The 115,343-nt window shown below is 46.2% G+C and carries 92 protein-coding genes, 10 tRNA genes and 3 rRNA genes (2 of these 105 running past the window's edge); 75 read left to right on the forward strand and 30 right to left on the reverse strand.

What is annotated here, in order from left to right; translation table 11 throughout:
- Positions 1-249, forward strand: partial view of an N-acetylmuramoyl-L-alanine amidase gene (locus tag ACFBZI_RS05180; RefSeq protein WP_375715346.1) — the final stretch only. The gene continues 597 nt to the left of window position 1, outside the view; the window shows 249 of its 846 coding nt (coding positions 598-846); its start codon lies beyond the left edge, outside the window; the stop codon is at positions 247-249.
- A 138-nt stretch (positions 250-387) separates the two neighbouring features.
- Here the strand turns inward: ACFBZI_RS05180 and ACFBZI_RS05185 are convergent, their stop codons facing one another.
- A complete protein-coding gene (locus ACFBZI_RS05185) occupies positions 388-4,167 on the reverse strand; it encodes an Rne/Rng family ribonuclease (protein ID WP_375715347.1) in 3,780 nt (1,259 codons plus the stop codon).
- Positions 4,168-4,957: 790 nt separating this feature from the next.
- Between ACFBZI_RS05185 and ACFBZI_RS05190 the strand changes: the two genes are divergently transcribed.
- The 6 genes from ACFBZI_RS05190 to ACFBZI_RS05215 all read left to right on the forward strand — a co-directional run bounded on the left by ACFBZI_RS05190 (position 4,958) and on the right by ACFBZI_RS05215 (position 12,600).
- Complete coding sequence (locus ACFBZI_RS05190; RefSeq protein ID WP_375715348.1) at positions 4,958-6,145, forward strand: RluA family pseudouridine synthase; 1,188 nt, start codon at positions 4,958-4,960, stop codon at positions 6,143-6,145.
- Between the two features lie 464 nt (positions 6,146-6,609).
- Complete coding sequence (gene ppx, locus ACFBZI_RS05195; protein WP_375715349.1) at positions 6,610-8,172, forward strand: exopolyphosphatase; 1,563 nt, start codon at positions 6,610-6,612, stop codon at positions 8,170-8,172.
- 286 nt (positions 8,173-8,458) lie between these two features.
- Positions 8,459-9,256, forward strand: coding sequence for an acetyl-CoA carboxylase carboxyltransferase subunit alpha (locus ACFBZI_RS05200; RefSeq protein ID WP_375715350.1), 798 nt, complete (start codon positions 8,459-8,461; stop codon positions 9,254-9,256).
- Between the two features lie 309 nt (positions 9,257-9,565).
- Complete coding sequence (gene tilS, locus ACFBZI_RS05205) at positions 9,566-10,996, forward strand: tRNA lysidine(34) synthetase TilS (RefSeq protein WP_375715351.1); 1,431 nt, start codon at positions 9,566-9,568, stop codon at positions 10,994-10,996.
- Between the two features lie 167 nt (positions 10,997-11,163).
- A complete protein-coding gene (proC, locus tag ACFBZI_RS05210; RefSeq protein ID WP_375715352.1) occupies positions 11,164-12,003 on the forward strand; it encodes a pyrroline-5-carboxylate reductase in 840 nt (279 codons plus the stop codon).
- 30 nt (positions 12,004-12,033) lie between these two features.
- Entirely contained in the window at positions 12,034-12,600 is a 567-nt protein-coding gene (locus ACFBZI_RS05215) for a YggT family protein (protein WP_375715353.1), read from the forward strand.
- Between the two features lie 140 nt (positions 12,601-12,740).
- Here ACFBZI_RS05215 and ACFBZI_RS05220 read toward each other — a convergent pair whose 3' ends face one another.
- Positions 12,741-13,547, reverse strand: coding sequence for a hydroxymethylpyrimidine/phosphomethylpyrimidine kinase (locus ACFBZI_RS05220; protein ID WP_375716318.1), 807 nt, complete (start codon positions 13,545-13,547; stop codon positions 12,741-12,743).
- Positions 13,548-13,909: 362 nt separating this feature from the next.
- On the opposite strand from ACFBZI_RS05220, the gene ACFBZI_RS05225 reads away from it, so the two are divergent.
- Positions 13,910-14,001 (forward strand) — tRNA-Ser (locus tag ACFBZI_RS05225).
- 125 nt (positions 14,002-14,126) lie between these two features.
- Positions 14,127-14,203, forward strand: a tRNA-Arg gene (locus ACFBZI_RS05230).
- Positions 14,204-14,208: 5 nt separating this feature from the next.
- Here ACFBZI_RS05230 and ACFBZI_RS05235 read toward each other — a convergent pair.
- Positions 14,209-14,409 (reverse strand): hypothetical protein, encoded by a 201-nt coding sequence (locus ACFBZI_RS05235; RefSeq protein WP_375715354.1) that lies wholly within the window; start codon positions 14,407-14,409, stop codon positions 14,209-14,211.
- 174 nt (positions 14,410-14,583) lie between these two features.
- On the opposite strand from ACFBZI_RS05235, the gene ACFBZI_RS05240 reads away from it, so the two are divergent.
- The 8 genes from ACFBZI_RS05240 to ACFBZI_RS05275 all read left to right on the forward strand — a co-directional run bounded on the left by ACFBZI_RS05240 (position 14,584) and on the right by ACFBZI_RS05275 (position 24,539).
- Entirely contained in the window at positions 14,584-15,132 is a 549-nt protein-coding gene (locus tag ACFBZI_RS05240) for an RDD family protein (RefSeq protein ID WP_375716319.1), read from the forward strand.
- Positions 15,133-16,029: 897 nt separating this feature from the next.
- A 16S ribosomal RNA gene (locus ACFBZI_RS05245) occupies positions 16,030-17,558 on the forward strand.
- 61 nt (positions 17,559-17,619) lie between these two features.
- A tRNA-Ile gene (locus ACFBZI_RS05250) sits at positions 17,620-17,696 on the forward strand.
- Positions 17,697-17,701: 5 nt separating this feature from the next.
- Positions 17,702-17,777, forward strand: a tRNA-Ala gene (locus tag ACFBZI_RS05255).
- 260 nt (positions 17,778-18,037) lie between these two features.
- Positions 18,038-20,892, forward strand: a 23S ribosomal RNA gene (locus ACFBZI_RS05260).
- Positions 20,893-21,035: 143 nt separating this feature from the next.
- Positions 21,036-21,149, forward strand: a 5S ribosomal RNA gene (rrf, locus tag ACFBZI_RS05265).
- The 16S, 23S and 5S rRNA genes sit together here with 2 tRNA genes alongside, the layout of an rRNA operon.
- 146 nt (positions 21,150-21,295) lie before the next feature.
- Positions 21,296-23,308 carry a lytic transglycosylase domain-containing protein gene (locus ACFBZI_RS05270; protein ID WP_375715355.1) on the forward strand — a complete coding sequence of 671 codons (2,013 nt, stop codon included), beginning with the start codon at positions 21,296-21,298 and terminating at the stop codon, positions 23,306-23,308.
- 244 nt (positions 23,309-23,552) lie between these two features.
- A complete protein-coding gene (locus tag ACFBZI_RS05275; RefSeq protein ID WP_375715356.1) occupies positions 23,553-24,539 on the forward strand; it encodes a malate dehydrogenase in 987 nt (328 codons plus the stop codon).
- A gap of 183 nt (positions 24,540-24,722) precedes the next feature.
- Here the strand turns inward: ACFBZI_RS05275 and ACFBZI_RS05280 are convergent, their stop codons facing one another.
- Positions 24,723-25,535 carry a Cof-type HAD-IIB family hydrolase gene (locus ACFBZI_RS05280; RefSeq protein ID WP_375715357.1) on the reverse strand — a complete coding sequence of 271 codons (813 nt, stop codon included), beginning with the start codon at positions 25,533-25,535 and terminating at the stop codon, positions 24,723-24,725.
- 407 nt (positions 25,536-25,942) lie between these two features.
- Entirely contained in the window at positions 25,943-28,114 is a 2,172-nt protein-coding gene (gene katG, locus ACFBZI_RS05285; RefSeq protein ID WP_375715358.1) for a catalase/peroxidase HPI, read from the reverse strand.
- A gap of 356 nt (positions 28,115-28,470) precedes the next feature.
- Here katG and ACFBZI_RS05290 point away from each other — a divergent pair, with 356 nt between their 5' ends.
- The 6 genes from ACFBZI_RS05290 to ACFBZI_RS05315 all read left to right on the forward strand — a co-directional run bounded on the left by ACFBZI_RS05290 (position 28,471) and on the right by ACFBZI_RS05315 (position 35,693).
- Positions 28,471-29,154, forward strand: a complete 684-nt coding sequence (locus ACFBZI_RS05290) for a response regulator (protein WP_375715359.1) — start codon at positions 28,471-28,473, stop codon at positions 29,152-29,154.
- 223 nt (positions 29,155-29,377) lie between these two features.
- A complete protein-coding gene (locus ACFBZI_RS05295) occupies positions 29,378-30,814 on the forward strand; it encodes an ATP-binding protein (protein WP_375715360.1) in 1,437 nt (478 codons plus the stop codon).
- Positions 30,815-31,122: 308 nt separating this feature from the next.
- Complete coding sequence (locus ACFBZI_RS05300; protein ID WP_375715361.1) at positions 31,123-31,839, forward strand: cell division protein FtsQ/DivIB; 717 nt, start codon at positions 31,123-31,125, stop codon at positions 31,837-31,839.
- Positions 31,840-32,038: 199 nt separating this feature from the next.
- On the forward strand, positions 32,039-33,337 hold the full coding sequence (ftsA, locus tag ACFBZI_RS05305) for a cell division protein FtsA (RefSeq protein WP_375715362.1): 1,299 nt from the start codon (positions 32,039-32,041) through the stop codon (positions 33,335-33,337).
- 196 nt (positions 33,338-33,533) lie between these two features.
- Positions 33,534-34,691 carry a cell division protein FtsZ gene (ftsZ, locus tag ACFBZI_RS05310; RefSeq protein WP_375716320.1) on the forward strand — a complete coding sequence of 386 codons (1,158 nt, stop codon included), beginning with the start codon at positions 33,534-33,536 and terminating at the stop codon, positions 34,689-34,691.
- Positions 34,692-34,772: 81 nt separating this feature from the next.
- Entirely contained in the window at positions 34,773-35,693 is a 921-nt protein-coding gene (locus ACFBZI_RS05315) for a PHP domain-containing protein (protein WP_375715363.1), read from the forward strand.
- A 119-nt stretch (positions 35,694-35,812) separates the two neighbouring features.
- Here the strand turns inward: ACFBZI_RS05315 and ACFBZI_RS05320 are convergent, their stop codons facing one another.
- Both ACFBZI_RS05320 and recA read right to left on the reverse strand, forming a co-directional pair.
- Positions 35,813-36,883 carry a regulatory protein RecX gene (locus ACFBZI_RS05320; protein ID WP_375715364.1) on the reverse strand — a complete coding sequence of 357 codons (1,071 nt, stop codon included), beginning with the start codon at positions 36,881-36,883 and terminating at the stop codon, positions 35,813-35,815.
- Positions 36,884-36,892: 9 nt separating this feature from the next.
- Positions 36,893-37,957: a recombinase RecA gene (gene recA / locus ACFBZI_RS05325; protein ID WP_375715365.1), complete on the reverse strand. Its 1,065-nt coding sequence runs from the start codon at positions 37,955-37,957 to the stop codon at positions 36,893-36,895.
- Positions 37,958-38,425: 468 nt separating this feature from the next.
- Between recA and ACFBZI_RS05330 the strand changes: the two genes are divergently transcribed.
- The 4 genes from ACFBZI_RS05330 to ACFBZI_RS05345 all read left to right on the forward strand — a co-directional run bounded on the left by ACFBZI_RS05330 (position 38,426) and on the right by ACFBZI_RS05345 (position 42,198).
- On the forward strand, positions 38,426-39,811 hold the full coding sequence (locus ACFBZI_RS05330; RefSeq protein WP_375715366.1) for an FAD-binding oxidoreductase: 1,386 nt from the start codon (positions 38,426-38,428) through the stop codon (positions 39,809-39,811).
- 26 nt (positions 39,812-39,837) lie between these two features.
- A complete protein-coding gene (locus tag ACFBZI_RS05335) occupies positions 39,838-40,401 on the forward strand; it encodes a GspH/FimT family pseudopilin (protein ID WP_375715367.1) in 564 nt (187 codons plus the stop codon).
- A 113-nt stretch (positions 40,402-40,514) separates the two neighbouring features.
- Complete coding sequence (locus ACFBZI_RS05340; protein WP_375715368.1) at positions 40,515-41,369, forward strand: TatD family hydrolase; 855 nt, start codon at positions 40,515-40,517, stop codon at positions 41,367-41,369.
- Positions 41,362-42,198 (forward strand): tRNA threonylcarbamoyladenosine dehydratase, encoded by an 837-nt coding sequence (locus tag ACFBZI_RS05345; protein ID WP_375715369.1) that lies wholly within the window; start codon positions 41,362-41,364, stop codon positions 42,196-42,198. Before ACFBZI_RS05340 ends, ACFBZI_RS05345 begins: the two co-directional genes overlap by 8 nt.
- A 153-nt stretch (positions 42,199-42,351) precedes the next feature.
- On the opposite strand, the gene dapD is transcribed toward ACFBZI_RS05345, so the two are convergent.
- The 6 genes from dapD to ACFBZI_RS05375 form a co-directional block, all read right to left on the reverse strand.
- Entirely contained in the window at positions 42,352-43,173 is an 822-nt protein-coding gene (gene dapD, locus ACFBZI_RS05350) for a 2,3,4,5-tetrahydropyridine-2,6-dicarboxylate N-succinyltransferase (RefSeq protein ID WP_375715370.1), read from the reverse strand.
- 53 nt (positions 43,174-43,226) lie between these two features.
- The gene (locus ACFBZI_RS05355) at positions 43,227-44,192 is read right to left on the reverse strand and encodes an alpha/beta fold hydrolase (protein WP_375715371.1); all 966 of its coding nucleotides are present in this window, start codon (positions 44,190-44,192) and stop codon (positions 43,227-43,229) included.
- 93 nt (positions 44,193-44,285) lie between these two features.
- On the reverse strand, positions 44,286-45,524 hold the full coding sequence (locus ACFBZI_RS05360) for a radical SAM protein (protein ID WP_375715372.1): 1,239 nt from the start codon (positions 45,522-45,524) through the stop codon (positions 44,286-44,288).
- Positions 45,525-45,527: 3 nt separating this feature from the next.
- The gene (locus ACFBZI_RS05365; protein WP_375715373.1) at positions 45,528-45,710 is read right to left on the reverse strand and encodes a hypothetical protein; all 183 of its coding nucleotides are present in this window, start codon (positions 45,708-45,710) and stop codon (positions 45,528-45,530) included.
- Positions 45,711-45,876: 166 nt separating this feature from the next.
- Entirely contained in the window at positions 45,877-46,941 is a 1,065-nt protein-coding gene (lipA, locus tag ACFBZI_RS05370; RefSeq protein WP_375715374.1) for a lipoyl synthase, read from the reverse strand.
- Between the two features lie 263 nt (positions 46,942-47,204).
- On the reverse strand, positions 47,205-48,794 hold the full coding sequence (locus ACFBZI_RS05375) for an alpha/beta hydrolase family protein (RefSeq protein WP_375715375.1): 1,590 nt from the start codon (positions 48,792-48,794) through the stop codon (positions 47,205-47,207).
- A 284-nt stretch (positions 48,795-49,078) separates the two neighbouring features.
- Here ACFBZI_RS05375 and ACFBZI_RS05380 point away from each other — a divergent pair, with 284 nt between their 5' ends.
- Together ACFBZI_RS05380 and hemH are read left to right on the forward strand one after the other, a co-directional pair.
- Positions 49,079-49,270 (forward strand): hypothetical protein, encoded by a 192-nt coding sequence (locus ACFBZI_RS05380; protein WP_375715376.1) that lies wholly within the window; start codon positions 49,079-49,081, stop codon positions 49,268-49,270.
- A gap of 69 nt (positions 49,271-49,339) precedes the next feature.
- Entirely contained in the window at positions 49,340-50,311 is a 972-nt protein-coding gene (gene hemH / locus ACFBZI_RS05385; protein ID WP_375715377.1) for a ferrochelatase, read from the forward strand.
- 351 nt (positions 50,312-50,662) lie between these two features.
- Here hemH and ACFBZI_RS05390 read toward each other — a convergent pair whose 3' ends face one another.
- Positions 50,663-51,121, reverse strand: a complete 459-nt coding sequence (locus ACFBZI_RS05390; protein ID WP_375715378.1) for a pilin — start codon at positions 51,119-51,121, stop codon at positions 50,663-50,665.
- Between the two features lie 345 nt (positions 51,122-51,466).
- Here ACFBZI_RS05390 and ACFBZI_RS05395 point away from each other — a divergent pair, with 345 nt between their 5' ends.
- The gene (locus ACFBZI_RS05395) at positions 51,467-54,091 is read left to right on the forward strand and encodes a bifunctional aconitate hydratase 2/2-methylisocitrate dehydratase (protein ID WP_375715379.1); all 2,625 of its coding nucleotides are present in this window, start codon (positions 51,467-51,469) and stop codon (positions 54,089-54,091) included.
- Between the two features lie 215 nt (positions 54,092-54,306).
- On the opposite strand, the gene ACFBZI_RS05400 is transcribed toward ACFBZI_RS05395, so the two are convergent.
- Positions 54,307-55,197, reverse strand: coding sequence for a DMT family transporter (locus ACFBZI_RS05400; protein ID WP_375715380.1), 891 nt, complete (start codon positions 55,195-55,197; stop codon positions 54,307-54,309).
- Positions 55,198-55,547: 350 nt separating this feature from the next.
- Here ACFBZI_RS05400 and ACFBZI_RS05405 point away from each other — a divergent pair, with 350 nt between their 5' ends.
- Both ACFBZI_RS05405 and ACFBZI_RS05410 read left to right on the forward strand, forming a co-directional pair.
- The gene (locus ACFBZI_RS05405; protein WP_375715381.1) at positions 55,548-56,297 is read left to right on the forward strand and encodes an electron transfer flavoprotein subunit beta/FixA family protein; all 750 of its coding nucleotides are present in this window, start codon (positions 55,548-55,550) and stop codon (positions 56,295-56,297) included.
- A 63-nt stretch (positions 56,298-56,360) separates the two neighbouring features.
- Positions 56,361-57,290 (forward strand): electron transfer flavoprotein subunit alpha/FixB family protein, encoded by a 930-nt coding sequence (locus ACFBZI_RS05410; RefSeq protein WP_375715382.1) that lies wholly within the window; start codon positions 56,361-56,363, stop codon positions 57,288-57,290.
- A gap of 270 nt (positions 57,291-57,560) precedes the next feature.
- Here ACFBZI_RS05410 and ACFBZI_RS05415 read toward each other — a convergent pair whose 3' ends face one another.
- Entirely contained in the window at positions 57,561-58,337 is a 777-nt protein-coding gene (locus tag ACFBZI_RS05415; RefSeq protein WP_375715383.1) for a TrmH family RNA methyltransferase, read from the reverse strand.
- 233 nt (positions 58,338-58,570) lie between these two features.
- Positions 58,571-59,569 carry a class 1 fructose-bisphosphatase gene (locus ACFBZI_RS05420; RefSeq protein ID WP_375715384.1) on the reverse strand — a complete coding sequence of 333 codons (999 nt, stop codon included), beginning with the start codon at positions 59,567-59,569 and terminating at the stop codon, positions 58,571-58,573.
- Between the two features lie 296 nt (positions 59,570-59,865).
- Between ACFBZI_RS05420 and ACFBZI_RS05425 the strand changes: the two genes are divergently transcribed.
- The 4 genes from ACFBZI_RS05425 (at position 59,866) to rpsU (ending at position 63,999) form a co-directional block, all read left to right on the forward strand.
- The gene (locus tag ACFBZI_RS05425) at positions 59,866-60,867 is read left to right on the forward strand and encodes an aspartate carbamoyltransferase catalytic subunit (RefSeq protein ID WP_375715385.1); all 1,002 of its coding nucleotides are present in this window, start codon (positions 59,866-59,868) and stop codon (positions 60,865-60,867) included.
- 156 nt (positions 60,868-61,023) lie between these two features.
- Positions 61,024-62,178 (forward strand): dihydroorotase, encoded by a 1,155-nt coding sequence (locus tag ACFBZI_RS05430; protein ID WP_375715386.1) that lies wholly within the window; start codon positions 61,024-61,026, stop codon positions 62,176-62,178.
- A 288-nt stretch (positions 62,179-62,466) separates the two neighbouring features.
- Positions 62,467-63,456 (forward strand): YadA C-terminal domain-containing protein, encoded by a 990-nt coding sequence (locus ACFBZI_RS05435; RefSeq protein WP_375715387.1) that lies wholly within the window; start codon positions 62,467-62,469, stop codon positions 63,454-63,456.
- A gap of 327 nt (positions 63,457-63,783) precedes the next feature.
- Positions 63,784-63,999 carry a 30S ribosomal protein S21 gene (gene rpsU / locus ACFBZI_RS05440; protein ID WP_375715388.1) on the forward strand — a complete coding sequence of 72 codons (216 nt, stop codon included), beginning with the start codon at positions 63,784-63,786 and terminating at the stop codon, positions 63,997-63,999.
- Between the two features lie 246 nt (positions 64,000-64,245).
- Here the strand turns inward: rpsU and ACFBZI_RS05445 are convergent, their stop codons facing one another.
- Entirely contained in the window at positions 64,246-64,497 is a 252-nt protein-coding gene (locus ACFBZI_RS05445) for a hypothetical protein (protein ID WP_375715389.1), read from the reverse strand.
- A 389-nt stretch (positions 64,498-64,886) separates the two neighbouring features.
- Between ACFBZI_RS05445 and ACFBZI_RS05450 the strand changes: the two genes are divergently transcribed.
- From ACFBZI_RS05450 to gloA, 11 genes are all read left to right on the forward strand, one after another.
- Entirely contained in the window at positions 64,887-65,426 is a 540-nt protein-coding gene (locus ACFBZI_RS05450) for a c-type cytochrome (RefSeq protein WP_375715390.1), read from the forward strand.
- 390 nt (positions 65,427-65,816) lie between these two features.
- A complete protein-coding gene (miaB, locus tag ACFBZI_RS05455) occupies positions 65,817-67,277 on the forward strand; it encodes a tRNA (N6-isopentenyl adenosine(37)-C2)-methylthiotransferase MiaB (RefSeq protein ID WP_375715391.1) in 1,461 nt (486 codons plus the stop codon).
- A gap of 35 nt (positions 67,278-67,312) precedes the next feature.
- Complete coding sequence (gene pilM, locus ACFBZI_RS05460) at positions 67,313-69,475, forward strand: pilus assembly protein PilM (RefSeq protein WP_375715392.1); 2,163 nt, start codon at positions 67,313-67,315, stop codon at positions 69,473-69,475.
- Positions 69,459-70,136, forward strand: coding sequence for a type IV pilus inner membrane component PilO (locus ACFBZI_RS05465; protein WP_375715393.1), 678 nt, complete (start codon positions 69,459-69,461; stop codon positions 70,134-70,136). The genes pilM and ACFBZI_RS05465 overlap by 17 nt, the downstream gene beginning before the upstream one ends.
- Positions 70,099-70,875 carry a pilus assembly protein PilP gene (locus ACFBZI_RS05470; RefSeq protein WP_375715394.1) on the forward strand — a complete coding sequence of 259 codons (777 nt, stop codon included), beginning with the start codon at positions 70,099-70,101 and terminating at the stop codon, positions 70,873-70,875. Before ACFBZI_RS05465 ends, ACFBZI_RS05470 begins: the two co-directional genes overlap by 38 nt.
- Positions 70,876-70,928: 53 nt before the next feature.
- Positions 70,929-72,359, forward strand: a complete 1,431-nt coding sequence (locus tag ACFBZI_RS05475; RefSeq protein ID WP_375715395.1) for a type IV pilus secretin PilQ — start codon at positions 70,929-70,931, stop codon at positions 72,357-72,359.
- A gap of 303 nt (positions 72,360-72,662) precedes the next feature.
- Positions 72,663-73,166 carry a shikimate kinase gene (locus ACFBZI_RS05480; protein ID WP_375716321.1) on the forward strand — a complete coding sequence of 168 codons (504 nt, stop codon included), beginning with the start codon at positions 72,663-72,665 and terminating at the stop codon, positions 73,164-73,166.
- A 39-nt stretch (positions 73,167-73,205) separates the two neighbouring features.
- On the forward strand, positions 73,206-74,297 hold the full coding sequence (gene aroB / locus ACFBZI_RS05485) for a 3-dehydroquinate synthase (RefSeq protein WP_375715396.1): 1,092 nt from the start codon (positions 73,206-73,208) through the stop codon (positions 74,295-74,297).
- 40 nt (positions 74,298-74,337) lie between these two features.
- A complete protein-coding gene (locus ACFBZI_RS05490) occupies positions 74,338-75,366 on the forward strand; it encodes a hypothetical protein (RefSeq protein WP_375715397.1) in 1,029 nt (342 codons plus the stop codon).
- Between the two features lie 15 nt (positions 75,367-75,381).
- A complete protein-coding gene (locus ACFBZI_RS05495; RefSeq protein WP_375715398.1) occupies positions 75,382-76,008 on the forward strand; it encodes a carbonic anhydrase in 627 nt (208 codons plus the stop codon).
- 65 nt (positions 76,009-76,073) lie between these two features.
- On the forward strand, positions 76,074-76,607 hold the full coding sequence (gene gloA, locus ACFBZI_RS05500; protein ID WP_375715399.1) for a lactoylglutathione lyase: 534 nt from the start codon (positions 76,074-76,076) through the stop codon (positions 76,605-76,607).
- A gap of 40 nt (positions 76,608-76,647) precedes the next feature.
- Here gloA and ACFBZI_RS05505 read toward each other — a convergent pair.
- A tRNA-Arg gene (locus ACFBZI_RS05505) sits at positions 76,648-76,724 on the reverse strand.
- Between the two features lie 240 nt (positions 76,725-76,964).
- Here ACFBZI_RS05505 and ACFBZI_RS05510 point away from each other — a divergent pair.
- From ACFBZI_RS05510 to queF, 4 genes are all read left to right on the forward strand, one after another.
- Positions 76,965-77,555 (forward strand): c-type cytochrome, encoded by a 591-nt coding sequence (locus ACFBZI_RS05510; protein WP_375715400.1) that lies wholly within the window; start codon positions 76,965-76,967, stop codon positions 77,553-77,555.
- A gap of 169 nt (positions 77,556-77,724) precedes the next feature.
- The gene (locus ACFBZI_RS05515) at positions 77,725-78,765 is read left to right on the forward strand and encodes an ABC transporter ATP-binding protein (RefSeq protein ID WP_375715401.1); all 1,041 of its coding nucleotides are present in this window, start codon (positions 77,725-77,727) and stop codon (positions 78,763-78,765) included.
- Positions 78,766-78,824: 59 nt separating this feature from the next.
- Positions 78,825-79,598 (forward strand): ABC transporter permease, encoded by a 774-nt coding sequence (locus tag ACFBZI_RS05520; protein WP_375715402.1) that lies wholly within the window; start codon positions 78,825-78,827, stop codon positions 79,596-79,598.
- Between the two features lie 42 nt (positions 79,599-79,640).
- The gene (queF, locus tag ACFBZI_RS05525; protein ID WP_375715403.1) at positions 79,641-80,483 is read left to right on the forward strand and encodes an NADPH-dependent 7-cyano-7-deazaguanine reductase QueF; all 843 of its coding nucleotides are present in this window, start codon (positions 79,641-79,643) and stop codon (positions 80,481-80,483) included.
- Between the two features lie 213 nt (positions 80,484-80,696).
- Here the strand turns inward: queF and ACFBZI_RS05530 are convergent, their stop codons facing one another.
- A complete protein-coding gene (locus tag ACFBZI_RS05530; protein ID WP_375715404.1) occupies positions 80,697-82,415 on the reverse strand; it encodes a proline--tRNA ligase in 1,719 nt (572 codons plus the stop codon).
- 191 nt (positions 82,416-82,606) lie between these two features.
- On the opposite strand from ACFBZI_RS05530, the gene ACFBZI_RS05535 reads away from it, so the two are divergent.
- Positions 82,607-83,278, forward strand: coding sequence for a DUF4230 domain-containing protein (locus tag ACFBZI_RS05535; RefSeq protein ID WP_375715405.1), 672 nt, complete (start codon positions 82,607-82,609; stop codon positions 83,276-83,278).
- A 120-nt stretch (positions 83,279-83,398) separates the two neighbouring features.
- A complete protein-coding gene (locus ACFBZI_RS05540) occupies positions 83,399-84,052 on the forward strand; it encodes a phosphoribosylanthranilate isomerase (protein WP_375715406.1) in 654 nt (217 codons plus the stop codon).
- 178 nt (positions 84,053-84,230) lie between these two features.
- Here ACFBZI_RS05540 and ACFBZI_RS05545 read toward each other — a convergent pair whose 3' ends face one another.
- Positions 84,231-84,353, reverse strand: a complete 123-nt coding sequence (locus tag ACFBZI_RS05545) for a hypothetical protein (protein ID WP_375715407.1) — start codon at positions 84,351-84,353, stop codon at positions 84,231-84,233.
- A gap of 370 nt (positions 84,354-84,723) precedes the next feature.
- Here ACFBZI_RS05545 and ACFBZI_RS05550 point away from each other — a divergent pair, with 370 nt between their 5' ends.
- The 10 genes from ACFBZI_RS05550 to ACFBZI_RS05595 all read left to right on the forward strand — a co-directional run bounded on the left by ACFBZI_RS05550 (position 84,724) and on the right by ACFBZI_RS05595 (position 95,176).
- Positions 84,724-85,494 (forward strand): TSUP family transporter, encoded by a 771-nt coding sequence (locus tag ACFBZI_RS05550; protein WP_375715408.1) that lies wholly within the window; start codon positions 84,724-84,726, stop codon positions 85,492-85,494.
- A 71-nt stretch (positions 85,495-85,565) separates the two neighbouring features.
- Positions 85,566-86,327, forward strand: coding sequence for an SDR family NAD(P)-dependent oxidoreductase (locus ACFBZI_RS05555; protein WP_375715409.1), 762 nt, complete (start codon positions 85,566-85,568; stop codon positions 86,325-86,327).
- A gap of 100 nt (positions 86,328-86,427) precedes the next feature.
- Complete coding sequence (gene trpB, locus ACFBZI_RS05560; protein ID WP_375715410.1) at positions 86,428-87,657, forward strand: tryptophan synthase subunit beta; 1,230 nt, start codon at positions 86,428-86,430, stop codon at positions 87,655-87,657.
- A gap of 138 nt (positions 87,658-87,795) precedes the next feature.
- Positions 87,796-88,629, forward strand: a complete 834-nt coding sequence (gene trpA / locus ACFBZI_RS05565) for a tryptophan synthase subunit alpha (RefSeq protein WP_375715411.1) — start codon at positions 87,796-87,798, stop codon at positions 88,627-88,629.
- A gap of 275 nt (positions 88,630-88,904) precedes the next feature.
- Positions 88,905-89,789 carry an acetyl-CoA carboxylase, carboxyltransferase subunit beta gene (gene accD, locus ACFBZI_RS05570; RefSeq protein WP_375715412.1) on the forward strand — a complete coding sequence of 295 codons (885 nt, stop codon included), beginning with the start codon at positions 88,905-88,907 and terminating at the stop codon, positions 89,787-89,789.
- Positions 89,790-89,975: 186 nt separating this feature from the next.
- Positions 89,976-90,536: a DUF2059 domain-containing protein gene (locus ACFBZI_RS05575; protein WP_375715413.1), complete on the forward strand. Its 561-nt coding sequence runs from the start codon at positions 89,976-89,978 to the stop codon at positions 90,534-90,536.
- 156 nt (positions 90,537-90,692) lie between these two features.
- Positions 90,693-92,000, forward strand: coding sequence for a bifunctional folylpolyglutamate synthase/dihydrofolate synthase (locus ACFBZI_RS05580; protein ID WP_375715414.1), 1,308 nt, complete (start codon positions 90,693-90,695; stop codon positions 91,998-92,000).
- 221 nt (positions 92,001-92,221) lie between these two features.
- Positions 92,222-93,418: an SPOR and LysM peptidoglycan-binding domain-containing protein gene (locus tag ACFBZI_RS05585; protein ID WP_375715415.1), complete on the forward strand. Its 1,197-nt coding sequence runs from the start codon at positions 92,222-92,224 to the stop codon at positions 93,416-93,418.
- 49 nt (positions 93,419-93,467) lie between these two features.
- Positions 93,468-93,968: a DUF2726 domain-containing protein gene (locus ACFBZI_RS05590; protein ID WP_375715416.1), complete on the forward strand. Its 501-nt coding sequence runs from the start codon at positions 93,468-93,470 to the stop codon at positions 93,966-93,968.
- A gap of 413 nt (positions 93,969-94,381) precedes the next feature.
- On the forward strand, positions 94,382-95,176 hold the full coding sequence (locus ACFBZI_RS05595; RefSeq protein ID WP_375715417.1) for a crotonase/enoyl-CoA hydratase family protein: 795 nt from the start codon (positions 94,382-94,384) through the stop codon (positions 95,174-95,176).
- Between the two features lie 118 nt (positions 95,177-95,294).
- Here the strand turns inward: ACFBZI_RS05595 and ACFBZI_RS05600 are convergent, their stop codons facing one another.
- The 3 genes from ACFBZI_RS05600 to ribA all read right to left on the reverse strand — a co-directional run bounded on the left by ACFBZI_RS05600 (position 95,295) and on the right by ribA (position 97,649).
- Positions 95,295-95,765, reverse strand: coding sequence for a c-type cytochrome (locus tag ACFBZI_RS05600; RefSeq protein WP_375715418.1), 471 nt, complete (start codon positions 95,763-95,765; stop codon positions 95,295-95,297).
- A gap of 207 nt (positions 95,766-95,972) precedes the next feature.
- Positions 95,973-96,923, reverse strand: a complete 951-nt coding sequence (gene hemF, locus ACFBZI_RS05605) for an oxygen-dependent coproporphyrinogen oxidase (protein WP_375715419.1) — start codon at positions 96,921-96,923, stop codon at positions 95,973-95,975.
- A gap of 123 nt (positions 96,924-97,046) precedes the next feature.
- Positions 97,047-97,649 carry a GTP cyclohydrolase II gene (gene ribA, locus ACFBZI_RS05610; protein WP_375715420.1) on the reverse strand — a complete coding sequence of 201 codons (603 nt, stop codon included), beginning with the start codon at positions 97,647-97,649 and terminating at the stop codon, positions 97,047-97,049.
- Positions 97,650-98,025: 376 nt separating this feature from the next.
- On the opposite strand from ribA, the gene dxs reads away from it, so the two are divergent.
- The 3 genes from dxs to ACFBZI_RS05625 all read left to right on the forward strand — a co-directional run bounded on the left by dxs (position 98,026) and on the right by ACFBZI_RS05625 (position 101,633).
- The gene (gene dxs / locus ACFBZI_RS05615; RefSeq protein WP_375715421.1) at positions 98,026-100,110 is read left to right on the forward strand and encodes a 1-deoxy-D-xylulose-5-phosphate synthase; all 2,085 of its coding nucleotides are present in this window, start codon (positions 98,026-98,028) and stop codon (positions 100,108-100,110) included.
- Between the two features lie 180 nt (positions 100,111-100,290).
- Complete coding sequence (locus ACFBZI_RS05620) at positions 100,291-101,124, forward strand: inositol monophosphatase family protein (RefSeq protein ID WP_375715422.1); 834 nt, start codon at positions 100,291-100,293, stop codon at positions 101,122-101,124.
- A 368-nt stretch (positions 101,125-101,492) separates the two neighbouring features.
- On the forward strand, positions 101,493-101,633 hold the full coding sequence (locus tag ACFBZI_RS05625; protein ID WP_375715423.1) for a hypothetical protein: 141 nt from the start codon (positions 101,493-101,495) through the stop codon (positions 101,631-101,633).
- A gap of 250 nt (positions 101,634-101,883) precedes the next feature.
- Here ACFBZI_RS05625 and ACFBZI_RS05630 read toward each other — a convergent pair.
- Together ACFBZI_RS05630 and ACFBZI_RS05635 are read right to left on the reverse strand one after the other, a co-directional pair.
- Positions 101,884-101,960, reverse strand: a tRNA-Ile gene (locus ACFBZI_RS05630).
- 56 nt (positions 101,961-102,016) lie between these two features.
- Positions 102,017-102,101: transfer RNA gene (locus ACFBZI_RS05635), tRNA-Leu, on the reverse strand.
- Positions 102,102-102,531: 430 nt separating this feature from the next.
- Here ACFBZI_RS05635 and ACFBZI_RS05640 point away from each other — a divergent pair.
- From ACFBZI_RS05640 to ACFBZI_RS05665, 6 genes are all read left to right on the forward strand, one after another.
- Positions 102,532-102,846: a rhodanese-like domain-containing protein gene (locus ACFBZI_RS05640; protein WP_375715424.1), complete on the forward strand. Its 315-nt coding sequence runs from the start codon at positions 102,532-102,534 to the stop codon at positions 102,844-102,846.
- A 166-nt stretch (positions 102,847-103,012) separates the two neighbouring features.
- Positions 103,013-103,089: transfer RNA gene (locus ACFBZI_RS05645), tRNA-Pro, on the forward strand.
- A gap of 54 nt (positions 103,090-103,143) precedes the next feature.
- Positions 103,144-103,220 (forward strand) — tRNA-Arg (locus tag ACFBZI_RS05650).
- A gap of 18 nt (positions 103,221-103,238) precedes the next feature.
- Positions 103,239-103,314 (forward strand) — tRNA-His (locus tag ACFBZI_RS05655).
- Between the two features lie 417 nt (positions 103,315-103,731).
- Positions 103,732-104,529, forward strand: a complete 798-nt coding sequence (locus ACFBZI_RS05660; protein ID WP_375715425.1) for a thiazole synthase — start codon at positions 103,732-103,734, stop codon at positions 104,527-104,529.
- An 81-nt stretch (positions 104,530-104,610) separates the two neighbouring features.
- Complete coding sequence (locus tag ACFBZI_RS05665) at positions 104,611-105,999, forward strand: wax ester/triacylglycerol synthase family O-acyltransferase (protein ID WP_375715426.1); 1,389 nt, start codon at positions 104,611-104,613, stop codon at positions 105,997-105,999.
- A gap of 115 nt (positions 106,000-106,114) precedes the next feature.
- On the opposite strand, the gene dinB is transcribed toward ACFBZI_RS05665, so the two are convergent.
- Positions 106,115-107,173, reverse strand: a complete 1,059-nt coding sequence (dinB, locus tag ACFBZI_RS05670; RefSeq protein WP_375715427.1) for a DNA polymerase IV — start codon at positions 107,171-107,173, stop codon at positions 106,115-106,117.
- Positions 107,174-107,346: 173 nt separating this feature from the next.
- Positions 107,347-109,410 (reverse strand): methionine--tRNA ligase, encoded by a 2,064-nt coding sequence (metG, locus tag ACFBZI_RS05675; RefSeq protein WP_375715428.1) that lies wholly within the window; start codon positions 109,408-109,410, stop codon positions 107,347-107,349.
- 639 nt (positions 109,411-110,049) lie between these two features.
- Between metG and cysS the strand changes: the two genes are divergently transcribed.
- Positions 110,050-111,501, forward strand: coding sequence for a cysteine--tRNA ligase (cysS, locus tag ACFBZI_RS05680; RefSeq protein ID WP_375715429.1), 1,452 nt, complete (start codon positions 110,050-110,052; stop codon positions 111,499-111,501).
- Between the two features lie 29 nt (positions 111,502-111,530).
- Positions 111,531-112,526, forward strand: coding sequence for a WG repeat-containing protein (locus ACFBZI_RS05685; RefSeq protein ID WP_375715430.1), 996 nt, complete (start codon positions 111,531-111,533; stop codon positions 112,524-112,526).
- Between the two features lie 150 nt (positions 112,527-112,676).
- Here the strand turns inward: ACFBZI_RS05685 and ACFBZI_RS05690 are convergent, their stop codons facing one another.
- Together ACFBZI_RS05690 and ACFBZI_RS05695 are read right to left on the reverse strand one after the other, a co-directional pair.
- Entirely contained in the window at positions 112,677-113,978 is a 1,302-nt protein-coding gene (locus ACFBZI_RS05690) for a homoserine dehydrogenase (protein ID WP_375715431.1), read from the reverse strand.
- A gap of 250 nt (positions 113,979-114,228) precedes the next feature.
- Positions 114,229-115,047 (reverse strand): DsbC family protein, encoded by an 819-nt coding sequence (locus ACFBZI_RS05695; RefSeq protein WP_375715432.1) that lies wholly within the window; start codon positions 115,045-115,047, stop codon positions 114,229-114,231.
- Positions 115,048-115,282: 235 nt separating this feature from the next.
- Here ACFBZI_RS05695 and guaB point away from each other — a divergent pair, with 235 nt between their 5' ends.
- A protein-coding gene (guaB, locus tag ACFBZI_RS05700) for an IMP dehydrogenase (RefSeq protein WP_375715433.1) crosses the window boundary here: on the forward strand, positions 115,283-115,343 show its 5' end (the start). 1,412 nt of this gene lie beyond the right edge of the window; the window shows 61 of its 1,473 coding nt (coding positions 1-61); its start codon is at positions 115,283-115,285; its stop codon lies beyond the right edge, outside the window.

Raw genomic sequence — 115,343 nt, forward strand, 5'->3', positions numbered from 1 at the left:
AAAGCTGACTTTTTGGATAAGCTGACAGATGCCGACTTGGATACTGCAAATATCCCAAGCATCAAGGCACAATTACGCCATTACGGCTATCAGATTAACGATAATGGCGAATGGGATAAAGCCAGCCAAGATGTGGTGTATGCATTTCAACTGCATTTTCGCCCAGACAACCCAACAGGCGTGATGGACGCTGAAACTTTGGCAATTTTACAAGCGTTAAATAAAAAATACCGCCCATCTGCCAACTGATTCCGCCCAATCGGTAAATATCCAGTCAATACTTGGTTAAATCTTAAGTAAATCTTGGTTAAACCTTGATCAAAATACAACAAAACGCCACAAACCAAAAGCTTGTGGCGTTTTGTTTATTGGTTTTTGTGCCGATGTTTAGTTTTTGCCATCGGTGTCATTGGTTGCTGTGGTGTCGCTGGTGGCGACTTCGGCAGTTTTGCTGATTTTACGCACTTCGACCTTGGTTGGCTTTTTGCTCGGCTTTCGTGGTGCGCGAGTTTTCGGCGTTTTGGGGGTTTTTGGGGTCTTGGTGGTCATCAGGTTTAAGATACCAATTTGTGGCTGCAGCTGTCCTGCGACATTTTCGATCATGTCCTTATAGCTGTTGGCTTTGGACTTTTTCTCTGTCTTTTGTTCGGCGGTGATTTCTTTGATTTGTCCGCCTTTTTTGCTTTTGGACTCGCTGTTTTTGGGTTCAGCCGTTGCTGCTTGATTGGCATCTGCTGGTGTGTCATCGCTGACAGTTGGGGCAGTGTCTTTGTTGTCAGTATCGCCAGCGTTGCTGCCAGTGTCATCAGTGGTCAAAAACTCGGCAGCGGCTGATACAATGGTGGCGACATTGTCAATGGTTTCGCTGACGGTGTCGCTGATGCTGTCCGAGATTTGCTCGGCGGTCAGTACCGCAACATCGATGGCATCATGAGCCAAGTTCTCCACGGCTGTGCCTAGGTTTTTGGTTTGTTCGTCCAAATTGGCAATGCCGTTATCCACCAAATCGTCCACCAAATTGACCACTTCGGCGGTCAGGCTAGTGGCGTCTGCTGTGTCTTGGGCAGGCTTGGCAGTTTCGCTAACTGCATCTACATTGACAGTGTCGGCAACTTCAGCCACTGGCGTGTCAGCCACCGTATTGATCAATGGCAAATCTGTCGCCATCGGTGCGGTTGCGGCTGCCGTGTGATTGACTGTATCCACATAGTCAGGGTGCTGACCACGGGGGTCGTTGCTGGCACGGCGTGCCACAGGGCGTGGCTCGACATTGGTTTTGCCTTGCGGTGCAGAAGTCTGGGCGACTGCTTGGATTTGCTTATCAAACTCTGATTTTGCCGCTGCGTCCAGTGGTGAATAACCAAAATTGGCAAAATCAAAAGCAGCAGCTGGCGATTGTGATTGGTTTAGGGCGTTGATAAAATCCGCCACAAAATTACCAGTGGCAGCATTGCCCAGTACTTGTGCAATCAAAGCACCCGCACTGCCTGTCAGTGGCTGGGTCGGTGCTTGCATTGCCATTTGTACCACACGGGGGTCATTGACCGCCTTATTCATCGACTTGGCAAGCTGTTCAATTTTTGCCGCCAAATCGGGGCTGATAGCAGGAGTCACTGCGGTGGTGGTTGGCTCGGCATTTGCCACGGTTTTTACTGTCAAGCTGTCGGTCGGCTGTGCTGGCAACTCATCGGCTTTGACGGTAGCGACAGGAGTATCGGTAGCAGCATCGGTGTTTTTAGTCAAATCAGCATGAGCCAAATCAGCTTGATCAGCTTTGGTCAAATCCGCATCGGCTGTTGGCAGCTGCTTGGCGATGGCATCAGCGGCATCGCTACGGTCATCTGCTTTGCTATCATCGGCCGTGCTGTGTTTGCTGGCCTTCGGTTCTTCTGCCTTGGCTTTTTTGGGTTTACTGTCATCAAGCGACAGATGCACGATTTGTGTGCCGACTTCTGGCTCTTTGGTGCTACTGATGTGCAGCACAATCTCATCAGGATTGGTGGCTTTCTGGCGAGCTGGTTTGTCGGCTTTGTCTTTGGCTTTTTCTTGACGGACAGCTTCTTGACGGACGGCTTTATCAGCTCTGTCAGTTTTTTCGCTCTTATCGGCTTTATCGCTGACTTTGCTCAGTGTTTCGCCACGGACAATCTCGCCGCGAGATTCACGGCGTACGCCAGCTTCACGCTTTGGATAAGATTCTTTTGGCGTGTCTTTTTTGGTTTTTTTCTCGTGTTTTTCTTCTTGGGCTGGCATGTTGTTCTCTTCACCAACTTCTTTTTTGGTGTGGCGAGATTTTTTATGACGCTTGTCTTCGCTTTGTGGGCGTGATGTGGTTTCGCTGCTCACAGTTTCGGCAGTGTTAATATTGCCTGACGCACCTAGACTGACACCGCCGCCATTGGCCAGTGCTTCGATTGCTGAAGCGGCATCGGCAGTGCCTAGGCTACCAGCCAGTTTGGCTTGGGGTTTTGGGGCAAATAGATTTGATAGCCATGCCACCGCTTGCGGCTCTGCTTTGGCAGGCGTGCTTTGTGGCTCACTGGCTGCCTTGTTTGGCTTGGCGGTTGATTTACCATCTGCCTTATGCCAGCGGCTGTGGCTGTTGTCCTGTTTTTCGTTGTCCGTTTGCCAATTGACTTCATAGCCACGGTCGATGTTTTCTTTTTCTTCGGTGTCGGCGATGCGTTCATAGCTCGATGGGGCAAAGCCGTCCGGATTAAAATGCAAGCTAAAATTCGGACTTTCTAGATGAGCGTGCGGCAAAATGGTAATGCGTGCGCCGCTGTCTTGTTCCAGATATACCAGACTTTCACGCTTTTCGTTCAATAAGAAAGCAGCGATGTCGGTCGGTACTTCGGCTTGGATTTCGCCCATGCGTTCTTTGAGAGCGATTTGCTCAATTTGACGCATGATGGATAAGGACAATGAACGCAAATCACGAATCATGCCGTTGCCATGACAGCGTGGGCAAATATAGCCTGTGGCTTCTTCTAGGCTTGGGCGTAGGCGTTGGCGACTCATCTCCATTAGACCAAATTTGCTAATCTCGGCAAATTGCACTCTGGCACGGTCGTGGCGTGTGGCTTCGACCAGACGCTTTTCGACATCTTTTTGATGGCGTGCATCGCTCATATCAATAAAGTCAATGACAATCAAGCCGCCCATGTCTCGTAGGCGTAACTGGCGAGCGATTTCGTCAGCGGCTTCCAAATTGGTATGATAAGCGGTCTCGGCGACATCTGAGCCTTTGGTGGATTTTGATGAGTTAATATCAATCGATACCAAAGCTTCGGTCTGGTCGATGACGATTGAGCCGCCAGACGGTAGGCGAACTTCACGCTGATAGGCGGTTTCGATTTGGCGTTCGATACCAAAGCGAGCAAACATCGGCTCATAATCGGTATATTTACGCAGTTTGCTCATCTGAGCTGGCATGACGGCACTGATAAAATTCGCCGCTTCGTTGTAGGCGTTTTCGCTATCGATCCACACTTCGCCGATATCATCACGCAGATAATCACGCACCGCACGAGTTACCACGCCAGCTTCTTGATGCACCAAGCAAGGGCTTGGGTGGTTTTTGTTTTGCTCTTGGATAGATTTCCAAATGTCTAGCAAATGATCCAAATCATTTTGCAAATCTTCAGCACCTTTGCCCAGTCCTGCTGTGCGGACGATGACGCTCATGCCTTTTGGCAGGTTTAGGCCTGCGATGATTTGCTTCATTTCTTCTCGGACTTTGCCTGAGATTTGGCGACTGATGCCGCCAGCTTTGGCATTATTTGGCATCAGCACCAGATAGCGACCTGCCAGTGAAATGTAAGTGGACAGTGCCGCCCCTTTGTTGCCACGCTCTTCTTTTTCGACTTGGACGATGACTTCATCGCCTTCTTTGAGTAGCTGCTTGATGCTGTCTTCTCGAGCGTTGCCGTGTAGATATTCGCTGGCAATTTCTCGCAAGGGCAAAAAGCCTTGACGTTGTGAGCCATATTCGACAAATGCCGCTTCTAGCGATGGCTCAATACGAGTGATATGCCCTTTGTAAATGTTTGCCTTTTTTTGTTCACGAGTGCGATTTTCTAGGTCAAAATCGTATAAATGATTGTCTTTGCACAAGGCGACACGAATTTCTTCGTTGTGAGTGGCGTTAATTAAAATGCGTTTCATGATGTTCCTTAATGGGCAGCTGCCCCAGTTAAGCAACATCGGTATTTATTTTGCGAAGATTTATGTATCAGCGTCCACAATCTTGCCGTCTGGTGAGTTGTGGCTTGGGCTGTTTTTGGTTATGGCAAGGCATCTGTGCATACTGATGACAGATAACCGCTAAAAATTAACCACTAAAAATCGCTTGCACCGATTTTTTAAAAAACTCAATACTTATTTTTGGGCTTTACTGGGGATTGCTTTGCAAAAGCAGAGTCTGTCTTGTGCTTTTGAACCAGTAGTTCCCAAAATCGTGCCAGTAACGCAAATTTTAAGGCATTTTATTAAAATGACCCATAAGTAAAACGACTCAGTCAGTTAAGCGTCTGGCAAAAATCTTGTGCGGCATCAATACCGAAGTTGCGTATAAAATTTTGCTAAAAATTTTTATAAAGCTAAAAAGTTTATAAAAAACTTAAAAATCATATTTTGGCGGTTGCAATACCAATGGCGACCAATCGACAAAATCATCAATGACCAAAAAAGGGCGGCTTGATTGGATAATTTGATTAGATAAAATAACAAATCATAGGACAAAACATATGGCAAAATCCTGATAAATTTCGCCCAAATTTTGGGTTTTTATCATCAGTTATTATCAATCACGCCAAAAAAGACCTTATTTTTGCATGTTGAGCCGTTTGGGTTTTGTCAAAAATCAGCCCAAGCGTCATAAAAATCGGTTTGGGATTGGCTATTTTGGGCAAATTTTTGTCATTAACACAAAAATTACCCTGTATCTGTTTGCAACATGCTAAACTATACCAAAACTTTTGCCAAACGCCTACAAAAAAATGCCAAAACTATGAAAAATTTACAAAAAAAACCCAAAAATCCGATTTCGAACCGTTTTTTTGGCCAAAAATCCGTCCAAACTGCCCAAAATGCAGCTGCCAAATCAGACCGCCGACCGCCAAAGTCGTCAAAAACGCAGCCAGTCGCCGCCAAGCAATCTGCCGATGTCGCCATCAGCGAATTTGCCAAGGTCAATTATTTGACGGTAACGAGCAATCAAGACGGACAGCGGATTGATAACTTTTTGTTAGCTAGGCTAAAAGGTCTGCCACGCTCGCATTTGTACAAATTGATTCGCAGCGATGAGATTCGCATTAACGGCAAACGCTGTAAAGCCCATGACAAACTGGCAGCTGGCGATGTCGTGCGGATTGCACCGATTCGCCTGAGTGTGCGTGATGAGCCAGTGGTTAGCCAGACTTTTGCCAAGGGTTTGATGGCACGCATTGTCTTTGAAAATGAAGGCTTGTTGGTGCTAAACAAGCCGCACGGCATGGCGGTGCATGGCGGCAGCGGCGAAAGTTTTGGGGTGATTGAAGCGATGCGAGTGGCCAGCGGCAAAAAATATCTTGAGCTGATTCACCGCATTGATAAGGACACTTCAGGCTTATTATTGATTGCCAAAAAACGCAGCACGCTCAAGCAGTTGCAGGCACATTTTCGTGATAAAACCATCAATAAAGATTATCTGTGCTTGGTGCATGGCTTTGTCAAGTCGGATCGTGAGCTGATTGACAAGCCGCTGCTTAAGTACACGCTTGCCAATGGCGAACGCCGTGTCAAGGTTGATCAGGCAGGCAAACCTAGCCAAACGCAAATACGAGTGCTGGCACGCTTTGAGATAGATGGCATGGCGGCAAGCCTAGTTCGTGCCAGTCCGCTGACAGGTCGCACGCATCAGATTCGGGTGCATATGGCGAGTATCGGCCACCCACTTGTGGCCGATGACAAATACCAAAGCAGCGTGCAGGCGAGCGAAGCAGAACAAAAAGGCATCAAACGGCTGTGTTTGCACGCTTGGCAAATTTTTGTGCCAAGTCATGACGATGTTGTGGCTCAAAAATTTGTGGCAAAATTGCCTGATGATATGGCGGATTTATTGCCTGCCGATGTGCTTAAATTGATTGGTCAAGCCGATGATTAAATGATGATTGGTAAATTTAATGACAATTTACTGACAATTCGCTAGTTTGACAATGTTGATAAATTTGAGTTTTATAAATTTGACAATATTTGAGAGCATTTGAAAAATATTTATAACTTTGGCAATATTGATGAATTGGACAATGTTTGCAAAATGGTTGTCAATTAAATGACATTTGACCAAACGACAACTTGGCAAATTGTAACCAAAATTCAATAGACAAATTGCGTGGATTTTCGTAAAGTAAACAAGTTTTAGATCGGCGGTATTTTGGGTTATTGGATTGTTGTTTTTATTGATTTAAGATATTGGATTGATTAAAGGGTTTAATTGATTAAATTGATTAAATTGATTAAAGATAACAAAACTTTGGATAACAATGCCAAATCAAAACGCCAAACCAAAATACCAAGATTGTTTTGATTTTATTATCAATTTGATAAGAACAAATTTAAGGATTTGCGATGCAGCCAACCTTTCCAGACACCACCAAACGCCACCAACAGATTGCCAATGCCGTCAATGACGCCGCCGCCATTGGGCGAGATGAGTTGTTGGGGGCGATTGATTTGGGTTCAAACAGCTTTCATTTGGCGATTGCTCGCTTGGATCATGGCGAAGTGCGTAAAGTGGCGTCCATCTCCGAAAAGGTGCAGCTGGCAGCAGGACTTGATGAGCATAATATGCTGTCTGAAGAAGCGATGGTGCGGGGGATTGAGTGCCTAAATCGCTTTGCCCAGCACATCACCGAGATACACCCAACTCGCTTGCGTATCGTGGCGACCAATGCCCTTAGAAAAGCGGTCAATGCCCAAGAATTTATCCGCCGTGCCAATGCCATCTTGCCCAAGCCGATTGAGATTATCGCTGGCCGTGAAGAAGCACGCTTGATTTATTTGGGTGTGTCGCACTCCAACGCCAGTACCGACACTCGCTTGGTGATTGACATCGGTGGTGGCTCAACGGAGTTTATCATCGGTCAAGGTTTTGAGCCGATTGAGATGGAATCTTTGCAAATGGGCTGCGTATCTTATACCAAAAAATTCTTTGCTGATGGCAAAATCACCGAGCAAGCCTTTGCCGCCGCCGCCAAATACACACAGGCGGAGCTGCTTGCCATCGCCAAGCGTTATAAAAAAGTCGGCTGGGATAACGCCATCGGCTCAAGTGGCACGATTAAAGCGGCTCGCTTGGTGTTGTCTGAGTTGGGCTTTGACGGTGAGAGCATCACCTTGGCAGGCATGCAAAAACTCAAAAAGCATCTGATTAAGCTTGGCTCTGTGGATAAGATTGATTTTGAAGGGGTTAAAGCTCATCGCCAAGCGGTCTTTCCTGCTGGCGTGGCAGAATTGCTTGCCATCATGCAGACGCTGGAGATTGACGAGCTGGGCTATTCAGACGGTGCGTTAAGAGAAGGCGTGATGTATGATATGCTTGGCCGTCTAAATTCAGAAGATGTGCGTGATCGCAGCGTGGCGGCACTGGCGGAGCGGTATTCGGTCGATGTCAAGCAGGCAGGGCGTGTGATGGTGCGTGCGGCACGCTTGTTTGATCATGCCAAAGATGCGTTGGGTTTTCGTAGCGAAGACGCCGATTTATTAAGACGAGCGGCGAATTTATACGAAATCGGTCTGGCGGTCGGTCATAGTAATTACCAACGCCACAGTGCTTATTTGCTTGAGCATTCGGACATTGCTGGTTTTTCGCAGATGGGACAGGCGATGATGGCACAGATTGTGCTGCACCATCGCCGCAAGCTAAAAGCCGATTCGCTAGAGCAAGTTGAAGCTCTGGGCGGTCGCAAATTGGCATATCTGTGCCTGATTTTACGCCTAGCGGCACAGTCAAGCCAAAGCCGCACAACCAAGGCGGCGGCGATTGATTTGCACATTATCAAGCCAAATCACTGGCAGGTGTCGGTGGGTTTTGGCTTGCACGAAGAGCTGATTGCCAGCCAGCTTGAGCTGGACGCACCACAATTTGCCAAATGGGGCGTTGTGTTAGAAGTGCTAAGCCATCAGGCTTAAATGAACAAAATTGATTTGCTGATTTGCCTATTAATTCAGCGTGTCAATTTGGCTTGTTAATTTAAAACGCTTGGTTTGGTCAAATTGTCTTGACAAATCATCGGTTTACAATGTCGCAATCATGCCGTAATCATGCCCAAATTATGGCAAAGCCACACCAAAAACAGCCAAAGGGCAAAAGTGCGACAATTTTTGTGTAAAAGATTGTGCAAAAGATGATGACGAGATTTAAAAAAAATGCTAAACTAAATATCAGTTTACATTTGTACAATTCTAAGAGAGTGATATGAGTCAAGTTTGGGAAAGTGTACAGCTGGCACGCCACGCAAAGCGTCCGCTATTTTTGGACTATGTCGAAGGCATGTTTACAGAGTTTGATGAATTGCACGGCGACCGTGCCTTTGCTGATGATCGTGCGATTATTGGCGGCTTGGCACGGTTTAATGGTGAGCCTGTGTTGGTGGTTGGGCAGCATCGTGGCCGCAGCACTCGTGAGCGTATCGCCCATAATTTTGGCATGGCAAACCCCGAAGGCTACCGCAAGATTATCCGTCTGGTGCAGATGGCAGAGCGGTTTGGCTTGCCAGTTTTGACATTTATCGACACCCAAGGGGCATACCCAGGCGTCGGTGCCGAAGAGCGTGGACAAGCCGAAGCCATCGCCAAGAGCATTGCGGTGTTTTCTAGCCTAAAAACGCCAGTGATTGCCACGGTGATTGGCGAAGGCGGCTCAGGTGGTGCGCTTGCCATTGGCGTGGCAGATAGAGTCAATATGCTAGAAAATAGCATTTATTCGGTCATCTCGCCAGAAGGCTGTGCATCGATTTTGTGGAAAACTGCCGAAAAAGCCCTAGAAGCGTCCGAAGCTCTAAAATTGAATGCAGCCAATTTGCACCAGCTGGGTTTGATTGATGAAGTCATCGCCGAAGGTGCAGGCGCTCACGAAGATCCCAAGCCTGTGATGGCAGCACTGCAAGCACTGCTTGGTGAGCAGCTTGCCAAACTTGCCACTTTATCCACCGATGAGCTACTACAACAACGCTATGAGCGATTGATGCAATTTAACTCAACATTATCATTATAAATCTTAATAATTTTGATATTTTGATGTTGCAATGACATCAAGCATAACAATGGGGCGATTTGACCATCGTCCCTGTTTTTATTGGTGGTTTGTTGATACTATTTTATTGATGCTTTTGCTGATAGTATGCTGATAGTATTTTGGTCAAGTGTTCATGGCTGGGTTTATTAATGAATTTCATGCACTTTGGCAAATTGGCAAATCATGCTAAACTGATTGCTCAAACTTTTGGCATTTGGCTGTCATTGATGATTTGGCGGTCAATAAACCAACCAAAAGCAACGGCAAAAAGCGATACATCGAACAACAATGCAAAGTTTATCAAAAGATTTATTAACAACCACCTTGATGGTGGCATTTGGAGCGGTAGATCTGCCCAGTGATGCCAGATTATACCTTGCTTGTAGCGGCGGCCGTGATTCGCTGTCTTTGGCGTATGCTTGTTATTTATTGCACAGACAGGGGCAAATCGCCCAGCTGCCCATCTTATTGCATGTGCATCACGGCTGGCAACAGGCCAATGATGATTGGGCTGCATTGGTGGCGTCTTGGGCAGATGATTATGGGTTTGAGTGCCAGATTTTGAAGGTGAATTTGCCAAAAAATAGCGAATCACACGCACGAGATGCTCGCTATCATGCCATGCTGTCGGTGATGAATGCTGGCGATGTGCTGATGCTGGCTCATCACGCTGCTGACCAAGCCGAGACGGTGCTGATGCGGCTGATTAATGGGGCAGGCGTGCAGGGCCTGTCTGGCATCAAGCCATGGCAAACCAAGACCATGATGATTCATCAAGCACCCAAATCCGTCCATCTGTGGCGACCGTGGCTGGCGGTGGGGCGAGATGCCATCAGTGCCTTTGCAGCACGCCATGCCTTGCCTTATGTTGATGATGCGACCAATACCGACCTTGCCCACGCTAGGGGCTTGATACGCACGCAGATTTTACCGCATTTATTGAGCCTAAATCCTAAGGCTATCGAAAATATCGCTCGTTCGGCAAACTTATTGGGGCAGTCGGCAGCTTTACTTGACAGTCAAATTAATCTAAACTTAACCAATATCGACCACCCAGCCAATCAGTTGCCTTATCAGGCAGTGTTGCCAATTGCTGATTTTTTTGGACTAGATAAGGTAGCACAGATGAGCGTTTTACACCGCTGGTTACAGGCTGACGAACCCATGCCGCCCAGCCAGCAGTTTACCCACAGTGTTCATCAGTTGATGTGTCGCACGGACAATGACCACGCCAGCCAGTTGATTTGGCAGGCCTGTCAGGCAAATTATGTGATTTGTCGCTATGATAATTGTCTGTATCGCTACCGCCAAGATGTTTGGCAGATGCTGACTGTCAATTCGTCCCATTTACCCATCAAGACAGATAAATTGTCGGACAATGTCGATAATGGCGATGATGTCGGCAATAGCAATCACGGCAGCGTTTGGACGCTGATGGCAGGCGATGCGTGTCAGCTGCAGCTGATTTGTCCACGCACCATTTGCCTACATCAAGTACAAAAATCCGATGCCATCAATATCGGTAAGCACAGCTACCGAGCCAAAAAACTGGCACAAAAGCTACGCCTGCCACCATGGCTTAGGCAACACCTTTGGCAAATCACCACCGCCGATGGCACTTATCTTGTCGCACCGATGATGGTCTGGCGGCTGCCAGATGGCAAGTTGCTGACAGATTTTGCACAGATGGGGCGAATGGTGTACAATGGGGATTTTTAACGCAAATTGGCTAGGCAAATTAAGCCAATTTAACCGAGCAAATTTGACCAAGCCTTTAACAAATTTTTAACATAGTTTTAACGAAGTATGCAACCAAGCAACTTCAACCCAATCACTGCAACCAAGCAATTTTAACCAAAAATTGGATTGATAACCTAGGAATGACTATGACGGATTTTAGTGTATTAAATGGTAAAACCGTTGCCTTTATTGGCGGCGGCAATATGGCAGGTGCGATTATCGATGGCTTATTAAAAGCCAAACATGAGCATCAGCTGGATTTGAATTTGAGCGTATCAGACAGCGATGCCGATAAGCAGGCTGCATTTGCCAATAAAGGCGTTACTGCCGTCAGCCCTGATGCTGCCGATGGTATCATCAAGGCTGCCGATGTCGTGGTTTTGGCAGTCAAGCCGCAGATTATGCGTGAAGTGGCAGCCAGTATCGCACCGCATTTGGATCGCCAGCTGGTGCTGTCGATTGCTGCTGGCTTGTCGGTGGCGACTTTATCGCAGATGCTCGGCGGTTATCGCCACATTGTGCGTTGTATGCCAAATTTGCCAGCCAGTAAGGGCTTTGGGGCATCTGGCTTGTTCGCCGATGGTGTCGATCAATCCGCTTGCCAGCTTGCCGAAGTGGTGATGCAGGCGTCTGGCATCGTCTCATGGGTCAAAGATGAAGCGTTGCTACACGCTGTAACGGCGGTGGCAGGCTCAGCACCAGCGTATTTTTTCTATGTGCTTGAAAATATGATCGCCAAAGCCGTGCAAATGGGACTTGAGCCTGCCGATGCACACGCCTTGGCAGTGCAGAGTTTGCGTGGAGCAGGGGCGTTGGCGGTGGATAATGATCCTGCCACTTTGCGTGAGCAAGTTACTTCAAAAGGCGGCACGACCGCTGCAGCATTAGACAGTTTATATGCCGATGAAGTGGGGCAAGCATTTGCCAAAGCCATGCAAGCGTGCAGCGATCGCAGCGTCGAGCTGGGTCAGGTACTTAGCCAATAATCCCCAACTCAGCTGATTTTAAGAATTTTTATGATGCATTCTACTGCTTTTGTTTTGACCAATATGCTCATCAATGTCGCCTTGATGCTGCTGTTTATCCGCTTTATGATTCAGCTGGCAGGCATTGATACTGGCGTGCCGATGTCAAAGGCGACCTACCGATTGACAGGCGTCGTTGATGTGTTTGCCCGCATTTTCCCAAATTTGGCGGCTGGACGAGTCAGCAGTGCCGCTGTGGTGTTGATGCTACTTTTATATTTGATAAATATCGCTGCCAACAATGCGATTGTTGGGCGTTCAATGACCGCCATTGAGCTGTTTTTTGTCGGTTCATTGAGTGGCGTTATTAAGTTTTTGCAGCTTTTGCGTTATACGATGATTGCATCGGCGGTGAGCAGTCTTTTGGTGATGTTTTTGAATGTCAATAACAGCGTGCTGATGGTGTTAATGCAGTTATCCGAGCCGATTGTTGCGCCGTTTCGCCGTTTTGTGCCTAATTTGGGTATGCTGGATTTGTCATTTTTGGTGGCATTGATGACGCTGCTATTGCTCGAAGATGTGATTGGTATCATCGCTACCAATATTTGGCTGAGCTAATTGGCTTGGTGGGCAAGATGGATAAATTGATAAAATTTACCAAAACTTGCTAAAAAAACTTACCAAAAGACTTGCCAAAACCGAATAAAAATCAGCATCAATTTGGTGCTGATTTTTTAATGGCTTGATTTTGTCAAATTTTAGGGGTGGGTTGATAAAAGATGAAAAAAGCGATTGGGAATCAGCTGCGTGCCAGCATCAGTATGGGGTTTGTCAGCACAAATCAGCGTCTGATGAATCCAACGGTCAGCGGCTACAATGGCTTGGATAATGTCATCGCCCATCGCCAGACGAGCGGCGATGTGGCTGGCAAGTGAGCAGCCAGAGCCGTGAAATTCGCCCAATAAGCGTGGCACGATGCTGGTGTGGGCGATTTGACCATCGATGTACAAAAACTGCTCAATATCGCCAGTATCGTAGTCGTGCGAAGTCTTTAGCAGCACCGCCTTGACGCCTTGATGGTTTAGAGCTTTGGCGGCGTCGTGCAGGTCATTTTGTCCGCTCAAGGCACGGATTTCGTGCGTGTTTGGTGTGATGAGCGTGGCATAAGGCAGCAGGCGAGCAAAGGCTTTGGCCAGTGTTTTGGCGTCGCCCAGACTGCCGCCTGAGTTTGCCACCAAGACAGGGTCAAGCACATAAGGCGTGCCTGCTTTGATGGCGTTTTGTTCGAACAATTCGGCGATGGTGGCGATATTTTCCACTGTGCCAAGCATGCCTGACTTGATGGCTTTGATGGGCAAATCGCCCAGTACCGTGGTCGCCTGCTGGCGAAGTAGCGAGCTTGCCACAGGCTCAAAGCCATAGACCGCCTGCGAGCTTTGCACGGTGATGGCGGTACAGGCGACCGCAGCGTGGCCGCCTGCTGCACCGATGGCTTCGATGTCGGCTTGTAGCCCTGCACCGCCTGATGGGTCAAGTCCTGAAAAGCATAATACGGTTGGTCGCATGGTCATGGGTCTATCCTTAGTTGGTGGTTTGGTTGTGGGTTTGTTATTGGCAGATTTGGTTTGGTATGGTCGACAATTTGCCAAATTGTCATCACTCAATGATACTATATTACCAAACCCATCACCAAAATGGCACAAAAAATAGAACAAATTTTCATCAATTTTGTTAAATTTTGAGCAATTTTGACCAAAACTGCATAAAATCGCATAAAAATGATGATAATTTCAAAATTTTTACAAAAAACGCTTGCAATCGGTGTAATTTTTGTTATAATTATCGCCCACAACGACAGGCGAAATCATCAGATGATGAGCATCAAATGATAAGTAGGTAAATCTAGCAGTTTATCTAGCCGAAGTTCGGTGAAGTGGGTGAGTGGCTGAAACCAGTTCCCTGCTAAGGAACCATACCTAATTACGGGTATCGAGGGTTCGAATCCCTCCTTCACCGCCATTTATTTTCTAAGTTTTATAAATGATAAAAATTTTAGAAAATAAATAAAAAAAATGCTTGACTTACAAAATAAATGCTGTATAATACGCCACAACAAACGATGTTAGATCAGAGTAAGTTAATCCGCACCCGTAGCTCAGTTGGATAGAGCACTTGGCTACGAACTAAGGGGTCGGGAGTTCGAATCTCTCCGGGTGCGCCATATTGTCAATCACCGCAGGTCATAACTTGCGGTGATTTCTTTTTGCTTTTTATTTTATGTGTTGAACTGCAAAAACCAAAAATTAGAAAAATTTTATCAATCCGCTTGGCTTGCTCGGCATCTGTCGGCAATTCGTGGTACAATACTCCTTTGATTATTTTAAAAAAGGCAAATATTTGCCAAAGCTGTTTGTCTGCATTTGCCAAATTTACTCAAAGTTTGTCAAATGCACTCAAAGCAGTTTTTGCATTTTGATGATTAAAAATCCCAACCCAAATTTGTAACCATTGACCATAACACGCCGATTTATTATGTCCAAATCAAGTCCAAATACCGCCAAACCTGCCAGTCCCAACGATGTGCCGACCGTTGCCAGTCCTTTGGTGCGGCTGACCGCCATTATTTATGACGGCATGCTGATTTTGGCGATGCTGTTTTTGGTCGGAGCGGTGCTATCGGTGGTTGGCACGCTGCTGTTTTTAGATGTTGGCACAACTTCCCAGCAAGCCCAGCGATTGCCCTTGTGGTATCAAAATGCGGTGATGACGCCGTCTTTTGTGCTAACTTTGGTGGGGTTTTATGGGATTTTTTGGCGAAAATCTGGGCAAACGCTGGGCATGCAAACTTGGCGACTAAAGACAGTCAATGAATCTGGCGAGCTATTAAGCTGGCTACAAAGTTTTGTGCGGATTATCAGCGCCTGCCTTGTGCCTGCTTTGTGTGCGGTGGCAGGTGCGTTGCTTCATGGCTCAAAATTGGCGGTTTTGGTGGCGGCATTTTTGGGATTTTTGTTCAATTTTTTATTTTGCTTGTTTAACCGCCGTGGGCTGGCGGTGCATGATATGCTGTCTAACACCATCACCCTAAAAGTGCCAAAAATTGCTCACGAAACGCTGTGGCAAAGCCTAAGACGCCGCAAAAATCACTAGTCAATCATTGGTAGTATTTAACGATTGGTAATTGATGCAATTTTTAATTTAAAATTTATTAAAAATAACAAGCGAATATCCAAAATGTCGGTGTTCGCTTTTTATTTTAAAAATATGAACATCTTTTTTGGGTAAGGCGTTCTCTTACAGATGGCAAAGCCCATACAAAGTCAACCAAAATCTTACAAATTTCCTTAAATTATCCTTATCTACCACCCATTTTAGCAGATTTCGCCTGATAAATACAAAGCAAGCAAATATCACCACCAAAACTCTCCAACAAAAACCCCCTAAAAACCAACAACTTACAAACTTTCTCCCCACCACCCAAAAAAACCCCTTTACAAGACAAACAATGATACCTATAATACGCACCACTCAAGCAAAGCAGATAAACAAAATCTTCTGCTAAATCAATAACTTAGCTAACACTTTATCATATTACTTTATCATACAAAGTATCATAAAGCTGCCTAAGATAAATTGATTGATCACCGATTTAAAATTTGACAATTTGACTTGACAATTTGCATCAAATCAATCAAATTGAAAAATTTTAAAAAAAAGTGAAAAAGACGCTTGACAACAAATTTTAAGCGTGTATAATACGCAACTCATTGAACAACTGGACGACAGTGTTCAACACTATTTAAAATCCAAACTAAAGAACAACTTGTGTGGATTTTTGTCAATACAAGATACTTAAAAATATTATCATTTATTGATACTTTTACTTATCTTAGTATTACACTTATTTAAGTAAGGCAAAAATACTCAAAGTTAATTCATTTACACGATGAGCAAATATTTGCTAGTAAGTACGATAAATGAGCCAACATTAAAGCCCTATCGATTTAACTTAGTTTACTAAGTCAAACTCATAGGCAAAACAAGATTAAACTGAAGAGTTTGATCATGGCTCAGATTGAACGCTGGCGGCAGGCTTAACACATGCAAGTCGAACGAGGTTAGAAAGCTTGCTTTTGATACCTAGTGGCGGACGGGTGAGTAATGCTTAGGAATCTGCCTAGTAGTGGGGGATAACTTGGGGAAACTCAAGCTAATACCGCATACGACCTACGGGTGAAAGGGGGCGCAAGCTCTCGCTATTAGATGAGCCTAAGTCGGATTAGCTAGTTGGTGGGGTAAAGGCCTACCAAGGCGACGATCTGTAGCTGGTCTGAGAGGATGATCAGCCACACTGGGACTGAGACACGGCCCAGACTCCTACGGGAGGCAGCAGTGGGGAATATTGGACAATGGGCGAAAGCCTGATCCAGCCATGCCGCGTGTGTGAAGAAGGCCTTTTGGTTGTAAAGCACTTTAAGTGGGGAGGAAAAGCTAATGGTTAATACCCATTAGCCCTGACGTTACCCACAGAATAAGCACCGGCTAACTCTGTGCCAGCAGCCGCGGTAATACAGAGGGTGCAAGCGTTAATCGGAATTACTGGGCGTAAAGCGCGCGTAGGTGGTTACTTAAGTCAGATGTGAAAGCCCTGGGCTTAACCTAGGAATTGCATCTGATACTGGGTAACTAGAGTAGGTGAGAGGGGAGTAGAATTCCAGGTGTAGCGGTGAAATGCGTAGAGATCTGGAGGAATACCGATGGCGAAGGCAGCTCCCTGGCATCATACTGACACTGAGGTGCGAAAGCGTGGGTAGCAAACAGGATTAGATACCCTGGTAGTCCACGCCGTAAACGATGTCTACCAGTCGTTGGGTCTCTTGAAGACTTAGTGACGCAGTTAACGCAATAAGTAGACCGCCTGGGGAGTACGGCCGCAAGGTTAAAACTCAAATGAATTGACGGGGGCCCGCACAAGCGGTGGAGCATGTGGTTTAATTCGATGCAACGCGAAGAACCTTACCTGGTCTTGACATACACAGAATTCGCTAGAGATAGCTTAGTGCCTTCGGGAACTGTGATACAGGTGCTGCATGGCTGTCGTCAGCTCGTGTCGTGAGATGTTGGGTTAAGTCCCGCAACGAGCGCAACCCTTTTCCTTAGTTACCAGCACTTCGGGTGGGAACTCTAAGGATACTGCCAGTGACAAACTGGAGGAAGGCGGGGACGACGTCAAGTCATCATGGCCCTTACGACCAGGGCTACACACGTGCTACAATGGTAGGTACAAAGGGTTGCTACACAGCGATGTGATGCCAATCTCAAAAAGCCTATCGTAGTCCGGATTGGAGTCTGCAACTCGACTCCATGAAGTCGGAATCGCTAGTAATCGCAGATCAGAATGCTGCGGTGAATACGTTCCCGGGCCTTGTACACACCGCCCGTCACACCATGGGAGTTGATCTCACCAGAAGTGGTTAGCCTAACGCAAGAGGGCGATCACCACGGTGGGGTCGATGACTGGGGTGAAGTCGTAACAAGGTAGCCGTAGGGGAACCTGCGGCTGGATCACCTCCTTAACGAAGATATCTGATTGGCAAGAATTCACAACAAGTTGTTCTTTAGTAAGATGTTTAAAACGGGTCTATAGCTCAGTTGGTTAGAGCACCGTGTTGATAACGCGGGGGTCATAAGTTCAAGTCTTATTAGACCCACCATTTATGGGGCCATAGCTCAGTTGGTAGAGCGCCTGCCTTGCACGCAGGAGGTCAGGAGTTCGACTCTCCTTGGCTCCACCAATCATTAAACATCAAGCATACATAAGCGATTTAAGAAAGATTTCTTATCTATGCTTTAACTTTATAAACTGACGAAGTTTATATTATTATTTAACAACATGATTATGAGTCTGGGTTAATAAATTATCCAACGTAATTTATTAACCATGCTAAGTACACCCCAAAATGTACTTAGCTAAAGTAAAGAGAACTGAATCAAGCGTAAACATAGGTGAATCGTTACACATTACCCATACATTAAAGACCCTTTGGGGTTGTATGGTCAAGTAATGAAGTGCACATGGTGGATGCCTTGGCAGTCAGAGGCGATGAAAGACGTGATAGCCTGCGATAAGCGTCGGTGAGGTGGCAATATCCTGTGACCCGGCGATTTCTGAATGGGGAAACCCACCTAAGATAACTTAGGTATCATAATTTATTTTATGAGGCAAACCGGGAGAAGTGAAACATCTCAGTACCCCGAGGAAAAGACATCAATTGAGATTCCCCAAGTAGCGGCGAGCGAACGGGGAGGAGCCGATCAATTAAACAGTAGCAAAATGGCGTGGGAAAGCCAACCATAGTAGGTGATAGTCCTGTATGCGAAACTGTTTAAGCGACATATTAAGTAGGGCGGAACACGAGAAATTCTGTCTGAAGATGGGGGGACCATCCTCCAAGGCTAAATACTCCTGACTGACCGATAGTGAACCAGTACCGTGAGGGAAAGGCGAAAAGAACCCCTGTTAGGGGAGTGAAATAGAACCTGAAACCGTGTGCATACAAGCAGTCGGAGCGGACTTGTTCCGTGACGGCGTACCTTTTGTATAATGGGTCAGCGACTTATATTCTGTAGCAAGGTTAACCGTATAGGGGAGCCGTAGGGAAACCGAGTCTTAATAGGGCGTTTAGTTGCAGGGTATAGACCCGAAACCGAGTGATCTATCCATGAGCAGGTTGAAAGTGCCGTAACAGGCACCGGAGGACCGAACCCACTCCCGTTGAAAAGGTAGGGGATGACTTGTGGATAGGGGTGAAAGGCTAATCAAACTCGGTGATAGCTGGTTCTCCCCGAAAGCTATTTAGGTAGCGCCTCGGACGAATACCATTGGGGGTAGAGCACTGTTTCGGCTAGGGGGTCATCCCGACTTACCAAACCGATGCAAACTCCGAATACCGATGAGTAATATCCGGGAGACAGACGGCGGGTGCTAACGTCCGTCGTCAAGAGGGAAACAACCCAGACCGCCAGCTAAGGCCCCAAATTCCTAGTTAAGTGGGAAACGATGTGGGAAGGCACAGACAGCTAGGAGGTTGGCTTAGAAGCAGCCACCCTTTAAAGAAAGCGTAATAGCTCACTAGTCGAGTCGGCCTGCGCGGAAGATGTAACGGGGCTCAAACTAGGAGCCGAAGCTGCGGATTTAATTGTTTCAATTAAGTGGTAGGGGAGCGTTGTGTAAGCCTGTGAAGGTGTATCGTAAGGTATGCTGGAGGTATCACAAGAGCGAATGCTGACGTGAGTAACGACAAAACGGGTGAAAAGCCCGTTCGCCGGAAGACCAAGGGTTCCAGTCCAACGTTAATCGGGGCTGGGTGAGTCGACCCCTAAGGCGAGGCCGAAAGGCGTAGTCGATGGGAAATCGGTTAATATTCCGATACTTGTTTATGATGCGATGGAGGGACGGAGAAGGTTATGCCAGCCTGGCGATGGTTGTCCAGGTGGAAGGATGTAGGTAGGTTTAGTAGGCAAATCCGCTAGACTATTACTGAGATCTGATAGCAAGCCAGTTTACTGGCGAAGTGGCAAATACCATGCTTCCAGGAAAAGCTTCTAAGCGATAGTTATAAACAAATCGTACCCGAAACCGACACAGGTGGTCAGGTAGAGAATACCAAGGCGCTTGAGAGAACTCTGCTGAAGGAACTAGGCAAAATGGTACCGTAACTTCGGGAGAAGGTACGCTGCCGACGGTGAAACCCTTGCGGTGTAAGCTGTTGGCAGTCGCAGATACCAGGCTGCTGCAACTGTTTATTAAAAACACAGCACTCTGCAAACACGAAAGTGGACGTATAGGGTGTGATGCCTGCCCGGTGCTGGAAGGTTAATTGATGGGGTTAGCGTATGCGAAGCTCTTGATCGAAGCCCCAGTAAACGGCGGCCGTAACTATAACGGTCCTAAGGTAGCGAAATTCCTTGTCGGGTAAGTTCCGACCTGCACGAATGGCATAATGATGGCAGCGCTGTCTCCAGCAGAGACTCAGTGAAATCGAAATCGCAGTGAAGATGCTGTGTACCCGCGGCTAGACGGAAAGACCCCGTGAACCTTTACTACAGCTTTACATTGAACTTTGACCTAACTTGTGTAGGATAGGTGGGAGGCTTTGAAGTGGCGACGCCAGTTGCCATGGAGCCAACCTTGAAATACCACCCTGGTTATGTTGGGGTTCTAACTCAGATATCACAATATCGAGGACAATGTATGGTGGGTAGTTTGACTGGGGCGGTCTCCTCCTAAAGAGTAACGGAGGAGTACGAAGGTGCGCTCAGAACGGTCGGAAATCGTTCAAAGAGTATAAAGGCAAAAGCGCGCTTAACTGCGAGACCCACAAGTCGAGCAGGTACGAAAGTAGGTCTTAGTGATCCGGTGGTTCTGTATGGAAGGGCCATCGCTCAACGGATAAAAGGTACTCTGGGGATAACAGGCTGATACCGCCCAAGAGTTCATATCGACGGCGGTGTTTGGCACCTCGATGTCGGCTCATCTCATCCTGGGGCTGAAGCAGGTCCCAAGGGTATGGCTGTTCGCCATTTAAAGAGGTACGCGAGCTGGGTTTAGAACGTCGTGAGACAGTTCGGTCCCTATCTACCGTGGGCGTTGGAAATTTGAGAGGATCTGCTCCTAGTACGAGAGGACCAGAGTGGACGAACCTCTGGTGTTCCGGTTGTCACGCCAGTGGCATTGCCGGGTAGCTACGTTCGGATGGGATAACCGCTGAAAGCATCTAAGCGGGAAGCCCACCTCAAGATAAGATTTCCCTAAAGAGCCGTTGTAGACTACGACGTTGATAGGTTGGGTGTGGAAGCGTAGTGATACGTGTAGCTAACCAATACTAATTGCTCGTTTGGCTTGACCATACAACACCCAAGTGGTTTAGTATGATAAAGTGTAAAGATTTTACCTAGCAAGCTTGAATCAATCTTGAATAGCTTTAAAAAGATAACAATTTAAAGTAAAAATTAAATAACAGACTCATAAGCAGCGTTGTTAATCCTTTTACGCTGACGACAATAGCAAGATGGAACCACCTGATCCCTTCCCGAACTCAGAAGTGAAACGTCTTAGCGCCGATGGTAGTGTGGTTCGCCCATGTGAGAGTAGGTCATCGTCAGCACCTTATTTCAGACCCCCGTACGAGAGTGCGGGGGTTTTTGGGTTTTTGTAAGAAATATTTTGCTTTGTTGGAATATGGTTATAAACTTGGACATTTTGCATGATGGTTGATAAAATAAAAACCAAATTTTTAATATTGTGACGATTATGCAAAAATTTACTAAATTTCATTTTGTCGCTGTGCTAAGCGGTATTGGTACGATTGCTCAAGTAGCCTGCGCACAAGGCAATGCCAACGATGGCAGCATTTATCAATTCATTGATGCCGAACGGCAAAAATCCAGCCCAAATGCCATGCGACAATACGAACAAAATATGCAAGGCACATTATTTGCGATGTATCCGACTTATTGGCGGCTGAATTATAATTTATCCAGTCAATCGCCTGATGAAGTTAATAACTTTGTGCGGCAATACCCCAGTAATGTGATGAGCGAAAAATTGGCGGCGGATTATGCCGAAGTCAAAGCACGCCAAGGCGATTATGCGTCAGTGCGTGCGGTTGCCAACAGTATTGAAAACCCTGATGATTCAGAAGCTTGTGCCATTGCATTGGGATTTAATCAAAGTGATGACTCGGTGCGTGCCTTGTATCAAAAGCCCAATGTTTGGTTAAATACCCAAATCAAACAGTCTTTGTGCGACAAGCTAGCCAGCGAAATGAGCTACAACCCACGCATTACCAATACCGACAAGCACGAGCGATTGGTGCGTATGCTGCGTATCGACAAGCGGCAATTGTCCAGCCGACAAGCACCATTGGATAAAGTGAGCGATATTGTATCATTGATGAACCAGCTGGGGCTGTCGGTCAATTATCAGACTTTGCAGGATATTCGCAATAATCCCAACGAGTTTTTTACTCGCTTTTCCCAAGAAAGCTATAGTGATGCCAATCAATATTTGTATATTTACGCCATCAGCCTGCTGGCACATCGCTCTTATTGGGAAGCGTCCACGCAGCTAAATTATGACATCGCCGAAGACAACCGCCGCAGTCAGCGTCTGCTGTCTGATATGGCTCGCCGTTATGCGTGGCGGAGTATTGGTGTCAAACGCATGAACATGAACACTGACGATGGTTATAGCATCAATGCAGTGGAATGGTTCAGAAACAGCTTGGGCGAGCCGTTCAATTACGAAGAAGCTGAAGATTATGCACAAGCGGCCATTCACTTTGGGCAATGGCAAGATGTCATCAATGCCATCGGTGCGATGACGGCCGTGGAGCAACAAGAGCGAGTTTGGCAATACTGGCTGGCACGAGCCTATGAGCAAACTGGCAAACAAAACGAAGCTCGCCGCATTTATACCAATCTTGCCACAGGTATCGATTATTATGGTTTGCTTGCTAAAGACCGCATCGGCCAGCGTCTGACGCTGTCGGATATTGGCGGCAACGCCTTGCCTGTTGTTGATGCCAAAAGTGAGCAGCGAGTGATGAATAATCCTGATTTTGCCCGAGCGTTATTATTGATGCAAAATAATGCCAGCTTGGAGCATATCAATCGTGAATGGAATTGGGCGGTGCGTAAGGCTCGAGAGTCTGGCGATACCGAGCTTTTGCTTGCCGCTGCTAAAAAAGCCCACGATTTGGGTTATTATCACCGCAGTATCCAAGCCATCGAGACCACCGATAGCGTCCGTAACGGTGCATTATCACACCCAACGCCATACATGGACAGCACCTTACGCCACAGTCGTAATGTCGGCATCGACCCTGCGTGGGCGTATGGCATCATGCGTCAAGAAAGCCGCTTTCAGTCGTCCGCCCAATCGGGTGCTGGGGCGGGCGGTTTGATGCAAATTATCCCAGGTACTGCCAACCAGATTGCAAGGGGTATGGGCGAATCAGCTGGCAGCATGAGCAATCCAGACACCAATATCCGCTATGGCACTTGGTTTTTGAATGACTTGGCAAATCGTGTTGGTGGTCAAATCGCTGTGGCAACTGCAGGCTATAACGCAGGGCCGGGGGCGGCACGCAAATGGCTACCAACGCATGGCAATATCAATGCTGATCAATATGTCGAAGCGATTCCTTATTCTGAAACACGGGCTTATGTCAAGCATGTGATGGAAAATGCGACCGTTTATAGCGTGATATTGGGTCAGCCTGTGCCAATCAGCCAACGCATGGGCATTGTCCAGTCACGCTAAGCCAATTGAATTGACAACTTGCCATCAATCAAAAGCCCAATGCTCAAATGCTGGGTTTTTTGATGGTAATTTTGCGGTGCTTTTGCCATGCTTTGGTCATCAATTGATGCGATAAAAAGGTTTGTCTTTGCCCTTATAAAATGATACACTAGCGATGATTTGGTATTTTTGGTGATACACCCATTGCTAAAAATGTATAATCAACCGATTTTTGGTTTCCCTTAATAACTAGAAGGAATAACTCATGAAACAACCTGTTCGTGTTGCTGTTACTGGTGCTGCTGGTCAAATTGGCTACAGCTTGCTATTTCGTATCGCATCAGGAGAGATGCTTGGCAAGGATCAGCCAGTGATTCTACAATTATTAGAAATCCCTGTCGAAAAAGCACAACAAGCCTTACAAGGCGTGATCATGGAGCTTGACGACTGTGCTTTCCCATTGCTGGTTGATATTATCGGTACTGACGATCCAAATGTGGCGTTCAAAGATGCCGATTATGCGTTGTTGGTCGGTGCTCGTCCTCGTGGTCCAGGCATGGAGCGTGCTGATTTGCTACAAGAAAACGCCAAAATCTTTACCGTTCAAGGTAAAGCACTGAACGATGTGGCAAGCCGTGATGTTAAAGTTTTGGTGGTGGGCAACCCAGCAAATACCAACGCTTATATCGCCATGAAATCAGCACCAGATTTGCCAGCCAAAAACTTCACCGCCATGCTGCGTCTTGACCACAACCGTGCCTTGACCCAAGTCGCCAAAAAAACTGGCAAAGCGGTCAAAGACATCAAAAACCTAACCGTATGGGGCAACCACAGCCCAACCATGTACGCCGATTATCGCTTTGCAACCATCAATGGTGAAAGCGTGAAAGATATGATTAACGACCAAGAATGGAACGCCAATGTATTCTTGCCAACCGTTGGTAAGCGTGGTGCGGCAATCATCGAAGCTCGTGGCCTATCATCAGCGGCATCAGCAGCGAACGCAGCGATTGACCACATGCGTGATTGGGCGCTTGGCACCAATGGCGAATGGGTAACGATGGGTATCCCATCTGATGGCTCATACGGCATTCCAGAAGGTGTTATGTTCGGTTTCCCAGTAACCACCGAAAACGGCGAATACAAAATCGTTGAAGGTCTAGAAATCGATGAATTTAGCCAAAAATACATCAACATCACGCTAAACGAGCTGGAAGAAGAGCGTGCAGCGATTGATCATTTGTTTGCATAAATTTAGTTTGCTTTAAATAAATACTAAATTTAAAGCAAATACAAGCAATGCATCGTTGGCATTATCAACAAAAACACCTTTTGCTCATCACAAAAGGTGTTTTTTATTAAGATTTTTAAACAAATTAAATTGCAAATTAAGCTAAAACAAACCAAGTCTAAAATTGGCTTTATATTGACTTTGTTAAGTAATTTTCTCCCATTGAAGCTGCTTGATTGCTTGCAAAATACCGTCTTCGTCATGGCGTGGGCAAACCATATCGGCGGCTTGTTTGGCATCTGGGTGGGCATTACCCATGGCGATGGCAGTGCCGACCAGCTTAAACATCTCAATATCATTTAGCCCATCGCCAAAGGCGGCGGCGTCAGTTGGCGAGATGTCAAGCCGCTTAAGCAAGGCGGTAATCGCACGAGCCTTGGAGCTGTTGGCGTCTAGCACATCGACGGCACACTCATGCCAGCGAGTAGTCTTGATGCCAGTGGGTAAATCCAACAAAGGGGCTTGATTTTCTTGATAAAATGCCAAAATCTGATAAATGGGCTGATAAAAATCAAAACTGTCTTTGTCCGCTTTGATGGATTGGATATTTAACGAACCCAATGCCGCTTGCCGATTGTCGCTGTCCAAAAAATGATACACTTCGGTTTTGGTCATGCAGGCGGTGGCGATGCGATGCTTGTCAAAAAGCTGCAAAACCGCCAACACTTGCTCAGGTTTTAGTGGATAATCGAACAATTTTTGACCCTGATATTGATTGTACTGCCCATTCATGGTCAAAAGATAATCAATGCCGACCGTGTCAATCAGTTGGCTAATCGGCGGCGGAATGATGCCCAGACTGCGACCTGTGGCGATGGCGATGATGATGCCTTGGTTTTTTAGGGCATGCAGGGCGGTGCTGACGCTGTCAGGTACGCTTTGGGTGTCTTTGATGTACAAAGTGTCATCAATGTCAAAAAAGACGATTTTTGGTGGTGGGTGGTTTGGTGTAGGCATTTTGTTTGATTGATTAATAGTTACTGTTTTGGTGGTATGATTGGGTTTTTAAAATATCAAATGATTTTGCCAAAAAAGCAATCTTGACAAAAACCAATGCACCGATTGTATCACAGTTGGTCAATTTTGCTGATAAAAATCTGCTGATTGATGCTGATAAACCATAAAAAATGCCAAATCAATCCGCAACTCATCATTTACCAAAACAACCAAACATTTGCTATGATTTGCAATGGTTATTTAAAAAACTGGTTTAAAATTGGTTTAAAAAGTCTATTTAAAGAATTTGGTTTAAAGCGAATTTAAAAAAATAGCACAGCGGTTATGCCGTGCTATTTTTGGTTTTGGGTGTTGATATTTTTAATGTAAAATTAAAGGTATTGATTATTTAAAATCAAACTTTTAAATCAAATTTTCAAATCAAAACGATCGGCGTTCATCACCTTAACCCATGCCGCCACAAAGTCTTTGACAAACTTTTCTTTGGCATCGTCTTGGGCATAGACTTCAGCATAGGCACGCAAGATGGAATTTGAACCAAAAACCAAATCCACACGAGTGGCCGTCCATTTGACTTGACCTGTGCTGCGGTCGCAGATGTTGTAGCTGTTGCGGCCTGTGGGCTGCCAAGTGTTATTCATATCCACCAGATTTCTAAAAAAATCTGTACTAAGAACGCCGATGCGATCGGTAAATACACCGTGCTGGCTGCCGCCGTGGTTCGCCCCAAGTACACGCATACCGCCAATCAGCACCGTCATCTCTGGTGCGGTCAATCCCATCAGTTGGGCACGGTCAAGCAGCAGCTCTTCTGGCTGTGGTGCGTAATGGGCTTCTTGGAAATTGCGAAAGCCATCATGAATTGGTTTTAGATACTCAAACGATGCAGCATCGGTCTGCTCATCGCTGGCATCGCCACGCCCAGCGGCAAATGGCACAGTGATTGGCACACCAGCATCAAAGGCGGCTTTTTCGACAGCAGCAGTACCGCCTAGGACGATTAAATCGGCAATGCTGACTTTTTTGTCAAGGGTGGCTTGCAGCTGCTCATATACCGCCAGTACTTTTGCCAGACGCTCAGGCTCGTTACCAACCCAGTCTTTTTGGGGTGCTAGGCGAATGCGAGCACCGTTGGCACCACCACGGTAATCCGACTGGCGAAAAGTGCGTGCCGAATCCCAAGCGGTTGCCACCAATTCTGATACCGATAAGCCAGTGGCTAGGATTTTCGCTTTTAGCTTGGCAATTTCGTCATCGCTTAGCGTATAGTCCACCGCTGGAATAGGATCTTGCCAAATCAAATCTTCGCTTGGCACATCTGCACCCAGATAGCGGCTTTTTGGACCCATATCACGATGGGTAAGCTTAAACCATGCACGAGCAAAAGCATCGTCCAAGGCGGCTTGATCGTTCAAAAAACGCTCGGAGATTTTGCGATATTCAGGGTCACGAATCAGTGCCATGTCGGCATCGGTCATGACGATTTTGCGGCGGATACTTGGGTCAAATGAATCCACTGGCATGTCTTCGGCGTCCATCTCGACAGGTTCCCATTGATTAGCACCTGCAGGCGATTTGGTCAATGCCCATTTGTCTTCGTACTTGAACAACAGCTTAAAAAACTCATTATCCCAGCGGTCAGGGTGCGTCGTCCAAGCCCCTTCGATGCCGCTGGTAACTTTGCCTGGGCCTTCAGGATTGAGCCAGCCAAAACCTTGATCTTCGATATTGGCCGCTTCTGGTTCAGCACCAAGTTTGCTGGCATCGCCATTGCCATGTGCTTTGCCGATGGTATGACCGCCAGCAGTTAGGGCGACGGTTTCTTCGTCATTCATGCCCATACGCTCAAAGGTGATACGCATATCACGAGCGGTTTTTAGCGGATCGGGTTTGCCATCAACACCTTCTGGATTGACATAAATCAGCCCCATCATCACCGACGCCAAAGGATTTTCAAGCTGGCGATCGTCGCTCCAGCGTGAGCCTTCGCTGCCAGTTTTGGCAAGCCATTGCTTTTCACTGCCCCAATAGACATCTTTTTCAGGGTGCCAAATGTCTTCACGACCACCAGCAAAGCCAAAGGTTTTTAGCCCAGCCGATTCATAACCGATTGTCCCTGCCAGCACAATCAAGTCCGCCCAAGACAAGCGGTTGCCGTATTTTTGTTTAATCGGATACAACAGTCGGCGTGCCTTGTCCAAGTTGCCGTTATCAGGCCAGCTGTTTAGCGGTGCAAAGCGGATATTGCCTGTGTTAGCACCGCCACGACCGTCTGCCATGCGGTATGAGCCAGCGGCGTGCCACGACAAGCGACCCATCAGACCGCCATAATAGCCATAATCGGCAGGCCACCATGTTTGGCTGTTTCGCAGCACTTGGCGGACATCTTCTTTGAGTTCTTCTAAATCAATTTTTAAAAACTCTTTGGCGTAATCAAAATCTTCGCCCAGTGGGTTGGTCTTTTTGTCGTGTTGGTGCAAAATGTCTAAATTGAGCGTTTTTGGCCACCAAGCCAGTGGTGTTTGTTCGTCAGTGGTGTTTGCCCCATGAAATGGGCAGCCTGTTTTTGTATTGCTCATCGGTTTTCTCCTTTGGTTTGTCTTGGCATCGAAGTGGGGTGCTTATCGATGCTTTGGTGTGATTATAATCGCATTATGATATACAATAAAATCAATTAAACAAAAGATTTTGATTGATATTTTATATAAAATTGCCATTTTGGCTAAATTTGTCAAATTTTGCCAAATTCAGCCATTTTTAAGATGGGTGGCATGGTTGATGTGCTGGTATGTAGTAGGCTATACAAATTTAAGACAAGCTTAAGGCAGATGATGTATAATGTGGTTTATTATTAAAATGGTCATAAGATGACAAAATCACAAAGTTGTAAAAAAATTGACGCACTAAAAGCAAAAAAATAACAACGGAGCTTGCCATGAGTCGAATTTTACTCATCGAAGATGATGTGGATATTGCCAAAAGCCTAATCGCAGGGCTTGGCATGCAAGGCATGAGCGTGGAGTGGTTCGGTGATGCCAAAACAGGCGAGTCGGCGTTATCCATGTCGGCTTTTGATGCGGTGCTGCTGGATTTGACCTTGCCAAAGGGCGACGGCATGCAGGTGCTGGCCAATTGGCGAGCCAAAGGCATCGATACGCCAGTGCTGATTATCACCGCACGAGATGCCATTGCCAATCGAGTGGCAGGGCTAAACGCTGGAGCAGATGATTATTTGGTCAAGCCGTTTGATTTGGACGAGATGATTGCTAGATTGCAGGCATTGATTCGCCGCAGTCGTGGGCGTAGCCAGTCGCTGATTCAATACGGCAAAATCAGCTTTGATACCCAATCACGGCAGGTGTTTTATCAGGATAAACTGGTGGAGCTGACTGGCAAAGAGCTGGCATTGCTCGAAGAATTTTTGGCATCACCCAAGCAAATCCACAGCCGTGCCGCCCTTGAGGATAAGCTGTACGGCTGGAGTGCTGAGGTGGACAGCAACACCATCGAGGTACATATTCATCATTTGCGTAAAAAATTTGGCAGTGATTTTATCTCAACCAAGCGTGGCATTGGCTATTATCTCAATCCTAACTGGTCGATGTTATCGGCATCTTAGCCATTGATGGTTAATCATGGCAAACCAAGGGTAAATTTACCCACTGTTTGATTTTGTTGGTTTTTAATATTTGATATTTGGCATGGCGGATTTTGCAATGATTTTATCAAGTCAATTTATACTTTGTGCCGCCATTTGCCAAATCAATTGACAAAACCAATTTATCAAGCCAATCACTTTGCCGATAAATAGCTCTTAACAAAACCCAAAAGTAGGTCAATTCATGAAAAAATCTTCCGCCAATTACAGTATCCAAGGCAGGCTGCTAAAAGTATTATTGGTAGGATTGCCTATTATGTGGCTTGGCATTATGGCAATCATCGGCGTCAAGCTGTGGCAAAATATGAGCCAGCTGGGTGATACGCAAATGACCCAGTTGTCTGGCTATCTGTTGGCAACTTCTCGCCATATGGCTGATGATGGTCGGACGCTGATTGTTGATAAAAGCGTGGATTTTGAGTCGTTAAGCGAAGAGCTGTTTGATGACATCGAAGATGATCACATGGGTTTTGCCATTTGGGACAGTCAGGGACGGCTGCTGATTGCCGATGATAGTGGCGAAAATTTTCATTTTTACCCACAATTTCAAGGCTTTACCGAAATTAGCAGTGGTATCAATCCGCTGAATGAACGCTGGCGGCTGCTGTATATCAGCGATAAGCGTCAAGGCAGAGTGATTGCCGTTGGGCAAAATTTGGAGTCTCGCCAAGAGCTGATTTTGACGGCGTTGGTGGTGCAATTGGTGCCAGCGTTGGTGGGGTTGGTGCTGTTTTTGCTGCTGGTGTGGTGGTCGGTTCGCCGTGGTTTTGCACCGCTGGCATCATTGGGTGAGCGACTACAAAAGCGAGATCCTGCCGACAGTAGCCCCTTGGATATCGATGTGCCAAAAGAAGTCCGCCCTTTGGTTGTGTCATTAAATCATTGGTTTGTCAAGGTATCGGACGCCATCGCACGAGAAGAGCGTTTTACCGCCGATGCATCGCACGAGCTAAAAAGCCCATTGACGGCACTCAAACTGCAAGCCGACATGCTGGGGCAGGCGATTTTGTCGGCAAATCTTGACGATGAGCATGAACGCACCTTGTATGAGCATCACCTTGCCATCACCGCTGGCATCAAAAGAAGCAATCACTTGGTCAGTCAGCTATTGACTTTGGCAAAGCTGTCGGCGGCAGACGGTCAGCAGTTTGTGTTTGACACGCCGATTGATTGGCAAAAAATCAGCGACACGGTGCTATCACAGAGCAATCTGGCTGCTCGCCAAAAGCATAGTAAGCTTAGCCGCACGATGGCAAGCGATCCGCTGGCGTTGTGCGGTGATGAAGTTTTGATTGAGATTTTATTAACCAATTTGATTGATAATGCCATTCGTTATTGCCCAGAAGGCAGCAATATTTGCCTTGAGATTGGCAAGCATCATGTGGCGGTGCGTGATGACGGCTTGGGCGTTGATGAGCAGCATTTGGCACGGTTGAGCGAGCGGTTTTTTCGCCCTGCAGGTCAAGTGCAATCTGGCAGCGGTTTGGGCTTGTCGATCGTGATGCGAATTTGCCAAATGCATGGGTTGAAGGTGCAATTTGATAATCTGTATCAAGATGCTCGCCGTGTCGGTTTTTGTGTTACACTGTCAAAATCAGCCAAAACGCCGCACAAAATTTGACCCATGACTCATGCAAAATTTTAAATGCTTGCCCAAAACCCAAAAAAGTGTAAGTTTATGTTACAACGGCAAATTTTTTTAAAAATTTTATCATTTATCGCTTTTACTTATGGATAAAATAAGCTAACATATGCTAATTTTTCTCAATGTTGTGATTGCTGCCGCCATTAGATGATTTTTTATAAATTTTCTAATCAAAAAATTAAGCACTGGCTTAAGTTTTATGCTCAGCTTTGCGGTAGTCATCACCGATAATTCTGTTTATCAGATTGATGAAAAAAGATTAACAATCAAATGGCAAAAATTTCATGACTCAAACATCAACCAAGCAAATCATTTTTAAGCCATGGCAGATGGCATTGATTGTCCTGTTATTGATTGCGGTGTTTGGATTTTTGGTGGCATATTTGCTAAAAAGCGAAACGGCAAGACCAATCGTCATCGAGCCACAACGATTGTCGTCGGTGCAGTTGTCAGCATTACAAAAAGTTATCGAGCCGATGGGTGGCGTGCGGTTTTTTAGTGCAGATTTATTACAAATTCAACAAAAAATCAGCCAGCTGTCATGGGTTGAGAGCGTCAGCGTCCGCCGTGACTGGAATCAAGGCGTGGTGGTGGCGGTAACTGCACGCAAGCCTGTGGCAAATTTTGGTAGTGATAGGCTTTTGGACGCCAATGGTGTGGTGTATGAGCCTGCCGACAGCGGTCAGTTGATGGACAGCCGATTGGTGAATTTGCACGGCCGTGATGGCGAATCCCAGCAAATCATGCAGCAGCTTAAGCAAGTCAATGCTTGGTTTGCACCGCTGGGCATTCATGTGCAGGATTTGATTTTGACCCCCCGTCAGACTTGGGTGATTCGCTTTAATAACGGCATGCGTATCGTGGTTGATTACGAAAACACAGAACAAAAATTGTACAATTTGGCAATTCAGCTAAAAACCGCTTTGGCAAATGATTTTGCCAAGATTGACTCTGTGGATTTGCGTTACAAAAACGGTTTTGCCATCGCTTGGCGGCATTAATCGGTTTGGTGGTAACAATTTGGCAGTTTTTGCAAGTTTTTATGGTTTGAGTCGCTCGACTTTGACTCAACTTTGATGTGTTGAGATTTAATAGTTTGCAAGAATAGTTTTAATAAAATTTGGCGAATTTGCACCGCATTTTGGCAATGTTTGGATATGATTGCTCGGCGGTGGCGTTGAGGTACTTTAAGGAAACCGTGTGACACTTCAAGTGGTAATACATATCAGCTCCACGGCGGTTTGTACAGCTGTTGGTCAGTTTGAGACCAAAGGCTCGGACAAGCTGCTAAAAATCACTGCCGTGGGCTTGGCACATACTGATGCGTTTTTTGGTGGGCGAGTGATCAATCGTGAGTACTTGCTGTCTGCCATTCATAAATCAGTGCGAGAAGCCAGCAACATGGCAGGGCTGCAAATCATCTCAGCAGCACTGTGTATCTCATCGCCCAGCATGCAATCACGCAATATGTTCAAGCAGGTTGCCATCAATTCGCCAGATTGCACCATTGCCCAAGACCATATCCAACAAGCCATCGATGCGATGATTGGTGAAGTGGCTCGTGATGAGCGGACGATTTTTCAGCTAAACCGCCAGTTGGTTTTTTTGGACGATTATCATGTCCAAGATGCACTGGGTCTAAGTGCCAAAAAAATCGGCGTGGCAAGCCATGCCATTGATATGCCAACGCATCAACTAGAGCAGATCATCGGCATGATTGAGCAAGACGATTTGCATGTGGAGACCCATATTTTTGATGGCATTGCGGGTGCAGAGTATGCCTTGACACTCGAAGAAAAACAAAAAGGCGTTTGTTTTATTGACATCGGTGCCAGCACAACTAAGGTTTGCATTTATAAAGACGGCGTACTGATTGACACCCATTGCATCGAGATGGGCGGCGTCATGGTGGATATGGACATCGCCAAAGAGTGCGGCATTGCTTTGTCTGATGCTGAGAGTTTTAAACGCCAAGAAGGTACGCTCAATCGCAATAAACACAGCCCTGCGGCAGTGGTTACTTATAAAAAACACAGCAAGCAAGAAAAAACCATGCTCAGACGAGAGCTAAACCAAGTCATCGAAGCTCGCTATCGTAAGCTGCTTGATGAAGTGATGGCTTGTATTGACCCCAATTTGCTGGTCAGCTTGGACGCAGGCGTGGTGCTGGCGGGTGGCGGTGCTTTGATGGACGGTTTATTGACTTTTGCTTGCAACCATATTGGCATCAAAGCTCGCATGATTCACAGTAATCCTTTACTTCGAGCCAATGTCGATCATCTGGCCGATGATGATATCCGAGTGCTGAACGAACATATCGCCAATAACACGCTACATACTGCCATTGGGGCGTTGTTGTACATGGGTAGTGAGCAATTTGCCCGAGATCAGCAGACCCAAGAAGTCGATGCCCAAGCGGATTCTTGGCTGGCTGAGCAGATTGGAGCGGTGTCGAGCATGTTTGGGCGTTTTGTGGCGTGGGTGAAGCGAGTTTTGTAGGTTTTTGCTCAATTTGTCGGCAAGCTTTGGGCGAATGATGGTTTTGATGCCAAATTTGCGAAATTTTTTAGGATAATTTATCTATCAAAGCTATGCTTGGCTTGCCAAAAGTGCTGTTTGTGCGTACAATGGTACTATCATATTTTATACTTTTTGTTTATTTGACTTTTTCTTGGAGTAGGTTATGAAATACGGAATGGCTGATGATGCTCAACCAGAAACCAATGGTCAAACACGCATCATTGTGTTTGGTGTTGGCGGTGGCGGCGGTAACGCTGTGGAACACATGGTTCGCCAAAATGTCAAAGGCATCACTTTTGTGTGTGCCAATACCGATTTGCAAGCATTAAATAGAATGACAGCACCTAATAAAATCCAAATCGGTGCTGCCGAGACTCGTGGCTTGGGTGCAGGCGGTGATCCTGAAGTGGGTCGCACATCTGCTGAGAGCAACGAAGAAGAAATCCGTGCAACCCTAGAGAATTATGACATGGCATTTATCACCGCAGGTATGGGTGGCGGTACCGGTACTGGTGCAGCCCCTGTGGTGGCTCGCATTGCCAAAGAAATGGGCATTTTGACCGTCGCTGTGGTAACCACGCCATTTAGCTTTGAAGGCAAACGCCGTGCCGCCGCCGCCAAAAACGGCATCGACTCTTTGGCACAGCATGTGGACTCTATCATCACCATTCCAAATGATAAGCTAACGCAAGCTTATCGCAATCTGACCATGGTCGATGCGTTCAAAAAAGTGGACGATGTCCTGCTGTATGCGGTGAATGGCTTGACCGAAACCATCATCAACCCAGGTCTTATCAACATTGACTTTAGAGATGTGACAACGGCGATGAGATCCAAAGGCTATGCGATGATGGGTATTGGCCGCTCATCAGGTAGTGATCGTGCAACCGAAGCAATGGAAAAAGCCATTCGCTCGCCACTGCTTGATGATCTGAACCTAACCAATGCCCAAGGCTTGATTATTAATATCATCGGCTCTGGTGTGAGCATGGAAGAAGTGATGGCGATCGTTGATATTGGCGAAGGCATCATGGCAGATGATGCCGATGTATTCTATGGCTATGTTGATAATCCAGAGATGGAAGATGAAATCCATGTTACTGTCATCGCCACTGGCTTGAACATGAAGCAGCCAACAGCAAGCAAAGTACAACAAGCAGAAGCGGCGGTACTAGACAGCCATACCAGTGCCTTTGCAGAGCATCGCCAAACACACACGCCACGCCCAGGCGCACCTACGCCAATCAGTGTTGGTACTTATCTGGACCAAGACGCACCTAAGCCAGTCAGTGTTGGTACTTATCTGCAGCAACAACAGCAAAAAAATGGCTAAGTTTATCCAGCTGCTCAAAGCTCTGCCGATTCGGTAGGGCTTTGTTTTTGATAAACTTTGGATAATGATGATAGGCAATCGATGGATAATTTGACAATGCCAAAGGTAGATTTGCACATGCACAGCACTTGTTCTGATGGCACAAATACGCCGTCAGAGCTGGTCAAAAAGGTTAGCCAAGCAGGCATCAGTATGATGGCACTGACCGATCATGACACCATCAAAGGCATCGATGAAGCTCGGCAAATGGCCGATATGCTTGGCGTGCAGGTGATTAACGGTGTCGAAATCAGCTGCACGCACACCTTGATGGGCGGCTATGGCAAATACCAAAGCATTGATAAAATCATTCATGTGGTGGCGTTGGATTTTTGGGATACTGCCAAGATGGACGCAGCCTTACAAGCCTTACAAGACAGTCGCCACCGCCGTGGCTGGCAGATGGTCGAAAAACTGGCAACGATTTTGTCAGATGACAGCGATAAGCGTACCGACTTACAAAACGCCATCTGGCAACAGGTGCTGGCCAAAGCAGGCGGCAACGCTCGAGCGGTGGGACGGGCCCACATCGGGCAGGTGCTGCACGAGATGGGTTTTGTGCCGACTGTGCAGGCGGCGTTTGATAAGTATTTGGCGGACAATAAGCCTGCTTATGTGCCGATTGAGACCATTAGCATGGCGGACGCTGTGGCATTGATTCATGATTGTGGCGGTTTGGCAGTGCTGGCTCACCCAACTCGCTATAAGCTGTCCGCCACACGCACCCAGCGGCTGATTGCTGACTTTGCAGGTTGTGGCGGTGATGGCTGCGAATTGCCAAATAATGAACCGCTTAGCACGGTGGATATGGTCAGTCGTGCCATCGCCAAGCACGGCTTGCTGGTGTCTTTGGGCAGTGATTTTCATGGCAGTAATATGCCGTGGCGAAAACTGGGTGCAACTGCCGCTATTTGTGATGGGCAAATGGGCGTGTGGCAGCGATTTGCCAATCCGTCGCTTTGATTTTGGCATGGCAGTGATTTCATTTGATAAGTTTAACAGATGAAATAATTTATCTTAACTTATTTATCCAAAATCAATCAATTGCTCAAAACTATCAACCAACACCGCCAAAGTTGCCATCAATCCAAATCCGACAGGCGATATTTGAGAGCATCTAGGCAAACGGACAGCCCAAACCCCCGATATTGCAAAAATCGCATTTGCCGTGCCTTATCCTTGGGGGTGGTGGGCGGCATTTCGCCATATTTGCGAGTGCGTGCTTCGACCGCCAATTTGAGCCAATCAATCTCATCACAATCGCCAGACAGCACCGTGCCATCGGTCAGCGTATCAATATTGGCATCAGCAATCAAAGCGTCAAGGCTGGCATCGCCATCAAGCTGGATTTGGGCATGTTTGAGTCGCTGCTTGATGTGGATTTTGCCACGCCCTTTGCGGATACTTTCACGAATCAGCATGGCGGCACAGCGGTCATCGGATTGGTAGCCTTTTTGGGCAAATTCGACAATCAAGGCATCTACTGCAGTTGCATCACAGCCTTTGGCGAGCAATTTTTGTTGCAGTTCGTGGCGTGATAGCTCACGATGCGACAGATAATAAAATGCTAGCCATCGCAGATAATTGGTCGCACGGTCGGCAGTGATGAGCGGTTCAATGGCGACATCTTTTAGGCGTTCGGCAAGTTTTTCGGGCATGGCAGCGGTGGCGTTGCCCTGTTTGGCATCATCAAGCAAGGCTTTGATGGGCGTGCTTTGTCTGCTTTGTCTGCTTTGTGCGTTTTGTTGGGTTGAGCGTTGCGGCAGGCGTGGTGCGGTTTTGGTTGTTGGCTTGGTTTGCTGATTGTCGTTTGATGATTGGGTGTTTGGCGGATTTTGTCGATTGGCTTTGGATAAAGGCAGTGCGTCGTCATTGGGCAAATTTTGCTGATGCGACACAAAGGGTTTTGTCAATGTTGCTTGTTTTGTGGATTTGCCGTCAGATTTTTGATGAGTTTGGACAGTTTTATCAAAGCCAGTTTTACCAAAACCAGCTTTGGCAGTGCGCTTGGGCAGCTGATTAAAGCGTGGCGGCGTGGTTGTGGTCAATTGATAAAAATTGCTCTCGTCTAACACCTGCGGCTGATAATTATCGGCAGAAACAGGCGACTCGCCCATTTCTACCAAGATTTCGGATAAGGTTTTGATGCTCATGCGGCAAGATTAAAAAGCGTCATCTTCCATGCCTTCGACAAATTCAGGCACTTCGTCAGGCTCATGAGCTGGTGCGGCAGGCTGCGTTGAGAGTTTGGCTTCACGGACTTTGGCTTCAATCTCGGCAGCGATGGCAGGGTTTTCTTGCAGGTATTTGACGGTGTTGGCTTTGCCTTGACCAATTTTACCATCGCCATAGCTGTACCATGCACCCGATTTGCCGACCGCACCGATGTCCACGCCCAAATCGATGACTTCACCCAAGCGGTTGATGCCTTCGCCGTACATGATTTGAAATTCGGTTTGGCGAAATGGCGGTGCCATCTTGTTTTTGATGACTTTGACACGAGTTTCTGAACCGACAATTTCTTCGCCTTCTTTGACGCCACCGATACGGCGAATGTCTAGGCGAACCGATGCGTAGAATTTTAGGGCATTACCGCCAGTGGTGGTTTCTGGTGAGCCGAACATCACGCCAATTTTCATGCGGATTTGGTTAATAAAAATCACCATGCAGTTGGAACGCTTGGCGTTACCAGTGATTTTACGCAAGGCTTGGCTCATCAGGCGAGCTTGCAGACCCATGTGGCTGTCGCCCATTTCGCCTTCGATTTCAGCTTTTGGGGTCAGTGCCGCTACCGAGTCCACAACAATCATATCCACCGCACCAGAACGCACCAACATATCGGCAATCTCCAGTGCTTGCTCGCCATTGTCAGGCTGCGACACCAGCAAATCATCGATATTTACACCCAATTTTTTGGCATAAATGGGGTCAAGGGCGTGTTCGGCATCAATAAAAGCACAAGTGCCACCTTGTTTTTGGCATTCGGCGATGGTTTGTAGGGTCAGTGTGGTTTTACCTGAGCTTTCAGGGCCAAAAATCTCAATGATGCGACCTTTTGGCAAGCCGCCAATCCCTAGGGCGATGTCCAATCCCAAAGAGCCTGTCGATACCACATCAACATCAAGTTTGGCGGTTTCATCGCCCAGATGCATGATGGTGTTTTTACCAAATTGTTTTTCGATTTGGGCGAGTGCTGCTTTGAGTGCTTTTTCTTTATTTTCGTCCACGGTGTGTTCCTTTTTAGGGTGGCAAATTGCCCAAAGGACAAATCGCCAACGATGAAATTAACCGCCCAATTATAGCATAAATTCGCCTGCTGGGGTGAATTTTCGCCGTGATAAATCGCTGGACTTGTCGATGATTTGGCGTTGATTTTAAAAACTTTTATCCCAAAAACTGTTATTTTAGAAATAGTTATCCCAAAACTGTCCAAGCAAGCTGCTTAAGAAAATTGCCCAAAAATTATCAAAACAAATTATTCAAAAACCAAGATAGCAAAATCAAGACAACAAACCGCAAGGCAAATGACGCAACAATTTTGGCAAAATGGTCAATGATAAAAACATCGGTCAAAATTTGTGGTACAATTTGCCAAAGCAAAGACAGCACTAAAGGCAATATTAAAAACAGCATTACAGATATAATGCCAATTGGGCTTGTGTGTCTAAAAATTTTAATCACTTAGGGAGAATCTGATGACAAATCAACGCTTTGGCGATGCCATTTTGGCGTTATGCACTCGTTTTGGCAAGCAAGTTTCGACCAATTTGACCGTGCGTCAGCAGCACGCCCACACCACCACCTGGCTGGCCAATGAACCAGCCGATGCGGTGCTTGTCGCTCACAGCACCCAAGATGTCGCCGATGCAGTCAAAATTTGCCACGAATATCGCATGCCAGTGATTGCCTTTGGGATTGGCTCATCGCTTGAAGGGCAGCTAAACGCCCCTGATGGCGGCTTGTGCATTGATATGTCGCAGATGAACCAAGTGCTGCACATTAACGCTGAAGACTTGACGGCAACCGTGCAAGCAGGCGTAACTCGTGAAGCACTCAACCACGAGCTGCGAGCAACGGGGCTATTTTTCCCTTTAGACCCCGGGGCGAATGCGACCATCGGCGGCATGGTGGCGACTCGGGCGTCGGGCACTAATGCGGTGCGTTATGGCACGATGAAAGATGTGGTGTTGGCGTTAGAAGTGGTGCTACCAAGTGGTGAGATTATCAAAACTGGCAGTCATGCCAAAAAATCATCAGCAGGCTATGATTTGACTCGCCTGATGATTGGTTCAGAAGGGACTTTGGGCATCGTTACCAGCGTGACCGTGCGACTTTTTGGGCAGCCAGAAGTGGTGGGCAGTGGTTTGTGTCATTTTCCAAGCATTGATATGGCATGCCAAGCAACGATTGCCACCATTCAGATGTGCTTGCCCATTGCTCGCATCGAATTGTTAGACCCCATTCAAATCCGTGCTTGCAATCAATATTCCAAATTAAGCCTACCAGAGCAGCCGACCTTATTTGTCGAATTTCACGGCACACAGCAAGGCGTTGCCGAGCAGACGACATTGTTTGGCGAAATCATTGCCGATTTTGGCGGTACGGATTTTGAGTGGAGCAGTGATGAGACCAAGCGTAAAAAACTGTGGACGGCACGCCATCATGCGTACTTTGCCAGCTGTGCGTTGCGACCGACCGCCAAGGGGTTATCCACCGATGCTTGCGTACCGATTTCACGACTGGCAGAATGCGTCACGGCGACGCAGGCGGACATTAGCGAATCAGGCATGCTGGCGCCGATTGTCGGCCATGTGGGCGATGGTAATTTTCATGTGCTGTTATTGGTGGATACCGACAATCCAGATGAGCGGCAAAAGGCGGATAAGATTTTGACACGTCTAGCTCATCGTGCAATCGAGATGGGCGGCACTTGCACAGGCGAGCATGGCATTGGGCAGGGCAAGCGTAAATATATGCACAAAGAGCATGGCGATGCCATCAATGTGATGCGTGCCATCAAGCAGGCGATTGATCCGCACAATATCATGAATCCTGGCAAGATTTGGCTTGATGAAGTTTAGGGTTTGCTGGGCGTAAAGGTGGCTTAATGGCAGCTACAAAAGTGGCATTAAGCCAGCATGGGCGGACGGCACAACTGGGCTTTAGCTTGATTGAGCTGATGGTGGTGCTGGCGATTTTGGCGATGCTGGTGGCGATTGCCATGCCAGCTTATGAGTCGATGATGCGGCATTATGAATCGCATGTGGTGAGCCGCCATCTGCAAGAGTCGATTCGTCGCGCCAAGATTGAAGCGGTTTTACACCAACAAGATGTTATCATTTGCCCAGTCAATCACAGTGGCCGCTGCGATCGCTACGGTCAGTCAGGGCTGATGGTTTTTGTGGATAAAAACCGCAACAACCAACAAGACGATACCGACATCGTGGTGATGCAGCAGCCATTGGCTCTAAAATACGGTGCTTTATCCATGAGAGTGTCGCTGGCACGCCATTATATCAAGTTCATGGGCGACAGTGCCAAACCCCGTGGTCATATCGGTAGTATTTATTACTGTTCAGAGCGTGCGGCATTGTCACATCAGACGGTGATTAATATGTATGGGCTGGTCAGCGTCAAGCAGGGCGATGTCAAGCAGTTGGATTGTCAATAATCGCCCTAAAATTGCCAATCGCCCTAAAATTGCCTAAGATTGAGAAAAATCACCCACGCCAAATATAAATTAATAAGATAAATTAAACGATTAAATATATTTTAACAGCGAATATGATTCAACTGATTGACACCCACACTCATTTTGATGTGCCTGAATACGACAGTCAGCGTCAAGCATTTGCCCAGCGTGCCTATACGCAGGGTGTGGCACATTTGCTACTGATCGGCTATTTGGCACAGCATTTTGGGCGTATGCTCAGAGCCAATGACGCCATCAATCAGCTAAACCACGCCCCCAAATCGCATTTGGCGTTTGGGCTGCACCCGTTATACATCACCGAGCAAAGCGAAAACGATTTGCTTATTTTAGAAGATTATCTAAAAAATCACCCAACTGTTGCCATTGCTGAGATTGGACTGGATGGCTACCCAAAAGACCTGCAAGATGCCCAGATTTATGCCAAGCAGCAGCGGTTTTTTATTGAGCAAATTTGCCTTGCCAAACAGTACCAAAAACCGATTTTATTGCACATTCGCAAAAGCCATGCCGATGTGCTAAAGATTTTAAAAGCCCAAAAATACCGAGCGGACGAGCTGGGCGGCATTGCCCACAGTTTTAGCGGTGGCGAGCAAGAAGCCTTGGCTTTTGTGAAGCAGGGCTTTAAACTGGGCATTACAGGGCAAATCACCAATCCCAATGCCAAAAAACTGCACCGAGCTGTGCAGGCGGTATTTGCCAAATATGGCGTGCAGGCGTTTGTGATTGAGACCGATTGCCCAGACATGATGCCGTTGCCGTGCCAGCACTTGGGGCAGTTTAATGAGCCTGCCAATTTGCCGTTTGTGCTGGCGACATTGGCAGAATTATTTAATATTGATAAACAAACCTTGGCAGAAAAATTATGGCAAAACAGTTGCCAAGCCTTACGCACCGATTGGAAATATGATGACAGATTTTATGAATAATATTTTAAATAATCATTCAAATAATACTTTAGCTCAAGCAGCGGACAACGCAGACAGCCCAAAGATGGACTATGAACGCCGATTCATGGGCGTGGGGGCGTTGTACGGTGTCGATGCTTTGGGTAAATTCGCCAATGCCATCGTCTATGTCATCGGTGTCGGTGGTGTCGGCTCTTGGGCAGCGGAGAGCTTGGCTCGCACAGCGATTGGGCATATCGTACTGGTGGATATGGATATTCTGGTTGAGAGCAATATCAACCGCCAGTTGCCCGCCAGCAGTCAGACGCTTGGCGAAAGTAAGATTGATGTCATGGCAGCACGCATTCAAGCCATCAATCCAGCGGCACGCATTGAGTGCGTTGATGAGTTTTTGACCACGGACAATGTCCAACAAATCCTGCCAGATAAGGCAACCGTGGCAGCACTACAAGCCGCTGGCAAAACGGTGGTTGTGCTTGACTGCGTGGACGATATGGCGGCAAAACTTGCCATTGCTTTGCATTGCAGATTTCACAAAATCAAATGCGTCATCGCAGGCGGCATGGGTGCAAAAATCGATCCCACACGCCTAAAAGTTGCCGATTTAAAAGATGCCAACTACGATCCGCTGCTTGCCAGACTGCGTGCCAAATTGCGTGAAAAAGGCATCGCCAAAGGTGGCAAGCATAAATTTGGGCTAAAATGCGTGTACTCGGACGAGCCACCAAAGACGGCATCGACCTGCCAAACTGGGCTAAATTGCGGCGGTTATGGCTCAGCAGTGGTGGTTACGGCGAGTGCTGGCATGGTCATGGCAAGTGCGGCTTTTGATATCATCGCACGACAATAAAATTGTCTTGATTAATTGATTAAATTAATTAGTTAAAAAGCTTAATCATATCAAATCTACCCTGATAACAAACACAAAAAATGGGTGAAATCATCACCCATTTTTTTTGACTATTTGACTGTATAAAACAAGTCGCCAAGATAAAGTTGGCAATTATTCGGCACGCAGCAAATCGTTTAGGCTGGTTTTGGCACGAGTTTGGGCATCGACTTTTTTGACGATGATGGCAGCGTATAGGCTGTGCGTGCCGTCTTTGCTTGGTAGGCTACCTGGTACGACCACCGAGCCAGCTGGTACACGGCCATAGTGGATTTCGCCAGTTTCACGATCATAGATGCGAGTGGATTGACCGATGTACACACCCATAGAGATGACCGAACCTTCTTCGACGATCACGCCTTCAACAATCTCAGAGCGTGCACCGATAAAGCAGTTGTCTTCGATGATGGTTGGGTTGGCTTGTAGTGGCTCAAGTACGCCGCCGATGCCCACACCGCCTGACAGGTGGACATTTTTACCGATTTGGGCGCAGCTGCCGACAGTCGCCCAAGTATCAACCATCGTGCCTTCATCGACATAAGCACCGATATTGACATATGATGGCATCAGCACCACATTTTTGGCTTGAAAGCTGCCACGGCGAGCAACAGCAGGCGGCACGACACGCACGCCAGCGGCACGGAATTGCTCATCGCTCCAATCGGCGTGTTTGGTGGCGACTTTGTCATAAAAACGCAAATCGCCAGACTCGATAGGCTGGTTGTCGTTTAATTTAAAAGATAGCAATACGGCTTTTTTTAGCCATTGATGCACGACCCATTCACCGTCGATTTTTTCGGCGACACGCAATGAGCCATTATCCAAGCCTTCGATGGCAGCTTCAACCGCTTGGCGAATCTCTGGCGATACCGTTTCGGCAGTGAAGTTGGCACGGTCGTCAAAGGCTTGTTCGATAATCGTTGCTAGATTTGACATAATATATCCTTAGCTGATGAAAAGTTGAGAATTTGCCTGTTATCCTAGCATATTTATTTATCAAAAAAAACCGATTTTCTTGATAAATTTGGCATAAGATTAGGACAATGACGCAAAAGCCACGCCAAAATATCACGATAGACACGCTGGGCATGGATTTCGTGCAGTGGCTCATGCCGCATATTGGGGTACAGTCGTGTGCTGACAGTATGATTGGCACGGATAAGTGCGTCATGCAGCCGCTCGATGTCTTGCCCCAAGTGGCTAACAGGATCGTCTTTGCCGCTGATGAGTAAAATCGGATAATTACTTGGCATATTGGCATACCAATCATCACGCATGGCACGCTGCATCAATGCCAATAAAGTAAAAAAGCCATTATTACTAAAGCAAAAACCGCACAGCTCGTCTTGCTCAAATGCGTCAATCGCCGCTGGATTCTCGGCAAGCCAAGCAAAGGGCGATGGACTGATGGGGGAGCGTAATTGACCGAGAAAATATTGGTTCATCAAAGCGGCGATTTGTGGATTGGGCTGCTTGGCGGCGATTTTGTTTAATAGGTTTAGTGCCACTAGGCTTGTGTGATTTAGCCAGCCAAAACTTTGTGCCGTCCCCATCAAAATTGCCCCATCAAAACGGATACTGTGGTGAATCAGCACCGTCCGCACCACAAACGAACCCATCGAATGCCCTATGATAAAATGCGGCACATCACAGGCTTGCTCTTTGAGCTTATCTGCCATGATGATGACATCTTTGCACAAAGCCTGAATGGGGTGCTTATCATCAAAAAAGCCCAGCTCGTACTTGTCCTTGACGGTGCGTCCATGCCCCAGTTGGTCATAGGTTGCCACCAGCACGCCATGATCTGCCAAAAACTGGGCAAAGTCAGCATAGCGTCCACTATGCTCGCTCATACCATGGACAATCAGCAAGGTCGCCACAATCTCACCTTTGGGTACAAAAAAGCGGTGATGTAGGCGGTGGATTTGGTTAGATGATAAGATGGTTTGAGTCATTGGAATATGTAGGCAAAATATAATGATTCCAATAATTTTATTGTATTTTTTTTATAAAATCCACCATATTGTGCAGATGTATGAATTTTACTGTCAGATTTCATATGCAAGTGCTACATATTTTGCCCACTTTTTTTGCTCAGAGCAGTCTGGCTTAAAATAAGACCCTGTTTTTTGTAGGTTTTTTGCTTTGCATCCACCCAAGCAAATGTATTTTAGATCGCATTTTTGACAATAGGGCATATTATTAATTTGAGTCTCTTGATTGATTTTTACTGTTTTTCTAAGAGCTGACGATAGGTTGAGATGTAAAATATTTCCCATTTTATTAACAAATTCATCGCATGGATAAATATCACCGTTGGAATCGATGCCAATAGACAAGCCAATGCCACAATTTAACTTATTTACACCATTGTTGTTATTGGTACTTGGGTTGATGGATTGAATAAATTCTGCAATTTCAATCGTTCTTTCATAGTAAAAATTTTTATATTCACTTGGTAAATTTTCGGCACGCCCAAAGTCTTCCAATTGGGCATTTAGGCGAATATTAGAGTTTGTCAAACCATGTGCATTCATAAAATCAAACAATTTGTTTTTGGTATCGTCAAAATTATGAGCCATAAGTGTAATCGCAACGGTTAGTTTTGATTTATCGGGAAAATTTTTGATAAATTTACTGATTTTTACAAAAGATCCTAAGCCACGAATTGTATCGTTAGTTTTTTGTGTTATTCCATCTAGAGAAACTTGTACTTCGGCAACATAGGGCACAAGATCGTCAATATTTCTTTTGCCATTGGTGAAAATTGTAACAGTAGAATGATTTGCTAGAAATTTAACCAAGTCTCCCAAATAGCGTTTTTGTGTAGGTTCTCCGCCAGAAATAGTGATTTTGGGATTTTTAATATACTCAAAGATTGCTTTAAAGCCAGTTTTCCACTGTTCCAAGCTAAGCTCTCCTGCTTGCTCCTTGTCGGCACTAATGTAACAGTGGGCACATCTTAAATTACAACTACGAGTAAGGCATAAGTGTATGTCGGTGGGATAGATTTCATTGCAAGAATAGCTCAGCTGAATGTCTGATAAAGGATAAATTTGAGCAATTTTTAATTTTTTCAAAAGGCTATTAATGGTTGATTTTACCTGTGGTAATTGTATGCCTTTTGATAATAAAAATTGCTCGGTATCAAGCACATTTTGTTCTTTAGAGAAGCTATAAAAAGCTATCGTCTCTAAATCATCTAATACTACTGAACTTGGCAAAGAAGGTATTATAAATAAATTTTTCTCACCAATTCGGTGGTAGGTCATGTGCTGATACAACATAAATTAACAATCCTTACGCTTGTGTGTAGTGCGACATTGACTTCTTTGTACATAAGTGATTTTTTCTTCATTTGATTCAGGCAATAGCGGCTCGTCAATCAAAATTTGTCGAGTTTGCAATTCTTCAAAAGAGGTTTTGTTCGACCATAATGCTTGGGCTTGTTGTTGATGCATCAAACTCATCATATAACTCCATAAGTGATAGATTAAAGAGTCTTAAATTCTAATATATATATGGCTGTCAATAAAAATATGAGACTGGCTGTAAAAACAAAAATACAATAAAAAAGCACAATAGAATTTAGCCTATTGTGCAATTAGCAAGATTATTTTATTCCAATCTTAAGCCGAGTCAAAAACACCCACCTTTCTCACCACGCTCGGCTTTTGCCAATTTTTCTTCGGCAAGGGCTTTGGCACTGCGAGCTGGTGGCGGACAGTCTTCGCCATAGTATTGACGGTCGGCAAAGTAGCTTGAGCGTACCATCGGATTTGCCCAAATGTTAAAAAAGCCCAATTTTTTGCCGTATTCGGTGTAGCGAGCGAACTCATCAGGGTGAACATAGCGATCTACAGGTGCGTGGTTTTTGCTTGGGGCGAGATATTGCCCGATGGTGATGATGTCCACATCGTGAGCTTTTAGGTCGTCAAGCAGGGCATAGACTTCTTCTTCGGTTTCGCCAAGCCCAACCATAAAGCCGCATTTGGTCGCCACATCTGGGCGGCGAGCTTTGTAGTCTTTGAGCAGCTTAAGCGAGTGCTGATAATCTGAGCCGGGGCGAAATGCCTTATACAGGCGTGGCACAGTTTCAATATTGTGGTTAAAGACATCTGGGGCAGTTTCGGCAAGCAGGTCAATCGCCAACTGCTCACGCCCACGAAAATCAGGAACCAAAATTTCAATCAGGCAATTTGGGCTTAGTGCCTTGGATTCTTGGATCACTTCTACAAAATGCCCAGCACCGCCGTCTTTTAAATCATCTCTATCCACGCTGGTGATGACGGCATATTTTAGTCCAAGTCCCAAAATGGTCTCTGCCGTGTGGCGTGGCTCGTCCTTGTCAAGCGGATTGGGTCTGCCGTGAGCCACTTCACAAAATGGACAGCGGCGTGTGCAAATGTCGCCCATAATCATAAAGGTCGCCGTGCCATCACCAAAGCACTGGGGCAGGTTAGGGCAGGCGGCTTCTTCGCAGACGGTGTAGAGTTTTTGTTTACGCAGGGTGGATTTGATGCGCTCAACTTCGGCAGGACTGGACAATTTGACACGAATCCAGTCAGGTTTTTTGGGCGTTTCTACCGTTGGAATGACCTTGATGGGAATGCGAGCCACTTTGTCGTAGCCACGCAGTTTTTCGCCTTGGACGGCTTTTTTTGGGGCGGGACGGGCTTCTGGGATAAAAGTTTGGACGCTCACGGCTGTATCCTAATTGTGCTAAATGATGTAAAAATATCTGCCATTATACGCTAATTTATTGGGATTTTGGCAAAAATTCCAAGCCAAAAATTGCCCAATTTGCCAAAAATCATCGGCATTGCTGCCAAATTGGTCAAATCCACCAACCAAAAGCCAGATTGGACAAATTGGGTAAATTGGCAGGCTGGACGACTGGGATTGGTTAATTTATCAGTTTGTCAATTTATCAACTCATCAACTTATTAACTTGTCAATTTAAGCCATCAATAAAAATCCACGCTCCGCACTTCAATCGGCAGACGGCTATCAATGGCAATCTTGCTGATGGTTTCGCCTGCCAAGTCATCGGGCAGATTTAGGCGTATCGTGCCTAATTGGTACAGACCATTGCTCAACTCATCGGCTTGATCACGCAAGGCGTGAGCCTGTGGCGGTGTGTTGATGGTGGCGGTTTTGCCACTTTGGGTGCTAAGGGTGATGGTGATGACACCATCATTGACCTTGGTATCACGACTGCCCCAAGGCGATAGGTGGATTGCCATGCCGCTGGCTTTGGCGACTTGGATATTGGCATGGGCGTGGGTGAGCTTGGCGATGTGGGTGATGGTGCTGATGACACCAAGCTCTGGCTCATCGCAGGCAGCTTTGACTTGTTCACGAGTCATCAAATTGGCATGACGGCATAGGCTTAGTGTATCGCCATCAGCGACAAAGTCATCATAATTGACCGTGGCAATCGCCATGGGTGTGGCACTTAGCCACTCAGCATCAATGCCAAAAATCGTATCAGGCAAAGCATCGCTGGCAGCTTGTGGCAGGGTGGTCGGTGCTGATTTTAGCGTGGCATCAAACCATGATAACGCTGCATCAGTAACCAGTTTTTCGTGGGCATCGACATCGGCACACGCCAGCATATCACAGCCGACACGGTCATCAAAGCCAATGCTGCTTAAGGTGCGATTGATATAATTATGGCCAAAACCTGGAATGCTGACGACACTGATAGCGTTTTGGCGTGGTTTGTCCAGCCAATGCCCCAGCCACTGGGTGGCGGCTTGATTGACATCGGCATCAAGTTTACCCAGTACCGCCAAATATGGCACATCGGCAGGCGGCGGCGAAATGTGGTCAAAGTCGTTGGTCTCGGCAGACGGCCCATAGCCAAACACGCCACGCAGCCGCTCACCGAACAATTCGGCAGCGGTATTGACCATCTCTGCCGAGCGTGAGTGGACAAACAGCCCAATTTGCCCAAAATCCATTCGCTTGGCGGTGTCATTATCGGCTTGCAGTTTATCCATGATTTGTGTCATCGCCTGCCGCCAAAGTGCCTGCTGACCTGACAGCTCGCCAGTTGCCACGCCACTGTATATCACGCTCAAATCTGGAATGATGACCGCATAGCCTGCCTTGGCCAGTGCTTCGCCAAGATATTGCATGCCGTGGTCAAATCGTCTGGGCTGGGCTCCTTTGGGACAAGGATAGGCAAATTCGTTATCATCGCAGTTTGGGGCTCGCAGATGGCTGATGATAATCACAGGGTGCTGCTTGGTATCATCAGGCAAAATCAGCAAACCCTGCTGCGGAATCTCGACACCGCCTGCCGACAGCGTCCCAAAATTAAAATCACGAACAACCACTTTGGCAGCGTTATCCGCTGTATTGGTATCGGCTGGCTTGACAGACGCTTGACTGCTGGGCTCGGCGTTGTGGCTGGGTGCGTCTGTTTCGCTCTTGGGTGAGCAGCCAGCCAGTATGGTAGTCATACCAAGCATACCAAGGGCAATCAAGGCGGCTTTTGGGCGTGATTTGTCAAAAATACGATGTGGCGGTTTTAAACTATCTATTTTCATAAAACTGTATTAACTTTAAATGATAAATTAAGAATAAATGGTTAAAATTTTGGCAAATTTTATCAAAAAATCACCAAAATCGCTTGGGTAAATACTTGATAAATTTTTGATAAATGGTTAAAAAATTTAACCAAGCGACTTATTTGGCGTGGTTAAGTGGTGGTATTTTGGCAAGTTTATCAAAGATTGATAAGATAACAATGATATAAAAGGAAAATTATACAAAAATTTGGCAGATTTGGGCAAAAATTTGGCTAAAAATGCAGGCAAGACTTGGCTAAAATTTGGAGAAAGACAGTCATGCCATCATGATTGAGCAGATTTTGGTACAGCCGGTTTTTGAAATTATCGGCAAATCTGGGCAAAAAAGCAGATTTTTGACCAAAAAAATGCTAAACTTAGCCTTTGGTTTTGATGATAAATGCGTGGCTTTGATGGATTGTTTGCCAAGTGGTGTCATTTGCCTGATATTTTGATATTTGCCGATTTATTTAAGTTGGTTAATTTAATTTTTATTATTACTGTTATTACTGATATTAATTATTATGATGAATAAAAAAACTGCCGTGATACTGGTTAATTTGGGTACGCCTGACGCACCGACACCACAAGCGGTGCGGCGTTATTTGCGTGAGTTTTTGAGCGATACTCGTGTGATTGAGATACCCAAGCTGATTTGGCAGGCGATTTTGAATGCCTTTGTGCTGACCACTCGCCCAAAGCGTGTGGCACATGCCTATCAAAGCGTGTGGACGCCAGACGGTTCGCCACTGTTGGTGATTTTGCAAAAACAAGCTCGTCATTTGCAGGATTTATTGACAGCTCAAGGCATCAGCGTGCCAGTGCGTGCAGCGACCACTTACGGCAATCCATCGATCAAGTCGGTGATGGGTCAGCTGATGGACGAAGGCTTTGAATCCTTGGTGGTGCTGCCTTTATATCCGCAATATTCGGCGACATCGACCGCCGCCGCTTTTGATAAGGTGGCGATGCTTTTGACCCAAAGCCGCAATATGCCTGAGCTGCATTTTATCAAAGATTATCACGACAATCCGTTATACATCGAAGCCTTAGCCCAAAGCGTTGAGCGTCATTGGCAAAATCATGGGCGTGCAGATAGGCTGTTGATGAGCTTTCACGGTATCCCAAAGCCCTATGCCGACAAAGGCGATCCGTACCCTGAACAATGCCGCACCACAGCCGCACTGCTGGCGGACAGATTGGGCTTAGGCACAGGCGAATGGGCGGTCAGTTTTCAGTCTAGATTTGGTGCACAAGAGTGGCTCAAGCCTTATACCGATGAGCTGCTTGCCGATTGGGGAGCGTCAGGGGCATCGGTGCAGGTGATTAGCCCAGCGTTTTCGGCGGATTGCTTGGAGACGCTAGAAGAGTTGGCGGTCGAAAACCTAGACAATTTTATCAATGCTGGCGGCAAACAGTACGAATATATCCCAGCACTAAACACCGACGAGACACACATTCAGATGATGGCAGAGCTGGTTAAGCCGTATTTATGACTACTTATCAATATCAATTATAAACGCTAATAAAAATTGGCAGTTAGTGCATTTGATACATTGAGTAAATTGAGTGAATTAACGAATTGATTTGCTAAAATTATCTACCAAATCATTTCAATCAAGATTATTTCAACCAACCAAAAACCAAAGAAAATGCCACAAAAGCCCAAGCTGTGATTTTTGGGTATTTTGTGGCGTTTTTGATTTTAGGCTGTTTAAGCTCAAACGGTTTAAATCATTTTATCGTTTAAACCGTTTGGACAATTTAAATGTCTGATAAAATCGGCCAAATGCTGTTTGCTAAGTAGCATTTACTAAGTAGTATTTAGTAAACAGTATTAAAAACCTTTATTGACCTGACTGTTGCACGGATTCTTTGCCAAATTCACAACCTGTGCCAGCATAATCCGTAGGAACAGTGCTGCCACATTCCCAGCCCTTATTATCATCATTGCTCCAAGTGATTTCTTTGTTATGCAAATTGGTAGCGGCCTTGTTGCCAAAAGTTGCCTTAATGGTCAGGGTTTTGTCCTTGTCGCTACCAAAAGTTACAACGGGTTTATCGCCTGTTAATAAGTCGCTTTTTGGTGCGTTCTTGACACCATCGCATTTATCCGTCTCGGTGATGCCTTGCAAGACACACATCTCAACCGCCGTGCGTAATTCGCTGGTCTCTAGCAGCACACGAGTAACTTGTGCTTTGGCGGTGTATTTTTGGTACTGCGGAATGGCAAATGCCGCCAAAATCCCAATGATTAGCACCACCACCATCAATTCAATCAGAGTAAAACCTTGCTGAGCTTTCATTCGCCGTCCTTTAACCTTTAAAATGTCATTTTAGAATAAACAGTATCGGATTTTATCATAAATTTTGCCATAAATAACAGCATGGAACAAGCCCATTTTGGTTAAGTGGTCAAAAATTTGACACAACGGCACATCATCAAGGCTTTTTTGGGGTATTTACAAAATAAATGTTGATTATCGTGGGATATTTTTTGTAATTATTGGTAATTTCCGTTATTATTATAGCCAAAGAAGTCATTTTTGTATTTCGTCACAAAGCGTGTCTAAATGATCTCTAGGCACTTGCAGGCTGACTGTCAGTTTGCAAGCACCGATTGGGGTATTTTGTAAATAAAGAGGATTGCTATGTTAGAACAATACAGAGCTCATGTTGAAGAGCGTGCAGCATTAGGCGTGCCACCACAACCACTAACCGATGCACAAACAGCAGACTTGGTTGAACTGCTAAAAAACCCACCAGCAGGCGAGGAAGCCTACCTTGTGGATTTGCTTGAAAATCGTGTGCCTGCAGGCGTTGACCAAGCAGCGTATGTTAAGGCAGCATTTTTGTCAGCAGTGGCAAAAGGCGAAGCGGCGTCGCCATTGGTTTCAAAAGAGCGTGCAGTTTATCTACTAGGCACGATGCTTGGCGGCTATAATGTCGCACCGCTGATTGAGCTGCTTGACGATGCCGAGCTTGGCGGATTGGCAGCCGAAGCACTCAAAAAGACACTACTGGTGTTTGATGCATTCCACGATGTCGAAGAAAAAGCCAAAGCAGGCAACGCCAACGCCAAAGCCGTGCTAGAATCATGGGCCCAAGCAGAGTGGTTCACCAGCCGTGATGATGTGCCAGAAGAAATCACCATTACTGTATTTAAAGTGACAGGCGAGACCAACACCGACGATTTGTCGCCAGCACAAGACGCATGGAGCCGTCCTGATATTCCATTGCATGCCAACGCCATGCTAAAAAACACTCGTGATGGCATCAATCCAGAAAAACCAGGCGAAGTTGGCCCACTTAATCAAATCAAAGAACTTATCGCCAAAGGCAATCCTGTTGCTTATGTCGGCGATGTGGTCGGTACTGGCTCAAGCCGTAAATCAGCGACCAACTCAGTACTTTGGTTCTTTGGTGATGAAATCCCACACATTCCAAACAAAAAAGACGGCGGCGTGTGCCTAGGTGGTAAAATTGCTCCAATTTTCTTTAATACCATGGAAGATGCCGGGGCTTTACCAGTTGAGATTGATGTGACTGATATGAATATGGGTGATGAAGTTACCCTAAAAATCAACCATCAAACCGCTGTGGTTACTGCCTTTAAAAACGGCCAGCAAATCGCCGAATCACCACTAAAAACACCAGTACTACTGGACGAAGTGCGTGCTGGTGGTCGTATTAACCTAATCATCGGTCGCAGCCTGACTGCCAAAGCTCGTGAAGCCTTGGGTCTTGAGCCTTCGACTTTGTTCCGTAAGCCTGAACAACCTGCCGACACTGGCAAAGGCTTTACTTTGGCACAAAAAATGGTCGGTCGTGCTTGCGGCTTGCCAGATGGTCAAGGTATCCGCCCAGGCACTTATTGTGAACCGAAGATGACTACTGTCGGCTCTCAAGACACCACAGGTCCGATGACTCGTGATGAGCTAAAAGACTTGGCATGCTTAGGTTTCTCAGCGGATTTGGTGATGCAGTCGTTCTGCCATACCGCCGCTTATCCAAAACCAATCGATGTCATCACGCATCACACATTGCCTGACTTTATCATGAACCGTGGCGGTGTGAGCTTGCGTCCAGGTGATGGTGTGATTCACTCATGGCTAAACCGCATGCTACTGCCTGACACTGTGGGTACTGGTGGCGACTCGCACACTCGTTTCCCAATCGGTATCTCATTCCCAGCAGGTTCTGGCCTTGTGGCGTTCGCTGCAGCGACTGGCGTGATGCCACTGGATATGCCTGAGTCGGTGTTAGTCAAGTTTAAGGGCAAAATGCAGCCCGGCATCACCTTGCGTGATTTGGTACATGCCATTCCTTACTATGCTATCCAAGCAGGCGATTTGACTGTTGAGAAAAAAGGCAAGAAAAACATTTTCTCTGGTCGTATCCTAGAGATTGACTTGACCGAGATGGAAAATGACTTGACTGTTGAGCAAGCGTTTGAATTGTCTGACGCATCAGCAGAGCGTTCGGCAGCAGGCTGTGCCATTACGGTATCAGAAGAAAAAGTGGCCGAATATCTACGCTCAAACATCGTCATGCTAAAATGGATGATTGCCGAAGGTTATGGCGATGCTCGTACCTTGTCTCGCCGTGCCGAAAATATGCAAAAATGGCTGGACAACCCAAGCCTAATGAAAGCAGACGCTGACGCTGAATATGCCAAAGTGTACGAAATCGATTTGTCAGAAATCAAAGAGCCTATCCTATGCTGTCCGAACGACCCAGACGATGCCAAGTTGTTGTCTGAAGTTGCTGGCGATAAGATTGATGAAGTGTTCATCGGCTCATGTATGACTAACATCGGCCACTTCCGTGCCGCAGGTAAATTGTTGTCAGAAGTGCCAGCAGGTAGCCTATCAACTCGCATGTGGATCGCTCCACCGACTAAGATGGACGAACGCCAGTTGATGGACGAAGGTTATTATAATACCTACGCCCAAGCGGGTGCACGCACCGAAATGCCGGGCTGCTCACTGTGCATGGGTAACCAAGCACGCATCGCCCCAAATTCAACAGCCGTCTCGACTTCGACACGCAACTTCCCGAACCGCTTGGGTCAAGGTGCTAATGTCTATTTGGCATCTGCTGAATTGGCTTCTGTGGCGGCAGTGCTTGGCAAATTGCCAACGGTCGAAGAATACCAACAATATGCTGGTAAACTGGACAACATGCAGGCTGAAGTTTATAACTACCTAAACTTTGACCACATGACCGACTACACTGACAAAGCTGACAAAATCAGCGTAGCACAGTTGAGCTAATCGGCAGATATTGCCTGATTAACTGACCAAAACACCGCTATCACATTGATGGCGGTGTTTTTTATTGAATAAATTATTAAAATCAGATTTAATTTTAAATTTTATTGATAATTAAAGAAATTAAACTGGATAAAATGAATCATAAAAAGTGTGGTTTTGGCAAGTGAATTTGATTTAAACATTTGGTAATGATTTAATTATTTGATTTATTAAAATCACCGCTGAATAAACCAACGCCATGGCTGCAACGCCCCTAAAGCCATGCCAAATAAACCAAATGCCAGCGTTGGGTTGAGCGTCTCGCCAAGTAGTGGTACAGCGGCAAGACTGGCAATAAATGGTGCCAAATTGGCGATACTGCCTGCCTTAAACACGCCAATTTGAGCCACGGCTTTGGCGTAGGTCAGTGTGGCGATAATCACCACAAAAATGCCATGAAATACGCCTTGGATAGCCAAATGTGCAGGCGTGGCGGCATCAAAAGCAGGCGTAACAAACAGCCAATACCAAGGCAGATAAATCACGCTCGACCAAATGGCGACGCCGCACATGATGTGCCAAGCCGAAAACGACCATTTGCGAAGTAGCACCGAAAACAGACCCCAACAAATGCCACTGGCGATAAACATCGCATCACCGATACCAAAGCTGCCAGAGCCATTGGCCATCATCACAACCATCACCGCCAGCGTCAAGATGATGACGGCAAGCCCAATGCCAGTTTGTCTATCGATCGTCTGTCCAAGGGCGAGATAGCCAATCAGTGCCGCAAACAGCGGGAAAGTGCCATTTAAAAAGACAATGCCATGTGCCACAGGAGCATGAAAAAATCCGCTATAAACAAACACACAATAGCCAATACTGCCTGTCAGTGCCAGTACGAGCATTCGCCAATCCCACAAAAATCGGTAATCTTTTTTGAGATATAAAATCGGCAACAGCACCAAAGTGGCAATGCTAAATCGCAGCAGCAGTATGTCCCAAACTTGGATATGCCAATAGGCGTTCATGCGTGCCAGTAGGCTAAAACTGCCCCAGATGCACATGGTAATCACGGTAAACAGATAGCCTTGTTGTTGGCTGCTGAGTGAGTTAAATTTTTTCATAATTTATCAAAAGCTCAAAAGCTAAAGTAGCCGTTTTATTTGATGGCAAATATTTGGCGGCAAAGCGTTATTGTATCACGAATGACCAAATGCAGATTGGATTTTGCCAAAATTTGGCAGCCATTTCACTCAATGACGATGACGATAAAAGCAAAACCATGTTACAAAAATGACCCATTGGTCAAACTTGCCATTTTTTCGATGAAAATTTGCTTGATAAGGTTTACAAAGTGGCGTGAAATGTGTATTGTATTAGCCATTCAGCATTTATCCATGCAAACATTTTAAATGCGTATAAATGCAAATCAAATACCAACAATTTATCAGTGTAAACAAAACAAGAGGACTTCATGAAAATATTAGTTGCGGTAAAACGAGTTGTTGATCACAATGTAAAAGTGCGTGTCAAAGCAGACGAATCAGGCGTTGAGCTTGCCAATGCCAAAATGTCGGTCAATCCGTTTTGTGAAATTGCCATCGAAGAAGCTGTACGACTCAAGGAAAAAGGCGTAGCCAGTGAAATTATCGCCGTTTCTGTCGGCACCAGTCAAGCTAGCGAACAAATCCGCTCGGCATTGGCATTGGGGGCGGATCGTGGCATTTTGGTTGAAACTGACGCCAAAGCACACCCACTACAAGTCGCCAAAATCCTAAAAGGCGTGGCAGAAGCCGAAGGCGTGCAAATCGTACTGCTTGGCAAACAAGCCATCGATGATGACAATAATCAAACTGGTCAAATGCTGGCTGCTTTGATGGGTGTGGGTCAAGGCACTTTTGCATCAGAAGTGGTGGTTGATGGCGGTGCGGTCAATGTAACTCGTGAGATTGATGGTGGTCTGCAAACGGTTGCCTTGCCATTGCCAGCGGTGATTACCACAGATTTGCGTCTGAACGAACCCCGTTTCCCAAAATTGCCAAACATCATGGCAGCCAAGAAAAAACCACTGGACACCAAAACACCAGCAGACTTTGGCGTGGATATGACATCAAAACTTGAAACCATCAAAGTAACTGCACCAAAAGAGCGTTCGGCTGGTGTTAAAGTGGCATCGGTCGATGAGCTGATTGATAAGCTAAAAAATGAAGCTCGTGTGATCTAATCGTGTTATCAACCATTGTTTTTGTTGTTTGAATTTTGGAATAAATCATTAGGATAATAAATTATGGCAATTTTAGTCTATGCAGAACATGACAATCATGAATTAAAATCAGCGACGCTATCAATAGTAACTGCCGCAGCTTTGATGGGTGGCGATGTGCATTTGTTGGTGGCTGGCTCAGGCTGTCAAGCGGTGGCCGACCAAGCCGCCAAAGTCGCAGGCGTGAGCAAAGTATTGCTGGCGGATAATGCCGCCTATGCCAATCAGTTGGCAGAAAATGTCTCATTGCTGGTCAAGGATTTGGCGGCAGGTTATAGCCACATTGTCGCTCCAGCGACCACCACTGGCAAGAACTTTTTGCCACGAGTGGCGGCATTGCTTGATGTGAGCATGGTCTCTGACATCACCGCTGTGATTGATGCCAACACTTTTGAGCGTCCGATTTATGCAGGCAATGCGATTGCCACAGTCAAATCTGGCGAATCGGTTGTTGTGCTAACTGTGCGTGCTACCGCCTTTGAACCTGCTGAATTGACTGGCTCGGCAGCGATTGAGTCAGTGTCTGTTGCCACTGACGCTGGCAAATCCAGCTTTATCAAAGAAGAGCTGGCGGTGTCTGACCGTCCAGAGCTGACCTCTGCCAATATCGTCGTCTCAGGCGGTCGTGCGTTAGCAAGCGGTGAGAACTTTACCAAATACATCGAGCCATTGGCGGACAAATTGGGTGCAGCGGTCGGTGCTAGCCGTGCGGCGGTTGATGCAGGCTTTGTGCCAAATGATATGCAGGTGGGGCAAACGGGTAAAATCGTCGCACCAAACCTATATATCGCCGTCGGTATCTCAGGTGCGATTCAGCATTTGGCAGGTATGAAAGACTCAAAAACCATCGTGGCAATCAACAACGACCCAGAAGCACCGATTGCTGCCGTGGCAGATTATTTCCTAGAAGGTGATTTGTTCAGCGTCGTGCCTGAGCTGACCGAAAAACTTTAAGATAATATCAATTATATTAATATGATATTAAGATGATTGATGATTAAGATTGTCTATCACAAAAACACATTTGGTGGCTTGCCAAATGTGTTTTTTTTATTTTAAATTTTTAAAACCAACAATGAAATTGTTAAAAACCAAAAAATTTATTCAAATTGTCCAAATTATACAAAATTACTAAAATTTGACTGATATTTAAAACTGATATTTAAAAAACCATGTTTAAAACTGATGTTTTAAAAGAGTGGCAAAAATGCAACAGCAGGACAATCAGCCGTATTGCCGCTGTCTGAGCATTTCATAAAAACAGATCGAGCCTGCCACGCCAACATTAAGGCTTTCTTGACCGTTGGGCTGCGGTAGGGCGATGGCAGTCGCCTGTGCCAAAAATTGTTGGGACACGCCTTGACCTTCATGCCCTAGCACCCAAGCGATGGGATTTTGTAGATTGTGATGATAAATCACCTTATCGGTATGGCTGCTGGTGGCGTATAGCGGCGTTTTGACTTTGGCAAAAATCTCATCATGGGGGATTTGCTCAAAGATTTGCAAGGCGAAATTTGCTCCCATGCCAGCACGCAAGCATTTGGGCGACCACAAATGGGCGGTGTTTGGCGTGGTGATGACGGTGGTGATGCCGACAGCGGACGCCGTACGCAGTAGCGTACCGATGTTGCCTGTGTCTTGCAGACCGTCTAATATCAGACAGTCGCCTGTGATTTGTCCCAGATGATGTTTGGGAATATCAATCACCGCCATGATGTCCACGCCATCGCCCAGACTGCGGATCTGTTTGTACAGCGAATCAGTGATGATGGTGATTTTTGTCGTGTCAATTTGCCCAAGCAAAGGCATCACTTCAGGGTGTTCGCTGGCGGTTTGGCTGACGATGACAGTGGTTACTGTTAAGCCTTGATTAAGATAAGCGTCCAGCAGATGCACGCCTTCGATGACGGTTTGTCCGCTTTTTTTGCGAGTGCGGTGCTGAGTCAGTAGGGCGTGGGCGTGCTTAACGGTGGGATTGGCAGGAGAAGTGATTGGATTCATGGTGTTTATGCTATCTTAAAAATAAGGTGTAATTTGCGATATTTTACCATATTTTTTGGTGATTCGGATTTTTCAATGATTTTTATCACTTTGTTTGCTTTGGTATTTGAATGATGACACTTGAGCGATGATTTGCCAACAATTTGCCAAGGGTTTGACAGTGATTTAATAATAAGATTAAAAAAGCACCACAAAAGTAGTGCTTTTATTAGTCAGATTGTCAGATAGGCAGATTATGCCTTGTCGCCATTTGCCAAAATTCCTGCTTTGTCGTGCAAGGCTTTGACAAACGCCACTTCTTCTTTTGCGCCCAGCACCACAGGGATACGCTGGTGAATGTGCGTTGGGGCGATGTCCATGATACGCTTGACGCCATCGGTGCTTGCTCCGCCTGCCTGCTCAATGACAAAACTCATCGGATTGGCTTCGTACATCAGGCGTAATTTACCTGCTTTGCCAGCGATTTTGGTATCAAATGGATACATAAACACGCCGCCACGAATCAAAATGCGATGCACATCGGCAATCATCGCCGCCACCCAGCGAGTGTTGTAGTCTTTATTTCGTACGCCAGTGTCGCCTGCGACCAAGCCGTCAATGTATTCTTTCATTGGAGCCAGCCAGTAGCGATAATTGGACGCATTGATGGCGTATTCGGCGGTGGATTCGCTGATGGTAACATTGTCATTGATTAAGATGTAAGTTTGGGTACTTGGGTCAAAGCTGAACATCGCCACGCCCTTACCCAAAGTCAGTGCCAGCATGGTGGAAGTACCATAGATAAAATAACCTGCCGCCACTTGCTGACTGCCTGCTTGTAAAAAGTCCGCTTCGGTGGCGGTATCGCCTGTGCGATGATAAGGCAAAACCGAAAAAATCGTCCCCACGGTCATGTTAATGTCAATGTTGCTTGAGCCGTCCAAAGGGTCAAAAGTTACCAGCAGTGTACCATCGCAGTTGGCAGGGCTAATCTCGTCCAGCTCTTCTGATGCAACGCCAGCACAGTGTGGGTTGGCGGTCAATGCCCCCAAGAGCAAATCATTGGAAATGACATCTAGTTTTTTTTGGGCTTCACCTTGGATATTTTCATTACCTGCTTCGCCATGAATGCCTGCCAACGCTCCTTTGGCGAGCAGATGACTGATAGAAATACTGGCAGTGGCAAGCGTGGTAATGGTGCTGGCAATCGGCTTGGTGGCGTGGCTTTCTAGGTATTGAGCAAGTGTGGTCATGAATAAATCCTAATAAATTGATAGTTATCAAATCGTGACTGATGGGCTGATGTGAATTTATATCGGTATTGTCATCACGCTGGGATATTGTAGCATGATTTGCCACAGAAAACTTGCAAAATTGCCATTGTTTTAGCAGGGGGAAATTTGCTAAAATATCTTAATTTATTTTTTGCCCAAGTTGTTTTCGCCATATTTATCAAACACCAAAATCATCTCTTAAAATCAGCGATGGCAAGTACTTTTAAGCATTGATAAGATAAATTTAAAACAAATCCACACAAGGAAACCTGCGTATGACCACCGTTCAAGCACGCCTAAACGCCCAATTGGCACAGCCGCAACTGGCCGATGATGGCGGCATTCGTCATTTTTTGGGTGTTGAAGGCCTAAGCCGCACCCAACTTGAGAATATCATCGATAAGGCCATGGGTTATTTTGATGATGGCGGCAGGCTGATTAATACCGATGAGTTGGCTGGCAAGACGGTGATGAATCTGTTTTTTGAAAATTCCACTCGCACACGCACCACTTTTGAAGCTGCTCAAAAGCGACTGGGTGCTAATGTGCTAAATCTGGACATTGCTCGTTCATCGACCAATAAGGGCGAGACTTTGCGTGATACTTTGTGGAACTTAGAAGCGATGAGTGCTGATATGTTTGTGGTACGCCACAGTGCATCAGGGGCGGCACATTTTATGGCAACCGAAGTTACGCCAAATGTCGCCATCATCAACGCAGGCGACGGCTGGCATGCCCACCCCACCCAAGCGATGCTGGATATGCTGACCATTCACCGTGAAGCCAAGAAGCCATTTGACGAGCTGTCTGTGGCGATTATCGGCGACATCAAGCACAGCCGAGTGGCACGCTCAGACATTGCCGCCTTGCAGACTTTGGGTGTCAAGGACATTCGTGTTATCGCCCCCAAGACTTTACTACCAAAAGGCATTGGGCGTTATGGCGTGGCGGTTTTTGAAGACATTGATAAAGGCGTGGTCGATGCCGATGTGATTATTGGACTGCGTATCCAAAATGAGCGAATCGGTTCGCCGCTTTTACCATCGACCAGCGAGTATTTTAAGATGTACGGCATCACCGAAAGCCGTGTCGCCAAAGCTCGCCCCAGTGCTTTGATTATGCACCCAGGCCCGATGAATCGTGGCGTTGAGATTGCTTCAAGTGTGGCTGATGGCGAGCAGTCGGTTATTCTCAAGCAGGTCAATAACGGCATCGCTGTGCGTATGGCGGTCATGGCAATGGCGATGGCAGGGCAAGATAGAGCTAAATTGGGCTAATTGACGGTTTGTGGTTTGATAATTGGCAATTTGACAGCTGGGCAATTTGATGGCTTAACAATTTGGCAGTTTGATAATTTGACAATTTGATAATGCAACAATAAAAATTTTGGCAAATCCCATTTATGCCCAAAGATGACAAAATTAGGAAAAAAGATGAAAAATTTACTTCCGCAAGGTTGGCAACAACCAGATTTGAGTGCAGTTGATACCAACAATCAATGGCTGATTCCGCCCATCGTTGATTTGTGTGCCCGTCTAAGAGAGCCGGGGCATCAGTCGCATGGCACGCTGGCATCAGAAGGGCGAGCGGCACGAGAAAACGGCATTTTGCATGTGGTGTTGCCGCCTGATACCAGTCCGATTTTGGAAAATGGCTCATTGCTTAAGGGCTTGCGAGAAAAGGCGTTGGCGGACGGCGGCATACATTTGCACATTTTGGGGGCTTTGACCGAAGGGCTAAAAGGCGAGCAGCCTGCCAACCTAGCAGGGCTAAAACAAGGTGGTGCAATTGCTGTAACCAATGCTGGTGCTGGCTTTAGTAATGATTTGGTGCTGCTGCGTTGCCTAGAATATGCAGCGACTTTTGATTTGCAGGTGTTTTTTTATCCCAATGAGCCGAGCCTGTCGCATGGCGGCGTGGCACATGATGGTTATATTGCATCTTTTCATGGCTTGCCCGGTATTCCGTGGCTGGCAGAGACCATTGCGTTATCCAAGCAAATTTTGATGGTTGAAGAAACAGGCATTCGAGCACATTTTAGCCAAATCACCTGCCGCACATCGGTGGAGCTGATCCGCCTAGCCAAACAAAAAGGTCTGCCCATCACCTGCGATGTCGCCATGCATCAGCTACACCTAACCGATGACGACATCGAAGGCTATAACGCCAATGCCTATGTTTTGCCACCGCTTCGCAGTAATACCGACCAAAAAGCCCTGATTAAGGGTCTGCAAGACGGCACGATTGATGCCATTTGTAGCCATCATGAGCCGCTGTCGTCCAGTGCCAAGCAAGCACCATTTGCCGAAAGCACGCCGGGGATTAGCAATTTTGATACTTTTGTGGCTTTGGGCTGTCAGCTGGTGGCAGATGGTAGCTTGACTGCCGAGCAATTGATTGAAAAAATCTGCCTAAATCCTGCTAAAATCGCTGGCATTGACAACTACCAAGCCATTGGCGGTGCGGTACTGGTTGATCCGCATAAGACTTGGACGGTCAGCAAAGACACCATGAAATCAGCAGGCAAAAACACGCCATTTATTGGGCGTACTTTGACAGGCGGCGTTACGCAGGTGTTTTTTGGCTAATATTGATTGATATTGGGGCAATTAAGCAGCATCATTTATATACATAAAGATATATGTAATGTTATATGCGTAATATTATGTAAGCATTAGTTTATTTTATGTACCAATATTGTGAATTAATAGTTGCTTTTTATTTGTTTTACCTATAAAATCTGTAACTGGGATATGCTTATATTATAATTTAGCAAATTGTATATAGGTTTGATAAGATTATATAATATAAGTTATCCCACATACCGCTTTGGGTAATGTTGATAATGTTTCATTAATTTTTCAAAAGGTTATTCAATGATGAAAAGCGCAACCATCAAAACTGCTTTGGCTGTGGCAATCGCTGCAAGCACTGCTCATGTTGCTTATGCAGCAGATTCTACCCCCCCCCCTACAGTAACTAACGCATCAGGCACTACCACTTCTCTTACAAACACTGCGGTTATTAATACCAATAAAGCAGTTAATGGCGATACGCTAATTGTGAAAAAGCCAACGCTTGACGCTTCAGCTCTAATTGCATTAAAAGACAAGAAAGATCTTAATGTAAAAGTTGGCGACATCGTCCTAGATCCTAAAACTAATATTGCCAAACCAAAAGTATCTGCTGTACCTGCAGAGGCACCAAGTTATAATTTGGTAGATGCTACCCCAACCAAAGATAAAGAAAAAGTATATTCTTTTGGTGAGGCTGCCAATGCAAATAACCCAAGTCTAAAAGTGCCTACAGTTGGTGTAAAACCACTTGCAGTTGCTCCGTTACCTACTTTAAAAGGTATTGAAGAATATAAAGATAGCGTCAATAAATTGTTTGATGATGTACACACCGCAGACATCGAAGCAAACAAAACTTCAATCGCAACGCTAGCTGACACTGTTGAAGCAAACAAAGTTGCCGCCAATACTGCAATTGATGCAAACAAAGCTGACATCGCAGCACTAACTCAAACTGTTGTAGCAAACAGAACTACTGATAACCAAGCAACAAACAACGCTATCGCTAGTGCCAATGCTAAAATCAACCAAAACGCTCAAGACATCAAAGAGCTAGATGAGCAAATGAAGCGTGGCTTGGCAACTCAAGCAGCTTTGACTGGTTTGTTCCAACCTTATCAAGTTGGTAAAGCAAACTTGACATTGGCAGTGGGTGGCTACAAGTCTGAATCTGCTCTAGCAATCGGTACAGGCTACCGTTTCAACGAAAAAGTTGCAACCAAAGCAGGCGTGGCGTTTGGCACAAGCGGTAACTCTGCTGCTTACAACCTTGGCGTAAACTTTGAGTGGTAATTTGTAGAATAGCTATTTAAGATAGTATTTTACGCAAAAGAGCAATGAGTTTATTCATTGCTCTTTTTTTTGTTGGTTTTATATCTTGTGCATCAATAAAAACCACTCAAGTTTGATAGATTTTGACTTGTTTTTTATTAAAAATTGCGGTATAATTGGCAATCTTTTTTCTATTTATCGCAATTTATTAAAGCTGATTTGAAAAAAGTGCCAATGCGTTGTTGCGTTGGCTTGATTCCAGTCTGAGCTGATGCCCACCCAAGACAGTGGTGCTATACATTATAATACAGCCAGATTGATGCCACCCGTCTTATTATGGAGTATCCTATGCCTTCAGTAAAGGTAAAAGAAAACGAACCAGTTGATATCGCAATCCGCCGCTTTAAGCGTGCTTGTGAAAAAGCAGGTGTATTGGCAGATGTTCGCAAAAAAGAATTTTTTGAAAAGCCAACCCAAGAGCGTAAACGCAAAAAAGCTGCTGCGGTTAAGCGTTACAAGAAAAAAGTCTATCGTGAGCAAGTTCGCCACGCTCGCAAGTACTAATCTTGCAGGTGCAATCATATGATTGCATGAATAAACCCCAGATGATCGTCTGGGGTTTTGTTTTGACTGGAGTTTTTGTGCTAGCAGTCAAAGCACCAAAGGTCAAAACGCCAAAAGCCAAAACATCAAAAATAAAAAAATGCGGACAAATGACTTATCCGCATTGTTGATAAACACCCAAATAATCAAGCTTATTTTTACGATTTTGGCAAATCTCAGCTTTGATGATGGGCAAATTATCAGTTATTATTGAGCAGCTGGTGCAGGCTCACCTTTTGGGTATTGGGCATTTTCAGCTTGAGTGGCTTGCATATCTGCCAAAGCCGCTTCTTTTTTGGCATCAGCATCATAATTAGGGCCTTCGCCAACAGGGTAGGTGGTGGTCTCAACCAATGAGAAGTTGCTTTTTTTGTTCATGATTTTGTCGGCGGTAGCGGTTACTGCATTGCAGCCAGTCAGAGCGATAACAGCCACGATGCCTGTTGCGATAAGTTTCATAAAAATTCCTTAACAAGACAAGGTTAAAATTTCGTTAATCAAAAATACTTGATTAAAAAGATATAAACGGCATTTACAAACAGTAAATTTATGCAGGCAATTATAACATTATCTATTTGGCTTTGCTTAGTATTTTTGTAATTTTTGCGATAGACAAATTGATGCGGTGGCTGGGTGGCATTGATGGAGCATGAGCAATTTTACCAATGATTACCATCGATAACAAAAGATAGATATAAAATGTATAAAATGCCTGTACTTTATCAATAGATATGTTAAAATATTTTTGTTAGTGGTGGGCGTATCATTGCCTGTCGCTTACGCATAAAAATAAATCAGTTCGCATTGTGCAGCCAATCGCCACACGATGCAATTTTAGGGTGATGATTATGAAAATGGTAACGATGAATGCCAAACACTTGATTTTGCCAGTTTGTCTTGCGGCAATTTTGTCTGCTTGCGGTGGCGACGATAAAGCAGCAGAGCCAGCCAAGCCAGCTGACCAGACTGCCGCTGCACCAGCTGAAGCACAGCCAAGCGAACAGCCTGCTGCTGATGCACCAAGCGAAGAAGCTAAGCCTGCCGATGAGATGGCAGCTGACGCTGACGCCAAAGCCGAAGAGCCTGCCGCAGAACAGCCTGCCGAAGCCACTGCCGACACTGCTGCACCAGTAGAAGCACTGTCTATCGCCGAAGGTAAGGCACGCTATGAGCAAACTTGCAAGGCTTGCCATGACACAGGTCTGCTGGACGCACCGAAATTTGGCGACAAAGCTGAATGGCAAAAACGCCTAGATGCCAAAGGTGTCGATACGCTGCACACGCACGCTGCCAAAGGCTTTAACAAAATGCCAGCACAAGCCACTGGCGATGTTGGCGAGCCTGAAGTTTATGCAGCGGTGAATTATATGCTTGAACAAGCCAAATAATATACTGCAAATATCCGTCCAAAATAAGTCAAGTTTGAGCGATTTTGGCGGTATTTGCTGACGGCTAAAAACTTACCCAAATCCTGCTTGCACCGATGTTTTGGTGTGGCGGATTTGGGTTTTGTTTTTTAGATAATAAAATAAATTTATCATCATTGCGTGTATTATGAGATGATATTTTGACAAGTTTTATGATTGTGGTATGATTAAGTTTTTAAAATAAAAACAGGGAATGATGGCGTGATGAGTATTATCAATCTGCCATCATGACAGTTAGATTGGCCTGTGTTATAATGGCGGATTTAGTACCATTGCATGATTTTTGTTGCATTTTTATATTTTTATATGATTTTTGCATGATTTGATTTTGGCAAACCCTTGGAGAAAACCATGACCGTTGCTATGTTTAACCCCAAAGCACACACCGCCCAAACCCCTGCCAGCCAGACGCAAACCATTGCCGAACCGACAACGGCAAACGCTCCCAAAAAAGTCTATATCGTTACACAAGGCTGTCAGATGAACGAATACGACAGTCAAAAAATGGGCGATGTGCTGGGCAGCAGTCATGGCATGGTGCTTACCAATGATATTAATGATGCCGATGTGCTGATTATGAATACTTGCTCGATTCGTGAAAAAGCACAAGAAAAAGTGTTTAGCGAACTTGGCAGATGGCGTAAACTCAAAGAAAAAAATCCCAATCTGGTCATCGGTGTCGGCGGCTGTGTCGCCAGCCAAGAAGGGGATAATATCCAAAAGCGGGCTCCTTATGTGGATATGGTGTTTGGGCCGCAGACCTTGCACCGCTTGCCAGAGCTGTACGACAGCACCACCGCACAGGCCAAAACCAACACCAACGAGCTGCCCAAAAACCGCATCGGCGTGGTCGATGTATCCTTCCCAAGTATCGAAAAATTTGATTTTTTGCCTGAGCCAAAAGTCGAAGGCTACAAGGCCTTTGTGTCCATCATGGAAGGCTGCTCAAAATACTGCTCATTTTGTGTCGTGCCTTATACACGGGGCGAAGAGCTGTCTCGTCCGCTTGATGATGTGCTGGCGGAGATTGACAGCCTTGCCGAACAGGGCGTGCGTGAGATTAACCTGCTTGGTCAAAATGTCAATGGCTACCGTGGCGAAAAAGACGATGGCAGCATTTGCCGCTTTAGTGAGCTGCTGCATTATGTCTCGCACATTGACGGCATTGAGCGGATTCGCTATACCACAAGCCACCCACTGGAATTCACCGATGATATTATCGATGCCTATCAACACATTGATAAGCTGGTGTCGCATTTGCATTTGCCAATCCAAAGCGGCTCAAACAATATCTTGGCGGCGATGAAGCGTAATCACACGGTCGATGTCTATCTCGATCAAATCGCCAAATTGCGAAAAATTCGCCCAGATTTGCATCTGTCCAGTGATTTTATTATCGGTTTTCCGGGGGAGACGGAGCAGGATTTTGCCGATACGCTAAATCTTGCCAAAGATTTGGATTTTGACCATTCTTACAGTTTTATTTATTCAAAACGCCCCGGCACACCAGCGTCAGATTTGCCTGATGATGTCAGCCTTGAGACCAAAAAACAGCGTTTGGCTATCTTTCAAGAAGTGATCAAAGAATCCACCTTTGCCAAAACTCAAGCGATGGTCGGTCAAAGCGTGCGTGTGCTGGTCGAAGAGCGTGCCAACCGCCGTGAAGGTTATCTGCATGGCACAGCGGACAACACTCGCTCGGTGATTTTTAAGGGCGGTGATGAGCTTTTGGGCAAATTTGTCTTGGTTAAAATCACCAATGCCATCAGCATGCATCTGGTCGAAGGTGAGCTGCTAGAGATATTGGGCTAAATCGCTCAAAATCGCATAAGGACATGGGGCAGGGCGTGAGATTCGACAAGCTGATGGCGTGGTTTGGTGGGCGTGATTTGCCTGTGGTGAGCGTGTGTTTTGGCGATACGGCAGTAACGGCGGTATGGCTGGTTCGGCATGCAGGGCATTATCATATGATGGCGGTAGCGTGTGTGCCTTGCACCGATGCGGTGGCGTTTGGTGAAATCACCGACAAAACCAAGCTGGCAGAAGCGGTGAGTTTGGCAATGAGTGAGCTGGGTATCACCGATGCCATCGCCATCGGCTGTGTGCCAGACAATGCAGTGATGACCACCAGCGTTAAGCTGCCTGCTGGATTGTCCGATGATGAAATCGAAGCACAAATACTCATCGATGCCGAACGCCATCTTGGACGCAATCCGCAGGAAGTTTATTTTGATTTTCAAATTGACAAGCACTCACCGACGGCGACACATATCAATCTGACAGTGGCTCACCGCAGCAGTGTCGATGACTGCGTGGAAGTCTTGGCGATGGCAAATTTAGACACTCACGCCATCGATGTCCACTCGGCGTGTCTGGTGTCTTGGCTAACTCATATCAACAGCCAAGATGCGGTGGCGATGATTGAGATTGATACCAATCAGCTGTATTGCTGTGTTGTTCATCGCCAAACGCCCCTTTATCAGCAGGTTTATCCTTATCAGCTGCTCAAGCAAGAGATACAAGTACAGCCCACCGATTTTGGCGAAAATTCATCAAAAACCACCGAGCAACCACCAAACCAAACGCTGGATTTTGCCAGTTTTTGGACGCAGACGGCAGGCACGCCAACCGATGATGTGTCAAACAATGGGGGCGATACTGATGGATATGCCAATCGTGTGGATAATCTTGATTGGTCAGATGATTTGGGCGATGATGCTTTGGCAAATCAAAACTTGCCAACTGGCGATTTACTAGGTGCCAATTTGCCAAATGATAATTTACCAACTGGCGATTTGCCAAACGATAACTTATCAAATAATGACCTATCAGCCGCTTATCATATCCGATTTGATGATGAGCTGCCAAGTGCTGACAATCAAGCGACTGGCTCGGTGCAGGATTTGGGCGGTGGTGATAAGCCATACCAAAACGATGCTCAAAGCGATACCGAAAGCCACGCCCAAAACCATAATCAAAATGATAACCAAGCAAAACCGCTCAATCAAACGCACATCAGTCAGATGCACATGATCGATTTGAGTGAAAAAATTGCCATGATGATTGAGCAATATCAATTACAGCACGAGCCACCAATTGCCCAGCTGTATGTAAGTGGTGTGCCGACAGACGACTGGGCAAATCTGCCGCAGATGCTGACGGCAAGGCTGGGCGTGCCGTGTCAATTTGCCCACCCCAGTGCAGTTTTGGCAGATGATGAGATGATGGGCGTGATGGACAATGCGACAACAAAAAACACCGCCATGCTCACGGCAGCGACCGCACTTGCCATGCGACCGACAGACGGCATCAATCTGCTGCCGTGGCGTGAAGAGCGGCGACATCAGGCTTATGTACGCTTTCGGCGTTTGTTTATTGGCGTGCTGGCGTCGGTGCTGGCGTTGATATTGCTGGTGTTTGGCAGCTTGATTTACCAAACCAGTCAGCAAACCGCCATCAATGACGAAATCAAGCAGCGTATCGATGGGCTTGATGACAAATTGAGCAAAATGCAGACCATGCAAACCACGCTCAAGCAAGCCCAAGACCAGCTGCAAGCCATTGACCGCTTGGCAAAAGACCAACAAACGCTTTATCGCTGGCAAATGCTGCCAAGTCTAGTACCGTCTGGCGTGTATCTGGATACCATGAAGCTGACAGGCGATGAAATCACTTGGACAGGTCTGGCAACCGATGCTCAGGCAGTATCGGCATTTGCGTCGGCACTGGAGCTGTCAGGGCTGTATGCCGATGTGTTGGTGGTGTCGCTGCAGCAGGTGCAATCGGCGATGGGCTTTAGCATTACCGCCAATCAGTTGCCGCTTGATGATAACGACATGGCGACTGCTTTTGGCACAAATCAAGACAATCACAGCAATCAAGACAGCCAAAGCAATACCGATGATTTGACCGATGACAATGCCAGTCATGTTGGCAACACCACCAACCCTGCAAATAATAAGCCAAAGGTGCATGAGCAAGGAGCAGGCGAGTATGACAAGCATGAATAACGGCAATCGCCATGCCAATTGGCAAAATTTTTGGCAAGAATTAAGACAAATTAATCACCATAATATCGCCACTGCACCCAAGGCGATTCAAGGCACGGTATTGGCATTGCTGGCGTTATTGTTGATTTTGTTTGCTTGGTTGTTTTTGCTTGCACCCAATTTACAAAAACGAAACGCCGCCAAAAGCCAAGAGCAGGTTTTGATTGCTGAATTTGCCGACAAATATCAAAAAGTTCAGCAATTTGACGAGCTGGAGCGTCAGCTGCTGGCACAAAACACCGCACTGATTGACCGCTTGGACAAATTGCCACGCCGAGCCCCCATGACCGAGATTGTCAGCATGATTAACACCCAAGCCCAAGCGGTTGGCGTGCAAATCATGGGTGCGACCGTGCAGGCAGGCCGTGAGCAAGAATACTACACCGAGCGCCCGATTGCGGTGCGTGCGATGGGCAATTATCATGCGTTGGGCAAGTGGCTATTGGCACTGTCAAACAGCGGCTATCTCTTGACGGTGCATGATTTTGAAATCCAAGCCCAAACGGACAACCGCTTATTATTAAGCATGCAAATACACACTTATCAAGCCAACAAAAAGACCAAATTACCCACAGGACAGGCAGATGACACGCAGACGACCACGATGGACAATACCCAATAACCGCTTGGGGGTTTGGGGCATTGGCTTTGGATTTGCCACAAGTTTGGTTTTGGCGGCGTGTTCAGATGCTGCGGTATCGGTGGATAACAAACTGTCCCACATCACCGAGCAGTCGCCCACACCAGCCCAAACACCGCCAGCGATGCCAGTGCCAGTTTTATCAAGCTATCAAGCAGATAAAGATCCGTTTGTCAATCCTTATCGGACAGGTGCGACTGTGAACAATCAAAATGGCGACACTGCCAGCAACAATCTTGGCAAAAAGACTGACAAAAACACCGACAAAAGCACCCATGATGGCGATAACAAAAACACTGGCGACAATGCCAATAGCACCAACAAAACTGGCAAAAGCAGCAACCAACCCAACGCCGACCAAAAAAGCAATGCCACACCCAGCACGGCACAACAACCAGACGCTCCAAGCATGCCTGCAGTACATGGCAAGCCAATGCAGATTGATACAGCACGCCGACGCCAGCCTTTGGAGCAATATGAGCTGGCAAGCCTACGCTATCAAGGCAGTATCGCCGATGATAATCGATTTGTGGCGTTGGTCATCAGTCCTGATGGCTTGGTGCATCGGGTTGCTATCGGTCAATATATGGGCAAAAATCATGGACAAATCACGCACATTGACGCACGCAATATCCGACTGACCGAAGCGGTGATGGCGGCTGATGGTCGCTATTATCAGCACGAAACCACCTTGCATTTTATCGATAAGTCATTGAAATGAAAACACAAATTTTACAAAAAATCAGTATATTGTCTACCAGTTTGACATTGGCAATGTTAAGCTTATCTGCATCTGCCAGCGATGTGATGGCAGATAAGCCATTGATGGACAATCTGCCAACTCAGATGCCGACCAGCACGCCAAACGCTGCCGCCATTTATACTGGCAAGCCAATCAGTCTTGAGTTTGCCGATATTCCTGTGCGAGCGGTGCTGGATATTTTGGCGGATTTTACTGGCATTAATATCATCGCCGATGACAGCGTAACGGGCAATATGACCATTCGCTTGACCAATGTCCCTTGGGATCAAGCATTAGATGTGATTTTGCAGACACGCAATTTATCCATCGTCAAAAACGGCAGCGTGTGGCTCATCAGCTCAAAAACGATCCAAGCCAATCAGCCGATAACCACCGAATACATTCGCCTGCATTATGCCTTGGCGGACGAAGTGGCAACGCTCATTATGGGCGAAAAAACCCAGCGTGGTAACACCAGCCGCAGCAGTCGCACCGATGCGATACGCACGGTGTCGCCATTGATGAAATACAGCCAAAACGAAGAAGTGGTTACAACCATCGAGCGTGGCACTTTATTGTCCGAGCGTGGTACGGTCACGGTGGATAAGCGAACCAATACCCTAATCGTCCAAGATGTGCCTGCCAGTATCGCCAATATCAAGGCCTTGATTGAGCGGATTGATATTCCTGTGGAGCAGGTGATGATTGAAGCACGCATCGTGTCGGCCAGCGAAAGTTTTGGGCGGCAGCTGGGCATCAGCTTTGGGGCGGCAGGGCAAATTGGCAAAGTGCAATACAGCGGTGCAAGTGCCAGTCTGTGGTCGCCACAACAAGACGGCACTTTGACAGCCAATTATCAAAACCGCCATCTGAATGTGGATTTGGGGGTAAAAAATGCCATGGGGCGGATTGCTTTTGGGTTGTTGAATTTGCCAGATGCGATTTTGGACTTGGAATTGTCCGCCATGCAAGCACAGAACAAGGGCGAAGTTATCTCATCGCCCAAGGTTTTGACCGCTGATAAGCAGACGGCACGCATCTCGTCTGGCTTGCAGATTCCTTATCAAGAAACCACACATTCAGGGGCGGCTGCCACCAGTTTTAAAGAAGCGTCATTGGTGCTAGAAGCGACCCCTAACATCACCCCAGATGGCAAAATCACCCTAAAATTAAACATCAAAAATGGCAATCCAGTAACAACGCTGGGCAACACCGCCATTCAAGAAGACGCTATCGAAACCAATGTGATTGTGGAAAATGGGCAAACGGTGGTACTGGGCGGCATTTATCGCCAAAGCCAAAACGACGCTGCCAACAAAGTCCCTGTGTTTGGTGATGTGCCGATACTTGGGCGGTTATTTCGCCACGACACCAAAGGGCGTGAAAAATCCGAACTGTTGATTTTTATCACGCCAAAATTGGTAAAATCAGACGATTTACCGCCCAAATCGATGGTAAATTGATAACCAAATTAACAGCAAATTGATACTAAACCGATGTCAAATTAACGACAATCACTGTCAATTTGACAGCAAATTAACGGCAAATTGCCCCAAAAATGCACAAAATCCACAACATTAAACCGTGATGCACAAAAATACTGGCAACAATTCGCTAAAAATTGTATCATAAGCCATTTATATTGTAGTGATAAATTGGAATTAAACATGCTTGAAGATGATTCGGCAGTGCTTGAAGAAGCGGTTGCCGAAAAAGCGGGTGCAACCTTATCCAGACAGCTGCCAGCGATTTTTTTGGTCGGTCCGATGGGGGCTGGCAAGACCACGATTGGCAAACTGCTGGCAAAATATCTGGGGCGAGAGTTTGTCGATTGCGATTGGTATATCGCCAGCCAAACAGGGGCGGACATTCCGTGGATTTTTGAAAAAGAAGGCGAAAGCGGATTTCGTGATCGTGAAACTCGTGCCTTGATGGATCTGACCGTGATGCCAAACATTGTCATGGCGACAGGCGGCGGTGCGGTGGGGCGTGCCGAAAACCGTGCAATGCTCAAAAACGGCTTGGTGATTTATTTGGACGCCAGCGTTGAGACGCAAATGGCTCGCACCAAAAAAGACAAAAACCGACCGCTATTACAAGCGGACAACCCAAGAGCGGTGCTAGAAGCGTTGTATTTGCAGCGAAATCCACTGTATCGAGAAGTGGCGGATATTATTGTACCGACAGGGCGTGCGTATCCCAAGCAGATGATTGGCGAGATTTTGGCGGTGCTTGAAGATTATGCCAAACGCCACGCCCACGATGCCTAAACTCAACAGCGTATTGATTGACCATAAAAGGAAAAAGCGATGCCACAAGATGTATTGATGGTAAAAACCCAAAGTCATGATTATCCGATTTTTATCAAAGCCAGTCAAAATAAGCCAGATTTGGCAAGTCAAATCGTGCCATTTATCAAGGCAAAACAAGTGCTAATCGTTACCAATGATGTCGTTGCACCGCTGTATTTGGCAGATTTGCAACAAGCGTTGGTGGCACAGGGTTTTGCTGTTGAAACCTGCATCTTGCCAGACGGTGAAGTCTATAAAAATCAAGACAGCATCAATACCATTTATGATACACTGCTAAAATCACATTTTGCCCGAGATTGTACGCTGATTGCCTTGGGTGGTGGCGTCATCGGTGATATGACAGGTTTTGCGGCGGCAAGTTTTATGCGTGGGGTGAATTTTATCCAAGTGCCGACCACGCTACTGGCACAAGTGGACTCCAGCGTCGGCGGCAAAACAGGCATCAATCACCCACGGGGCAAAAACATGATTGGGGCATTTTGGCAGCCGCAATGCGTGCTGGCGGATATGGCAACTTTTAAGACTTTGCCAGACAGAGAATTTGCCGCTGGCATGGCAGAAGTCATCAAATACGCCTTGATTATGGACGAGCAGTTTTTGGCTTGGCTTGAAAATAACAGCGATGCCATCAATGCCAAAGACGGTGCGGTTTTGGGCGAGATGGTGTATCGTTGCTGCGATTTTAAGGCACAAATTGTCGCTGCCGATGAGCGAGAATCTGGCAAGCGTGCGTTATTAAACTTTGGGCATACCTTTGGACATGTCATCGAAGCTCATCAAGGCTATGGTGCATGGTTGCATGGCGAAGCGGTGGCAGCTGGCATGATGCAAGCGTCTTTGATGTCGCAAAAGCTTGGCTTGATTGGTGCTGATGAAGTGGCGCGCATCGAGCGAGTGATTCGCCAATTTGGACTGCCGACCGTGCCGCCAAGCATTGCCGTGGACGATGCGTTGGATTTGATGGGGCATGACAAAAAAGTCCAGCAAGGTAAAATCCGCTTGGTGCTACTAAAAGCCATTGGCGATGCCTTTGTTACCGCTGATTTTGAATTATCGGCATTAAAAGCAGTGCTGTCAGCAAACGCCTAAACTGACATTGTTTAAAATTTTTAAATAAAAAGGTAATCTTATGTCGCAAACTACAGCGATTGGTGAAAAATATTTCCGCCGTCAGGCATTTTATTGGCTTGTGGCTGCAGCGGTGGCGGCGGTATTGTGGCTGCTCATTTGGCTGACCAGTGCTGCCCCTGCCATTATCCACAAAAATCATGATGATGAAATCAAATCATCGGATTTGGCACTGCCTGCTACCATCACCGAGCTGCACGAACTTAAAAAAGAAGTGCAACTTTTGGACAATTCGGTTTTGGTGCGTGATTTTCGCAGTTATCCAGCGGAGTTTAAGGACAAAACTTACTTTAACGGCTTGGGCGGTCGCTATGTGCTGCAATTGATGGATGTTGCCGAAAATGAAGTCATCGTGGATTATCTAAACGGTCGCAGCGATCGAGATCAATTTGCCTATTTTCGCTATACCGACGCCAACGATCGCCAGCGTTATGTGCTGACTTATGGCAAATTTGCCACGGCTGCCGAAGCTGATGCTGGTCTAAAAACGGTGGATTTTGCTCTGCCAAGTACTATCAAGCCAAAAACAACCAAGGCGTCCAATCTGGTGGCGACCATCGACAGTTATGAGCTAAACCAAGATGTGGTTGATTTGGCAAGCACTCAGCCACGCCGTGTCCGCCTGCAAGCCACACGCACCGAAATTCCAGTCAAAGCCGCCACTGCCAAAGACGAAGAGCTGGCAAGATTGAGCCGTGAGCGTGCCGAACAAGCCCAAAGACAGGCAAACCCAAGCAATGCTGATATCCAAAATGACATTAAGCATCTGTCAGAACGCCCAACGCCATCGCCAATTCCCCAAAATGATTTGCCGATGGCACCGACTGCACGCCCTGAGCCTGCCCCAGAGCCTGAAGCACCGAAGGCTGAAAAAGCAGCACCAAAAGCAGAAGCCAAGCCTGCAGCACCGACACCGCCAACCATTGCACCAACCGCTCGACCAACTACTCACGCTGCTGATGCCCCAACTATCGCTCCAACTGCTCGCCCAACTGCCCATACTGGCGATGCGGCAAGTGATGGTCAATAATAACGGTGAATTGTGATGTCTGAACATTCGGCATATCAAGTGCTTGAAACGCTAAAAGCGGGCAATAAACGCTATATGGCAAATTTGGCAAGCACCGAAAATCTCACCATTCCGCCGCCAACACTGGTGCGAAAACAAAAGCCCCGTGCGATTATTTTGGGCTGCTCGGACGCTCGAGTGCCAGTGGAGCTGATTTTTGATCAAGGTTTGGGCGATTTGTTTGTCATTCGAGTGGCGGGCAATGTGGTTGCTCCCAGCCAAATCGGTTCGGTGGAATTTGCCGCCGAAAAATTTGACACTCGCCTAGTGGTGGTGCTTGGGCATTCGCATTGTGGTGCGGTAACGGCGTGCATTGAAGCACTGATTAATCCTGAACAATATTATTCACCAAATCTACAATCCATCGTCGATCGGATTCGCCCTAGCGTGCTAAATTTACACGAAATCGCCACTGCATCAGGCGATGATGTGGACATGGACGAGCTGATTGACCGCTCAATCCGTGCCAATGTTGGCATGTCGGTCAGCCAGCTTAAGCACGGCTCACGCATCTTAGAAGACATGGTCGGTGCTGGCGATTTGCTGATTGTTGGGGCGGAGTATGATGTTGCCACAGGGCAGGTGCATTTTTTTGAAGATTGATAATCAAACTTAGCATTGATTAAAATTGATTAAATTTAAAATTGATATATCATTAAGAGGTAAACATGATTAAGCAGCCGAGCAATTCGCTGGTGGTCGCTGGCGTCAAAGACATTCCAGAGCAGTCAGAGGGCTATATTTTTAACCATACCATGCTGCGTGTCAAAGATCCTGTCAAGTCTTTGGAATTTTATACAGGCGTGCTTGGCATGACTTTGCTTAAGCATCGCAGTTTTCCTGAGGCACAGTTTGATTTGTACTTTTTGGCACGCTTAAGCGAAGAAGAACGCCAGCAGTTGCCAGCAGGCGATGAGCTAAAAGATTTTGTCTCACGCCAACGCAGTATTTTGGAGCTGACGCACAATTATGGTACCGAAAACGATGCCGATTTTTGTTACCATGATGGCAACAGCGAGCCACGAGGTTTTGGGCATATTTGCTTTAGCGTGCCAGATTTGGCGGCGGCAGTGGCGTGGTTTGACCAAAATGGCGTAACATTCAAAAAACGCCCAGAAGATGGCACAATGAAAGACATCGCCTTTATCAAAGATCCAGACGGTTATTGGATTGAGATTATCGAAATCAACAACAACCGCTAAACCAAAAAAATATCCCATGTGATGATGGGATATTAAAAAATGGTGCACTCAGCGGGAGTCGAACCCGCGACCTTCAGCTTCGGAGGCTGACACTCTATCCAACTGAGCTATGAGTGCAAGTCTTTGGTTGGCAGATTTTAGCAAGTTTTTGTGAAAAATGCCACCCAAGATGATAAAATAATGAAAATTTTGTACAAATCTTACTAAATTTTAACAGATTTGATAAAAATCATGGCATTTTACCTGCTTTTTCCCTTATAATAGTAGGGTAAATTTTGTATCGTTTGAATGGTGCTTTGTAGCCAACTTTGACACCATTCGACACCCCCAGAGCGATTGCTCAAGGCCAAAAACGAGATGATGACAATGAAAAAAGCTGTTATGTTTTCTGTTGCTGCATTGTTAGCAGTATCAACGATGGCAACTCAAGCTCAAGAATCTGCCAATACCGCTGCAGAAGCAACCACTGCCGAAACAGCTGCCGAAGCCAGTACTGATGCAGCTGCAGCCCCTGCGGCTGATGCCACAGCCAGTGAGAGCGAAGCGGCAGCACCTGCCCAAGAAGTGCCACAAGATAGCCCACAAGTGCAAAAATTGGTTGCGATGTATCCAAATCTCATCGCTCGTATCGCACCGTATGGCAAAGTCTGCTTTGATGGCGAAGAGTGTGACATTAACATCACTGTCCTAGCCCCAGCGGTCGAAGGTCAAGCCCGTGATGGTGAAAGCCTGTATAAAGCCATTTGCTCAACCTGTCATGATGCAGGTCTGGTCGGTGCACCAAAATTTGGTACCAGCGACTGGGCGCCACGCATTGGCAAGGGCAAAGAAACGCTATACGACCACGCAATCCACGGCTTTAACGCCATGCCTGCTCGTGGTGGTTCGGACATTTCTGATGACGAAGTGAAAAACGCAGTTGATTACATTGTTGAGCATTCTGGCTAATTAATCCTGCATCATACAATCTCAAGCTGTCTGATAAAGATGGCTTGGGATTTTTCGTTTTTAAAAAATGTCAGGTCTGCCAATTTGCTTGAAAAATTGGCAATCATGACCATAAAGATAACCATAAATTTTAAAATTTTGAATCGATTTTAGTAAATTTGAGCAAATCATGACCATCAATCACAACGACAATGCCAGCAACAATGGTAGCGGCGACAACAACAGCAATAGCCAAGCCGTGCCAGCCTTACGCATTCAAGGGCTAAGTAAGACTTATGATAATGGCTTTACTGCACTAAAAAGACTGGATTTGTCCGTACCACAGGGCGGATTTTTTGCCTTGCTTGGGCCAAACGGTGCAGGCAAATCAACCACCATCGGCATTGTCAGTTCATTATTTCCGCCATCAATGGGGGCGGTTGAGATTTTTGGGGTGGATTTGTTCAAAGAGCCTGCCCATGCTAAGCAGTTTTTGGGTGTCGTGCCACAAGAGTTTAATTTCATGCAGTTTGAAACAGTGCAGGACATTTTGATCAATCAAGCAGGATATTTTGGCATACCTGCTCGTGATGCCAAGCCAAGAGCTAAGCAGCTATTGACGGCGTTAGGGCTGTGGGATAAAAAAGACACCAAGGCACGCATGCTCTCTGGCGGTATGAAACGGCGGCTGATGATTGCTCGTGCGTTGATGCACCGCCCAAAATTGCTGATTTTGGACGAGCCGACCGCAGGCGTGGATATTGAGCTGCGTCGCTCAATGTGGGATTTTATGACGCAGATTAATCAGCAAGAAAACACCACCATCATTTTGACCACGCATTATTTAGAAGAAGCAGAGCAACTGTGTAAGCACATCGCCATTTTGGATAAAGGTGAGATTCGTGTCAATACCGACATGAAAAGTCTGCTGGCAAGTCTGGATATTGAGAGTTTTGTGCTGGATTTTGCCACGCCATTTGCTGGCGACATCGTGCTAAATCAAGTACTTCGCTATCAAAAAATCGACAATTTAAGCCTTGAGATTACACTCAAAAAAGGCGAAAGTCTGAACAATGTCTTTGGGCAGTTATCGCAGCAGGGCGTACAAATTGCCAGTATGCGAAATAAGGCAAACCGCCTAGAAGAGCTGTTCATGAATTTGGTCGAAAATCAGCCGAGCCAATCGCCAAATCCAGCAAATCATCACCGAAACAATCAATTAGTCAATTAATCTATTTTTAATATACAATCAACCAAACATTATCCAATCAAGCCGACAAGAGCAATAATATGAACCTAAATAAGCAATGGGTGGCATTTTGTACCATCTTAACCAGAGAAATTCGCCGAATTTTGCGGATTTGGCCGCAGACGCTACTGCCGCCAGTGATTACGATGACGCTGTATTTTGTGATTTTTGGGCAGATGATTGGTAGCCGTGTCGGTGAGATGGGCGGCGTATCGTACATGCAGTTCATCGTGCCGGGACTGATTATGATGGCGGTAATTACCAACAGTTACTCCAATGTCGTATCGAGCTTTTTTAGCATGAAATTTCAAGGCAGTATCGAAGAGCTGCTCGTTTCGCCTGCGTCCAAGCACACCATTTTGTTGGGTTATATTGGCGGCGGTGTGTTTCGGGGATTGGCGATTGCTCTGATTGTAACTTTGGTGGCATTGTTTTTTACTGATTTGGGCGTGCAGCATTTTGGTGTGATGCTGATGACCATCATCGGCACATCGGTGCTGTTTTCGCTCGGCGGTTTGCTGAATGCGATTTTTGCTCGCTCATTTGATGACATTTCAATCATTCCCAGTTTTGTGCTGACACCGCTGACTTATTTGGGCGGTGTGTTTTATTCGCTCGAAAATTTATCACCATTTTGGCAAAATTTATCCCTGCTAAACCCCATCGTCTATATGGTGAATGCGTTCCGCTACGGCATTTTGGGGCATAGCGATGTCAATGTTTGGGCGGCGTTGGTGGCGATTTTGGCGTTTTGTGTGCTATTGTATGGGTTGGCGTATCGGCTGTTGGTCGATGGCTCAAGATTGCGTTTGTGATTTGCCATCAAGTCAAAAATTAAATAAAATTAAGGTAAAATTATGAGTATCCATGGTGTATTGGGTGAAACCACCAGCTATCCGACCAGTTATGATGCCAGCGTGCTGTTTGCCATCGCTCGTGATGTCGGTCGTCAGCAGATTTTGGCAAATGAGCAATTGACCAACATCAACCTAAGCGATGGCATCGATGTTTGGCAAGCGTTTGAATTGTCGTGGCTAAATCGCCAAGGCATCTCAAAAGTCGCCATGGCTCGCATTATTATTCCTGCCAGCTCGCCAAATATCGTTGAGTCCAAGTCGCTTAAATTATACCTAAACAGTCTAAATTTTAGCCGATTTGATGATGTCTGTGCCGTGCAGTCGGTGATTGAGCGTGATTTGTCCGCTTGTGTCGGTGCGTCGGTGCGTGTGCTGATTTGTCCGCTAGATGGCGAAGAATTTGCTATCGCCAAGCCTTTGGGTGTGTGTATTGATGGCGTGCTAGATGGCGGTGATGAGCTGGCAATCATCGATGATGTCGATGCCAGTGTACTGGCAGGGGCGGTGGCAGGACAGATGACAAATTATCAATTTCACACCAATTTGCTCCGCTCAAACTGCCCTGTAACCAATCAGCCAGATTGGGGGACTTTGTCGGTTGTCATCAGCACCGATAAAGTGGTTGATTATCAACAAATTTTACGCTATGTGCTGACATTTCGCCAGCATAACGGCTTTCATGAGCAGTGCGTTGAGCAGATTTTTGCCGATTTGATGGCAAATTTTTCGCCAATTTCGCTGATGGTGCAAGCAAATTACACTCGCCGTGGCGGTATTGACATCAATCCTGTGCGTGTGTATCGGTGCGATTTGCCTAAGATATGCCGTCAAATTCGCCAATAATGGCTTGGATTTAACAAGTCTATTGATTTATAAGCCATGAATTTATCAGATAAATTGGCATTTGTCGTCAAGATTTGATGAGTTGATATTGGTAAAATTTGCCAAAAATAAAAAAGCTGATTGCATCACAATCAGCTTTTTTTTGTGCGGCAAAATTCATTCAAAGTTTAAAAATAAAACCCAAATAATTCAACCGTCAAAGCAGGGCAACACTCAAAACAACGCCAACACTTCATCAAGGCTTAGCATTTGTTTCTCGCCAGTGCTGCGATTGACATACTCGTATTTGTTCTCGGCAAGGTTGCGTTCGGAGACGACAATGCGGTGCGGAATGCCAATCAGCTCAAGGTCGGCGAATTTGACACCGGGGCGTTCGTCACGGTCGTCCAATAGGACATTGATGCCACGCTGTTTTAGGGTTTGGTATAGCTCGTCTGCCTTGATTTCGGCTTGACCGTCTTTAGATTTCATCGGTACGATGGCGACATAAAACGGTGCGATGCTGTCCGCCTTGTCCTGCGGATCTGCCCAGATGATGCCGTTGTCGTCATGATTTTGTTCGATGGCGGCGGCGATGATGCGGCTAACACCGATGCCATAGCAGCCCATCATCAGCGTAACAGGCTTACCTTCTTTGCCCAGCACGGCACAGTTTAGGGCTTTGGAATATTTATCGCCCAACTGGAAAATGTGACCAACTTCGATGCCACGCTTGATGCTTAGCACGCCCTTACCGTCTGGTGATGGATCGCCATCAACGACATTGCGAATGTCCACCACTTCGGTGATGGCAGCATCTCGCTCCCAGTTCATACCAGTGGTGTGCTTATGCTCAACATTGGCTCCACAAACAAAGTCCGCCAACGCTGCCGCCGCACGATCCACATAAACAGGCAAATCCACATCAACGCTGATATAACCTTTGATTAAGCCTGCCGCTTTTAGCTCATCTTCGCTGGCCATGGTCAATGGCGTGTGGACGGCGGCGATTTTTTCGGCTTTGATTTCGTTTAGGCTGTGATCACCACGCAGTACCAATGCCACCAATTTTGGTGCATCTGGGTTGTCTTGGCTGTGGCTGCCTTTGACAATCAAGGTTTTTACTGTCTGTGCCAAAGCAATGCCCAAATGCTCGGCAACGGCTTCACAAGTTGGCATATCTGGCGTATCCACATCGGTGCGTGCTTGACTTGGGGCAGGGCGAGCGGTCGTGCAGATGGCTTCGGCAAGCTCAACATTAGCAGCAAAATCCGACTCGCTAGAAAAGGCAATGTCGTCTTCGCCACTGTCAGCCAGCACATGAAATTCGTGCGATGCAAAGCCACCGATTGAGCCAGTGTCGGCTTGTACGGCACGGAAATTTAGTCCCAAGCGTGTAAAAATGCGACTGTAAGCATCGTACATATCTTGGTAAGTTTGGGCAAGCGATTCTTTGTCAATGTGGAAAGAATAAGCATCTTTCATGGTAAATTCACGAGCCCGCATCACCCCAAAGCGTGGGCGAATCTCATCACGGAATTTGGTTTGGATTTGATAAAAAGTCGCTGGCAGCTGCTTGTAGCTTTTAAGTTCGTTGCGTGCGATGTCGGTGATGACTTCTTCGTGTGTCGGCCCAAGCACAAAATCACGGCTGTGGCGGTCTTGAAAGCGTAACAACTCAGCACCATAATCTTCCCAGCGACCAGATTCGTGCCACAGCTCACCAGGCTGGGTTACTGGCATCAAAAGCTCTTGGCTGTTGATATTGTCCATCTCTTCACGCACGATACGCTCGACACGCTTTAGGACACGCAAACCCATTGGCATCCACACATACAGACCTGAAGCCAGTTTGCGAATCAAGCCAGCACGCAGCATCAGCTGGCTTGAGATGATGTCGGCATCGTTTGGGGTTTCTTTTAAAGTGGCAAATAAAAATTGACTGGCTTTCATGGCTTGACCTTTGTAAAAAAAGTGAGAAATTTGGTAAATTTTAATAAATCATTAAACGGTCAATATTAAGGCAAAATTTGGGTAATGTGCAACAAATTTTTGGCAATTTTGCACAAAATTATCGGCTTTTGTGGTATTTTAACCCAATCTTGCCCACCAAATGGGCAATTTGGCGATGTTGGAGAATGACAATGCAGGCAAATAAAACAGGTTTTGGTAGCGAACACGGCAAAGGTTTGGTGGCAACCTTAATTGTGCTATTATTGGCAGGTGTGCTGGCTTTGGTGGCGATGTTTTTTTATCAGCCCAAAGACACTGCCGATGTTATCACCAAAGACGGCGTGATTAGCAAAATCCAGGCACTGTCACGCTTGCAGACTTCGGCGTTTAACATTGAGACTGTGGTTACAAGCAACAAACAAGGCACTTGGCAAGCACTGTGGCAGGACAAACAAAAAGGGCTATTTGTCATCAAAGGGCGAGTGCTGGCAGGCATTGATTTGGGCGATATTGGCACGCAAATGGTACAAATCACCCAGCAGCAAGATGAGCAAGGCAATCAGCGGCAAACGGTACAAATTAGCCTACCGCCTGCCGAAATTTTTGAAGTATTTTTGGACGAGATTGAGATTTATGATTGGCAAACTGGGTTGTTTGGGGCGTTGGACAAAGACCCTGCGTTATTTGCCCAAGTACAAAGCGATGCCAAAGCCAAGATATTACAGCAGGCATGCCAAGGTGGGATTTTGACTTTGGCGATGGATAATGGCGTCAAGCAAATCGAAAATCTGTTTACCTTGGCGGCGGTTGATGTGTCAGTCGTTGCCCAAGGCACGGCAGCTTGTCAGTTGCCTGCCAAGTAAACAACGCCAGTTTTAACACAGCTTTAAAAATAGACTTAAATTAAATAAATCATACCGTAGTTTAATTTACCAAAAAACTTAATTTACAGATAATTTATAGATAAGTGTACAGATAAACTGATGAAAATTGCTAAAAAAGTCAAATTCTGTGGCCTAACTCGCCCAGCAGATGTGGCGGCAGCGGTGCAAGCAGGTGCCGATGCCATTGGTTTGGTATTTTATCCGCCAAGCCCCAGAGCGGTGGACATTGCCCAAGCCAAAACCTTGGCAAGCGGTGTTCCTGCCTTTGTCAGCGTTGTGGCTTTGGTGGTCAATATCAGCGATGAGCAGCTGGTTGAGATTGCCAATGCCGTGCCTTTTGATGTTATCCAATTTCATGGTGATGAGACGGCTGCCGATTGCCAAAGACAGGCAAAACTGGTCAATAAACGCTGGATAAAGGCACTGCGAATCGATGCCACTTGCCATGATGCTGCCAAGATTTTTGCGATGACAGAGCAGTTTGCCCAAGCAGGGGCGGCAGCGATATTGCTGGACGCTTATCATGCCGATAAATTTGGCGGTACAGGCGAGCGATTTGATTGGTCGCTTATTGATGGCGATTTGCCGCTGCCAGTGATTTTGGCAGGTGGCTTGACGGTGGAGAATGTCGCCCAAACCGCTGATTTGCCGATTTATGCGGTCGATGTCAGTGGCGGCATCGAGCAAGCCCACGGTATTAAAGACGCTCAAAAAATGCAGGATTTTATCAAAAACTTAAACAATCATCATTAAATAAAATAATGAAAATTTTGTCAAAAAATAGCCATTGGCAATCAGATTTGTTATAATCCAAGCCGTCCAATTTTTTGGGCGGTTTTTATTTAGGGGAAATTTTAGCATGATAAAGCCTTTTATCAACGCTGATTTTATCAATGCCAATCTGTCAAATTGCCGATTGCTGCACCAATTGCTACGGTGTGCCGACAGTTTCGGCTTGCCCTGCGTCCAAAAACCCTTCACCGATCAATTTACCAAACAAATCCGCTGCCGTCTGATGACGCAGCAGTCTTGGCGTTAGTCCATTCAACCACATCAGAGCTTATCTCTGATTTCTTAATTTTCTTTTTATTCAATTTTATTTTTAGCAATCAATTTGTCATAAATTTGGTTAATTTGCTGCAATTTTTATTTTTAATAAAAATTATCTTTAAGATTATTTGTTAAAAATCGTGCGACAGGCGGCTTTTTGCTCGTGATTTGGCTTTGTTTTATCCAAAACTGTGTCCAAACGCTCAATTTGCCCAACAATTTGCCAACGCTTAGCAAGCCGACAATAAGCCAAGTTTATCATGATTTATCATAAAAATTGATGGGTTTTGTTAGTAAAAATAAAACCATTGTGATGATTTGATATTTAAAAGTTTGAAATTTTGGGAGTTTTTATGTATATTGATGGCAGCTTAATGGCTGATTATTTTGTAATTGGCGTGGCAGTGTTAATCATTGCTGCATTTATCGCAGGCTATATTGATGCGATTGCTGGTGGGGCAGGCTTGATTTTGGTACCTGCGTGTTTGTTGGTTGGCATGCCGCCGCAGCTGGCATTGGGACAAGAAAAGTTGGTCAGCACGATAGGTACGGTGGCTGCCATCAAAAATTTTATCAAAGCCAAATCAATCATCTGGAGCATTGTGCCGATTGGCATCATTTCGGCATTGCTGGGGGCTTTTTTGGGTGCTAAAGCGATTTTGATGTTCCCAAGCCATGTGATTGAGTACATTATTTTTGCGTTATTGCCGATAGGTTTGGTGGCGACTTTATTTAAAGGCAAAGTGATTAATAAAAGCCAATCGCAAACCATCAAAAAATCTGCTTTGGCAGTGTTTATCACTTGCTTGTTGGTGGGATTTTATGATGGGTTTTTTGGCCCCGGCACAGGCAGTATTTTTATCATTGCTCTGTTTTTGCTCAATTCATTGCCATTATTACAAGCATCAGCCACATCGAAGATTTTTAATTTTTCGTCCAATATCGGTGCTTTTGTGGCGTTTGCATTGGCGGGCAAAATGGCGTTATTGGTCGGCGTTCCGATGATTTTGGCAAATTTGTTGGGCAACCATTTGGGCAGTCGCCAAGCCATCGTCTCTAACGGAGCGATTATCCAAAAGGTGCTGATGATCACGGTGTTTTTGATGATGGCAACGCTGGTTTATCGGTTGATGATGAATGGCTAATTGCCTAAAATTTTAAATATTTTTATCATAAATCTTATTAATACCATTAATCTAAATTTAAGGATAAAGCGATGATTATTATCGTTACAGGCGTTACGGCAGGTTTTGGCAAAGCCATTGCCATTAATTGTATCAACAGCGGACACACGGTCATCGGCACGGGTCGCAGAGCCAATAAACTTGCCGAGCTACAAGAGCATTTTGCCGCACAAGGGGCAGGCGAGCGGTTCATTCCGTTGTGCTTTGATATTGGCGATGTTGCCGCCACCAAAGCCGCTTTGGACAGTTTACCAAAACAACTTTTGGACAATGTCGATGTGCTGATTAATAACGCAGGGCTGGCGTTAGGGCTGGAATCTGCCGATAAAGCCGACATCAACGACTGGCAGACGATGATTAACACCAACACGCTGGGGCTGGTCAATATGACGCATCAGATATTGCCGCTGATGGTTGCCAAAGATGACGGCTTGGTGATTAATATTTCATCAACGGCAGGCAATTACCCATATTTTGGGGCGAATGTCTATGGGGCGACTAAGGCATTTGTAACGCAGTTTAGCCTAAATTTGCGAGCCGATTTGCTGGGCAAAAAAGTGCGAGTGACCAACATCGAGCCGGGGCTGTGCGGTGGTACGGAGTTTAGCAATGTGCGTTTTCATGGTGATGACGAAAGGGCGAGCAAGGTTTATGAAAATGTTGAATTTATCCGCCCTGAAGACATTGCAAATATGGTATCATGGCTTATCAGCCAGCCTAAGCATATCAACATCAACCGCCTAGAAGTAATGCCAACGGCTCAAACTTTTGCTGGGCTGACGGTAGCCAGATAATCCAAAGTGGATTTGGCGATTTTTGAGTTTTAATTATTTTTTTGGATTTAGTCATTAAATTTTGCATTATTGACAATTTTGTATAACTTAAGGATAAACAATGAGTGCGACAAATTCGGCCAATGACCTTGATTTTAGCCAATTCCCTGATGCTGATGGGCATTTTGGAGTGCATGGCGGGCGTTTTGTGTCCGAAACTTTGATGAAGGCTTTAGAAGAGCTGGAAGAGATTTATAACACCGCCAAAGCCAACCCTGAGTTTTGGAATGAATTTATGGCGGATTTGACCGATTATGTCGGCCGTCCGACTCCGCTGTACTTTGCCGAGCGGCTGACCAATGAGATTGGCGGTGCTAAGATTTTTTTTAAGCGTGAAGATTTAAACCACACAGGGGCGCATAAGGTCAATAACACCATCGGTCAGGCACTGCTTGCCAAGATGGTCGGCAAAAAACGCATCATCGCCGAAACTGGAGCAGGTCAGCACGGCGTGGCGACTGCGACCATTGCCGCACGCCTTGGGCTGGAGTGCGTGGTTTACATGGGGGCGGACGATGTCGAACGCCAAAAGATGAATGTTTATCGCATGCGACTGTTGGGGGCGACGGTTGTGCCAGTCACCAGCGGCTCACGCACGCTAAAAGATGCCATGAACGAAGCCATGCGTGATTGGGTGGCAAACATCGACAACACCTACTACATCATCGGCACGGTGGCAGGGCCACACCCATATCCGATGCTGGTGCGTGATTTTCAGGCGATTATTGGGCGAGAAGCTCGCATTCAACATCTGGAAAAAACTGGCAAATTGCCTGATGCTTTGGTGGCGTGCGTGGGCGGCGGCTCCAATGCCATTGGCTTATTTTATGATTTCTTAAATGACAGTGAAGTGGCAATGTATGGCGTGGAAGCCAATGGGCTGGGGCTGAATACGCCAGACCATGCTGCACCGCTGCAAGCAGGGCGTGTGGGCGTACTGCACGGCAACCGCACCTATCTGATGGCGGACGACGAAGGGCAAATCCTTGGTACGCATTCGATTTCGGCAGGTTTGGATTATCCGGGGGTTGGGCCTGAGCATAGCTTTTTAAAAGATGTTCAGCGAGTGCAATATGTCGGAGCGACTGACGATGAAGCCTTGCACGCCTTTAAAGAAGTAACCAGAAAAGAAGGCATTATCCCTGCGCTTGAAAGCTCGCACGCTGTCGCTTATGGTCTAAAACTGGCGGCAAGCATGCGTCCTGATCAGTCCATTATTATCAATATGTCTGGGCGTGGCGATAAAGATTTGCACACGGTGATGGCAAAAGATGGCATATCGATGGACTAAATTGGCGTTGATGATCATTGATCATCATTGAATGCAATTACCTAATGTAATTATTCAATACGATTATCCCAACATCTTATCTGACATGATTGATTAAGATAACTGTTTAATAAACTCATAAAAATGAATTAAAATCTCATGAAAACTCGTATCGAAACAACCTTTGACACTTTGCGTCAAGCAGGCAAAAAAGCCCTAATTCCCTATATCATGGCAGGCGACCCAAACCCACAAGTGACGGTATCTTTGATGCATCAGTTGGTTGAGCATGGTGCCGACATCATCGAAGTTGGCTTGCCGTTTAGCGATCCGATGGCGGACGGCCCTGTGATTGCCCACGCTGCCGAGCGTGCTTTGGCGGCAGGTACCAGCACCAGCGATGCCATTGCGATGATTGCCGAATTTCGCAAAACCAACACCACCACGCCAGTTTTGGTGATGGGTTATCTAAATCCTGTTGAGATTATCGGTTATGATAAGTTTGCCAAGCAGTGTGCTGATGCTGGCGTAGATGCGATTTTGATGGTGGATTTACCACCAAAAGAAGCAGGCGATTTCCCCAAGCAGCTGACAGCACGCACGGACAATCCGATGAACCAAATTTTCCTGTTGGCACCGACTACCGATGCGGCACGGCGAGCCAAAGTTATCGAAAATTGCAGCGGCTTTATTTATTATGTTTCTCTAAAAGGTGTTACAGGTTCGGCAGCTCTAGATACCCAAGTGGTGCGTGAGCAAGTCGCCCAAATCAAGCGTGAAACCGACATTCCTGTCTGTGTGGGCTTTGGTATCCGTGATGGCGTCTCTGCCAAGGCGCTGGGTGCGGTGGCGGACGGCGTGATTGTTGGCAGTGAGCTGGTCAAAAACTTCGCTGGTATCGCCGCCGATGACACTTTGGCAACCGAGCAGGCAGTTGCCGCCTTGCTTGCCAAGATGGACGAGCTAAAATCGGCATTGAACACGCTGGACTAAGCGGCGATACTTGTCATAAATTGTCATGAATCGTCATTGATAATTAGATGAGCAATGATAAAAAATGGCAAGTCTGGCAAGTTTTACCAAGCCCAATTGACGGTATTGATTGACAAGATAAATTTGCAGCGGCATTTGTCAGATAATTTGTGCCATAAATCTGGGGCATGAATTGATGCTGTAAATTTTGTTTGCCAAAATCAATTTACAAGTGTAAACTATACCAAAATTGGGCAAGTCATGCCTTGCTCTTGTTGTATCACAAAGGAATCATTATGAGCCAAACACCACCTGCCGATAAGCCAACCATTTGGTTACAGCGTGAAGTGCCGAGGGTTAAGCGTACCACAGTGCCGACTTTGACGGCCGTTGAGACCGAACCATCGACCGAATGCCCCAACTGCCATTCACTGACCACCAACACGGCGTTGATTCTCAATCAATATGTCTGCCCTGAGTGCGACCATCATATGACGATGACCGCACGCCAGCGTTTGCAATGGTTTTTGGACACCATTGAAGCAGAATTGGGCAAAGAATTTACCACAGGCAACCCATTGGGCTTTGTGGATTCTAAGCCGTATCCTGCTCGCATGAAAGAAGCCCAAGAAAAAACAGGCGAATCTGAAGGCTTGGTGGTGATGACGGGCAAATTAAAAAACCTAGACATCATTGCTTGTGCCTTTGATTTTCGTTTTATGGGCGGCTCGATGGGGTCGGTGGTGGGCGACCGCTTTGTCCAAGCTGCCGAAAAAGCCTTGGCGGAGCGTAAGCCGTTGGTGTGCTTTGCTGCATCTGGTGGGGCTCGCATGCAAGAAGGTCTGTTATCGCTCATGCAGATGGCTCGCACATCGGCAGCAATTGAGCGGCTGCGTCTGGCGGGCGTGCCTTATGTGGTCGTCTTGACCAATCCTGTCTATGGTGGTGTGACGGCATCATTGGCGATGCTGGGCGATGTGCATATTGCCGAACCTAAGGCGATGATTGGCTTTGCTGGTAAGCGTGTCATCGAGCAGACGGTGCGAGAAGTGTTGGACGAGCCGTTTCAGCGTGCTGAGTTTTTGCTTGAAAAAGGCACGGTGGATATGGTGGTGCATCGCCATCAGTTGGTGGATACCACGCACCGCATTTTGGCAAAATTGCTCAAAGTCGCCGCCTAATGCTTGGTTGGCATGGCGACCATTTCACTGTTAAACTTTACAAAATTTTCAAAGGCACATCAATTTGTGCCTTTTTTGTATAACTTTATGCCAAAAAAGCATTTTATTGGCTTGACCGACAGGACGATTGTGATTATAATAAATAGAATTAATAATCATTTTTATTTATAAAATAGGGAAAACTTGATGAAAATCAAATCAATGATGATGGTGGCGTTGCTGTCGGCAGGATTGTTGGTGGGTGCGGCTCATGCCAGTATGCCCAGTGATGCGTCTATTGAACGCTATATGCAGCTGATGAATTTTGAACAAGATTTTGCTGAGAGCTTTGCTTTTGGCTTTACCCAGCCAGCCAAGGTGGGATTGTTTGACTATATTAAAAAACAATACCCTGATGCGACTGCCGAGCAGCTGACACAAATGGACAAAGCGGCTGACAAGGTTTTTGGCGATAGAGCACGGCAGATTGCCAATCACCCAAAAGTACGCAACATGGTTCACCAACGGATTGCTGATGTGATAAAAAGAAATTACACCCAAGAAGAAATTGATGCTCTGAATGATTTTTATGGTACGCCAGTGGGTCAGAGTACCGTCAAAAAAAGTATGCAAGTTTATCAGGATTTTACGAAGGAAGTCATTGCTAAATTTGTACTGATGGAATCTGAAATACAGGCAGATATTGGCGATGCCAAAGCTGACCAAAGAAAGCTGATGAAAACAATGTACCAAATCTTTGAAAAATAATGGCACAACGCCAAGCGAGCAATCACCCACTTTGGGTGATTTTTGTTTTTGTGATTTGGCATGGATAACTTATCAAACGCCACAAAATCAAGTACAATAGGCAGTAATTTTAACCATCTTAACCAATCATCTTATAATCATCACGGAATTGGCATCATGCAAAAATCACTGGGTCAGTGGCTAGATTACATCGCAGGCATTCATGTGTCTGCCATCGATATGGGGCTGGAGCGAGTTTTGCCAGTGGCAAAGCGTCTGGGCGTGCTAAAGGCGGATATGGATAAGCCGCCGACTGTGTTTACGGTGGCAGGCACGAACGGCAAAGGCTCAACCACGGCGGTGATTGCGGCGATTTGCCAAGCCAATGGATTAAAAACCGCTCTGTACCAGTCGCCGCATTTGGTGTCATTTACCGAGCGTGTGCGTATCGATGGCGTGGCAGTTGGTGATGATGATTTGATACGAGCCTTTGAAGTTGTCGAAGCGGCACGCATTGCTGAAGGTTTGTCGTTGTCGTTTTTTGAGATGACGACTTTGGCGGCATTTTGGTTATTTGCCAAGGCTGACTGTGATGTTTGGGTGCTGGAGATTGGACTGGGCGGCAGGTTAGATGTGGTGAATATCATCGACCCTGATGTGGCGGTGATTACCAATATCGGCATCGACCATGTGGACTGGCTGGGCGATGATATCGAAAAAATCGGTGCCGAAAAAGCGGGCATTATCCGCCAAGGCATTCCTGTGATTTTGGGAGCAAAATCCTTGCCAGACAGCGTGCATCGCATTGCCAAAGACTTGACGGATAACATTCATCAGTTGGGCGTGGCTTATGAATTTATCGAGCAGCAAGATTCGTGGGTGTTTTCAAATGCAGCACTGAGCATCAGCCTGCCTAAGCCGCAGCTGTCGCTAATGAATGCCGCCAATGCCGTGGCGGCGGTGCTGGCAAGTCCGCTGACACTTGATTTGTCGGCGATTGCCCAAGCGGTAAGTTCGGTGAAGCTGGCAGGGCGGTTTGATTGCCGTGTGATTGATGACAGGCATTGGATTTTTGATGTGGCACACAATGCACATGGCATCAGCTTTTTTATCACACAATGGGCGGACGCTTGGCAGGCTCATCTTGATAAATACCCCAATGCTCGCCAAAAAGTGCTGTTTTCGATGCTTGGCGATAAAGATGTCGATGCGGTGCTTAGCCAAGTACACGCCGCCATACAGGCAGGGCAAATTGCCGATGGTGATTGGCACATTGCCAGCATTGATAATCCCCGTGCGATGCCGCTCGATGAGCTGTCTGGCATTGTCCGTCGCTACATTGATGCGGTACATGAATATGACAGCTTGTCGCAGGCGACGCATGGCGTGATTGCTGATAGCGGTGATGATGATTTGATTGTGGTGTTTGGCTCGTTTCACACGATTAGCGAAAGTTTGATTACGCTGTTTGGCAAGCCGTATTAAGACAAATTGGTATCATGGGCAAATAAATATAAGTTTGACAAATTTATTGACAAATACTGTTTAAAATACTTGCCCAAATCTTGACAATTTGACAAAAAACCGATATTTTTAGCAGTTTGGGATAAGGATTGCTTTTTGGGCGTTTTGGGCAACTGCCAAAAGTCGGCTCAAAAGCAGTTCATAAAAAATCCATAAAATTTAACGACATCTGGTGGTGGATTATGGTATCAAAGCAGGTAATGTTGGGGGTTGCACTCATCGTCAGTGGTGGGCTGGCATTTTTTGCATTGGCAAAAAACAATGCATCTGATACGCATTCGGCACACACCGCCCAGACCGCTGATGCCAAGGTTGCCAAGCCTGTGGTGCAGCCTTTGACCGCTGATGCAGCAACCGAAGGCAAATTGCTTGCCGAAAAGCAACGCCAGCGAGAAGCACACACCCAGCAGCTCAAAAAACAAACCGATGCCCTGCTTGAAGAACAAAATAACGCTCGCAAGCAAGCCATCGAAAAAGCCAACGCAGAAGCACAGGGGCGTAATCCTGCCAATACCCAAGAAGTCTCAGCCGACAGTGCCGCCAAAAGTGAGCTAATCGCTGCACCGACCGTACAGACTCGCCCAGAAGCGATTGAAGCAGCCAAAAAAGCCGAAGCCGACAAAAAAGCCGCCGAAGCTGAAGCGGCCAAAAAAGCTGCCCAAGCCAAAGAGCAAAAACCAGCCAATAAACCTGCTGATGATAAAAAAGCAGACAAATCCGACAAAACCAAAGAGCAGAAAAAACCTGACACTGCCCAAGCCAAGACGGATAAATCGGATAAAAAAGCCGACAACAAGTCTGACAGTAAATCCGACAAAACCACCAAGGCAGGCACGCACCAAGTGCAGCAAGGCGAGAGCTTGACTGTCATCGCCAATCGTCATGGCATCTCGGTGGCGGCATTGGCCGAAGCCAACGGCATGAGTCGTGATGATATTTTGCGAGCAGGACACAGCATCAAAATCCCATCATCATCACAAGTGGCACGCCTAGAGCGTGATGCCAAAGCACGCCAAGCCAATCAAAGCAGCAAAAGCAAAGAAAAAACCAGCAGCAAACAAGACACCCAAAAGTCTGGCGATAACAAAACCGACAATAAATCCGACAACAAAAAATCTGAAACCAAATCTCAAAATCCGCAGCTGTCTGGCCGCTACACGGTGCAAGTCGCCATCTCACCAGACAAAGAAAAAGTGGACGAAATCGTCAAGCAGTATCGTGCGGCAGGCTATCGAGTTACCACCAGCAATACCAGCCGTGGACTGCGTGTTTTGGTTGGTAGCGAAAAATCCGAAGCCGATGCCAAAGCCTTACGCAACAAAATCAGCAATGACTCTCGTGTCAGCTCATCAGGGGCATTTGTGCATCAAGCACAATGAGTAAATTGGTGCTGATTATCACAAAGTATCTGCTAGGAATTGCTCTTTTATGATTGGATATTTAATGATTGGGCTGGCTGCCTTGGTGCTGCTTGCCGTGATTTTTCGCCCAAAAGCCAAAAAAATCAAGGGCGATGACATGCCAGTTTGGCCGTTTGAGCCGATGCCTTTGATGACCGATAGCGAAGTGTTGTTTTTTAAAAAACTCAAAACCGCACTGCCTGAATACCACATTTTTGGGCAGGTGCAGCTGTCACGCATGATTGAACCGACCATCGATGTGGCGAGCGAGCGGCAATTTTGGTTCAATCGAGTATGTCGGCAGAGTGTGGATTTTGTGCTGGTGCATGACGATTTGCAAACCGTGCTGGCCGCCATCGAGCTGGACGACTGGACGCACGAGAGCAAAACTCGCCAAAAGCAGGACGCCAAAAAAGACAAAGCCCTTGCCAGTGCTGGCATTCCCATCATTCGCTTTCATGCCGAAAAGATGCCAAGCAGCGAGATGATTCGCCATGATGTGCTGACGGTGTTACACCATTATCGTTAAATTGCCCAATGATTAAATTATCAAATTGCCAAACCGCCAAATCAGATGGCGGTTTTTTTGTTTTGGTTTTTAATTTTGCCAAACGCATTGCCAAACCGATAAATTACCAAATTACCAAACCGCCAAATTGGCAACAGTTTATCCAAAGCCAGTCTGTATTTTTTTCTTAAAAATCGAACTTTGAAACTTCCCTATTTTTCCATCTTTCATTTATCAAAAGACACAAAACCGCTCAATTTGCCAAATTGCCACTTGCCAAATCATCACCTAAAAATGACCCATCGGTGAGTGGGTGCTTTTGGGCGGTTTATCAATTTTATGCTACACTGGCGACACGGCAGGCGAGCAAACCTGATAAAGCCAACAAAGTTTGTAAAATTTGCTCAAATAACCAAACCCAAGCAGGATAAACCATGAAAAATTATCAAACACTAAGCGTGCAAGTCGACCATGACATCGCCACCATCACGCTAAACCGTCCAGCCAAGAAAAACGCCATCAGCTTTGTGATGATGGACGAGCTGCTTGATGTTGCCAAGCGACTTAGGCACAACCCCCAAGTGCGTGCAGTGATTTTGGTGGGAGCGGCAGGTGATTTTAGTGCTGGGCTGGATTTGGCGGATTTGAATAATCCCAAAAATTTGGGGCTGGCGTTGTATCAGCTTGCCAAGCCGACACCGAGTAAATTTCAAAAAGTGTGCTTGGTTTGGCAGTCGCTACCGATGCCAGTGATTGCGGTGATTGAAGGCGTGTGCGTGGGCGGCGGTTTGCAGTTGGCACTGGGAGCGGACATTCGCATTGTCAGTACAGATGCACGGCTGTCGGTGCTTGAAGCCAAGTGGGGCTTGGTGGCGGATATGGGTATCACGCAGACGGCGGCGGACATTCGCCGTGATATTCTAAAGCAGCTGGCGATGACCGCCAAGATGATTACGGCAGATGAAGCCCATGCTTTTGGGCTGGTAACGCACCTTGCCGATGACCCTATGGCATTGGCAAATCAGATAGTTGCACAGATTATCGAGCGTTCGCCTGATGCGGTGCTGGCTGCCAAGCGTGTACTAAATCTGAGCAATCGCCCAAGCTGCAGGGCGTTATATCAAGAAAAGCTGTGGCAAATCAAGCTGATGCTTGGGCATAATCGCAAACTTGCCATCAAAAAAGCCAAAGGGGCGGTGATTGAGTTTGGCAAGCGGCAATTTGGCTGAATGATTGGCTGATTTGAGTCATGCGGCGTTTGGTCAAGTGATGGAATTGTACAAATCCATCAAAAACTGCCGACATCGCAGGCAATATCGGCAGTAAAATTTTAATTAAAATTTAAGTTTATTTTTTATAAACTTTATGGCATGAGCCGCAAGAGCTTGCCATTTTGCCGTACAGGGCTTCGACATCGCTTACGCTGGTGGCAGTGGCGGCAGCGGTTGCCAAAGCGGCAGCAGCGGCGTTAAATTCTTCGGTTTTTGCCGAAAAATCAGCGGCATTTGTCCAGATGGCGTCTTCAGCTTTACCGCCTTTGGCTGACTCGCCTTCAAAATGCTGCCACATCTGAGCTGTGCTGTCGGCGATGACATTGGCACGCTCTTTGAAGGTGGCGGCATCAAAGGTGTCTGGATTTTCCATCATTGCCTTCATGCCTTCGTTGGCATGACGCCAGTCTTTCATCAGCTTGGCACGCTGCTCTTGTTGAGTGGCTGGTGCGGCGTTGTCGCTTGAGCTGTTTGTGCTGTTTTGGCTGCAGCCAGTCAAGGCGATGGCGGCAGACAACAGACCGACAGGGATAATTTTATTTAACATATCGCTTCCTATGGGGTGGCTAAAATTGTTTATTTTACCCAAAACCACGCCAAGTCAAAGCAAATTTTTTGTAAAAAACACAAAAATTAAACAAATGTTAAAACATCTGATGGATTTGTGAGTAGATTTTTGGCATGGCGAAGTTTTTGTCTGATTGATTTAAACAAATCAGACAGTTTATTTAATTCACCAAATCAATCAAGCCAACTAAAGCGACAGCCAGTCTTTGGGTTTTAGATAAAAATCGGTCAGCTCAAATTCAGGCGTGCCAGCTTGTGGCTCGTAGCGATATTCCCAAGATGCCAAAGGCGGCATCGATACCAAGATGGATTCGGTGCGACCGTTGGACTGCAAGCCAAACAGCGTGCCACGATCATAAACCAAGTTATATTCGACATAGCGGCCACGGCGATAGAGCTGAAATTGGCGTTCACGCTCGCCGTAGGCTTTGTGCTTATTACGTTCAAAAATCGGCACAATGCCATCGATATAGCCTTGCCCGACCGCCTGCATGAATGCAAAGCAAGTGGCAAAATCCCAGCCTGTGCTTTTGGTATTAAGATCGTCATAAAACAGACCGCCCACGCCACGGCATTCATCACGATGCTTAAGATAAAAATACTCATCGCACCATGCTTTATATTTGGGATAAACTTCGTCGCCAAATGGCTGGCACAAGGTTTTGGCGATGCCGTGCCAGTGCTTGATGTCGTCAAGGTTTGGGTAAAAAGGCGTCAAATCAAAACCACCGCCAAACCACCAAATCGGCTCGCCGCCATCGTTGGGTGTGGCGACAAACAGCCGCACATTGGCGTGGCTGGTTGGTACATAAGGGTTTTTTGGGTGAATGACCAGTGAGACGCCCAAGGCTTCGGCACGGCAGCCAGCCAGTTGTGGGTGGCGTAGCGTGGCAGACGCTGGCATTTGTTTGATGTGAATGTGGCTAAACATGACGCCTGCTTTTTCGATTACCTGACCGCCAGCAAACACGCAAGAGCGACCGCCACCGCCTTCGGGACGCTCCCAGATGTCAGCGACAAATTTGGTTTGGCTATGACCATCGACGCCGCCAGTGCTTTCTTGTTGCTCTAGTGCTTTGATGATATTATCTTGTAAGTTTAATAAAAATTTCTTAACTTCTGCGATTTGTGCTTGCATGGCGTTATCCCTAAAACAAACAAAAACTGATTAATAAAACTAAACTTTAACTGCCCCAATCGTGATGCTGGCAAATGTGGCACAATCACCAAAAACATCAAAAAACATCGAAAAATCAACCGATTATCCTTGCAAATCGTCTGGCTTGATAAAATGTGCCATCTTTGCCCCTTTGACGCTCAGATAGTCTTGATTGTGCTGATTGACCCCGACAATCAGTGGAATGCGTTCGACAACTTCGATGCCAATTTGATTTAATTCATTGACTTTATTGGGATTATTGGTCATCAAGGCGGCTTGGCTGATGCCGACATGTGCCAGCATCTCACGGCACATTTCATAGCTGCGTGCATCGGCAGGCAAATCAAGTAGTAGATTGGCTTGCAGCGTGTCATGCCCTTGATCTTGTAAGGCATAGGCACGGATTTTGTTGGTCAGACCGATGCCACGGCCTTCTTGACGCAGATACAGTATCGCCCCCACGCCATGAACTTGAATGGCTTGCATGGCGGCGTTAAGCTGTGGACCGCAGTCGCATTTTAGCGAGCCAAAAGCATCGCCTGTCAGACATTCAGAATGAATGCGTATCAGTGGCAATTTGTCGGTTTGGTTTGGCAGTCCAACGCTTAATAAAACATGCTCTTGACCGTCTTGATTTTCAAAAACATGAATGTCAAAATCGCCGTGAATGGTTGGCAATTTGGCTTTGGCGATAAATTGATACAAAATATTCCCCTTAAATATGATACAAATTGATAAGACGGCAGCCGATTTGACCCAAGGGGCAAATGACACCAATTGCATAAAACCGCCCAAAAAATCATCAGCATGGCATGTTTGGCGGTGATTTGTATAAGTTTTGATGAAAAACCATCAATTAATGGGGGTTTTTCTAGCAAAAACAAAGGCTATCTTGTAAAATAGTCTGATGTCGCCAGTTAAGCCAATTTAGCCAATTTGCCATCATCGGCAAAAGCCAGCAGCTTGGCGGTGCTATCAAAAGTATCAAAGCACTATTATGCCACACTATTTTTGATGATGAAATGCAATTTATCATATCAATGTATCACATAAAGTTATAACAATTGGAAGCTAAGCAATCATGACGGATTTAGCCACCCATCGCCAAGTGCATCAAGCCAAAGTTTTTGATGAAATTTTGGCAACACGCCCTGACACGCCGATTTTGGATCGTGTGGCAACGCCTGCCGATCTTAAGCGGCTCTCAACGGCTGAGCTTTTGCAGCTGGCAGATGAGCTGCGTGCTTATTTGCTGTACTCAACAGGCGTCAGCGGTGGGCATTTTGGGGCAAATTTGGGTGTGGTTGAGCTGACCATCGCCTTGCATACGGTACTAGACACGCCGCACGATAAGCTGGTGTGGGATGTGGGACATCAGGCCTACGCCCATAAAGTTTTGACAGGTCGCCGTGATCGCTTGCCAAGCATTCGCTCAAAAGATGGGCTGACAGCATTTCCTGAGCGGAGCGAGAGCCAGTATGACACTTTTGGCGTGGGGCATTCGTCTACTTCCATCTCGGCAGCCTTGGGCATGAGTTTGGCGTCCAATCTTTTGGGTGAGCCGTGCAAAGTGGCGGCAGTGATTGGCGATGGTGCGATGACAGGTGGCATGGCGTTTGAAGCGATGAATGACGCTGTGCAACAAAACGCCGATTTATTGGTGGTGCTAAACGATAACGATATGTCCATTTCGGCAGCCATTGGCGGTTTTTCACGCCATTTGGCCAAGCTGTGGCAGCGTGGTTTGGCGATGGATATTGACAAACATGGCAACATTTTGATGGTCAAGCGAGATATTTCATCAGACGATCGCCGCATTCGCCATTATTTGCACATGGCAAATGGTGCGCTTGAAGATGTTTCAACTCGTTTGCCCAGTAAAATTGGCGAAAAAATCAGCGAGCTGTTTTCGGGCATGGTGTCATCACCCTTGCCTGATAAAATTGTCGAAAAAATCGGCGATAAGCTATTTGCAGACAATTTATTTAAAGCGATTGGGTTTACTTATTTGGGGCCATTTGATGGCCATGATTTGCCCAAACTTATCAGCGTGCTTGAGCGAGCCAAGCAGCTAAAAGGTGCGGTATTGGTGCATGTGCATACGGTCAAGGGTAAGGGATTTTTGCCAGCAGAAGCCGATCCGATTGGCTATCACGCCATTGGTAAATTACCAAAAACCACCGCCAGTGACACCGCACCAAAACCCACCGCCAAGAAATATTCGCAAATTTTTGGCGATTGGCTGGAGCATACCGCCAGCATTGATGAGCATTTGGTCGCCATCACGCCAGCGATGGCAGAAGGCTCTGGCATGGTGGACTATGCCAAGCGTTACCCAGACAGATTTTTTGATGTGGCGATTGCCGAGCAGCACGCCGTAACTTTGGCGGCAGGCATGGCGACTTCAGGTCGAATCAAGCCTGTGGTGGCGATTTATTCGACATTTTTGCAGCGTGGCTATGATCAGCTGATTCACGATGTGGCATTGCAGCATCTAGATGTGACTTTTGCCATCGACAGAGCAGGGCTGGTCGGTGAAGATGGGGCGACGCATGCAGGCGTGTTTGATTTGGCGTATTTACGCTGCGTGCCAAATATCATCATCGCCGCCCCCAGTGATGAGCATGAATGCCATCAGCTGCTAAACGCTTGCTATTGGCACAAAGGCACGGCGGCGGTGCGTTATCCCCGTGGCGTGGGCGTTGGGCGAGCGGTAAATCTGGCAGATGAGCCGTACCAGATTGGGCGTGCTAATATCGTCTGGCAGTCGGATAATGGCAATGCCAAGACAAGACTTGCGGTGCTGGCGTTCGGCACTCGTCTGGCAGATGCTTTGGCGGCGGCTCAGTCGTTGCAGGGCAGTTACGACATCGCTTGCACGGTGGTGGATATGCGCTGGGTCAAGCCTTTGGATACGGTACTGCTTGAGCAACTGGCGGCGTCTGGCATCACACACATTGCCACGGTCGAAGAGCATCAAATCGCAGGTGGGGCAGGTAGTGCGGTCAATGAATGGTTGATTGGACTGGACAATTGCCCAAAACTGCTTAATTTGGGCATCAAGGACGATTTTATCCATCACGCCAGCCACGAAGAGCAGCTTGCCCATTGCGGTCTTGATAAGGCAGGGATTTATCAATCACTTGAGCAATTTATCCAGCGTTAAGTTGTTGGATAATTTATCAAACTGACAGCCAAGCCAACAATCAAGCGATAAAATCAGCTGAAGTCGCCAATTTTCGTTGGTTTTTTATCAACTTTTAGCGTATAATAAAGGGTTTGCGTGACGAGCGTAATGATTTTATTTTTATTTAAATTTTCTAATTAATTAAAGCAGGTGTACTGTATGGAACCGATGGTCGTGATGGCAGCGAACGCAGCCAAAAAAGTAGGTCATGAAATTTTGCGAGCGCATCAAAACCGCCATCGTTTGGATTTGGCAGTTGAATCAAAGGGTTTGGACGGTTTGGTTACTCAAATTGACCGTTATGCCGAAGAATTGACCATTGCCATACTCAAAGAAAGCTATCCAAATCATTCGTATTTGGGCGAAGAATTTGGCCTACAAGAAGGCAAAGGTGCCGATGCTGATTGGTGCTGGGTGATTGATCCGCTTGATGGCACGCACAATTTTGTGCATGGCGTGCCGCATTTTTGTGTATCTATCGCTGTCCAAAAAAACGGCGTAACCGAGCATGGCGTGGTATATGATCCAGTGCGTGATGAGCTGTTTTCTGCCAGTCGTGGGCGTGGTGCAGTGCTGAACCAACGCCGCCTACAAGTCAGCGAACACAAGACCATCGAAGGCGGACTGTTTACCACAGGCCACCCATATGAGCGAATGGTTGGCGATGAGCGAGTGAGTTTTGCTCGTCAGCATTTCGCCAGCCTACAAGCCATCTGCGAAAACGGCGGTCAAGTTCGCCGTTTGGGTTCGGCAGCATTGGATTTGTGCTATGTGGCAGCAGGGCGTTTTGATGGCTATTTTGAGATGTCGCTAAAGCCTTGGGATGTGGCGGCAGGCGAGCTGATTGTTACCGAAGCTCGTGGCGTCGTCGTTGATCATAAAGGCGCGCCAAACGCCATGCAGACTGGCTCAGTGTTCGCTTGCAACATGAAAATGCTTAAGCCGCTGATGCAACTGGTTGTTCCAAGATGGGAAAATGCGTTGGTTGGCTAATTTTGCCACGCATTTATCCAAATCATCAATACCAAATTGACCGATTAATCCTAAAATGACGCCAAACCGAGCGTCATTTTTTTTTTGGTAAAAATTTGCTGAAAACTTGCTAAATTTAAAAAAATTTATCATAACTTGAGCCAAATTTAAGCTGTGCCAAGGTATGATAAAAGTATGACAAGATGTGTCAAATATGAAACAAGTGTTTACACTTTCATGGGCAAAAATGGCAATAAATCGTTGTGTACATTTGTAAGCTTGGGTTATACTAAGCCATCAAATTAATTCAAATTAACTAAGTATAAACCAAGCATTTGGGCAGGTTTTACAAGGGTAATCCAAAACCGCCAGACGCCAAAGGAGTTCACATGAATCAGCCAAAACGCCAAATCATCGAGATGAATGTTTTATCAAAAGGCAAAGAGCGACCCATCACCGCCGAGATGATTGCCAAAGTGCTTGCCAAATTGGCAAAAGGCAATGCCGAGCCGTTGGCGATGACTGCCTAATGTTAAGTTTGTGATATGAATTATCATATTAAGTTGGCAATCAAGATTACCAAAACCCAAATTGACCAATGATTGTGATTGATTAAAAAGAGCCGCCTTAGGGCGGTTTTTTGCATTAATCATCATAGCAATAACCAACCAATTTTCGAATGCTGGTTATTATTTGGTTATTATTTGATTTTGGCTATTAAGAGATAAAACAAAAGACCTACAACATCTGTTGTAAGTCTTTGTTTTCTTTATGATATTATGGTAGGCCCAGCAGGACTTGAACCTGCGACCAAAGGATTATGAGTCCTCTGCTCTAACCAACTGAGCTATAGGCCCGAAATTTAGATAATAAAAAAACCAATGATGTTTTGTCACTGGCTTTTTTTTAAATTTGGTGGGGACGGAGAGACTCGAACTCTCACACCTCGCGGCGCTGGAACCTAAATCCAGTGCGTCTACCAATTCCGCCACGTCCCCAAGTTGTCTATCAAGCGATTGATGTCGTCTTGATGTTGCGTATTATAGCGGATTTTAAAATTTTGGCAAGTTATTTTTTTGATAATTTGACAAAAAATTTATAACATATTGATTTTAAAAATAATTTTTATAGAATTTTTGTGCTGCATCAAGGTTTTATGAAATTGTTGTTTGCATCGCCATTGGTGGGCGTTAAACGCCAAATCGGCTCATTATCATTGGTAAAACTTAACCGATTTTGGTAAATAGTGGCTGGGCTAAAATTAGCAGTCAAATTGGTAAGATTGCTACATCAGAGCATTTTGTGCTTTTATTCTTAAGATGGGCTGTGTTAAACTTAACAAAAGCCATAACCACGCCACGAAAAATAGCATGGCGGCAGGCTTGATTTTTTATTGAATTTGTTTTATTGATTAATTTGGAGCTGACAATGATTACCACACTGGATATTACCGAATTTAGCCCAAGCGATGACAAAGTGATTTGGGACGTGCGCGATGCCGATAACTATCACCAAGGACATATTGAACACGCCGTCAATCACCCGCTGGACACCCTAAATAAAGCCCTACTGGACGCTACCGATGGCGATATTTATGTGCTGTGTGGTGGTGGCACTAAAGCACAAAAGGCGGTGGCATTGCTGAATGAGCTTGATAATAGCCGAAATATCATTCATTTGACAGGTGGCACTCGGGGTGCGGCAGCTCATGGCATGAAAATTGTGGCTGATACCGACAACTAATCATCACGGTGCGTAAAAATTCACTAAGATAAAATCATTATAAATCAATAACTTATAAAATTTATGCAAAATTTTTGAAATTAGTTGTTGACACTTTTGGGTCTTAGTTGTATTATACGCACCACAACGACGAGCTAATAACAAAAAGCTTGAAGTAAAGAAAAATCGGAGTGTAGCGCAGCTTGGTAGCGCATCTGGTTTGGGACCAGAGGGTCGGGGGTTCGAATCCCTCCACTCCGACCATTTTTAAAGCCGAATAGGCTTTTTTTGTTGGTGAAAACCAGCGTCAATACTCGAGCGCCTGTAGCTCAGTTGGATAGAGCATCTGCCTTCTAAGCAGGTGGTCGCAGGTTCGAATCCTGCCAGGCGCGCCATATGCCTGCAAGATTATGGCGGCTATAGCTCAGTTGGTAGAGCCCCGGGTTGTGATCTCGGTTGTCGTGGGTTCGAGTCCCATTAGTCGCCCCATATTTGATAAATATTTTATCGTAAAACCCCAAATAATTGATTTATTTGGGGTTTTTGTTGTATTTTTTTTCTTATCACTCACCATTTTGATTCAATCACAACATTTTAACAGTGTATTTGACAGTATGGCGGCGTGTTTGGCTGTGTATGATAACCCAGATATACTATTAACTGCCATTTGAGTTGTTTGTTGTCATTGGTGCATCTTTGCTGTACAATAGTTATCCAGTTGTAATACTGTTTCATCTGTGCGGCGTTATTTATTGTCGATACAATCACAGATAAAGCCGCAGACAAGGGTGGTTTGTTCAATTGACAACGCTGCCATAGTTGCTGCGTTGTTGCATTGCCAGTATCCATTCAAAGCATTTATTTAAATATTTATTCAAAATATATTGCACAATAACGAGGTGTGCCATGTCTCAAATCTTAGATTCGTTCACGATTGGTAGCCGAACTTTTCATTCACGCTTGCTTGTCGGCACAGGCAAATATCAAGATTTGGCACAGACCAAAGATGCCATCGAGGCAAGCGGTGCCGAGATTATAACCGTCGCCATTCGCCGCACGAACATTGGGCAAAACAAAGACGAGCCGAATTTGCTTGATGTGATTTCGCCAGACAAATATACCATTTTGCCAAATACGGCAGGCTGTTTTGATGCCGATAGTGCGGTGCGTACTTGCATGCTGGCACGAGAGCTGCTTGATGGGCATAATCTGGTCAAGCTTGAGGTGCTGGGTGATGAAAAAAACCTATATCCCAATGTTGTCGAGACTATCAAGGCGGCACAGGTGCTGATTGACGATGGTTTTGAGGTGATGGTTTATACTTCAGACGATCCGATTGTCGCCAAAGAGCTTGAGAGCATGGGCTGCGTTGCGATTATGCCGCTGGGCAGTTTGATTGGCTCAGGCTTGGGGCTGCTAAATCGCCATACGCTAAGCCTGATTATCGAGCAGACACAAGTGCCAGTACTGGTTGATGCTGGTGTCGGCACGGCATCAGATGCTGCCATCGCCATGGAGCTGGGCTGTGATGGCGTGCTGATGAATACCGCCATCGCTCATGCCAAAAATCCTGTTCTGATGGCATCGGCGATGAACCACGCTATCAAAGCAGGGCGTGAGGCATTTTTGGCAGGGCGTATGCCAGCGCGCCAGATGGCTCAAGCCAGTTCACCACAGACAGGGTATTTTTTTACCAAATGGTGAATGACTGCTTACAAATTACTACTTACAAAGCCAAAAATTTTTGCTATTATGGGGACTTTTGGGGCATAAAGGTGGCAAATCGTGCGTGTGCTGGGTCTTGTTGATTTATTGTTTTTGTTATTAGAAAACGCCAAGCAGCCCATGCATGTGGCAGGGATTTGTGTGTTTGAGTTGCCTGATAATCATGATGACAATTTTATCAATGAACTCATCAGCCAAATCGACACCGACGCTTTGCCAAATTTCCCCTTTAACCAAGTGCTGCACCGTGGCGTGATGTGGCAAGCGATTCGCCAATTTAATATCCATCATCACTGCCATTATCATCGGCTAAAAACAGGCACAATGAGCGAAGCGTTGGCGAGCATTTCTCGGCTGCATGAGAGCAGACTGGCACGCAGCAGACCGTTGTGGGAGCTGCATTTGTTTGATAATCTGATGCCAGAAAGCGAGCATCAGCCCAAGCGGTTCGTGCTGTACCTAAAGGTGCATCATGCGGTGCTAGATGGCGTGGCTGCCATGCGTTTGTTTCAGCGGTCGTTGTCGCATCTGCCTGATGAATGGCTATCGCAGCCGTTGTGGCTTAGAAATATCCGCCGCCAAAAAACAAGTTTTGCCATCGAAAAAAAATCCATCGCAAGCAATCTAAAATCCCAGCTAAAAAGCATTTTGCCTGTATATCGTGAACTAAAAAACGATTATTATTTAAGCAAAATTCAAAAATCGTCAGCAGAACACGCCACAGCCCAAGGCGGTTTTATCAGTAGCTTGCAAGCACCGCCATCAATGCTCAATCAGCGTATCGGTACCAGTCGGCATTTGTCGGTGGTTGCTCTTGATAAGCTGCGATTTGTCAAACTTGCCCAACATTTTAATGTCAGTACTAACGATATGGTGTTGGCGGTGTGTTCGTTTGCTTTGCGTGAGTATTTACTATCACAAAATGCTTTGCCCAAAGAGCCTTTGATTGCGTTTATCCCAGCGTCTTTACGCAAAAATGACACCGCCATTGGCAACCAAATTTCCTTTATCCCAACCACTCTTGCCACCGATGATGCCAATTTGTCCACACGCCTAGACAAAATTCATCGCAGCGTTACAGCAGGCAAGGCACGCATTGCCCGCATGACGCAAGGCGAATTTATCGGCTATACTGCCGCCCATTATTGGTGGGCAGGGCTAAATTTGGCGACACGCCTTTATCCCAAAAAACAAGCGTTCAATCTCATCATCTCAAATGTCCCCGGTGATGATACGCCGCTGTATCTTAACGGAGCAAGACTGTCCGCCATCTATCCTGCGTCTGTACTGTTTGACGGTCAGGCACTCAATATCAGCTTTACCAATTATCAAGATCGTATCGACTTTGGTATCATCGCCTGTCAGATGGCGTTGCCAAACATCGGCATATTGCCAACATTAATCAAGCAGGCGGTCAGCGAATACGAAACTTTGGCGGATTTGGGCTAAATTTGCCGATTTGGTCAGATTGATGATTTTTGTCAGGTTGGCTGTTTTAAAGAACAGACAATTGGTTTGATGATTTTAAAATAATTTAAAAAACAATCAAAAACAGCAAAACATTTTAAAATAATGATAATTGCGTCTGTGCTTGTTGGCTTTGTAGATTTGAAAAAGTAACACCAACCAGACGAATTGGCTGCTGGCGGGGGATTTGGCGAAACAGCTCAAGCAGCCATTGATAGGCGGTATCGGCAGAATCGTAAGCGGACTTAAGCGAGTGGCTGCGAGTGATTTGGCTAAAATCGGCATAGCGAATCTTGAGTGTAACGGTGTGGGCTTGCAAGTGGCGAGCGATGAGATCGTCAAAGGCCTCGCAGGTTTGCTCTTTGAGTTTTTTGAGCAAAATGTCATCACGGTGGATATTTTCGCCAAAGGTGATTTCGGTGCCGATGGATTTGCGGACACGGTTGTTATTGACCGTGCGTGTGTCGATGCCGTGGGCGATGTCGTGATAAAACTGCCCACGCTTTATGCCAAATAACGCCACCAAAGTCTCAAGGGGTGTCAGTCGCAGCTGCCTGCCAGTGCGGACGCCGATGTCGTGTAGTCGCTGGGTACTGGCCTTGCCGATGCCGTGAAATTTCTCAATCGGCAAAGAATCAATCAATGCTTGGGCGTGCTGGGGCGGAATGATGGCGATGCCGTTGGGTTTATTAATGTCTGATGCGATTTTGGCGAGCATTTTGGTGTGTGAGACGCCTGCCGATGCCGTCAATCCTGTTTGCTGATAAATATCGGCACGCAGCTGGTTGGCGATGCGTGTCGCCGAACCATAAAGCGGCCAGACATCGCTGACATCTAGGTAGGCTTCATCAAGCGATAACGGCTCAACGATTGGCGTGATGGCACGCATCAGGCCTTGAATCTGTTGGCTGATTGCTCGATACACTTCAAATCTGGGTCTGACAAAAATGGCATGTTCGCACAGTCGTTTGGCTTCACGGCAGCTCATCGCCGAATGAATGCCAAATTGCCGTGCTTCGTAGCTGGCGGCAGCAACTACCCCACGCCCATTGGGATCGCCGCCGACAATCAGCGGCCGATGGCGATAGGCGGCACAATCTCGCTGCTCAACACTGGCAAAAAATGCGTCCATGTCAATGTGGATAATTTTACGCATACTATCATTATACTATGTTTTATGCCCTGTTTGCCATGCCAATCAAGCCTTGCATGCCTTGGTTGATTTTATTTTTAACTTTTTGCTCTGGCTTTGACTTTACCAATTGATTTGCATAAACAAACGCCCATACACCGTGCGGCATATGGGCGATGGATTTTTTCAACTTTGTGTTATGCCAAAGTCGCTCCCACAGGCATCGTCTCTGGCAAAGTAACCACGGTCAGCTGTCCGTCTTTTTCGGCGGACAAAATCATGCCTTCAGAGATGCCAAATTTCATCTTGCGTGGGGCTAGGTTGGTTACGCAGACGACTTTTTTGCCAGTCAGCTCGTGCGGCTGATAGAACTTGGCGATGCCACTAAAGACATTACGAGTGGCAGATTCGCCGACATCTAGCGTGAATTGTAGCAATTTGTCGGCCCCTTCGACAGCATTACACTCGATGACATGAGCCACTTTCATGGTAACTTTGGCAAAGTCATCAATGCCGATATATTCGCCTTTGTCGCCGTCTGCCAAGTTTGCTTGAGTGCTTTTTTTGTCGGCTTTGGCGGTCTTGGCAGTGCCATTATCGCTTAGGCTTTCTTTGGAATCTTGTACCATGGCATCGATTTTGTCTTTTTCGACACGGCTCATCAGTGGGCTAAATGGGTTGATTTGATGAGCGACCAAATCGGTATGGCGACTGTCAAAGTTCAGCGTCTCAACATTTAAAAATGCACGGGCATTTTCTGCCAATACTGGCAAAATTGGCGATAAATAGATGACCAATTTATGAAAAATATTTAACGCCACGGTGCAGACGGCTTGCACTTCGTCTGTTTTGCCTTCTTTGTTTAACGCCCATGGTTTTTTGGTGTCGATGTATTCATTTGCCATATCAGCACACGCCATAATCAGGCGTGATGCACGAGAAAACTCACGAGCTTCATACGCTTTGGCGATCTCATCACCAGCGGCGATGACTTTGGCGACCAGCTCAGGTTCGGCTAGGGTATCGGCAAGCATGCCGCCGTTGTTTTTGTGGATAAAACCTGCCGAGCGAGATGCGATATTGACCACTTTACCGACCAAGTCTGAGTTTACTTTTTGCATAAAGTCTTCTAAGTCAAGGTTAATATCTTCAACGCTTGCCGACAATTTGCTGGCAAAATAATAACGCAAATATTCAGGATTTAGGTGGTTAAGATAGGTTTCAGCCTTGATAAATGTCCCACGAGACTTGCTCATTTTTTCGCCATTGACGGTCAAAAAGCCGTGAGCATTGATGGCGGTTGGCGTGCGATAACCAGCCCCTTCTAGCATCGCTGGCCAAAACAGAGCGTGGAAATACACGATGTCCTTGCCGATAAAATGATACAGCTCGGTTTGGCTGTCTTTTTTGAAATATTCATCAAAATCCATGCCATTGCGTGAGCAGAGATTTTTAAAACTTGCCATGTAGCCAACAGGAGCGTCCAGCCAGACATAAAAATATTTTTCTGGCTCGCCCGCTGGTGTGTTGGGAATCTTAAAGCCAAAATACGGTGCATCACGGCTGATGTCCCACGGTGCCAGACCTGCATCAAACCATTCAGACAGCTTGTTATAAATCGCTGATTGCAGGCGGTTGTCCGCCTTTGTCCAAGTTTTTAAGAAGGCATCAAATTTTGGCAAATCAAAGAAATAATGCTTTGATGATTTGATAATCGGTGCCGAATTACTCAAGGTTGAATAAGGATTGACAAGTTCTGTGGCGTTATAGGTGCTGGAGCAAACTTCGCAATTGTCGCCGTATTGGTCTTTGGCACCGCATTCTGGGCATTCGCCTTTGACAAAGCGATCCGCCAAAAACAGCCCCTTTTCGGTGTCGAATAATTGCTCGACATCTTTGGTGAAAATGTAGCCGCCTTGCTCAAGTTTGTTGTAGATTTCTTGGGAAAATTGCTCATTTTCTGGGCTGTGCGTTGAGTAATAATTATCAAACCCAATAAAAAATCCTGCAAAATCCTTTTCGTGGCTTGCCTTGACGGTGGCGATTTGTTCTTCGGGAGTGATGCCAGCGGCTTCGGCTTTTAGCATGATGGCAGTGCCGTGAGCGTCGTCGGCACAGACATAAGTGACGGTATGCCCCATGGCTTTCATCGCTCGCACCCAAATATCAGTCTGGATATACTCAACCAAATGCCCCAAATGAATCGGCCCGTTGGCGTACGGCAAGGCACTGGTCACTAAAATTTTACGATTGGCATTCATATTAACCCCGAGTATGATTGTTAAAATATGGCAAATGATTATAAATTGTTGCTAAATATCAATAAGCTAAATATTAATACTAAACATTAATAATAGGCAACAAAATCAATAAAAAATCAATAAATAAATATGCGGTCAGCAAAAGCATAAAATACCGCTATTATAGCCTAAATTTGTGCCAAAATCACCCAAAACCATCGCCATCAAGCCAAAGCGTGTGCGGTTTGATGGGATAAAAGCGGATTTGACCAAGCCATGAGCAATTATTTATCAGTGTTTAATAGCAATCTTTAAAATAAATTTTGGTCAAAAGCAGTATTGATAAGCCGTATTTTAATCAGTCATCATATCAATTTATCCAAATTGTCTTGATGATTATGCTTGATGCTTATGCTTGATAAAAGCTGGCTTAAAATTGGGTAAAAATTGGTCAAGGGTCTGGGCAGTAGTTAAAAAATTTGGACGAAATTTGGTGAACTTTGGATAAAACTTGCCAAAAAGTTTGGGCAAATTGGGGTAAATTTGGGCAAAGATGGCGGTTTTTTGCTGAAATTATTGTTAAATTTTGGTATGATGTTGGGTTTGATTTATGCTCAATATTCAAACACCTAAATTATTCAAAACAATCACGGATTTTTTATGACCATGACCGATCACCCTTTATATCACGCCCAACAAGATTTGGTGCTGTATGATACTTTGAGTGCCACAAAACGCCCATTTACGCCGATTGAAGCTGGCAAAATCGGCATCTATGTCTGCGGTATGACGGTGTACGATTATTGTCATATGGGCCATGCTCGTGTGATGGTTGGCTTTGATGTGATTGTCCGTTGGTTGCGGCAGCTGGGCTACGATGTCAATTATGTGCGTAATATTACCGACATTGACGATAAAATTATCAATCGTGCCAACGAAAATGGCGAGACGATTTCGGCTTTGACCGAGCGATTTATCCAAGCGATGTGGGCGGACGAAAAGGCGTTGGGCTGTGCATCGCCCAACCAAGAGCCAAGAGCCACCGACCACATTGACGATATGCAAGCCATCATCAATACTTTGGTCAATAAAAACCTTGCCTACCAAGGCGGCAATGGCGATGTGTATTATGCGGTGGATAAATTTGCAGGCTATGGCAAACTCTCCAAGCGTAAACTGGACGAGATGCAAGCAGGGGCATCTGAGCGTGTGGCAGCGGCGGACGATAAGCAAAATCCGTTTGATTTTGTGCTGTGGAAATCCGCCAAGCCGTCTGAGCCGCATTGGCAATCGCCATGGGGTGTGGGTCGCCCTGGCTGGCATATCGAATGCTCGGCGATGAGTACCTGCTGCTTGGGTGAGACTTTTGACATTCATGGCGGCGGACACGATTTGCAATTTCCGCATCACGAAAACGAAATCGCCCAGTCCGAAGGTGCTAGCGGCAAAAGCTACGCCAACCACTGGATGCACATGGGCTTTATCAATATCGATGGCGAAAAAATGAGCAAATCTTTGGGCAATTTTTTCACCATTCGTGATGTTTTGGCAAAATTCCACCCAGAAACGGTGCGTTTTTTCTTATTGTCCAGTCACTATCGCAGTCCAGTGAATTTTTCTGACGCTGCCCTAAAAGAGAGCCACACGGCACTGTCTCGCATTTATCAATCGCTAAAATCCGCCGAAACCATCGGCGTTATCGCCAGTGACGAACAGGCGTGGGCAAGCCAAGCAGGGCAAGACTTTGCTGCTGCGATGAATGATGATTTTAATACCGCTAAGGCGGTGAGCGTGCTGTTTGGCGTGGCAGGCGAGATTAACCGAGCCATCAAAGCTGGCGAGCCAGACAAGGCGGCTGCTCATGCCGTGGTGCTAAAGACTTTGGCGGCGGCACTCAATATCGCCCAACTGGCACCGAGCGAGTTTTTACAAGCCAAAATCGGTGCTGATGATGGGCTTAGTGATGAGCTGATTGAGCAAAAAATCGCCCAACGAAAACAAGCCAAAGCAGATAAAGATTTTGCCCTAGCAGACGCCATTCGTGATGAACTCAAGGCGGCAGGTATCGAGCTAGAAGACAGCCGAGCTGGCACGAGCTGGCGAAGAGTTTAACAAATCTTGATTAATATATGAGGATTTTTATGATAATCCAAAGTATTGCCAAGATAAATTATGGCCTAAAAATAATCCTATTGGCGATGTTGTCAATCAATATCAGCAATGCCTATGCTGATGATGAAACATACGCTAGTGTGGCGTGTATCAAACCAAAAACCGAACAGCACTTTGATCATGTAGGCTGCCTAAACAAAAAAGGCATCGCTATTGTTGGTGATAATATGCAAACGGTTTTTGGTGATTTGCCTTATCCGATGGGCTTGGTGGATAAGTCAGGTAAGTTGATTTTACTCAACCAATATCACCATATTTATATGCCAAGTGATTGGGAGTATGACAACTCTTTGCCGATGTCTGATGCACTCATTTTGGTAGAAACACGAGAATTAAGCCAAGACGAGATGTTTGGCAATATAGATGTGGTCAGCGATGCTTGGGGATTGGTGAATGCCAAGGGAGAATTTATCGTTCCCATAGGGGTGTATGACAAGATCAATAAGTTTTATGATAACGGCTTGGCAAGCGTCAAAAGCAATGACAAATATGGTTTTGTCAATACCAAAGGGGAGCTGGTCATTCCTTTGATGTATGATTATGCGTTTGGGTTTTCTAATGGCTTTGCCGATGTTCAATATCAAGGTTTTTATGGCGTCATTGATGTCAATAATAAAACCATCGTTGATTTTAATTATCAACATATTCAATCATTAAATCCAAACTTGTTTGCTGTCAAAAACAAAGACCGATATGCTTTGATGGATATTCATTCAACACTTCTAACTGGCTATGACTATGATATGATCATGGACTTGGATTATAAAAGTTTGTATCGAGTTGAGCAATCCAATAAATATGGTGTAATCAATGCTAAAGGTGAGATAATCGTGCCTGTGATGTATGATTATGTGGATATTGACTACCAACAATCATCTTATCAGAACGAAAAAACCTATCTTTCTGCAAGCATTGATGACAGATATGATGTTTATGATGAGCAAGGTGTTTTAATAGATAAGTAGGGTCTATTTGCCATACATACTCCAATTATTTGATAATGCGAGAATGGGTGTATATCAAGTTTGATAGGGCAATCACCAATAAAAAAGATGGTCATCACAAACCATCTTTTTTATTATTTTGTTTTGGTGAAAATTGCCAATTTGGATAAATTATTCCAAACTTTCTAGGCGGATACGCACCACAGGCTCAACCACTGCACCCAATGCTTCGATTTGGGCGATGGCGGTGTTCATTTGTTTTTCAAGCACTGGCAAAGTTAGGATAATAATCGGCACCAAGCCTGATTTGTGGGCATCACGCTGCAAAATCGCATCGATATTGATGCCATTATCACTCAAAATGCGAGTGGCGTCCGCCAATACGCCCACTTCGTCCTTGACCGTCAGACGCAGATAGTAGCCTGAAGTCATCTCATCGCTGGTCAAGATGCGAGTGTCTGACAGCTCTTCTGGGATAAAGGCAAGGTGTGGCACATCGCTTGGCGTGGCAGCCTTAATAACATAAATCAAATCCATCACATCAGCCATCACCGCTGAAGCTGTCGCTCCAGCACCAGCCCCATCGCCATAATACAGCGACTGCCCCAGTGGGTGAGCGTCAATCATCACGGCATTTTTGACGCCATTGACATTGGCAAGCAGGGCTTGCGATGGAATCAAGGCAGGGTGAACACGCAGCTCAATGCCATGCTCACGGCGAATGGCAAAGCCCAAATGCTTGATGGTGTAGCCCAACTCTTTGGCATAGACCACATCTTGTAAGCTGATTTTGGTGATGCCTTCGCAATAGACTTTGTCAAATTGCACAGGAATCCCAAAGGCAATCGACGCCAGCAGGGACAATTTGTGTGCCGCATCAATCCCTTCGACATCAAAAGTTGGATCGGCTTCGGCATAGCCTAGGGCTTGAGCTTCTGCCAGCACATCGCCAAACTTGCGATTTTTTTGTTGCATCTCAGTCATGATAAAGTTGCCCGTACCATTGATGATGCCAGTTAGCCAGTCAATTTTATTGGCTGCCAGTGCTTCACGCACGATTTTGATAATCGGAATGCCGCCAGCCACCGCTGCTTCGTAGCGGACTTGCACGCCATGCTCTTCGGCAAGTCTAAAAATCTCGTTGCCGTGCTTGGCAAGCAGGGCTTTATTGGCAGTAACCACATGTTTTTTGTGGCGAATGGCGTGCGTGATGACTTCATAGGCGACATCCGTACCGCCGATGACTTCAATGACAATATCAACATCGTCAGACTCAGCAATCGCCAATAAGTCTGCCGTCTGATGAATGCTAGGATCAATATCATCACGCTGGCGGCGTGTGCCAACATGAGTGACAGCGATCTGATGACCGCTGCGGCGAGCCAGTTCATTGGCGTTGTCTTTGATCAGATTTAGCACGCCAGTACCGACAGTGCCTAGACCTAATACAGCAAGATTGATGGTATTATTCACAAAATACTCCGTTATATCGGAAAAAGTCAATCAAATTTCATATCAAACCGAGCAAATGCCAAGCCAAGCCGAGCAATCGCCCAAAAATCAGAATGCGTTTATTAAACTGATTAAGTTACCATAACTTCAGTTTTTACGCCATAGTTTTTTATCAATTGCCCAAATTTTTCTGCCAATTTGCGATTTTGCCAAATGTTTGGATTTGGCTGGATAATTGATTGGGTAATTTGTCGGACAATTTGGCAGTGTTTTAGCGGTATTTTTTGGCAAGTTCGGCAAGTTCTTTGGCAGGAATATAGCCGCCGATTTGCCGTCCAGATTCGCTAAAGATGGCAGGCGTGCCACTGACACCCAAGTTACGACCCAGCGTGATGTGTCGCAGCACAGGGTTAGCACAAGGGGCGGCTTGCACGGATTTGCCGTTTTTGGCGTCGGTCAATGCCGCATGGCGATCGGCACTACACCAGATGGCTTCAGCAAGTGGCACATCGCTTGGCGAGCGTGGCCATGCCAAATAACGCACTTCGATGCCTGCTTTGGTGATGCTGTCAATTTCGTGGTGCAGCTTTTGGCAGTATTGACAAGTCGGATCGCTAAACACATAGATGGCGGCTTGTGTTTTGCCTTTGGCAGGATAGATAATCATCTCATCGCTTGGCACTTGGCTTAGGGCGTCTTTTGCCAATTTGGCCTGAATATTAGCGGCGATATCCACAGGACGCTCACCACCCAGCTCGACAATTTGCCCCTGAATCAGATGCGTGCCAGCTTTATTGGTAAACATGGCAGGGGCATCGTCAAAGCTCACCCAATAAATATCAGGCATGGCAGTGGCGATGGCGGCGGTAACTGTGATATCAGCACCTGATTTTTTTAGGTTATCCTGCAAGGCTTTGACCACAGTGTCATCGCTCATGCTCGCCGCTTGACTGCTTGTCGTCTGACTGCTGGCGGTGTGAGCTTGGCTGTCTGTCGGTGCTTTGGCGTTGGTCGGCTGATTGCAAGCGGTGATCAGTAGTGTGCCGATGATGGCGGCGGATAGGGGTAGGTGTGAAAAAATGGATTTCATAATCAACTTTTTTATGGCAAAAGTTTATTATGCCAAAATTTATAAACGCTGCCAACCAAATTTATGGCATTTGGCTGCTTTTGTGGGGTTTGTTTGTTTTGATAAGAGTTTTGTGTCGGTTTATTAAAAATTTACTTGCCAATCATATCAAATTTTTGATACAATACGGCGTTATTTCAAACCTGCCTTTGGCGTATTTTTCGCCAGTCCATGGCACTCACACAGGAAATAACCTATGCTACGCATTGCCTACGACGCATTGACATTTGATGATGTCTTGCTCTTACCTGCCTATT

Origin of the sequence: Moraxella marmotae (assembly GCF_042219885.1) — a bacterium.
Classification (GTDB): domain Bacteria; phylum Pseudomonadota; class Gammaproteobacteria; order Pseudomonadales; family Moraxellaceae; genus Moraxella; species Moraxella marmotae.

Bases quoted from the DNA above. Each gene is read 5' to 3' on its own strand.
- ACFBZI_RS05185 (WP_375715347.1), bottom strand. From the start codon at position 4,167: ATGAAACGCATTTTAATTAACGCCACTCACAACGAAGAAATTCGTGTC.
- ACFBZI_RS05190 (WP_375715348.1), top strand. From the start codon at position 4,958: ATGCTAAACTATACCAAAACTTTTGCCAAACGCCTACAAAAAAATGCC.
- ppx (WP_375715349.1), top strand. From the start codon at position 6,610: ATGCAGCCAACCTTTCCAGACACCACCAAACGCCACCAACAGATTGCC.
- ACFBZI_RS05200 (WP_375715350.1), top strand. From the start codon at position 8,459: ATGAGTCAAGTTTGGGAAAGTGTACAGCTGGCACGCCACGCAAAGCGT.
- tilS (WP_375715351.1), top strand. From the start codon at position 9,566: ATGCAAAGTTTATCAAAAGATTTATTAACAACCACCTTGATGGTGGCA.
- proC (WP_375715352.1), top strand. From the start codon at position 11,164: ATGACGGATTTTAGTGTATTAAATGGTAAAACCGTTGCCTTTATTGGC.
- ACFBZI_RS05215 (WP_375715353.1), top strand. From the start codon at position 12,034: ATGATGCATTCTACTGCTTTTGTTTTGACCAATATGCTCATCAATGTC.
- ACFBZI_RS05220 (WP_375716318.1), bottom strand. From the start codon at position 13,547: ATGCGACCAACCGTATTATGCTTTTCAGGACTTGACCCATCAGGCGGT.
- ACFBZI_RS05270 (WP_375715355.1), top strand. From the start codon at position 21,296: ATGCAAAAATTTACTAAATTTCATTTTGTCGCTGTGCTAAGCGGTATT.
- ACFBZI_RS05275 (WP_375715356.1), top strand. From the start codon at position 23,553: ATGAAACAACCTGTTCGTGTTGCTGTTACTGGTGCTGCTGGTCAAATT.
- ACFBZI_RS05280 (WP_375715357.1), bottom strand. From the start codon at position 25,535: ATGCCTACACCAAACCACCCACCACCAAAAATCGTCTTTTTTGACATT.
- katG (WP_375715358.1), bottom strand. From the start codon at position 28,114: ATGAGCAATACAAAAACAGGCTGCCCATTTCATGGGGCAAACACCACT.
- ACFBZI_RS05290 (WP_375715359.1), top strand. From the start codon at position 28,471: ATGAGTCGAATTTTACTCATCGAAGATGATGTGGATATTGCCAAAAGC.
- ACFBZI_RS05295 (WP_375715360.1), top strand. From the start codon at position 29,378: ATGAAAAAATCTTCCGCCAATTACAGTATCCAAGGCAGGCTGCTAAAA.
- ACFBZI_RS05300 (WP_375715361.1), top strand. From the start codon at position 31,123: ATGACTCAAACATCAACCAAGCAAATCATTTTTAAGCCATGGCAGATG.
- ftsZ (WP_375716320.1), top strand. From the start codon at position 33,534: ATGGCTGATGATGCTCAACCAGAAACCAATGGTCAAACACGCATCATT.
- ACFBZI_RS05315 (WP_375715363.1), top strand. From the start codon at position 34,773: ATGGATAATTTGACAATGCCAAAGGTAGATTTGCACATGCACAGCACT.
- ACFBZI_RS05320 (WP_375715364.1), bottom strand. From the start codon at position 36,883: ATGAGCATCAAAACCTTATCCGAAATCTTGGTAGAAATGGGCGAGTCG.
- ACFBZI_RS05330 (WP_375715366.1), top strand. From the start codon at position 38,426: ATGACAAATCAACGCTTTGGCGATGCCATTTTGGCGTTATGCACTCGT.
- ACFBZI_RS05335 (WP_375715367.1), top strand. From the start codon at position 39,838: ATGGCAGCTACAAAAGTGGCATTAAGCCAGCATGGGCGGACGGCACAA.
- ACFBZI_RS05340 (WP_375715368.1), top strand. From the start codon at position 40,515: ATGATTCAACTGATTGACACCCACACTCATTTTGATGTGCCTGAATAC.
- ACFBZI_RS05345 (WP_375715369.1), top strand. From the start codon at position 41,362: ATGAATAATATTTTAAATAATCATTCAAATAATACTTTAGCTCAAGCA.
- dapD (WP_375715370.1), bottom strand. From the start codon at position 43,173: ATGTCAAATCTAGCAACGATTATCGAACAAGCCTTTGACGACCGTGCC.
- ACFBZI_RS05355 (WP_375715371.1), bottom strand. From the start codon at position 44,192: ATGACTCAAACCATCTTATCATCTAACCAAATCCACCGCCTACATCAC.
- ACFBZI_RS05360 (WP_375715372.1), bottom strand. From the start codon at position 45,524: ATGTTGTATCAGCACATGACCTACCACCGAATTGGTGAGAAAAATTTA.
- ACFBZI_RS05365 (WP_375715373.1), bottom strand. From the start codon at position 45,710: ATGATGAGTTTGATGCATCAACAACAAGCCCAAGCATTATGGTCGAAC.
- ACFBZI_RS05375 (WP_375715375.1), bottom strand. From the start codon at position 48,794: ATGAAAATAGATAGTTTAAAACCGCCACATCGTATTTTTGACAAATCA.
- hemH (WP_375715377.1), top strand. From the start codon at position 49,340: ATGATGAATAAAAAAACTGCCGTGATACTGGTTAATTTGGGTACGCCT.
- ACFBZI_RS05390 (WP_375715378.1), bottom strand. From the start codon at position 51,121: ATGAAAGCTCAGCAAGGTTTTACTCTGATTGAATTGATGGTGGTGGTG.
- ACFBZI_RS05395 (WP_375715379.1), top strand. From the start codon at position 51,467: ATGTTAGAACAATACAGAGCTCATGTTGAAGAGCGTGCAGCATTAGGC.
- ACFBZI_RS05400 (WP_375715380.1), bottom strand. From the start codon at position 55,197: ATGAAAAAATTTAACTCACTCAGCAGCCAACAACAAGGCTATCTGTTT.
- ACFBZI_RS05405 (WP_375715381.1), top strand. From the start codon at position 55,548: ATGAAAATATTAGTTGCGGTAAAACGAGTTGTTGATCACAATGTAAAA.
- ACFBZI_RS05410 (WP_375715382.1), top strand. From the start codon at position 56,361: ATGGCAATTTTAGTCTATGCAGAACATGACAATCATGAATTAAAATCA.
- ACFBZI_RS05415 (WP_375715383.1), bottom strand. From the start codon at position 58,337: ATGAATCCAATCACTTCTCCTGCCAATCCCACCGTTAAGCACGCCCAC.
- ACFBZI_RS05420 (WP_375715384.1), bottom strand. From the start codon at position 59,569: ATGACCACACTTGCTCAATACCTAGAAAGCCACGCCACCAAGCCGATT.
- ACFBZI_RS05425 (WP_375715385.1), top strand. From the start codon at position 59,866: ATGACCACCGTTCAAGCACGCCTAAACGCCCAATTGGCACAGCCGCAA.
- ACFBZI_RS05430 (WP_375715386.1), top strand. From the start codon at position 61,024: ATGAAAAATTTACTTCCGCAAGGTTGGCAACAACCAGATTTGAGTGCA.
- ACFBZI_RS05435 (WP_375715387.1), top strand. From the start codon at position 62,467: ATGATGAAAAGCGCAACCATCAAAACTGCTTTGGCTGTGGCAATCGCT.
- rpsU (WP_375715388.1), top strand. From the start codon at position 63,784: ATGCCTTCAGTAAAGGTAAAAGAAAACGAACCAGTTGATATCGCAATC.
- ACFBZI_RS05445 (WP_375715389.1), bottom strand. From the start codon at position 64,497: ATGAAACTTATCGCAACAGGCATCGTGGCTGTTATCGCTCTGACTGGC.
- ACFBZI_RS05450 (WP_375715390.1), top strand. From the start codon at position 64,887: ATGAAAATGGTAACGATGAATGCCAAACACTTGATTTTGCCAGTTTGT.
- miaB (WP_375715391.1), top strand. From the start codon at position 65,817: ATGACCGTTGCTATGTTTAACCCCAAAGCACACACCGCCCAAACCCCT.
- ACFBZI_RS05465 (WP_375715393.1), top strand. From the start codon at position 69,459: ATGACAAGCATGAATAACGGCAATCGCCATGCCAATTGGCAAAATTTT.
- ACFBZI_RS05470 (WP_375715394.1), top strand. From the start codon at position 70,099: ATGACACGCAGACGACCACGATGGACAATACCCAATAACCGCTTGGGG.
- ACFBZI_RS05475 (WP_375715395.1), top strand. From the start codon at position 70,929: ATGTTAAGCTTATCTGCATCTGCCAGCGATGTGATGGCAGATAAGCCA.
- ACFBZI_RS05480 (WP_375716321.1), top strand. From the start codon at position 72,663: ATGGGGGCTGGCAAGACCACGATTGGCAAACTGCTGGCAAAATATCTG.
- aroB (WP_375715396.1), top strand. From the start codon at position 73,206: ATGCCACAAGATGTATTGATGGTAAAAACCCAAAGTCATGATTATCCG.
- ACFBZI_RS05490 (WP_375715397.1), top strand. From the start codon at position 74,338: ATGTCGCAAACTACAGCGATTGGTGAAAAATATTTCCGCCGTCAGGCA.
- ACFBZI_RS05495 (WP_375715398.1), top strand. From the start codon at position 75,382: ATGTCTGAACATTCGGCATATCAAGTGCTTGAAACGCTAAAAGCGGGC.
- gloA (WP_375715399.1), top strand. From the start codon at position 76,074: ATGATTAAGCAGCCGAGCAATTCGCTGGTGGTCGCTGGCGTCAAAGAC.
- ACFBZI_RS05510 (WP_375715400.1), top strand. From the start codon at position 76,965: ATGATGACAATGAAAAAAGCTGTTATGTTTTCTGTTGCTGCATTGTTA.
- ACFBZI_RS05515 (WP_375715401.1), top strand. From the start codon at position 77,725: ATGACCATCAATCACAACGACAATGCCAGCAACAATGGTAGCGGCGAC.
- ACFBZI_RS05520 (WP_375715402.1), top strand. From the start codon at position 78,825: ATGAACCTAAATAAGCAATGGGTGGCATTTTGTACCATCTTAACCAGA.
- queF (WP_375715403.1), top strand. From the start codon at position 79,641: ATGAGTATCCATGGTGTATTGGGTGAAACCACCAGCTATCCGACCAGT.
- ACFBZI_RS05530 (WP_375715404.1), bottom strand. From the start codon at position 82,415: ATGAAAGCCAGTCAATTTTTATTTGCCACTTTAAAAGAAACCCCAAAC.
- ACFBZI_RS05535 (WP_375715405.1), top strand. From the start codon at position 82,607: ATGCAGGCAAATAAAACAGGTTTTGGTAGCGAACACGGCAAAGGTTTG.
- ACFBZI_RS05540 (WP_375715406.1), top strand. From the start codon at position 83,399: ATGAAAATTGCTAAAAAAGTCAAATTCTGTGGCCTAACTCGCCCAGCA.
- ACFBZI_RS05545 (WP_375715407.1), bottom strand. From the start codon at position 84,353: ATGTGGTTGAATGGACTAACGCCAAGACTGCTGCGTCATCAGACGGCA.
- ACFBZI_RS05550 (WP_375715408.1), top strand. From the start codon at position 84,724: ATGGCTGATTATTTTGTAATTGGCGTGGCAGTGTTAATCATTGCTGCA.
- ACFBZI_RS05555 (WP_375715409.1), top strand. From the start codon at position 85,566: ATGATTATTATCGTTACAGGCGTTACGGCAGGTTTTGGCAAAGCCATT.
- trpB (WP_375715410.1), top strand. From the start codon at position 86,428: ATGAGTGCGACAAATTCGGCCAATGACCTTGATTTTAGCCAATTCCCT.
- trpA (WP_375715411.1), top strand. From the start codon at position 87,796: ATGAAAACTCGTATCGAAACAACCTTTGACACTTTGCGTCAAGCAGGC.
- accD (WP_375715412.1), top strand. From the start codon at position 88,905: ATGAGCCAAACACCACCTGCCGATAAGCCAACCATTTGGTTACAGCGT.
- ACFBZI_RS05575 (WP_375715413.1), top strand. From the start codon at position 89,976: ATGAAAATCAAATCAATGATGATGGTGGCGTTGCTGTCGGCAGGATTG.
- ACFBZI_RS05580 (WP_375715414.1), top strand. From the start codon at position 90,693: ATGCAAAAATCACTGGGTCAGTGGCTAGATTACATCGCAGGCATTCAT.
- ACFBZI_RS05585 (WP_375715415.1), top strand. From the start codon at position 92,222: ATGGTATCAAAGCAGGTAATGTTGGGGGTTGCACTCATCGTCAGTGGT.
- ACFBZI_RS05590 (WP_375715416.1), top strand. From the start codon at position 93,468: ATGATTGGATATTTAATGATTGGGCTGGCTGCCTTGGTGCTGCTTGCC.
- ACFBZI_RS05595 (WP_375715417.1), top strand. From the start codon at position 94,382: ATGAAAAATTATCAAACACTAAGCGTGCAAGTCGACCATGACATCGCC.
- ACFBZI_RS05600 (WP_375715418.1), bottom strand. From the start codon at position 95,765: ATGTTAAATAAAATTATCCCTGTCGGTCTGTTGTCTGCCGCCATCGCC.
- hemF (WP_375715419.1), bottom strand. From the start codon at position 96,923: ATGCAAGCACAAATCGCAGAAGTTAAGAAATTTTTATTAAACTTACAA.
- dxs (WP_375715421.1), top strand. From the start codon at position 98,026: ATGACGGATTTAGCCACCCATCGCCAAGTGCATCAAGCCAAAGTTTTT.
- ACFBZI_RS05620 (WP_375715422.1), top strand. From the start codon at position 100,291: ATGGAACCGATGGTCGTGATGGCAGCGAACGCAGCCAAAAAAGTAGGT.
- ACFBZI_RS05625 (WP_375715423.1), top strand. From the start codon at position 101,493: ATGAATCAGCCAAAACGCCAAATCATCGAGATGAATGTTTTATCAAAA.
- ACFBZI_RS05640 (WP_375715424.1), top strand. From the start codon at position 102,532: ATGATTACCACACTGGATATTACCGAATTTAGCCCAAGCGATGACAAA.
- ACFBZI_RS05660 (WP_375715425.1), top strand. From the start codon at position 103,732: ATGTCTCAAATCTTAGATTCGTTCACGATTGGTAGCCGAACTTTTCAT.
- dinB (WP_375715427.1), bottom strand. From the start codon at position 107,173: ATGCGTAAAATTATCCACATTGACATGGACGCATTTTTTGCCAGTGTT.
- metG (WP_375715428.1), bottom strand. From the start codon at position 109,410: ATGAATGCCAATCGTAAAATTTTAGTGACCAGTGCCTTGCCGTACGCC.
- cysS (WP_375715429.1), top strand. From the start codon at position 110,050: ATGACCATGACCGATCACCCTTTATATCACGCCCAACAAGATTTGGTG.
- ACFBZI_RS05685 (WP_375715430.1), top strand. From the start codon at position 111,531: ATGATAATCCAAAGTATTGCCAAGATAAATTATGGCCTAAAAATAATC.
- ACFBZI_RS05695 (WP_375715432.1), bottom strand. From the start codon at position 115,047: ATGAAATCCATTTTTTCACACCTACCCCTATCCGCCGCCATCATCGGC.